General features: G+C 65.0%; 94 protein-coding genes, 3 tRNA genes, 3 rRNA genes and 1 pseudogene (2 of these 101 cut by a window edge). 76 read left to right on the top strand and 25 right to left on the bottom strand.

The genetic code is table 11. From position 1 onward, the window contains the following. The 7 genes from ACQ5J0_RS14865 to ACQ5J0_RS14835 form a co-directional block, all read left to right on the top strand. On the top strand, nt 1-367 hold the 3' portion of the coding sequence (locus ACQ5J0_RS14865) for an ABC transporter ATP-binding protein (RefSeq protein ID WP_462568356.1). Its footprint begins 308 nt before the window's first position; 367 of the gene's 675 nt are visible here — the last part of the coding sequence; its start codon lies off the left edge, out of view; it ends in the stop codon at nt 365-367. A gap of 49 nt (nt 368-416) precedes the next feature. After that, nucleotides 417-695: a hypothetical protein gene (locus ACQ5J0_RS14860; RefSeq protein ID WP_462568355.1), complete on the top strand. Its 279-nt coding sequence runs from the start codon at nt 417-419 to the stop codon at nt 693-695. A gap of 10 nt (nt 696-705) precedes the next feature. Then, on the top strand, nt 706-1185 hold the full coding sequence (locus tag ACQ5J0_RS14855) for a glutathione peroxidase (RefSeq protein WP_462568354.1): 480 nt from the start codon (nt 706-708) through the stop codon (nt 1183-1185). A 49-nt stretch (nt 1186-1234) separates the two neighbouring features. Continuing rightward, nucleotides 1235-1564 carry a hypothetical protein gene (locus tag ACQ5J0_RS14850; protein WP_462568353.1) on the top strand — a complete coding sequence of 110 codons (330 nt, stop codon included), beginning with the start codon at nt 1235-1237 and terminating at the stop codon, nt 1562-1564. 72 nt (nt 1565-1636) lie between these two features. Continuing rightward, nucleotides 1637-5137 carry a DNA polymerase III subunit alpha gene (dnaE, locus tag ACQ5J0_RS14845; RefSeq protein ID WP_462568352.1) on the top strand — a complete coding sequence of 1167 codons (3501 nt, stop codon included), beginning with the start codon at nt 1637-1639 and terminating at the stop codon, nt 5135-5137. 43 nt (nt 5138-5180) lie between these two features. Further along, nucleotides 5181-6779 (top strand): long-chain fatty acid--CoA ligase, encoded by a 1599-nt coding sequence (locus tag ACQ5J0_RS14840; RefSeq protein ID WP_462568351.1) that lies wholly within the window; start codon nt 5181-5183, stop codon nt 6777-6779. Between the two features lie 210 nt (nt 6780-6989). Beyond that, complete coding sequence (locus tag ACQ5J0_RS14835; RefSeq protein ID WP_462568350.1) at nt 6990-7421, top strand: DUF1330 domain-containing protein; 432 nt, start codon at nt 6990-6992, stop codon at nt 7419-7421. A gap of 137 nt (nt 7422-7558) precedes the next feature. Here the strand turns inward: ACQ5J0_RS14835 and ACQ5J0_RS14830 are convergent, their stop codons facing one another. Genes ACQ5J0_RS14830 through ACQ5J0_RS14810 form a run of 5 tightly spaced genes read right to left on the bottom strand, consistent with a single transcriptional unit; the run spans nt 7559 to nt 12839 of the window. After that, nucleotides 7559-8668 carry a PA0069 family radical SAM protein gene (locus ACQ5J0_RS14830; protein ID WP_462568349.1) on the bottom strand — a complete coding sequence of 370 codons (1110 nt, stop codon included), beginning with the start codon at nt 8666-8668 and terminating at the stop codon, nt 7559-7561. A 38-nt stretch (nt 8669-8706) separates the two neighbouring features. Then, nucleotides 8707-9741 (bottom strand): sodium:calcium antiporter, encoded by a 1035-nt coding sequence (locus ACQ5J0_RS14825; RefSeq protein WP_462568348.1) that lies wholly within the window; start codon nt 9739-9741, stop codon nt 8707-8709. Between the two features lie 57 nt (nt 9742-9798). Continuing rightward, nucleotides 9799-10326: a molybdenum cofactor biosynthesis protein B gene (gene moaB, locus ACQ5J0_RS14820; RefSeq protein WP_462568347.1), complete on the bottom strand. Its 528-nt coding sequence runs from the start codon at nt 10324-10326 to the stop codon at nt 9799-9801. Between the two features lies 1 nt (nt 10327). Beyond that, nucleotides 10328-12055: a lytic transglycosylase domain-containing protein gene (locus ACQ5J0_RS14815; protein WP_462568346.1), complete on the bottom strand. Its 1728-nt coding sequence runs from the start codon at nt 12053-12055 to the stop codon at nt 10328-10330. Beyond that, a complete protein-coding gene (locus tag ACQ5J0_RS14810; RefSeq protein WP_462568345.1) occupies nt 12048-12839 on the bottom strand; it encodes a uracil-DNA glycosylase family protein in 792 nt (263 codons plus the stop codon). The genes ACQ5J0_RS14815 and ACQ5J0_RS14810 overlap by 8 nt, the downstream gene beginning before the upstream one ends. Nucleotides 12840-12921: 82 nt before the next feature. On the opposite strand from ACQ5J0_RS14810, the gene ACQ5J0_RS14805 reads away from it, so the two are divergent. From ACQ5J0_RS14805 to ACQ5J0_RS14770, 8 genes are all read left to right on the top strand, one after another. Further along, complete coding sequence (locus ACQ5J0_RS14805) at nt 12922-14568, top strand: electron transfer flavoprotein-ubiquinone oxidoreductase (RefSeq protein WP_462568344.1); 1647 nt, start codon at nt 12922-12924, stop codon at nt 14566-14568. 45 nt (nt 14569-14613) lie between these two features. Further along, nucleotides 14614-15585, top strand: a complete 972-nt coding sequence (locus ACQ5J0_RS14800; RefSeq protein ID WP_462568343.1) for an alpha/beta hydrolase — start codon at nt 14614-14616, stop codon at nt 15583-15585. A gap of 100 nt (nt 15586-15685) precedes the next feature. After that, nucleotides 15686-16498, top strand: a complete 813-nt coding sequence (locus tag ACQ5J0_RS14795) for a 4-(cytidine 5'-diphospho)-2-C-methyl-D-erythritol kinase (protein WP_462568342.1) — start codon at nt 15686-15688, stop codon at nt 16496-16498. Continuing rightward, a complete protein-coding gene (locus ACQ5J0_RS14790) occupies nt 16495-17223 on the top strand; it encodes an N-formylglutamate amidohydrolase (protein WP_462568341.1) in 729 nt (242 codons plus the stop codon). Before ACQ5J0_RS14795 ends, ACQ5J0_RS14790 begins: the two co-directional genes overlap by 4 nt. 138 nt (nt 17224-17361) lie before the next feature. After that, entirely contained in the window at nt 17362-19083 is a 1722-nt protein-coding gene (ilvD, locus tag ACQ5J0_RS14785; RefSeq protein ID WP_462568340.1) for a dihydroxy-acid dehydratase, read from the top strand. A gap of 40 nt (nt 19084-19123) precedes the next feature. Continuing rightward, nucleotides 19124-19396, top strand: a complete 273-nt coding sequence (locus tag ACQ5J0_RS14780; RefSeq protein ID WP_462568339.1) for a hypothetical protein — start codon at nt 19124-19126, stop codon at nt 19394-19396. After that, nucleotides 19386-20777: an NAD(P)H-hydrate dehydratase gene (locus tag ACQ5J0_RS14775; protein ID WP_462568338.1), complete on the top strand. Its 1392-nt coding sequence runs from the start codon at nt 19386-19388 to the stop codon at nt 20775-20777. Before ACQ5J0_RS14780 ends, ACQ5J0_RS14775 begins: the two co-directional genes overlap by 11 nt. Next, nucleotides 20774-21967 carry a class I SAM-dependent RNA methyltransferase gene (locus ACQ5J0_RS14770; RefSeq protein WP_462568337.1) on the top strand — a complete coding sequence of 398 codons (1194 nt, stop codon included), beginning with the start codon at nt 20774-20776 and terminating at the stop codon, nt 21965-21967. The genes ACQ5J0_RS14775 and ACQ5J0_RS14770 overlap by 4 nt, the downstream gene beginning before the upstream one ends. A 163-nt stretch (nt 21968-22130) precedes the next feature. Here ACQ5J0_RS14770 and ACQ5J0_RS14765 read toward each other — a convergent pair whose 3' ends face one another. Genes ACQ5J0_RS14765 through ACQ5J0_RS14750 form a run of 4 tightly spaced genes read right to left on the bottom strand, consistent with a single transcriptional unit; the run spans nt 22131 to nt 24978 of the window. Then, the gene (locus ACQ5J0_RS14765; protein WP_462568336.1) at nt 22131-22916 is read right to left on the bottom strand and encodes a hydrolase 1, exosortase A system-associated; all 786 of its coding nucleotides are present in this window, start codon (nt 22914-22916) and stop codon (nt 22131-22133) included. Further along, nucleotides 22913-23599, bottom strand: a complete 687-nt coding sequence (locus tag ACQ5J0_RS14760) for an alpha/beta hydrolase family protein (protein WP_462568335.1) — start codon at nt 23597-23599, stop codon at nt 22913-22915. The genes ACQ5J0_RS14765 and ACQ5J0_RS14760 overlap by 4 nt, the downstream gene beginning before the upstream one ends. Before the next feature lie 2 nt (nt 23600-23601). Next, complete coding sequence (locus ACQ5J0_RS14755) at nt 23602-23907, bottom strand: acyl carrier protein (protein ID WP_462568334.1); 306 nt, start codon at nt 23905-23907, stop codon at nt 23602-23604. A gap of 51 nt (nt 23908-23958) precedes the next feature. After that, the gene (locus tag ACQ5J0_RS14750; protein WP_462568333.1) at nt 23959-24978 is read right to left on the bottom strand and encodes a GNAT family N-acetyltransferase; all 1020 of its coding nucleotides are present in this window, start codon (nt 24976-24978) and stop codon (nt 23959-23961) included. Nucleotides 24979-25010: 32 nt separating this feature from the next. Between ACQ5J0_RS14750 and ACQ5J0_RS14745 the strand changes: the two genes are divergently transcribed. From ACQ5J0_RS14745 to ACQ5J0_RS14685, 13 genes are all read left to right on the top strand, one after another. Continuing rightward, nucleotides 25011-26534: an acyl-CoA ligase (AMP-forming), exosortase A system-associated gene (locus tag ACQ5J0_RS14745; protein ID WP_462568332.1), complete on the top strand. Its 1524-nt coding sequence runs from the start codon at nt 25011-25013 to the stop codon at nt 26532-26534. Continuing rightward, on the top strand, nt 26531-27769 hold the full coding sequence (locus ACQ5J0_RS14740) for a pyridoxal-dependent decarboxylase, exosortase A system-associated (protein WP_462568331.1): 1239 nt from the start codon (nt 26531-26533) through the stop codon (nt 27767-27769). Before ACQ5J0_RS14745 ends, ACQ5J0_RS14740 begins: the two co-directional genes overlap by 4 nt. Before the next feature lie 172 nt (nt 27770-27941). Then, on the top strand, nt 27942-28586 hold the full coding sequence (locus ACQ5J0_RS14735) for an XrtA/PEP-CTERM system exopolysaccharide export protein (protein WP_462568330.1): 645 nt from the start codon (nt 27942-27944) through the stop codon (nt 28584-28586). Between the two features lie 13 nt (nt 28587-28599). After that, entirely contained in the window at nt 28600-30123 is a 1524-nt protein-coding gene (locus ACQ5J0_RS14730; protein WP_462568329.1) for an XrtA system polysaccharide chain length determinant, read from the top strand. A 13-nt stretch (nt 30124-30136) separates the two neighbouring features. Continuing rightward, a complete protein-coding gene (locus tag ACQ5J0_RS14725) occupies nt 30137-31201 on the top strand; it encodes a P-loop NTPase family protein (RefSeq protein WP_462568328.1) in 1065 nt (354 codons plus the stop codon). Continuing rightward, a complete protein-coding gene (locus tag ACQ5J0_RS14720) occupies nt 31198-32871 on the top strand; it encodes a TonB-dependent receptor (protein ID WP_462568327.1) in 1674 nt (557 codons plus the stop codon). Before ACQ5J0_RS14725 ends, ACQ5J0_RS14720 begins: the two co-directional genes overlap by 4 nt. A gap of 15 nt (nt 32872-32886) precedes the next feature. Continuing rightward, nucleotides 32887-34083 (top strand): XrtA/PEP-CTERM system-associated ATPase, encoded by a 1197-nt coding sequence (locus ACQ5J0_RS14715; protein ID WP_462568326.1) that lies wholly within the window; start codon nt 32887-32889, stop codon nt 34081-34083. Nucleotides 34084-34133: 50 nt separating this feature from the next. Beyond that, on the top strand, nt 34134-34991 hold the full coding sequence (locus ACQ5J0_RS14710; RefSeq protein ID WP_462570134.1) for an XrtA system polysaccharide deacetylase: 858 nt from the start codon (nt 34134-34136) through the stop codon (nt 34989-34991). After that, nucleotides 34988-36052: a FemAB family XrtA/PEP-CTERM system-associated protein gene (locus ACQ5J0_RS14705; RefSeq protein ID WP_462568325.1), complete on the top strand. Its 1065-nt coding sequence runs from the start codon at nt 34988-34990 to the stop codon at nt 36050-36052. Before ACQ5J0_RS14710 ends, ACQ5J0_RS14705 begins: the two co-directional genes overlap by 4 nt. Next, the gene (locus tag ACQ5J0_RS14700) at nt 36052-37278 is read left to right on the top strand and encodes a TIGR03087 family PEP-CTERM/XrtA system glycosyltransferase (RefSeq protein ID WP_462568324.1); all 1227 of its coding nucleotides are present in this window, start codon (nt 36052-36054) and stop codon (nt 37276-37278) included. Before ACQ5J0_RS14705 ends, ACQ5J0_RS14700 begins: the two co-directional genes overlap by 1 nt. Further along, nucleotides 37268-38284: an exosortase A gene (xrtA, locus tag ACQ5J0_RS14695; RefSeq protein ID WP_462568323.1), complete on the top strand. Its 1017-nt coding sequence runs from the start codon at nt 37268-37270 to the stop codon at nt 38282-38284. The genes ACQ5J0_RS14700 and xrtA overlap by 11 nt, the downstream gene beginning before the upstream one ends. 12 nt (nt 38285-38296) lie before the next feature. Beyond that, nucleotides 38297-40195, top strand: a complete 1899-nt coding sequence (locus ACQ5J0_RS14690) for an XrtA/PEP-CTERM system amidotransferase (protein WP_462568322.1) — start codon at nt 38297-38299, stop codon at nt 40193-40195. Nucleotides 40196-40380: 185 nt separating this feature from the next. Next, nucleotides 40381-41337 carry a crotonase/enoyl-CoA hydratase family protein gene (locus ACQ5J0_RS14685; RefSeq protein WP_462568321.1) on the top strand — a complete coding sequence of 319 codons (957 nt, stop codon included), beginning with the start codon at nt 40381-40383 and terminating at the stop codon, nt 41335-41337. A gap of 184 nt (nt 41338-41521) precedes the next feature. Here the strand turns inward: ACQ5J0_RS14685 and ACQ5J0_RS14680 are convergent, their stop codons facing one another. From ACQ5J0_RS14680 to ACQ5J0_RS14665, 4 genes are all read right to left on the bottom strand, one after another. After that, nucleotides 41522-42220: a pirin family protein gene (locus ACQ5J0_RS14680; RefSeq protein WP_462568320.1), complete on the bottom strand. Its 699-nt coding sequence runs from the start codon at nt 42218-42220 to the stop codon at nt 41522-41524. Between the two features lie 474 nt (nt 42221-42694). Further along, nucleotides 42695-43813 (bottom strand): cell division protein ZapE, encoded by a 1119-nt coding sequence (gene zapE, locus ACQ5J0_RS14675; RefSeq protein ID WP_462568319.1) that lies wholly within the window; start codon nt 43811-43813, stop codon nt 42695-42697. Nucleotides 43814-43840: 27 nt separating this feature from the next. Next, nucleotides 43841-44329, bottom strand: a complete 489-nt coding sequence (locus ACQ5J0_RS14670; protein ID WP_462568318.1) for a PaaI family thioesterase — start codon at nt 44327-44329, stop codon at nt 43841-43843. A 5-nt stretch (nt 44330-44334) separates the two neighbouring features. Beyond that, complete coding sequence (locus ACQ5J0_RS14665) at nt 44335-45117, bottom strand: succinate dehydrogenase iron-sulfur subunit (RefSeq protein WP_305929625.1); 783 nt, start codon at nt 45115-45117, stop codon at nt 44335-44337. Nucleotides 45118-45327: 210 nt separating this feature from the next. Here ACQ5J0_RS14665 and ACQ5J0_RS14660 point away from each other — a divergent pair, with 210 nt between their 5' ends. Together ACQ5J0_RS14660 and ACQ5J0_RS14655 are read left to right on the top strand one after the other, a co-directional pair. Then, complete coding sequence (locus tag ACQ5J0_RS14660; RefSeq protein WP_462568317.1) at nt 45328-46053, top strand: SDR family NAD(P)-dependent oxidoreductase; 726 nt, start codon at nt 45328-45330, stop codon at nt 46051-46053. A gap of 150 nt (nt 46054-46203) precedes the next feature. Next, nucleotides 46204-46806: a class I SAM-dependent methyltransferase gene (locus ACQ5J0_RS14655; RefSeq protein ID WP_462568316.1), complete on the top strand. Its 603-nt coding sequence runs from the start codon at nt 46204-46206 to the stop codon at nt 46804-46806. Between the two features lie 78 nt (nt 46807-46884). Here the strand turns inward: ACQ5J0_RS14655 and ACQ5J0_RS14650 are convergent, their stop codons facing one another. After that, entirely contained in the window at nt 46885-49806 is a 2922-nt protein-coding gene (locus ACQ5J0_RS14650) for an Rne/Rng family ribonuclease (protein WP_462568315.1), read from the bottom strand. Between the two features lie 433 nt (nt 49807-50239). Between ACQ5J0_RS14650 and ACQ5J0_RS14645 the strand changes: the two genes are divergently transcribed. The 5 genes from ACQ5J0_RS14645 to ACQ5J0_RS14625 all read left to right on the top strand — a co-directional run bounded on the left by ACQ5J0_RS14645 (nt 50240) and on the right by ACQ5J0_RS14625 (nt 57521). After that, complete coding sequence (locus ACQ5J0_RS14645; protein WP_462568314.1) at nt 50240-51187, top strand: N-acetylmuramoyl-L-alanine amidase family protein; 948 nt, start codon at nt 50240-50242, stop codon at nt 51185-51187. Between the two features lie 378 nt (nt 51188-51565). Continuing rightward, on the top strand, nt 51566-54040 hold the full coding sequence (locus ACQ5J0_RS14640) for a penicillin-binding protein 1A (protein ID WP_462568312.1): 2475 nt from the start codon (nt 51566-51568) through the stop codon (nt 54038-54040). 106 nt (nt 54041-54146) lie between these two features. After that, nucleotides 54147-55274: a peptide chain release factor 2 gene (gene prfB, locus ACQ5J0_RS14635; RefSeq protein WP_462568311.1), complete on the top strand. Its 1128-nt coding sequence runs from the start codon at nt 54147-54149 to the stop codon at nt 55272-55274. A 66-nt stretch (nt 55275-55340) separates the two neighbouring features. Next, nucleotides 55341-56090, top strand: a complete 750-nt coding sequence (locus ACQ5J0_RS14630) for a class I SAM-dependent methyltransferase (RefSeq protein WP_462568310.1) — start codon at nt 55341-55343, stop codon at nt 56088-56090. 24 nt (nt 56091-56114) lie between these two features. After that, nucleotides 56115-57521, top strand: a complete 1407-nt coding sequence (locus ACQ5J0_RS14625) for an NAD(P)H-dependent flavin oxidoreductase (RefSeq protein WP_462568309.1) — start codon at nt 56115-56117, stop codon at nt 57519-57521. 215 nt (nt 57522-57736) lie between these two features. Here ACQ5J0_RS14625 and ACQ5J0_RS14620 read toward each other — a convergent pair whose 3' ends face one another. Then, a complete protein-coding gene (locus ACQ5J0_RS14620; protein ID WP_462568308.1) occupies nt 57737-58756 on the bottom strand; it encodes a 2-hydroxyacid dehydrogenase in 1020 nt (339 codons plus the stop codon). Nucleotides 58757-58871: 115 nt separating this feature from the next. Between ACQ5J0_RS14620 and ACQ5J0_RS14615 the strand changes: the two genes are divergently transcribed. Continuing rightward, a complete protein-coding gene (locus ACQ5J0_RS14615) occupies nt 58872-59339 on the top strand; it encodes an SH3 domain-containing protein (protein ID WP_462568307.1) in 468 nt (155 codons plus the stop codon). A 34-nt stretch (nt 59340-59373) separates the two neighbouring features. Here the strand turns inward: ACQ5J0_RS14615 and ACQ5J0_RS14610 are convergent, their stop codons facing one another. Together ACQ5J0_RS14610 and ACQ5J0_RS14605 are read right to left on the bottom strand one after the other, a co-directional pair. After that, nucleotides 59374-59808, bottom strand: coding sequence for a hypothetical protein (locus ACQ5J0_RS14610; protein ID WP_462568306.1), 435 nt, complete (start codon nt 59806-59808; stop codon nt 59374-59376). 10 nt (nt 59809-59818) lie between these two features. Continuing rightward, nucleotides 59819-61015 (bottom strand): thiolase family protein, encoded by a 1197-nt coding sequence (locus ACQ5J0_RS14605; RefSeq protein WP_462568305.1) that lies wholly within the window; start codon nt 61013-61015, stop codon nt 59819-59821. Nucleotides 61016-61098: 83 nt separating this feature from the next. Here ACQ5J0_RS14605 and ACQ5J0_RS14600 point away from each other — a divergent pair, with 83 nt between their 5' ends. The 23 genes from ACQ5J0_RS14600 to ACQ5J0_RS14490 all read left to right on the top strand — a co-directional run bounded on the left by ACQ5J0_RS14600 (nt 61099) and on the right by ACQ5J0_RS14490 (nt 82329). Next, on the top strand, nt 61099-62529 hold the full coding sequence (locus ACQ5J0_RS14600) for a coniferyl aldehyde dehydrogenase (protein ID WP_462568304.1): 1431 nt from the start codon (nt 61099-61101) through the stop codon (nt 62527-62529). A 105-nt stretch (nt 62530-62634) separates the two neighbouring features. Continuing rightward, entirely contained in the window at nt 62635-63009 is a 375-nt protein-coding gene (ndhC, locus tag ACQ5J0_RS14595) for an NADH-quinone oxidoreductase subunit A (RefSeq protein ID WP_462568303.1), read from the top strand. A gap of 70 nt (nt 63010-63079) precedes the next feature. Continuing rightward, a complete protein-coding gene (locus ACQ5J0_RS14590) occupies nt 63080-63661 on the top strand; it encodes a NuoB/complex I 20 kDa subunit family protein (protein WP_462570133.1) in 582 nt (193 codons plus the stop codon). 9 nt (nt 63662-63670) lie between these two features. Then, nucleotides 63671-64564 (top strand): NADH-quinone oxidoreductase subunit C, encoded by an 894-nt coding sequence (locus tag ACQ5J0_RS14585; protein ID WP_462568302.1) that lies wholly within the window; start codon nt 63671-63673, stop codon nt 64562-64564. Beyond that, on the top strand, nt 64561-65082 hold the full coding sequence (locus ACQ5J0_RS14580) for a hypothetical protein (RefSeq protein ID WP_462568301.1): 522 nt from the start codon (nt 64561-64563) through the stop codon (nt 65080-65082). Before ACQ5J0_RS14585 ends, ACQ5J0_RS14580 begins: the two co-directional genes overlap by 4 nt. Further along, nucleotides 65079-66290: an NADH-quinone oxidoreductase subunit D gene (locus ACQ5J0_RS14575; RefSeq protein WP_462568300.1), complete on the top strand. Its 1212-nt coding sequence runs from the start codon at nt 65079-65081 to the stop codon at nt 66288-66290. The genes ACQ5J0_RS14580 and ACQ5J0_RS14575 overlap by 4 nt, the downstream gene beginning before the upstream one ends. Beyond that, nucleotides 66287-66469, top strand: a complete 183-nt coding sequence (locus ACQ5J0_RS14570; protein WP_462568299.1) for a hypothetical protein — start codon at nt 66287-66289, stop codon at nt 66467-66469. The genes ACQ5J0_RS14575 and ACQ5J0_RS14570 overlap by 4 nt, the downstream gene beginning before the upstream one ends. After that, entirely contained in the window at nt 66462-67130 is a 669-nt protein-coding gene (locus ACQ5J0_RS14565) for a complex I 24 kDa subunit family protein (RefSeq protein WP_462568298.1), read from the top strand. Before ACQ5J0_RS14570 ends, ACQ5J0_RS14565 begins: the two co-directional genes overlap by 8 nt. Continuing rightward, nucleotides 67130-67267 (top strand): hypothetical protein, encoded by a 138-nt coding sequence (locus ACQ5J0_RS14560; protein WP_462568297.1) that lies wholly within the window; start codon nt 67130-67132, stop codon nt 67265-67267. The genes ACQ5J0_RS14565 and ACQ5J0_RS14560 overlap by 1 nt, the downstream gene beginning before the upstream one ends. Beyond that, entirely contained in the window at nt 67267-68559 is a 1293-nt protein-coding gene (gene nuoF / locus ACQ5J0_RS14555; protein ID WP_462568296.1) for an NADH-quinone oxidoreductase subunit NuoF, read from the top strand. Before ACQ5J0_RS14560 ends, nuoF begins: the two co-directional genes overlap by 1 nt. Continuing rightward, nucleotides 68556-69305 (top strand): hypothetical protein, encoded by a 750-nt coding sequence (locus tag ACQ5J0_RS14550; protein WP_462568295.1) that lies wholly within the window; start codon nt 68556-68558, stop codon nt 69303-69305. Before nuoF ends, ACQ5J0_RS14550 begins: the two co-directional genes overlap by 4 nt. Further along, nucleotides 69305-71314: an NADH-quinone oxidoreductase subunit NuoG gene (gene nuoG, locus ACQ5J0_RS14545; RefSeq protein WP_462568294.1), complete on the top strand. Its 2010-nt coding sequence runs from the start codon at nt 69305-69307 to the stop codon at nt 71312-71314. The genes ACQ5J0_RS14550 and nuoG overlap by 1 nt, the downstream gene beginning before the upstream one ends. Beyond that, the gene (gene nuoH / locus ACQ5J0_RS14540) at nt 71311-72357 is read left to right on the top strand and encodes an NADH-quinone oxidoreductase subunit NuoH (RefSeq protein ID WP_462568293.1); all 1047 of its coding nucleotides are present in this window, start codon (nt 71311-71313) and stop codon (nt 72355-72357) included. The genes nuoG and nuoH overlap by 4 nt, the downstream gene beginning before the upstream one ends. After that, nucleotides 72354-72839, top strand: coding sequence for an NADH-quinone oxidoreductase subunit NuoI (gene nuoI / locus ACQ5J0_RS14535; RefSeq protein ID WP_462568292.1), 486 nt, complete (start codon nt 72354-72356; stop codon nt 72837-72839). The genes nuoH and nuoI overlap by 4 nt, the downstream gene beginning before the upstream one ends. 38 nt (nt 72840-72877) lie before the next feature. Continuing rightward, nucleotides 72878-73501: an NADH-quinone oxidoreductase subunit J gene (locus tag ACQ5J0_RS14530; RefSeq protein WP_462568291.1), complete on the top strand. Its 624-nt coding sequence runs from the start codon at nt 72878-72880 to the stop codon at nt 73499-73501. Then, complete coding sequence (gene nuoK, locus ACQ5J0_RS14525) at nt 73498-73803, top strand: NADH-quinone oxidoreductase subunit NuoK (RefSeq protein WP_462568290.1); 306 nt, start codon at nt 73498-73500, stop codon at nt 73801-73803. Before ACQ5J0_RS14530 ends, nuoK begins: the two co-directional genes overlap by 4 nt. Nucleotides 73804-73809: 6 nt before the next feature. After that, complete coding sequence (gene nuoL, locus ACQ5J0_RS14520) at nt 73810-75870, top strand: NADH-quinone oxidoreductase subunit L (protein ID WP_462568289.1); 2061 nt, start codon at nt 73810-73812, stop codon at nt 75868-75870. After that, nucleotides 75870-77429 carry an NADH-quinone oxidoreductase subunit M gene (locus tag ACQ5J0_RS14515; protein WP_462568288.1) on the top strand — a complete coding sequence of 520 codons (1560 nt, stop codon included), beginning with the start codon at nt 75870-75872 and terminating at the stop codon, nt 77427-77429. The genes nuoL and ACQ5J0_RS14515 overlap by 1 nt, the downstream gene beginning before the upstream one ends. Then, on the top strand, nt 77429-78889 hold the full coding sequence (gene nuoN / locus ACQ5J0_RS14510; RefSeq protein WP_462568287.1) for an NADH-quinone oxidoreductase subunit NuoN: 1461 nt from the start codon (nt 77429-77431) through the stop codon (nt 78887-78889). The genes ACQ5J0_RS14515 and nuoN overlap by 1 nt, the downstream gene beginning before the upstream one ends. Further along, entirely contained in the window at nt 78886-79599 is a 714-nt protein-coding gene (locus ACQ5J0_RS14505) for a biotin--[acetyl-CoA-carboxylase] ligase (protein WP_462568286.1), read from the top strand. The genes nuoN and ACQ5J0_RS14505 overlap by 4 nt, the downstream gene beginning before the upstream one ends. A gap of 9 nt (nt 79600-79608) precedes the next feature. Continuing rightward, complete coding sequence (locus ACQ5J0_RS14500; protein WP_462570132.1) at nt 79609-80400, top strand: type III pantothenate kinase; 792 nt, start codon at nt 79609-79611, stop codon at nt 80398-80400. After that, nucleotides 80397-82049, top strand: a complete 1653-nt coding sequence (locus tag ACQ5J0_RS14495; RefSeq protein WP_462568285.1) for a ribonuclease J — start codon at nt 80397-80399, stop codon at nt 82047-82049. Before ACQ5J0_RS14500 ends, ACQ5J0_RS14495 begins: the two co-directional genes overlap by 4 nt. A 4-nt stretch (nt 82050-82053) precedes the next feature. Beyond that, the gene (locus ACQ5J0_RS14490; RefSeq protein ID WP_462568284.1) at nt 82054-82329 is read left to right on the top strand and encodes a DUF1467 family protein; all 276 of its coding nucleotides are present in this window, start codon (nt 82054-82056) and stop codon (nt 82327-82329) included. A gap of 1 nt (nt 82330) precedes the next feature. Here ACQ5J0_RS14490 and ACQ5J0_RS14485 read toward each other — a convergent pair whose 3' ends face one another. After that, complete coding sequence (locus ACQ5J0_RS14485) at nt 82331-84958, bottom strand: coiled-coil domain-containing protein (protein ID WP_462568283.1); 2628 nt, start codon at nt 84956-84958, stop codon at nt 82331-82333. Nucleotides 84959-85024: 66 nt separating this feature from the next. Between ACQ5J0_RS14485 and ACQ5J0_RS14480 the strand changes: the two genes are divergently transcribed. The 4 genes from ACQ5J0_RS14480 to ACQ5J0_RS14465 all read left to right on the top strand — a co-directional run bounded on the left by ACQ5J0_RS14480 (nt 85025) and on the right by ACQ5J0_RS14465 (nt 89086). Further along, on the top strand, nt 85025-85324 hold the full coding sequence (locus tag ACQ5J0_RS14480) for an Hpt domain-containing protein (protein WP_462568282.1): 300 nt from the start codon (nt 85025-85027) through the stop codon (nt 85322-85324). A 91-nt stretch (nt 85325-85415) separates the two neighbouring features. Continuing rightward, nucleotides 85416-86639, top strand: a complete 1224-nt coding sequence (locus ACQ5J0_RS14475; RefSeq protein WP_462568281.1) for a hypothetical protein — start codon at nt 85416-85418, stop codon at nt 86637-86639. A 23-nt stretch (nt 86640-86662) separates the two neighbouring features. Next, on the top strand, nt 86663-87637 hold the full coding sequence (locus ACQ5J0_RS14470; protein ID WP_462568280.1) for a hypothetical protein: 975 nt from the start codon (nt 86663-86665) through the stop codon (nt 87635-87637). A gap of 3 nt (nt 87638-87640) precedes the next feature. Continuing rightward, the gene (locus ACQ5J0_RS14465; protein WP_462568279.1) at nt 87641-89086 is read left to right on the top strand and encodes a sensor histidine kinase; all 1446 of its coding nucleotides are present in this window, start codon (nt 87641-87643) and stop codon (nt 89084-89086) included. A 54-nt stretch (nt 89087-89140) separates the two neighbouring features. Here ACQ5J0_RS14465 and ACQ5J0_RS14460 read toward each other — a convergent pair whose 3' ends face one another. Together ACQ5J0_RS14460 and gltX are read right to left on the bottom strand one after the other, a co-directional pair. Then, nucleotides 89141-90427 carry a citrate synthase gene (locus tag ACQ5J0_RS14460; RefSeq protein WP_462568278.1) on the bottom strand — a complete coding sequence of 429 codons (1287 nt, stop codon included), beginning with the start codon at nt 90425-90427 and terminating at the stop codon, nt 89141-89143. 17 nt (nt 90428-90444) lie between these two features. Beyond that, on the bottom strand, nt 90445-91896 hold the full coding sequence (gene gltX / locus ACQ5J0_RS14455; protein WP_462568277.1) for a glutamate--tRNA ligase: 1452 nt from the start codon (nt 91894-91896) through the stop codon (nt 90445-90447). 28 nt (nt 91897-91924) lie between these two features. Here gltX and ACQ5J0_RS14450 point away from each other — a divergent pair, with 28 nt between their 5' ends. From ACQ5J0_RS14450 to ACQ5J0_RS14415, 8 genes are all read left to right on the top strand, one after another. Next, on the top strand, nt 91925-94105 hold the full coding sequence (locus ACQ5J0_RS14450) for a ComEC/Rec2 family competence protein (RefSeq protein ID WP_462568276.1): 2181 nt from the start codon (nt 91925-91927) through the stop codon (nt 94103-94105). A gap of 693 nt (nt 94106-94798) precedes the next feature. Further along, nucleotides 94799-96287, top strand: a 16S ribosomal RNA gene (locus ACQ5J0_RS14445). Between the two features lie 195 nt (nt 96288-96482). After that, a tRNA-Ile gene (locus ACQ5J0_RS14440) sits at nt 96483-96559 on the top strand. Nucleotides 96560-96574: 15 nt separating this feature from the next. Further along, nucleotides 96575-96650, top strand: a tRNA-Ala gene (locus ACQ5J0_RS14435). Between the two features lie 283 nt (nt 96651-96933). Further along, nucleotides 96934-99727: ribosomal RNA gene (locus tag ACQ5J0_RS14430) — 23S ribosomal RNA — on the top strand. Nucleotides 99728-99871: 144 nt separating this feature from the next. Next, nucleotides 99872-99986: ribosomal RNA gene (rrf, locus tag ACQ5J0_RS14425) — 5S ribosomal RNA — on the top strand. The 16S, 23S and 5S rRNA genes sit together here with 3 tRNA genes alongside, the layout of an rRNA operon. Before the next feature lie 208 nt (nt 99987-100194). Continuing rightward, nucleotides 100195-100271: transfer RNA gene (locus ACQ5J0_RS14420), tRNA-Met, on the top strand. A 256-nt stretch (nt 100272-100527) separates the two neighbouring features. Next, nucleotides 100528-100833 carry a hypothetical protein gene (locus ACQ5J0_RS14415; protein WP_462568275.1) on the top strand — a complete coding sequence of 102 codons (306 nt, stop codon included), beginning with the start codon at nt 100528-100530 and terminating at the stop codon, nt 100831-100833. A gap of 15 nt (nt 100834-100848) precedes the next feature. Here the strand turns inward: ACQ5J0_RS14415 and ACQ5J0_RS14410 are convergent. Together ACQ5J0_RS14410 and ACQ5J0_RS14405 are read right to left on the bottom strand one after the other, a co-directional pair. Then, nucleotides 100849-101874: pseudogene (locus ACQ5J0_RS14410) on the bottom strand (recombinase family protein); the annotation flags it as partial. Nucleotides 101875-102686: 812 nt separating this feature from the next. Next, complete coding sequence (locus tag ACQ5J0_RS14405) at nt 102687-104042, bottom strand: peptide MFS transporter (RefSeq protein WP_462568274.1); 1356 nt, start codon at nt 104040-104042, stop codon at nt 102687-102689. Nucleotides 104043-104125: 83 nt separating this feature from the next. Here ACQ5J0_RS14405 and ACQ5J0_RS14400 point away from each other — a divergent pair, with 83 nt between their 5' ends. Beyond that, nucleotides 104126-105937, top strand: coding sequence for an aminopeptidase P family protein (locus tag ACQ5J0_RS14400; protein ID WP_462568273.1), 1812 nt, complete (start codon nt 104126-104128; stop codon nt 105935-105937). 239 nt (nt 105938-106176) lie between these two features. Here the strand turns inward: ACQ5J0_RS14400 and ACQ5J0_RS14395 are convergent, their stop codons facing one another. Continuing rightward, nucleotides 106177-107307 (bottom strand): proline racemase family protein, encoded by a 1131-nt coding sequence (locus ACQ5J0_RS14395; protein WP_462568272.1) that lies wholly within the window; start codon nt 107305-107307, stop codon nt 106177-106179. Between ACQ5J0_RS14395 and lhpI the strand changes: the two genes are divergently transcribed. Both lhpI and ACQ5J0_RS14385 read left to right on the top strand, forming a co-directional pair. Beyond that, nucleotides 107231-108190: a bifunctional Delta(1)-pyrroline-2-carboxylate/Delta(1)-piperideine-2-carboxylate reductase gene (gene lhpI / locus ACQ5J0_RS14390; protein WP_462568271.1), complete on the top strand. Its 960-nt coding sequence runs from the start codon at nt 107231-107233 to the stop codon at nt 108188-108190. The genes ACQ5J0_RS14395 and lhpI overlap by 77 nt on opposite strands. 53 nt (nt 108191-108243) lie before the next feature. Further along, complete coding sequence (locus ACQ5J0_RS14385) at nt 108244-109572, top strand: L-serine ammonia-lyase (protein WP_462570131.1); 1329 nt, start codon at nt 108244-108246, stop codon at nt 109570-109572. Here the strand turns inward: ACQ5J0_RS14385 and ACQ5J0_RS14380 are convergent, their stop codons facing one another. After that, nucleotides 109573-109752 (bottom strand): hypothetical protein, encoded by a 180-nt coding sequence (locus tag ACQ5J0_RS14380; RefSeq protein ID WP_462568270.1) that lies wholly within the window; start codon nt 109750-109752, stop codon nt 109573-109575. 412 nt (nt 109753-110164) lie between these two features. On the opposite strand from ACQ5J0_RS14380, the gene ACQ5J0_RS14375 reads away from it, so the two are divergent. After that, the gene (locus tag ACQ5J0_RS14375; protein WP_462568268.1) at nt 110165-111760 is read left to right on the top strand and encodes an amidohydrolase family protein; all 1596 of its coding nucleotides are present in this window, start codon (nt 110165-110167) and stop codon (nt 111758-111760) included. A gap of 59 nt (nt 111761-111819) precedes the next feature. Here the strand turns inward: ACQ5J0_RS14375 and ACQ5J0_RS14370 are convergent, their stop codons facing one another. Continuing rightward, entirely contained in the window at nt 111820-112806 is a 987-nt protein-coding gene (locus ACQ5J0_RS14370) for a helix-turn-helix transcriptional regulator (RefSeq protein ID WP_462568267.1), read from the bottom strand. Nucleotides 112807-113215: 409 nt separating this feature from the next. On the opposite strand from ACQ5J0_RS14370, the gene ACQ5J0_RS14365 reads away from it, so the two are divergent. Beyond that, on the top strand, nt 113216-114534 hold the 5' end (the start) of the coding sequence (locus ACQ5J0_RS14365; protein ID WP_462568266.1) for a TM0106 family RecB-like putative nuclease. 2080 nt of this gene lie beyond the right edge of the window; 1319 of the gene's 3399 nt are visible here — the first part of the coding sequence; its start codon is at nt 113216-113218; its stop codon lies beyond the right edge, outside the window.

Below are 114534 nucleotides of genomic sequence, written 5' to 3'. Positions count from 1 at the left end.
CGCGCGCGAGAACGTCGTCCTGCCGCAGATGATCGCCAACCGCTCGCGCGAGGATTCGCTGGTCCGGGCCGAGGAACTGCTGACCGCGCTCGGGCTCGGCCACCGGCTGACCCACCGGCCCAGCCAGCTCTCGGGCGGCGAACAGCAGCGCGTGGCTGTCGCGCGGGGCCTCGCCAATCGCCCCAAGCTGGTGCTGGCGGACGAACCCACGGGCAATCTCGACGAGGCGACCAGCGACAAGGTGCTGGCGCAATTCCTCGAACTGGTCCGCGGCGAAGGCAGCGCGGCGCTGGTTGCGACTCACAACGAGCGGCTGGCGGCGAAGATGGACCGGGTGCTGCGGCTGCACGAAGGCCGGCTCGAATGACGGACCCGCTTGGCGGGTGGGGCGTTGGACCGACAACAAGGAGCATTGCATGACCGATCACCCGAGCACCTACAACGCCCGCGATACGCATCGCGAGGGCATCCAGTGGGACGACCGCGCCTCGCTGCACCAGGTCGGCGAGAACAACGGCCTGTTCGACAGCGCCAAGGGATTGCGCTCCGGCACCTTCGCGGAAATAATCCGGCACATGATGAGCATGCCTGCCGAAGAACGCAGCGGCTATTACATCGAAAAGGCCGGCGACCGTGAATACCGCGCGGAAGAGGTGGCCGCACTGGCCCAGCGCCCAGACTTTCCCCGGACCTGAGCGCGCGATCATGACCACGATTGCCGATTTCACCGTCATCACCAACCGCGGCGAGCCGCTCGATCTGGCGCAGAAGCAGGGCAGCGTCCTGCTGGTGGTCAACACGGCGAGCAAATGCGGTTTCACCCCGCAATATGACGGGCTGGAAGAGCTCCACCGGAAATTCGCCGATCGGGGGTTCGAGGTGCTCGGCTTTCCCTGCAACCAGTTCGGCGGTCAGGAACCCGGCGATGCGGACGAGATCGCGCAGTTCTGCAAGGTCAATTTCGGCGTCACTTTCCCGCTGATGGAGAAGGTCGATGTCAACGGATCCGAGACCAGCCCGCTGTTCGACTGGCTCAAGCGGGAGGCCAAGGGCGTGCTGGGTTCGAAGGCCATCAAGTGGAATTTCACCAAATTTCTGATCGATCGCGACGGCAAGGTGGTTCGGCGCTATGGCCCCAGCGACAAGCCTGCGGCGATCGCGGCGGATATCGAAGCGCTGCTCTGACCGCAATTAGCCGCCGCCGGGAAACACCGGGTCGCTGCAGGAGAATTCCATGCTCGAAGCCGCCAAAGAATGGCTCCTGTCGCTCGGCGCGCAGTACAATGTGAACCCCTATGTTTTCGGGGCGATCTACGTCGGGGCGATACCGTTCTTCCTCGCCTCGATCGCTTGGCTGGTGAAGCGCGCGCGCGCCGGGCGCTCGACCGTGCTGCCCACCATGCTGGCGGGGTTCTTCTTCGTTTCCGCCTATATCTATCTGGCGATCTTCGGGCAGGACATCCCGCTGTGGGTGTGGATCTTCCTCGCCGCGCTGGTGCTCTACGGCGCGTGGTCGACGGTGCGCGATACGCGTCGCAAGATCCGGGCCGCCGACGAAGTCTAGCTCTCGCTGGCGATGCCGGAAAACCACCGCCGCTCCCTTGGCTAATCGGCCCGGGCAGCGCATATCCGGCCCATGAGTTTTGCCCCCTTCGTACCGCTGCGCGTCCTCTCCGCCTATTCCATGCTCGAGGGCGCGATCGAGCCCAAGGCGATGGCGAAGCTGGCCAAGGAACGCGGTTTTCCCGCGATCGCGCTGGCGGATCGCAACGGGCTTTACGGCGCGGTCATGTTCGCCAAGGCCTGCCTCGACGAGGGCATCCAGCCGATCATCGGCACGCTGCTCGGAGTTGCGCGCGCGCGGGATGACGGATCCACCGGCAAGCAGGTCGATTACCTCCCGCTCTATGCGCAGGACGAGACCGGTTACGACAATCTGTGCCATCTCGTCAGCAAGGCGCATCTCGAGCGCCCGCTCGAATTCGAGCCGCATGTCCTGCTCGAGGATTTCGAGGGCCGCACCGAGGGGCTGATCGCGCTCACCGGCGCGAGCGAGGGGGCGGTGACTCGCCTGCTCGCCGAGAGTCAGGCCGGCCACGCCGAACCCCTGCTCGACCGTCTGCAGGCGCTGTTCCCGGACCGGCTCTATATCGAGCTCGCGCGCCGCGGCGATCCGGTGGAGATGGCCGCCGAGGAGGCGCTGATCGCGCTCGCCTATGCGCGCGGCCTGCCCTTGGTCGCCACCAACCCCGCCAATTACGCCGAACCGCATATGCACAAGGCGCATGACGCCATGCTCTGCATCGCCGGATCGACCCATGTCGATGCCGAGGACCGGCTGCGCTCCAACCCCGAAAGCTTCGTCAAATCGGCGAGCATGATGGAGGAAGGTTTCGCCGACCTGCCCGAGGCGGTGGCCAACACGCTGGTGGTGGCGCAGCGCTGCGCCTTTGCGCCGCCCAACCGCGCGCCGATCCTGCCCAGCCTCGCGGGCGATGTCGAGGGCGAGGCGCGGATGCTGGCCGCCGACGCGCGCGCGGGGCTGGAGGCGCGGTTGGCGCCCTATGGCGCGATGAGCGAGGAGGAGCGGCGCATCTATTTCGACCGGCTCGATTACGAGGTCGGGATCATCAACCAGATGGGTTTCCCCGGCTACTTCCTGATCGTGGCCGATTTCATCAAATGGGCCAAGGAGCAGGATATCCCGGTGGGCCCGGGGCGCGGTTCGGGCGCGGGCTCGGTGGTCGCCTGGGCGCTGACCATCACCGATCTCGACCCGCTCAAGCTGGGCCTGCTGTTCGAGCGCTTTCTCAACCCCGAGCGCGTGTCGATGCCCGACTTCGACATCGACTTCTGCGAAACCCGCCGCGGCGAGGTGATCCGCTACGTCCAGGACAAATACGGCCACGACCACGTCGCGCAGATCATCACCTTCGGCAAGCTCAAGGCGCGCGCGGTGCTGCGCGACACCGGGCGGATCCTGCAGATGAGCTACGGCCAGGTCGACCGGCTGTGCAAGATGGTGCCCAACCATCCGACCGATCCCTGGACGCTGCCGCGCACGCTCAACGGCGCCGCCGATTTTCGCCGCGAATACGAGAACGACAACGACGTGAAGCGGCTGGTCGATCTCGCGATGCAGCTCGAAGGCTTCCCGCGCAATTCCTCGACCCATGCAGCGGGCGTGGTGATCGGCGATAGGCCGCTGGCGCAGCTTGTCCCGCTCTACCGCGATCCGCGCTCGGACATGCCGGTGACCCAGTTCGACATGAAGCATGTCGAGTCGAGCGGGCTGGTGAAATTCGACTTTCTCGGACTCAAGACGCTCTCGGTGCTCAAGAAGGCGACCGACCTGCTGGAGAAGCGCGGGGTCAGCATTGACCTCGCGCTGCTCGAACTCGACGATCCGGCGGTCTACGAGCTGATGAAATCGGGCCACACGGTCGGCGTCTTCCAGCTCGAATCCGAAGGGATGCGGCGCACGCTGACGGCGGTGAAGCCGACCAATTTCGGCGACATCATCGCGCTGGTCTCGCTCTACCGGCCTGGGCCGATGGACAACATCCCGCTGTTCGGAAAGCGCAAGGCGGGCGAGGTGCCGATCGAATACCCGCACCCCAAGCTCGAAGAGATCCTCGCCGAGACCTACGGCATTTTCGTCTATCAGGAACAGGTGATGCAGGCCGCGCAGATCCTCGCGGGCTATTCGCTCGGCGATGCCGATCTGCTGCGCCGCGCGATGGGCAAGAAGGTCCAGGCCGAGATGGATGCGCAGCGCCAGCGCTTCGTCGACGGCTGCAAGACCGTCTCGGGGATCGAGGCGAAGAAGGCCAACGAGCTGTTCGATTTGATCGACAAATTCGCGGGCTACGGCTTCAACAAGTCTCACGCCGCCGCTTATGCACTGCTCGCCTATCAGACCGCCTGGATGAAGGCGCATTACCCGGAGGAATTCTTCGCCGCCTCGATGTGTTTCGACATGCATCAGTCGGAAAAGCTCGCGGTCTTCGTCGACGATGCCCGCCGTTCGCCGCTGCGTCCCGGCGGGGTGACGATCGCGCCGCCCTGCATCAACGCCTCGGTCGCCGAATTCGGGGTCGAGCAGACCGACGACGGCTATGCGGTGCGCTATGCGCTTGCGGGCATCCGCAACGTGGGCGGCAAGGCAATGGATGCGATCTGCGCCGAGCGCGAGGCTTCCGGTCCGTTCGAGAGCCTGTCCGACCTGTTCGGACGGCTCCCCAAGGGCTCGATGAATTCGCGCCAGCTCGAGGCGCTGGCCTGCGCCGGCGCGCTCGATTCGCTCGAGCCCAATCGGGCGAAGGTCTACGAGAATGCCGACCTGCTGCTGGCGGTCGCCGATGCCGCCGAGCGCGAGCGCTCGAGCGGGCAGGCGGCGCTGTTCGGCGGCGAGGAGAGCCGGCAGGGCGAGAGCCTGCGGCTCAAGGATGTCGAACCCTGGCCGCGCGCGACCATGATGGCGCATGAGCGCGACAATTTCGGCTTCTATTTCTCCGACCATCCGGTCCAGGCCTGGCGGCAGGTCGCCTCGGCCAATGGCGCGCGCAGCTACGCCTCGTTGATGACCGGCGGGGCACCTGCCGGCGGGCGCGCGCCCGCGGTGATGGCGGCGATGATCGAGAAGGTGAACAAGGGCACCACGCGCCGCGGCAAGCCCTTCGTCCGCGCCGATTTCTCCGATGCCTCGGGCCAGTTCAGCGCCGCCTGTTTCGAGGAGAGCCTGGTCGAGAACTTCCTGCGCTGGGCAGAGGACCAGACCTGCCTGCTGCTCCAGGTCGAGCTCGACAGCCCGAGCTCCGACGAACCGCCGCGGATCACCGTGCGCGGCGGGGTGCCGCTCGAGCAGGTGTCGAGCAGTGCCCGGATGACGCTCAGCCTCGAAGTTACCGAAGAAGCGGGCTTGGCTGCCTTGCAGCTGGAGCTCGGCGAGAGCGGGGGCACGGGCGAGGTCATCGCCACGCTGCGCACCGGACTGGCGATCGAGCCCACGCTGAAGCTGGGCAGCACCTTCAAACTCGACGGCGAACTCGCCGAACGCTTGGCAAGCGTCCCTGGGCTTGCCAATGTGCATCTGACCACGCGGCGCGGGGGGAGCCATCTCCGTCTCGTCGCCTGAACGCATGCCCACCAACGGGCAGCAATACGGGAGAGAGATGCGAATGTCGGGAGCCATGCAGGACTGGACCATGCGGGTGACGCATGTGATCGATCACGCCGCACGCGAAGCGGGAACGCGCGAGATCGTGACCCACTGGGCCGATGGCAGCGAGACGCGCACCGACTGGGAGGGCATTCGCCGCGACGCGCTCAAAATGGCGCAGGCGCTGCAGGCGCTTGGCGTAAAACCGGGCGACCGCGTCGCCAGCCTGGCGATGAATCATTCGCGCCATCTGGTCAGCTGGTACGGCGTCGCGGGGATGGGCGGGGTGCTGCACACGGTGAACCCGCGCCTGTTCGAGGACCAGCTCGACTACATCGTCAACCACGCCGAGGATAAGGTGCTGTGCTACGACGCGGCGTTCCAGCCGATCGTGGACATGATGAAGGACCGCTGGACCACGATCGAGCACTATATCTGCTACGATTCGGGCGAGTACGCGCCGGCTTTCGAGGACTGGATCGGCGCGCAGGACGGCGATTTCGCCTGGGTCGCGGGCGACGAGCGCGACCCCTGCATGCTGTGCTACACCAGCGGCACGACCGGCCATCCCAAGGGGGTCCTCTACGAGCATCGCTCGACCGTGCTTCACGCGCTGGCCGGGCTCCAGCCTGCGGCGTTCAATTTCAGCGCCTCGAGCGTGATGCTCCCGGTGGTGCCGATGTTCCATGCGGCGAGCTGGGGCCTGCCCTATGCGGGCGCGATGGCAGGGATCAAATTCGTGTTCTCCTGCGTCAACGATCCCGCGGTGCTGTGCGAGCTGATGGAGCGCGAAGGCGTGACCGACAGCGCCGGGGTCCCGACGGTCTGGCTTGCGACCTTCCAATATTGCGACAGCACGGGCAAGGATCTGCCCAAGCTCAAGGCCGCGACTATCGGCGGCTCGGCCGCGCCGCGCTTCATGATCGAGCGGCTGATGAAGAACGGCACCCGCGTCCAGCACGCCTGGGGGATGACCGAGACCAGCCCGATCGGCACCGTCGGCGGCCCGACCCACGACTGGGACCAGCTCAGTTTCGCGGAGAAGGTGGACAAGACCGCGATGCAGGGGCGCCCGACCTTCGGGGTCGAGCTGCGCACCGTCAGCCTCGACGATCCGACCGAGGTCCTGCCGCGCGACGGCGAAAGCTCGGGCGCGCTGCATATCCGCGGGCCCTGGGTGATCCGGCGCTACTACAAGGCCGAGAAGGACGCGCTGCTCGAAGGCGGCTGGTTCGACACCGGCGATGTCGCGATCCTGCACCCGGACGGCACGATGCAGATCACCGATCGCACCAAGGATGTGATCAAGTCGGGCGGCGAATGGATCAGCTCGGTCGAGCTCGAGAACGCCGCGGTGGGCCATCCCGCGGTCGCCGAGGCCGCCGCAATCGGTATCGCGCATCCCAAATGGGACGAACGCCCGGTGCTGTTCGTGGTCAAGAAGGCGGGCCAGGAGGTGACCGGAGGCGAGGTGATCGAATTCCTCGCCGACAAGGTCGCCAAATGGTGGCTTCCCGATGCGGTCGAATTCGTCGACGACATCCCCCACACCGCGACGGGCAAGATCAGCAAGAAGGATTTGCGCGATCGGTTTGCCGAGTATCGGCTGAAGGAGTGAATTTTTCGCGCAAAGACGCGAAGACGCGAAGGCGTAATCGGCGCTCTTCCCCTTACTCTTCGTCACCCCCGCGGAGGCGGGGGTCCAGCTGGCCTTGACACTACGTGGCGAAGTCAGCTGGACTCCCGCCTGCGCGAGAATGACAGGAATTGTTGGCAAGCCCTTTGCGTCTTGGCGCGATTCTTCATCAATAACTGCCGGAGACCCTGAATGACCGAAACCTATATCGACCCCAGCCGCACCAATTTCGACGCCTTCAAGGACCTGCCGCGCGACCGGCCGATCCACATGCTCAACCTGCTGCAATATCGCGACGCGGCGGAGTATCCCGAGGGCCACGCGCATGCCGGCAAGGGCTGGAGCGGCCGACGCGCCTATCGCGAATACGGCACGACCTCGGGCCCCATCTTCAAGCGCGTGGGCGGCAGCATCGTCTGGCGCGGGCTGTTCGAGACCGTGGTGATCGGCCCCGACGCGATGCGCTGGCACGACGGCTTTGTGGCACAGTACCCCACCGCGGGCGCCTTCCTCGAAATGGTGACCGATCCCGAATACCAGAAGGCAGTGGTCAACCGCACCGCCGCGCTAGCCGACAGCCGCCTGGTGCGCTTCCAGCCCGGCGAGGCGGGCGAGGGATTCTAGACGCTCCGTCCTTCCCTCGTCATTGCGAGGAGCGCAGCGACGAAGCGATCCATGGCGCAGGGCTGCGGACTGCCGGTCCATGGATTGCCGCGCAGCCTGCGGCTGCTCGCAATGACGAGGGTGGACATGGCGGCCCGCTACAACAACCGCATCTGCCCGCCGACTTCCGGCGCCCGGAAGCGCGAACAATCCAGCTCGAACTTCCCCTTGCCGATGCCGGCACGCTTGCAGGCGAGGTGGAAGCGGGCGCGGAAGAGGTCGGCCCAGACGCCGGTGGGTTTCATCCGGGTGAAGAAGTTGGGATCGTTGTCCTTGCCCCCACCCTCGTTGGCGCGGATCGAGCGGACGATGCTCATCACCTTGTCGCCGCGCTCGGGGAAGTGGACGCTCAGCCATTCGCGGAACAGCGGCGCGACCTCGTGCGGCAGGCGGAGCGGGATCCAGCCGCAGCTCGCGACACCCGCAGCCGCGGCCTGCCGGACGATCTCCTCCATGAACTCGTCGGTGATCGCGGGGATCACCGGGGAGATCGAGCAATGGGTCGGCACTCCCGCGGCAGCGAGTTTACCGAGCGCCGCCAGCCGCTTGGCGGGCGAGGCCGCGCGCGGTTCGAGCTTTCCCGAGAGCGCGGGATCGAGGCTGGTCACCGAGATCGCTACCGCCACCAGCCGCTTTCGTGCCATCTCCTCGAGCAGGTCGAGATCGGCGAGCACCCGGTCGGATTTGGTCGTGATCGTCACCGGATGGCGCGCATCGAGGCAGACCTCGAGCAGCGCACGGGTGATCTTGTAGCGGTTCTCGATCGGCTGGTAGGGATCGGTGTTGGTCCCCATCGCGATCGGCTTCGGGCGGTATCTGGGCTTGGCCAGCGTGGCGCGCAGCAATTCGGCGGCGTCGGGCTTGGCGAACAGCTGCGTTTCGAAATCCAGCCCCGGCGACAGGTCGTGATAGGCGTGGGTGGGGCGCGCGAAGCAATAGACGCAGCCATGCTCGCAGCCGCGATAGGCGTTGACCGAACGGTCGAAACCGATGTCGGGCGACCGGTTGAACGACAGGATCGTCCTGGGCCGCTCCTCGGTCACCTGCGTGCGCAGCTTGACGGGCGGGCCGCCCTCGCTCTGCGCCAGCGCCTCCATGTGATCGCGCCAGTCGCCATCGGCCTCGCGCGCCGCGAGCCCGAAGCGGGTCGGCACGCTGCGCGATTGCGCGCCGCGACCGGCAACAGGCGACTCACTGCTTTGCTCCATGCGTAGAACATACACGGAACAAACGCCGTGGTCGAGCCTCAACCCAGCATGATCTGCAGTGCCGCGCCGCCTGCCCATATGCCCAGCAGCAGCACCGATTCCCAGCCGATCCCGCCCGGTCCCTGCCGTTCGCGGCGGAGCAGGCCCGCCAGCAGCACGGCGGTCATCACCAGCACCAGCGCCATCCAGAACACCGTGCGATCCGAGATGGCGTTGTAGATGCTGCCGTCGGAATAGGCGACGTCGCTGGGGGCGATGAACAGCGCGTCGAACATGTTGCCGCCGATGATCCCGCCGATTGCAAGCTGGAGCGCGCCGCGGCGGACCGCGGCGATCGTGGTCACCAGTTCGGGGAGAGAGGTGACGATCGCGGTCCCCAGCGCCCCCACCACCCCTTGCGAGATGCCGAACCGCTGCGACAGTTCGATCCCGGCCTCGCCCACCAGCCAGCCGGTAAAGCCCACCACGACCACCAGCGCGGCGAACCTTGCGCCGATCAGCCACAGCGAGCGATGGTCGGTCGCCTCGTCGTCGTCTTCGTCGCGGGTGTCGTCGGTCTGGCGGGGGAGCCACATCGGATGCTTGTGGGTCTTGTGGGCACCATGCAGTCCGACGATATACACGCCGACCAGCAGCGGGGTCAGCGGGTGAACCCCCAGGATGGTATAGGGCGGAGCGGCCCATGCCATGATCGGCAGCGTCACGAGGATGATCAGCGTTGTCGCCTGTCCCAGATTGACCGGGCTGGCGGCGGCGTGTTCGAGATTGACCTTGCGGTAGAAGATATCCGCCAGCGCGAGGAACATCGTCTGCGCGGCGATCCCGCCCATCGCGTTGGCGACGCTGAGATCCGCAGCCCCGCTGGCGGCGGTGCTGGTCGAGGTGACGATGCCAGCGATGCTCGTGCCCGCGCCCAGCAGCACCGAGCCGATCAGCGCCTCGCCGAACCGCGTGCGGTCGGCGATCGTGTCGGCATAGCCGGCCATCTTGGTGCCGAGCAGCGCGATGACCAGCGCACAGCCGGCAAAGATCAGGCAGACCGTCGTCGTCGAAGAGGCTTCGATTGCGAGCAACCTTTCCCCCGGTGGCGTGGCCCCAGCGCTCCCCGACGCTGCGGCCGCGGATCGGCCCTACCGCTCGCGCAGCCGCGGCATCAGTTCGACGAAATTGCAGGGCCGGTGGCGGCTGTCGAGCTGCTGGACCAGGATTTTGTCCCAGCCGTCCTTCACCGCGCCGTTCGAGCCCGGCAGCGCGAAGATATAGGTCCCGCGCGCCAGCACCGCGCAGGCGCGGCTCTGGACCGTGCTGGTGCCGATGCTCTCGTAGCTCAGCCAGCGGAACAGCTCGCCGAAGCCGGGGATCGCCTTGTCGGCGACCTGGTCGAGCGCTTCGGGGGTGACATCGCGCCCGGTCAGCCCGGTGCCCCCGGTGGTGATCACCGCATCGGTTTCGGGATCGTCGATCCAGCGGTGCAGATGCGCGGCGATTTCGTTCTTCGAATCCTTGCTGATCTCGCGCGCGACCAGCACATGGCCCGCCGCCTCGATCCGCGCGGCGAGCAGATCGCCCGAACTGTCGTCCTCGGGGGTGCGCGTGTCCGAGACGGTCAGCAGCGCGATGCGGACGGGCTTGAAGGCGAGGCTTTCGTCGATCGGCATGTCAGCGCTCCCGCGGGAAACTCGGCCAGCGGTTCTGCGCCAGCGCGGTGCGGCTCGGCGCCTCGGCATCGGCCTGGCGCAGATACATCCAGTAATTGCGCATCACGATCGCGACATAGGACCGCGTTTCCCAATAGGGGATCGATTCCATCCAAGTCAGCGGATCGCCCTGGTCGCGGACCTCGTCGTTCCAGCGGGTCACCGGAGTGAGCCCAGCGTTGTAGGCGGCCATGACCTTGGGCAGATGGCCCTGAGTCGCCCCCGACTGGCTCAGCGCTGCGAGCGCGCGCTGGCCGAAGGCGAGATTGGTGGCGGGCTCCTTGAGATCGGCAGTGTCGGCGTTGAGGTTGATCGAGCTGGCGTATTCGCGCGCCGCGATCGGTCGGATCTGCATCAGACCGATGGCGTTGGCTGGGCTCACCACTCGTTCGCGGAAATTCGATTCCTGCAACGCATGCGCGAAGGCGAGCGCCGGGTCGACCTGCCAGCCGCCACGCGGGGTCTGATAGGTCACCGGCCAGCGCAGCGGTGCCGGGGCGGCGGTCCCGGCGGGTGCGTTATACGCCATGAAGCTCTGCGCCGCGGGCAGGCCGAGCGCCCGCGCCAGCCGCGCCAGCGCGGGGAATTCGTCCGGCTCGCCGATCCGCGCCTGATGGGTAAGCGCCTCGGAGGCCTGGTCGCGGCGCCCGATCTCGGCGAGCATCACCGCGAGCCGCGGGGCCTGCTCGTCGCTCAACCGCTGCCAGTCGGCGGCGGTGAGATCGGGGCGGGTGTGCTCGGCGGGAAGCGCCTGGCCCAGCTGCTCGCGCGCGAGCATGCCGTAGAGCGTCTCGGTGAAGCGCGCCGCGCCGCGCAATTGCTCGCTCGCCTGCTCGGGTTCGCGGCAGCGGATCAGCGCGCGGCTAGCCCAGTAATGCGCCGCCGAGGTCAGCTCGGGATCGGTCGAGCCGGTCGCCGCGCCGCGAAAGCCGCTGCCCGCGGTGGCGCAATCGCCCAGCCGCCAAGCGGCGAGCCCGACGATCCAGTCGCCCTCCGCGACCCAGGGCCCGCTGCCCTCGGCCACGGTGCGCGCCTGCGCCAGCGCCTCGGCATCGCGGTTCTCGATGTAATAGCTCCACGCCACCCGCTGGCGCCATTCGGCGCGCGCCTGGGGCGAGAGCGAGGCGTCGATCCCGTCGAGCAGCAGCCGCGCGCCATCGGGGTCGTCGTTGCGGATCCGGTCGAGGATCGCGCTGCTCACGCTGTCGGGCATGGTCTCGTCGGCGATCCCGCGCGGCAAATTGCGCCGCGTCAGCCCGGGCTGGCCGCGCAGGTCGCGGCTGCGGGGCAATGCGGGCATCTCGACCAGTCCGCGGGTGGCCGCCAGCCGGGCGATCTGCTCGGCTTGCGGCAGGCCGCTGTAACGGTCGAGCCAGGCCGAAAGCCGTTCGACCGGGATCCGCGGGCTGTCGGGGTGGAGGAAATATTCGGCCAGCGCCGCGCCGTGGAGGGGGCCGTCGGCGCGCTCGCCCAGCAGGATCTCGGCGCGGTCCCAGTTGCGCGCGTCGATCGCCTCGAACAGCGAGCCGTAATAGAGCCGGTCCTCGTTCGACAGCAGCGTCGGCAGCGCCGCCGATTTGCCTTGCGAGAAATAGGCGATGCTCGCCTGGTTCGCCTGCGCGGGACCGGCCAGAATTCCGGCCGATCCGACGGTCACTGCGGCAAGCGCGAGGATAAGGGTCTTACGCATGGGCGCTCCACTCGAGCCAGTTGGTCCAGAATTGCTTGCGATGGCCGGGCATCCGCGCCAGCCGGTCGAGCCGCGGCGCGAGCATCAGCGGGATGCTGCGATCGCCGAGCTGCAGCACGGGCGGCAGCTCGCCGCCACCGGCCAGCAGCGGCGCCAGCCCGCGGCCGAACACCATCAGCCGCTGCGGCGCGGCAAGCGCGATGTGGTGGCGGGTGAGCGCGCCGAGCCCGCGCGCCGCCAGCGCGTTCCAGTCGGGCAGCGGGGCCGGGCGGGGGAGCGCGCTGGCAAAATAGGTTTCCTCTTCGGCCAGCCCCATCGCGCGCAGGATCGCGGCGAGCAGCCGGCCTTGCGGTCCGGCGAGCAGGCGCTCGCCGTCCTCGGGATCGGGCTGGGCGACCAGCAGCATCAGTTTGGCGCCTTGCGGGCCGCGCGGGGCGATCCGCCCGGCGGGGCCGCGCTCGTCGAGGCCGGGCTCGGTCAGCCAGAATTCGCGGAACGCCTCGAGATCCGCAGGGTATTGCGCTGCCGCACCGCCGATCGGCGGCTCGTCCCCGCCCGCGGGTGCGAGCGCGCGCTGCATCGCGGTGCGCGGCGGGGGCGGCTTGGCGGCGGGTTCGACCTTTGCTGCCGCCGGCGCCACTTCGGCGGTCTCCGCCTGCGCCAGCCAGTCGGTCGGTTCGTCGGCGAAGGTGCAATCCACGCCCGCTTCGCGCCACCAGGCGAGCGCGCCGGCGAGCGCCTCCCGGCTCGAAAAATCCTGCAAATGCATGGCGGTCATGGTCATCCTGCGTCCTGGCAGGGTCTTGACCTGTCGCGCCCCGCCAATCAAGGCAGAGCAAAGCGCAATGCGACGAAAAGAGAGACTTATGAGCGAACGTGAATCGATGCCCTGCGATGTCGTCATCATCGGCGGCGGCGTGGCGGGCCTGGCCGCGGCGATCCGGCTCAAGCAGCTGAACGAGGACCTCGAAATCGTGGTCCTCGAAAAGGGCAGCGAGATCGGCGCGCATGTGCTCTCGGGCGCGGTGGTCGATCCCAAGGCGCTCGATGAGCTGCTGCCCGAATGGCGCACGATGGACTGCCCGATGGCGCAGACCCCGGTGACCGACAATTGGCACTGGGTGATGAGCAAGACCGGCAAATGGGACATGCCGCATCTGCTGATGCCGCCCTTCATGTCCAACGACGGCAATTACACCGGTTCGCTGGGCAATCTTTCGCGCTGGCTCGCCGAACAGGCGGAAGAACTGGGCGTGATGGTATTCCCGGGTTTCCCGGCCTCCGAAGTGCTGTTCGACGACAGCGGCGCGGTTGCGGGCGTGCTCACGCAGGACATGGGCATCGCCGAAGATGACTCGCACAAGCCCGACTACCAGCCGGGGATGGAAATCCTGGCGAAATACACGCTCTTCGCCGAGGGCGTGCGCGGCAACCTGACCAAGAAGATGAAGGCGCGCTTCGATCTCGAAGCCGATTGCCAGCCGCAGATCTACGGGCTCGGGGTCAAGGAATTGTGGGATGTCGATCCCGCCAAGCACGTCCCGGGCCGGGTGATCCACACGCAGGGCTGGCCCCTGTCCGAAAGCCACAGCTGGGGCGGCGGGTTCATCTACCACCAGGCCGACGGCCAGGTCGCGCTCGGCTTCGTCACCGCGCTCGATTACGAGAACCCCTATGTCTCGCCCTATCAGGAATTCCAGCGCTGGAAGCACCATCCGGAGATCGCCGAACTGCTCGAGGGCGGCAAGCGGGTCGCCTATGGCGCGCGCGCGATCAACGAGGGCGGGTGGCAGTCGGTCCCCAAGCTCGCCTTCCCGGGCGGCGCGCTGATCGGCTGCGCCGCGGGCTTCGTCAACGTGCCCCGCATCAAGGGCAGCCACACCGCGATGAAGAGCGGAATGCTCGCCGCCGAAAGCGTGGCCGCAGCCATCGCCGCGGGGCATGAGAAGACCGAGCTGGCGGAGTACGACGCCGCCGTGCGCTCGAGCTGGATCGCCGAAGAACTCAAGAAGGTGCAGAACGCGCAGCCCGCGGTCGCCAAATACGGTGCCGATATCGGCACCGTGCTCGCTGGTATCGACATGTGGATGCGCACGCTCAAGATCGGCCTGCCGATCTCGATGAAGCACGAACCCGACTACACGCATCTGCAGCGCGCCGATCTCTACAAGCCGATCGACTACCCCAAGCCCGACGGGGTGCTGAGCTTCGACCGGCTGACCAATGTCGCCTTCAGCTACACCAATCACGCCGAGAACCAGCCGGTCCACCTCAAGGTCTGCGACATGGACCTGCAGCGCCGCAGCGAGCTGGAGGTCTTCGCGGGCCCCTCGACCCGCTATTGCCCTGCGGGCGTCTACGAATGGGTGCTGGAGGACGGCAAGGAGCCAGTCTTCGTGATCAACTCGCAGAACTGCGTCCACTGCAAGACCTGCGACATCAAGGACCCCAACCAGAACATCGAATGGGTGACGCCCGAGGGCGGGGGCGGGCCGAATTATCCGAATATGTGAGGTGAGTTGATGGCGGGCAGTCGAATTGGTCTAGCAGCGCTGCTGATGATCGGCGTTACCAACGCGGCCATTGCTCAGCCAAGCAAGAGCGACAGCGCACCGGCCGTCATCGAAGTACCGAAGGTCGAACAAGAGGGCGTCTGGCAACCCACGTCGGGAGGCACACAGGTACCGCTTTGGGCAGAAGATGTGGTTCTGGCAAGGCCCGACTCCGGCGACCAACCCGAAGCAACCGGCAACGGCTCCCCCCTCGTCGGCGGCAGGAAATGGCATTGGGCGACCTACGTAACCCGGCCGACCATGACCATATACCGGCCCAAGGGGACAAACACCGGCACGGCCATGCTGGTTCTTCCCGGCGGTGGCTTCTACGCCGTGGCGACCGATCTGGAAGGCACCGAGATCTGCGACTGGGTGGTCGAGCAGGGCGTGACCTGCGTCGTGCTGAAATACCGCTCGCCGCAGGTCTGGCCCAAGAAGGACGGTGTCGGACAACGTCCCGCGGTTCTCTTGCCGCTCGAAGACGCCCAGCGCGCGATTGGCTTGCTCCGGCAGCGAGCTTCCGAATGGGATATCAATCCGCACAGGATCGGCGTCATCGGGTTTTCTGCCGGCGCCTATCTCGCAGCGAACATGAGCAATACCGGCGAGCGCACCTATCCGCTGGCTGACGCTGCCGACCGCCAGTCACCGGTTCCCGATTTCGCGATCATCGCCTACTCTGCGCGGCTCTGGGAAGAGAACGACGACAAGACGGACCTTACTCTGGCACCTTGGGTGGAGATCAGCGCGCAAGCGCCGCCGACATTACTCATCCATGCGATGGACGACCGGGTCGACAACATCCGCCACCCGATGGCCTACGCTTTGGCCCTGAAAGAGGCAGGAGTACCGGTGGACATGCGGATTTATGCCGAGGGCGGCCATGCGTTCGGCTTGCGACCGACCGAGCATCCGATCACGACGCAGTGGCCGGGACACGTCGAGCAATGGCTGCGCAACATCGGAATGCTCTAAAAGCGCGCGAAGCCGCTCTGCCAAGCGCGTTGGGCGAGGCTGCGGCTCCGGAGACCACCCACCTGCAGACAATCCCGCCCGCCGTTGCTAGGGCGCACCGATGATCCGCGAAACCGCCTACGCCAAGATCAACCTCGCGCTGCATGTCCGGGCGCGGCGCGAGGATGGTTATCACGAGCTCGAGACGCTGTTCGCCTTCGTCGATGCCGGCGATGTGCTGACGGCGCGTGCGGCCGAAGCCGATGCGCTGGAGCAATATGGCGAGTTTGCCGGCGATCTGGGTACGCCTTTCGGTAATCTGGTCAGCCAGGCGCTCGGCGCGCTGCCGCGGCCCGGCGGGCTCGCAATCCAACTCGAGAAGAACCTGCCGGTCGCGGCGGGGCTGGGCGGCGGCTCGGCGGATGCCGGGGCGGTGTTCCGGATCGTGCGCGAACGGTTCGGTCTGCCCGACGACTGGCGGGAGCGCGCCGCGAAGCTGGGCGCCGATGTCCCGGCCTGCGTCGAAAGCCGGACCTGCATCGGGCGCGGGACCGGTACCGAACTCGAAGCGCTTGCTGACGACAGCCTTGCCGGTGTTCATGTGTTGCTGGTCAATCCGCGTGTGGCGCTGACCACCGGGCCGGTGTTCGCGGGATGGGACGGCGTGGATCGAGGGCCGCTCCCAAAAGGGTCGTCGCGCGCAATCGCGCTGGCGGGACGCAACGATCTGACCAAGCCGGCAATTCAATTGTGCCCGGTCATCGCCGATGTCCGCGCGGCACTCGAAAACACCGCGCCGGTGCTGGTCCGCATGTCGGGCTCGGGTGCGACATGCTTCGCGCTCTACGACAGTGAGGAAGCGCGCAATGCCGCCTCCGAAACAATCGCCACCGCCCATAGCGAATGGTGGCAGATGACAGGAAGGCTGCGATGATCGACGACAAACCCTATCGCCAGGTCGGACAGGCGGGCGCGCACGGGCTGCTGTGCCTTGCCGATCATGCCTCGAACTTCGTCCCCGAGGACATCGATCTCGGGATCGATCCCGCGCTGCTGGGCGAGCATATCGCGGTCGATATCGGCGTCGAAGGCGTCGCCGAGCGGCTGGCGCGCGAGCACGGCATTCCGGCGCATATCGCCTGCGTCAGCCGGCTGGTCTGCGATTTCCACCGCCGCGAGGACGAGCCCGCGGTGGTTCCGACCGAGAGTGACGGGCATCTGATCCCCGGCAATATCGGTGCCGACATCGAGCGGCGGCTGGCGGTCTATCACCGGCCCTATCATGCGGCGCTGGGGGAATTCATCGAGGAAGCCGCGCCCAAATTGCTGCTCGCGCTGCACAGCTTTACCCCCAGCCTCGCCTCGCGCGAGGAAGAACGGCCCTGGGAGGTCGCGCTACTCTACAATCAGGACGACCGCGCCGCGCGGCATGCGATCAGTTTGTTCGCCGAACAGGGCCTGACCGTCGGCGACAACCAGCCGTATTCGGGCAAACAGCTCAACGCGACTATGGACCGCCACGCCGAGGCGCGCGGGATCCCCTATCTCACCATCGAGGTGCGGCAGGACCAGATCGCCACCGAGGCGGGGCAGGCGCGTTGGGCCGCGCTGATTGCCGATGTTGCGAGTCGGACGCTGCTCGCGCTTGAGGCGCAATAAGCTTTCGTTTACGGCGCAAGGCTTGAAATCAATCGTCATCCCCGCGAAGGCGGGGATCCAGCCGAGCTTTCCGCCTGTCACCAAGTCAGCTGGACCCCCGCCTTCGCGGGGGTGACGGAGATCTTGAGGACGACGCCAGTGACCGCACGCTACGACAAATCCCGCCTCCCCAGCCGCCATGTCTCGGTCGGCCCCGAGCGCGCGCCGCACCGGTCCTATTATTACGCGATGGGGCTCTCCGAGGACGAGATCGCGCGGCCCTTCGTCGGCATCGCCAGCGCGGGCAACGACAGCGCGCCGTGCAACACCACGCTCGATCCGCAGGCGAACATCTGCCGCAAGGGCGTCGAGGAGGGCGGCGGAATGCCGCGCCGCTTCAACACCATCACCGTCACCGACGGCATCGCGATGGGGCACCAGGGGATGAAGAGCTCGCTGGTCAGCCGCGAGGTCATCGCCGATTCGGTCGAGCTCTCGGTGCGCGGCCATTGCTACGATGCGCTGGTCGGCTTCGCGGGCTGCGACAAGAGCCTGCCGGGGATGATGATGGCGATGCTGCGGCTCAACGTGCCGTCGATCTTCGTCTATGGCGGCTCGATCCTGCCCGGCACCTACAAGGGGCACGATGTCACCGTGGTCGATGTCTTCGAGGCGGTCGGGCAATATGCCTCGGGCAATTGCCCGCTTAAGGAACTGACCGCGCTCGAGAAGGTCGCCTGTCCCGGGCACGGCGCCTGCGGCGGGCAATTCACCGCCAACACCATGGCCTGCGTCGGCGAGGCGATCGGTTTGTCCTTGCCCAACAGCAACATGACTCCCGCTCCTTACAAATCGCGCGAGGAAATCGCGGTCGCCGCCGGCCGCCAGGTGATGGCGCTGCTGGAGCGCAATCTGCGCCCGCGCGACATCTGCACCCGCGCTGCCTTCGCAAACGCCGCGCGCGTGGTCGCCGCGACCGGCGGCTCGACCAACGCGGCGCTCCATCTGCCCGCGATGGCGCATGAGGCGGGGATCGCCTTCGACCTGTTCGATGTCGCGGAGATCTTCAAATCGACCCCCTATATCGCCGATCTCAAGCCCGGCGGGCGCTATGTCGCCAAGGACATGCACGAGGCGGGCGGGGTCTATATGGCGATGAAGACGCTGCTCGACGGCGGCTTTATCGATCCCAAACCGATGACGGTGACGGGCAAGACGCTGGGCGAGAACATCGAGGAGGTCACCTGGAACCCCGACCAGAAGGTGTTCTACGCCTTCTCCGACCCGATCACCCCCACCGGCGGGGTCGTCGGCCTCAAGGGCTCGCTCGCGCCCGAGGGGGCCATCGTCAAGGTCGCGGGGATGGAGCGGCTGCAGTTCACCGGGCCCGCGCGCTGCTTCGATTGCGAGGAGGACGCCTTCGCTGCGGTCGAGGCGCGCGAGATCGCCGAAGGCAGCGTGATCGTGATCCGCTACGAAGGCCCCAAGGGCGGGCCGGGGATGCGCGAGATGCTCTCGACCACCGCCGCGCTCTACGGGCAGGGGATGGGCGAAAAGGTCGCGCTGATCACCGACGGGCGTTTCTCGGGCGCGACGCGCGGCTTCTGCATCGGCCATGTCGGGCCCGAGGCGGCCGAGGGCGGCCCGATCGCACTGATCGAGGACGGCGACAGCATCGCGATCGACGCCGAGGCGGGGACGATCGACCTCCATGTCGATGCGGCGATACTGGACGAACGCCGCAAGTCGTGGCAGCCGCGCCGGCATGATTACCAGTCCGGAGCCTTGTGGCGCTATGCCCAGAACGTCGGAGCCGCGCGCAGCGGCGCGGTCACGCATCCCGGCGGGGCGAGCGAGACGCATATGTTCGCCGATATCTAGCGCGGTTCTGCTGGCGCTGGCGCTGGCGGCCTGTTCGGACGTGCAGGAACAGGCGGTCGCGGGTGCGGTGACGATCGAATGCGCGGTGGGGCCGGGTGCGGAAATGGGCGCGGACTGCTTGGTCGAGCGCGCGGGCGATGTGCTGGTCATCCGCCATCCCGATGGCGGTTTCCGGCGTCTGAACGTCATCGATCTGCGCGCGGCGGACGGTTCGGATCCGGCTCAGGTCGCGAGCGATGGCACAATGGTGGAGGTCCGGGTGGCGGGCGACCGCTATCGCTGGCAAGACGGGGCTTTCGACGATGACGAATGACGCGGTCCTGACCGTTGCGGAAATGCGCGCCGCCGAAGCCGCTGCGGTGGCCGCGGGCACCAGCGAGTGGTCGCTGATGCAGCGCGCGGGGCAGGGCGCGGCGGACTATGTCTGGCGGATCGCCGCCGGACGCCCGGTCACGGTGCTATGCGGCCCCGGCAACAATGGCGGCGACGGCTATGTCGTGGCCGAGGTTTTGCGGACGCGCGGGCTCGACGTGACGGTGGTCGCGACGGTCGAGCCCGGGACCGAGACCGCCACCACGGCGCGCAGGAATTATCGGGGCGCCGTGCAGCCGTCTGTCGCGGGTCTCGCCAGGCCCGTCATGGTCGACTGCCTGTTCGGCTACGGCCTCTCGCGCCCGCTCGAGGGCGATTTTGCCGAGGTCCTCGCCCGGGCCGCCGCGTCGCACCCTTGTCGCATCGCGGTGGATGTTCCGAGCGGGGTCGCCAGCGACAGCGGCGCGCTGCTCGGCGAAGTGCCGCGTTTCGACCTCACGCTGGCGCTGGGCGCCTGGAAGCAGGCGCATTTCCTGATGCCTTCGCTCGCCGTGATGGGCGAGAAGCGGCTGGTGCCGATCGGCCTCGATTTTCCGGAGGATGCCGCGCGCCTCGCCGAGCGCCCCGCGCTGTCGCCGCCCGCCGCCGATTCGCACAAATACACGCGCGGCCTGCTGGCGATCGTCGCCGGCGCCATGCCCGGTGCGGCGACGCTGGCCGCGCAGGCGGCGCTGCGCAGCGGAGCGGGCTATGTGAAGCTACTCAGCGAGCATTCGCATCCCGACGCTCCCGCCGAGCTGGTGATCGAGGGCGGCGATCTTGCCAAGAGCCTCGATGACGAGCGGATCGCCGCGGTGCTGATCGGTCCCGGGCTCGGCCGCGATGAGGCAGCACGCGCGCGGCTTTGCGCGGTGCTCGAAACCCGCGAGCCCTCCGTGCTCGACGCCGATGCGCTGCATCTGCTGGGCCCCGATTTGCTGGAGGGCTGCGATGCCACCCGCCTGCTGGTCACCCCGCATGAGGGCGAGCTGGCGAAGCTGTGCGACGCCTTCGGGATCGCGGGGCAAGGCAAGCTCGACCGCGCCCGCGCGCTGCACGAATCCACCGGTCTCGCGGTGCTGGCCAAAGGTCCGGACACGATCCTGATCGCGGCCGAGGGCCTCCGCTTCTTCCCGCAGGGCTCGAGCTGGCTCTCGGTCGCGGGGACGGGCGATGTCCTCGCCGGAATCGCCGCCGCGCGGCTGGCCGTGCATGGCGATCCCGCTCTGGCCGCTGAGGAAGCCGTGCATCTTCAGCACGAAGCCGCGGCGATCGCCGGTGCCGGCCTCACCTCCGGACAGCTCGCCCACGCCGTCCAGCCAGCCATGGAGCGCTTCCTGTGAGCGACACCGACACCATCCTCCGGATCGCCGCCAAGGGCGACGGGGTCACCGCCGACGGCCGTCACGCCGCGGGCGCCGCGCCCGGCGATGTCCTGCTCCCGGATGGCACGCTCCAGCCCGGCCCGCACCGCGCCACGCCGCCCTGCCGCCATTTCGCGCGCTGCGGCGGCTGCCAGTTGCAGCATTGCGACGAGACCGCGCTGCGCGATTTCGTCACCGACCGGGTGGCGCATGCGGCGCAGGGGCAGGGGCTCAGCGTCGGCGAACTGCTCCCGACCTATCTCTCGCCCCCGCAGAGCCGCCGGCGCGCGACGCTGCACGGCTTGCGGACGCACAAATTCATGCTCGGCTTTCGCGAGGGCCGCTCGCACCGTCTGGTCGATATCGCCGAATGCCCGGTGATGCGCCCCGAACTGTTCGCGATGGTCGCCCCCTTGCGCAAGCTGCTCGGCCCGATGGCGGGGCGCAATCCGGTCGATGTTGCGCTGACGCTGACCGATCAGGGGATCGACTGCCTGCTGACGGGGATCGAACTCGACGGGCTGGGCCCGACCGAGGCGGTGCTCGATTTCGCCCGCGACCGGGGCCTCGCGCGGCTGACGCTCGATCTCGGCTATGGCGCCGAGACGATGTGGGAGCCTGAGCCGGTGACGATCACGCTCTCGGGCGTCCCGGTGCCGTTTCCTGCGGCGGGCTTCCTCCAGCCGACCGCCGATGGCGAGGCGATGCTGGTCGCGGATGCCGTGGAATATCTGGAGGGGAGCAAGGTCGTCGCGGATCTCTTCGCGGGGCTGGGTACTTTCGCCTTCGCATTGGCACCGCGGGCGCAGACGGTGGCGATCGAGGCGGCGCGCGATGCCCATCTGGCCTGCAAGCTCGCCGCCGGACGATCGCGGCTCCCGGTGGAGGCGGTGCATCGCGACCTGTTCCGCAACCCGCTCCAGCCCGACGAGCTGGCGCGTTTCGACGCGGTGCTGCTCGATCCGCCCCGCGCCGGCGCGCGCGAGCAGATAGCGACGATCGCCGCGAGCAGCGTCGAGCGGGTCGCCTATGTCAGCTGCAACCCCTCGAGCTGGGCGCGCGATGCCAAGACTCTGGCGGAGGCGGGGTTCCGGCTCGAGAAGCTGCGCCCGGTGGGACAGTTCCGCTGGTCGACGCATGTCGAACTGACCAGCCTGTTCAGCCGGTAAACACGATGGTTTTGAATTGATCCTGCCTGCTCCTCCCCCTTGAGGGGGAGGCCGGGTGGGGGTGTACTGCGCCCGATGGCAGAGACGCGCGCCTGCGGCGCGCTCCCCCACCCCCGACCTCTCCCCGTGGGGAGGGGAGGTTTCCATTGTATAGCTTCCCGATCTAGCCTCTCAGCGCGCCTAGCACCTGATCGCGCAGCCATTGCCGCGCATGGGGTTCGACATAGGCGTGGCCCGCTCCCGGACAGCGCGCGATCCGCGCGTCTTCGCCCCAGGTTTCGGCGAAGACCTGCGCGGTGCGGTCGGCCTCGGCGAGCAGGATCCGCACCGGGCCCTCGAACCTCTCCAGCCCCGCGCGCATTTCGGCGGCGAGCGTGCTCGGTGCTGCCTTGGGCCCGGCGGCCTTGGCGATCCCGCGCGCAAGCTTGCCCAGATCGACCTTGCCCGAGACCAGCCGCATCACCTCGCGCGGGTTCTTCAGCTTCGCGAGATAGCGCGCGCGGATGGCGGCCGCAGGCGGAGTGGCGTCGGAGCCGCTTCCGCCGGTCTCCTCGATCGTCCAGGGGTTGCTGAGCACCAGCGCGTCGCAGCGCGCGCCGCCCGCCAGCATCAGCGCCGAGGCGGCGTCGCAATTGCCCATGCCCACCACCCGGCCGAGCTGCGGGGTCATCGCGCGGAAGGCGGCGAGCGCGGCGACGATATCGTCACCCTCCTCGCGAAAGCCCCGGTTGGGGCCCTCGCTGTCGCCTATGCCGCGGCGGTCGAAGCGGAACACGGGGAAGCCCGCGCGGGCGATCTCGGCGGCAAAGCGCGCCTGCCCGGCGAAGGCGCCGCTGCGGATCTCGTTGCCGCCGCTCACCAGCAACAGGCCGGAGGTCCCCGGCGCGGTGTCGAGCGTGCCCGCCAGAGTCGCGCCCTGGCAGTTGAAGGTCAGCGCCAGCCGGCTCACGCGGCGAGCATCCCGGCGGCGACGATGCGCGCCAGCGCTTCGGCTTGCTGCGGGTCGGACCCGGGCTCGGCGCGCAGCCACAGCGGCGACCCTCCCAGCTCGACCTGCTCGATCAGTCTGGTCTCCGGTCCGATCGCGGGTTCGGCGACCTCGAGCTCGCGGATCATCGCCGCGCCCAGCGGCCAGCCGGCGAGTTCGAGCCCCTGTTCGCGGCCCTGCGCCAGCAGCGTCTCGGCCTTTTCCTCGCGGCCTGCCTCGCGCGCGGCGATGGTCCGGGCGCGCAGCATGGCGCGCAGCAGCGGCTTGCCCTGCGCGGGGGCGTAGAAGAAGGCGGGCGTTCGCGGCGGGACGAGCAGCGCGCCGCCGCGGATGGCAAGCACATGGCTGCAGCGAAACAGCGCCAGGGCCTCGTGCGCCGCCTCGCGCCAGAGCGTCAGGCTCTGGCTTTCGAGCGGGGCCAGGCTTTCGTTGCAGCCGGGCAGGTCGGGAAGGAAGCTATCCACCCCCGCTTCATCGAGATTGCGCATGATTTCAACGCATTGGTGGCGGGTCTTGTTATGCTCGTCGAACAGTGGCGGGAGCAGCAGCAGCCGCGGTTCGCGCGCCCGGTCGAAGCGCAGCACGATCTCCTCGGCCCGCTTCCCGGATGGGAGCGGCGGGCGCCAGGAATCGTAGAGCGCCAAGCTCAGGACTCGACCGACTTCGCCTCGGCGAAAGCGAGCAACCCGCCATAGGTCTCGAGCATTTCGCCATCGACATCCTCGTCCTCGATGACGATGCCCAGCCGGTCTTCCATCTCGGTGAGCAGCCCCGCGACCGCCATGGAATCGAGTTCGGGGAGATGGCCGAACAGTCCGGTATCGCCGGAGAATTCCTCCACCTGCGCCTCCTCGAGACCCAGCACGTCGCGCAGGATCGCACGCAGCACGGTATCGATCTGGCTGCGGCTGGGCGCGGTCGCATCGGTCGAAATGGCGGTCTGGCCGGTCATGAAGGGCGCTTTCGTGCGGTTTGCGGGCGGGAGGGATGCAGGCGGTGCGGCTTAACCGCGTCGCAGATGCGAGGCAAGCCGGTCGGCGGCCTTGCGCGCGACCAGCCGCCAGGCGGCGATTTGCCGTGGATCCACGCAGGTCAGCCGGTAGCGGGGCCGCTCGGCGTCCATCCAGTCGCGCTTGTAGCCATCCTCGCCGGTGCCGAAATCGACCAGCGCGACCTTGTCGACATCGATGACATGCGCGAACAGCGCCGCGCTCAGCGTGGTGCCGGCGGAGAGCTTCGCGTGGTCCTGATCGTAGGCGAGCTTGTGGATGAAGGCGCTGCCATGCTCGACGGTCCAGAACTGCGCCGCCACCGGTCGGCCCTCGTGCCGCGCGACGCCGAGCCGGAGATGTCCGAGCGCGCCCTCGCTGCGGGCGAAGGCCTCGAGCAGTTCGGCGTCCTGCTCTTCGGTCTTCCAGCTGCGGTCGTAGATATCGACATACGCCTGCCAGGCGGAAACATCGAATTCGGTAAGGACCTCGACATCGACCTTCTTCGCCTTGCGCTTGAGCGTGGTCCGCATCGGGCCGGGGCGCTGCGCCCAATAGGCGGCGAAATCGCGGGTGCCGACCGCGAGCACATGATTGGTGTCGCGCTGCTCGATCCGGGTGAGCCAGCCCGCCGCGCGGAAGGCGGCGCGCAGCCGGGTGGCGCTGCCGTCCTCGTCGGGGAGATAGTCCAGCGTGACGCTCGGCCCTTGGTGCCGCAGGTCCCTGGCGATGGCGCGCAGCAGCGCGTCGCCTTCGGGGCCGGGCGCCGCGAGCGGGCGCCAGGCGAAAGCGAACCAGTGGTGGAGCGATCGCATCCCGTCTGCGCCTCGCTCCAGCGGCAGCGCGGCGGTGCCCTCAGGCCCCTCGGCCATGGCCACCAGCGGATGCTTGCCGAACTGCGCCAGCAATCCGTACCAATCGGAGCGGTCGAAGGGGCTGCGCGCAAGATGGTCGAACGCTTGCAGTTTGCTAACTCTATCGTGATAGCTGACCGTCACATCGCCCGTCCTCGCCATCATTGCTGCCGCCGTCATTGCCGTCGCCATTGCACCCTCCAGGAGCATCCATGTCCCTAGCGCCAGACCCCGTGCCCCGGCCACTGGATAGTCTTGTCGAACGCGGTGAATCCGGCGCCCCGGCGCTGGTCCTGCGCGGCCATACGCTTAGCTATGCAGGGTTAAGAGAGCGTGTCGCGCTGCTCGCGGGCTGGCTGGCGAGCCGCGCCGCGCCGGGCGAGAGGGTGGCGAGCTGGGCCGCCAAGGGCGAACTGACCTGCCTCCTCCCGCTCGCCGCCGCGCGCGCGGGGCTGGTGCATGTCCCGATCAACCCGCTGCTCAAGCACAGCCAGGCGGCGCATATCCTTTCTGACAGCGACGCGGTGCTGCTGGTCGCGACAGCTTCGCGGCTGAAGTCGTTGGAAGAAGGCGATATTCCCGAAGTCTGCGAGTTTTTCGAGGAAAGCGAAGCCTTGGCAAGCGCCGAGGCGCTCGCCGCGCCGCTGCCCGCCTCGACCCGCGATCCGCAGGAGCTCGCTGCGATCCTCTACACCAGCGGTTCGACCGGCCTGCCCAAGGGGGTGATGCTAAGCCATGCCAATATGTGGCTCGGCGCGGCCAGCGTGGCGCATTATCTCGGGCTGGCGCCGGACGATGTGACGCTCTCGGTGCTGCCGCTGTCCTTCGACTACGGCCAGAGCCAGCTGCTTTCGACCTGGTACGCCGGCGGGTCGGTGGTCCCGCTCGACTATCTCTTCCCGCGCGACGTCGCGAAGGCCTGCGCCCGCCACGGCGTCACGACGCTGGCGGCGGTGCCGCCGCTCTGGCTCCAACTCACCGAGACCGAATGGAGCGACGAGGCCACGCGGACGATGCGGCGGCTGACCAACAGCGGCGGTGCGCTGACTATGGATCTCGTCCGCGACCTGCGCGCAAAGTTTCCCGCCGCGCGGTTGTACCCGATGTACGGGCTGACCGAGGCCTTCCGCTCGACCTATCTCGACCCCCAGCTGGTCGATGCGCACCCGACTTCGATGGGGACCGCAGTCCCCTTTGCCGAGATTCTCGTCGTCAACGACAAAGGCAATGTCGCTGCGCCGGGCGAGGAGGGCGAGCTGGTCCATTGCGGACCGCTGGTGGCGCAGGGCTATTGGCAGGACGCAGAGCGCACCGACGAGCGGTTCAGGCCGGCGCCGGCGGCGAGCGAATATGGCGGCATGGCGGTGTGGTCGGGCGACCGGGTCCGGCGCGACGGGGACGGCCTGCTCTATTTCGTCGGGCGGCGCGATGCGATGATCAAGAGCGCGGGCAACCGTATCAGCCCGCAGGAGGTCGAGGATGCGGCGCTGGCGACGGGGCTGGTGGCCGAGGCGGTTGCGCTGGGCGTGCCCGACGAGCGGCTCGGACAGGCGGTCCATCTGATCGTCCGCCCCGCGGCTCTGGCCGAGCCCAATAAAGAAAGGTTTTCCAAGGCTTTGGCGAAGGAACTTCCCAACTTCATGCAACCCCAGGCGATCCATTGGCGCGAGACCCTGCCGACCAATCCCAACGGCAAGCTCGACCGCGCGGCGCTGGCGCGGGAGCTGGGCGCATGAGCGCCAAGCCCAAACCAACCGGCCCGATCCCCGCGGGCTACGAGACGCGCGATGGTGCATTGCTGATCGGCGGCCGCAGCGCCGACGACTGGGCGGAGCAGGCGGGCCGTACCCCCCTGTTCCTCTATTCGCGCGACCTGCTGGAACAGCGGATGGCCGATCTGCGCGCCGTGATGCCCGAGCGGCTGCGGATCAATTACGCGATCAAGGCCAACAGTTTCGAACCCGTGCTGAAGCTGATGGCGGGTCTGGTCGACGGGCTCGACATCGCCTCGGGCGGCGAGCTGGCGCTGGTCCAGCAGGCCGGGATCGACACCGCGCGGGTCAGCTTCGCCGGGCCCGGCAAGCGCGACGACGAGCTCGAGGCGGCAATCGCGGCCGGGGTGACGCTCAACCTCGAAAGCGAGGGCGAGGCGGCACGGGCGCTGGCGATCGCCGACAAGCTCGGGATCACCCCGCGGCTCGCGATCCGGGTCAATCCCGACTTCGAGCTCAAGGGCTCTGGCATGAAGATGGGCGGCGGCGCCAAGCCCTTCGGGGTCGATGCCGAGCGCGTCCCCGCGCTCGCGCGGCTGGTGATCGCAGCCGGGGCCGACTGGCGCGGCCTGCATATCTTCACCGGCAGCCAGGCGCTCGGCGCCGAGGCGCTGGTCGAGGCGCAGGGCAATGTCCTCGACCTCGCCGACCGGATCGCGCGCGAAGCCGGGATCGCCATGCCCAAGCTCAACATGGGCGGCGGGTTCGGGATTCCCTATTTCCACGGCGACCGCCCGCTCGATATCGCGCGTGTGGGCGAGGCTCTCAGCGAGCGCTTCGCCGCTCTGCCCGACAGCCTCGCAAACGCCGAACTCTATATCGAACTCGGGCGCTATCTCGTCGGCGAGGCGGGGATCTATCTGACCCGGATCGTCGATCGCAAGGTCAGCCATGGCGAGACCTATCTGGTCACCGACGGCGGCCTGCACCACCAGCTCGCCGCCTCGGGCAATTTCGGCACCGTCGTCAGGCGCAATTACCCGGTCGCGATCGCCGCGCGCTTCGACGCTCCGCCCGAAGAGATCGCCAGCGTGGTGGGCTGCCTGTGCACCCCGCTCGACCGGCTGGCCGAACGCGCAGAACTGCCGCGCGCCGAGGTCGGGGATCTCGTTGCGGTGTTCTGCGCCGGAGCCTATGGCGCGAGCGCTTCTCCGAGCGCCTTCCTCGGCCAGGGGCCGGCCGTGGAACTGCTCGTCTGACACTGTCCCGAATTGCAACAGTGCGCAGCGAATCGGCGGAGCGCCGTGGGTTGCCCGTCAAAGCTAACGGTCTGTTCACCTTTTTTCTGCATTAGGTTGGCTGAAATAGGGGGAGGTGAGTTTGCCGATGGCGGCTCTCCAGCTCCTTGAAAGCGGCCGAGGAACATTTTTCATGCGCAAATTTCGCGTTTCCACTTCCATCGCGAGCTGTGCGGTCGCAGCGCTGGCGCTTTCAGGTTGCGCCGGGTCCGGCGGCACCGAGCTGCCGCCCGCGACCTTCGTCGCGCTGCAGGAAGGCCCGGGCGAGCAATATGTCATCGGTCCGCTCGACAATCTGACCATCCACGTCTGGCGCAATCCGGAACTGGGCGCCGAGAAGATCCAGGTGCGCCCCGACGGCCGTATCACCATCCCGCTGGTCAAGGACATGCCGGCGGTCGGCAAGACCCCTTCGATGCTGGAGGAGGATATCCGCCTCCAGCTCTCGCAATATATCGAGGATCCGCTGGTCTCGGTGATCGTCAACGAATTCGCCGGCACCTTCAGCCAGCAGGTCCGCATCGTCGGCGCCACCGAAAAGCCCGCCTCGATCCCCTATCGCGCCAACATGACCGTGCTCGACGCCATGATCGCGGTCGGCGGGCTCAATGATTTCGCCGCCGGCAACCGCGCCAAGCTGATCCGCTTCGACAAGCAGGCCGGGCGCCAGCGCGAATATGCGCTGCGCTTGACCGACCTGCTCCGCCGCGGCGACAGCGAGGCGAATGTCATGCTGCGCGCCGGGGACGTGATCATCATCCCCGAGTCGGCTTTCTGAGAGCGCACCCGCTATGAACGAGGTCTTCGAGGAACTGCGCGCGGCGCTCTATCAGGTCTGGAACCGGCGCTGGGTCGCGCTGGGCGTGGCCTGGGGGGTCTGCGTACTCGGCTGGTTGGTGGTGGCGCTGATCCCCAACAGCTACGAAAGCCGCGCACGCATCTATGTGCAGGTCGACGACGTCCTCTCGCAACAGCTCGAGATTTCCGGCGACGGCGCGAAGGAGCTGGTTCGCGTCCGCCAGACCCTGGCGAGCGGGGTCAATCTCGAAAAGGTCGTTCGCGCCACGAAGCTGGGCGAGGATATCACCACCGATTCCGATCTCCAGGGCGCGGTCACCAGCCTGACCGAGAACGTCACCGTCAAGGGCGAGCAGGACAATCTGTTCGAAGTCAGCGCGACCATCGGGAAGGGCGACCTGAGCGATGCGGAGAACGCCAAGCTCTCGCAGGACGTGGTCCAGAAACTGCTCGACATCTTCCGCGAGGAGAACATCTCGGGTAATCGCGGCGAGGTCGCCGATACGCTGGTGTTCCTCGATCGCCAGCTCGAAGAGCGCAAGCAGGAACTCGAGGCCGCCGAACAGCGTCGCCTCGCATTCGAGGCGCAATATCCCGAACTGATCGGCGGAACCGGGACGGTTTCGACCCGGCTGCAGACCCTGCGCACCGAAATGCGCGGCGTCGATGGCGATATCGCTGCGGCGCAAAGCGCGCTGGCGGCGATCAACGGCCAGATCGCGGGCACCCCGCGCAGCATCCAGATGCCCGGTGCCGGCGGTGGCGGAGCGCGCGGCGCGCTGATCCAGGCGCAGTCGCAGCTTGCGGCGATGCGCTCGCGCGGGCTGACCGACAGCCATCCCGATATCCAGTCGACCCAGCGCCAGATCGGACTGCTCGAACGCCAGGCGGCCAACGAGGGCGATGGCGCCTATGGCCAACCCAACCCGGCTTACACCTCGCTGATCTCGATCCGCGCCGAACGGCAGGCCAATGTCCAGGCGCTGAGCGCCCGCAAGGCGGCGTTGCAGGCGGATATCTCCGGTATGATCGCCTCTCAGGCGCAGGAGCCCGAGGTCGCTGCCGAAGCCAACCGCATCTCGCGCGACTACGAGGTGCTCAAGACCAAATACGACGAGCTGCTCAGGGACCGCGAGGAAATGCGCCTGCGCGGCCAGGTCCAGACCGAACGCAGCGCCTTCCAGTTCGAGGTGGTCGATCCGCCGACGATCCCGCGCAAGCCCGCGGCGCCCAACCGGCCGATCCTGTTGATCGGGGTGCTGATCGTCGGTCTCGCGGCCGGTGCCGGCGTGGCTTTCGTGCTCGGCCAGCTCAAATCCGCCTTCTCGACCGCCGACCGGCTCGAACGCGCGCTCGACCTGCCGGTGGTGGGCACGATTTCGCGCTCGATGACCAAGGCGCGCGAGGAGCATGCGCGCAAGCGCTTCAAGCAATTCGCCGCCGGTGCCGGCGCGCTAGGCGGGGTTTGCATCCTGCTGCTCGCGGTCGAGTTCATCCAGGTCGGTACGGTGGCGTGAAGGGATTGTGAGCGTGAACAAGCCGATCAAGATCGTGCCCCCCGGCGACGGGAAGGATGAGGCGGACACTGCGCAGGCTCCCGGCAAGCGCTCGCTGTTCGAGCGCGCCAGCGGGGCCTTCGGCTTCGACAGCCTGGCGCCGGCCAAGGTTCCGGCCAAGCTGCCGCAGGGCAGGGCGGTGCGCATGCCCAAGCCGGCCAAGCGCGCGGATGCGCCCGCCGAATTTTCCGAGCCCGAGCAGGGCCTGGACAGAGCCGCTGCCGGTTCGCAGCCGCCGGTCGTGATCGAGGCGGAGACCCGGCCGGCGCGCCAGCGCGAAGTCGGCGGCCGCAAGGTCGAGTTCACCGGTAAGCCGCAACCGATCTCGCGCAAGCATCTGCGCGAGCAGGGGATGATCGACCCCGATCTGGGTTCGAGCGGACTGGTCGAGGAATTCCGCATCGTCAAACGCCAGGTGCTGGCGAGTGCCGAGGCCGACGGCACCGCCAAATCGCGCCGCGTCCTGATCTGCTCGCCGCATCCCGGCGAGGGCAAGACCTTCTGCGCCACCAATCTCGCGATCGCGCTGGCGGGCGAACGCCAGTCCGAAGTGCTGCTGGTCGATGCCGATTTCGGCAAGCCCTCGATCATGAAGACCTTCGGGCTCGATCCAGCACCCGGGCTGATGGACGCGCTGCGCGATCCCAGCATCAAGGTCGAGGATCTGGTTCTGGGCACCGATATCCCCGGGCTGTGGATCCTGCCCGCGGGCCAGCGCAGCGGCTCGGATGCCGAATATCTCGCCAGCGAGCGGACCTGGGAAGTGCTCAACCGCCTTACCCGCGGCGCGCACGACCGGATCGTGATCTTCGACAGCCCGCCCGCGCTGGCGGCCTCGCCCGCAGCCGAGCTCGCCAAGCATTGCGGCCAGGCGCTGCTGGTTGCGCGCGCCGACACCACCGCGCGCGCGGCGCTGGAGGATGCGATCGACCTGCTCTCGGGCTGCCCCGACATCCGCCTCTTGCTCAACGATGCGACCTTCAGCCCGAGCGGGCGCAAGTTCGGCAAATATTACGGCTATCGGGAATCGGCATCATGAAGACCCGCTTGATCGTCAGCCTCGCGGCGGGCTGCGCGCTGATCGCGCCGCTGCCGCTGATGGCGCAAAGCTATCAGGGCCGCGGGTCGCAAGACCAGACCGGATCGTCGGAGGAGACCGAGGGCCGGGCGGGGCCTTCCGGACGGCGGCTCTCGGTCGAACCTTACATCGAGGCCTCGCAGATCCTCACGGCGCAGCTCTCGCCCTTTGACGACGTGCTGACCTACACCCAGCTCGCCGCCGGGGTCGATGCCTCCTACATCGGGCGCAACAACGGCGCCTCGGTGTCGCTGCGCTATGAACACAATTTCGGCTATGGCGATGCCAGCGACAGCGACACCATCAGCGGGATCGCGCGCGGCTACACCACCCTGGTCCCGCAGGTGCTCACGCTCGAGGCCGGCGCGCTCGCCAGCCGCACCACCGTCACCAGCGGCGGCTCGAACGTCTTCGCCGGGCAGAACAATCTCGACAATTCGACCCAGACCTATTCGGCCTATATCGGGCCCAACCTTTCGACCGAGATCGACCGCGTCGATGTGACCGGCAATTACCGGCTGGGCTACACCCGCGTCGATGCGCCCGACTTCGTCGCGGCGGGCGGAACTCCTGCCGATGTCTTCGACGAAAGCGTAACCCACAGTGCGCAGCTGCGCGCCGGCACCCAGCCGGGCGAGTATCTCCCGGTCGGGATCGGCGTGGGCGGCGGCTATTTGCGCGAGGACGTCGACAATCTCGACCAGCGCGTCGTCGATTCCTATCTCCGCGGCGATGTCACCGTGCCGATCACCCCGTCGCTCGCGGTCGTGGCAGGCGTCGGCTACGAGGATGTCGAGGTGTCGAGCCGCGATGCCTTGCGCGATGCCGGGGGCAACCCGGTCGTCGGCCCCGACGGCCGGCTGGTCACCGACGAGGCCGGTCCGCGCCGGATCGCCTTCGAAGCCAGCGGCCTGATCTGGGACGTCGGCGTGCTGTGGCGCCCGAGCCAGCGCACTTCGCTCCAGGCGGTCTATGGCCGCCGCTACGACAGCGACACCTATTACGGCAATTTCAGCTGGCAGCCGAGCCGCACCTCCAGCCTCGGGGTCAATGTCTACGACACGATCACTGGCTTCGGCGGACGTCTCAACAACACGCTCGCCGCGCTGCCGACCGATTTCGAGGTCGTCCGCGACCCGATCAGCGGCGCGATCGTCGGCTGCGTCAATTCGGTCAGCGGCGCGAGCTGCCTCGACGGGCTGCTCGGCTCGGTCCGCTCCTCGGTGTTCCGCTCGCGCGGGGTCTCGGCCTATTATTCGCGTCAGGTCGGGCGCACCACCGCCGGGATTTCGGCAGGCTACGACCGGCGCACCTATCTCGGCGCGCCGGGCACCGTGCTCGAAGCCTCCGACGGCGTCTCGGACGAAAGCCTCTACATCGCCGGCACCGTCACCGGCCCGCTGGGTCGCGACGCGGGCTATACCATCGCCACCTACGCCAGCCATATCGACAGCGGCTTCGTCGGGGTGGGCGATGCGCTCGCGCTCGGCAGTTCGGCCGCCTACAACCGCAACTTTACCCGCAACCTCACGGGGCGGGTCGCGGTGGCGGTGAACTATCTCGACAGCGAAGTGTCTGCCGAGGACCTCAAGAGCGCATCGGCCCTGGTGGGCCTGCGCTACGGCTTCTGATAGGAAGATCCGACCATGTACGAACAATATTACGGCTTCTCGGAGCGCCCCTTCCAGCTCACCCCGGACCCGGCCTATTTCTTCGAGAGCATCACCCACAAGAAGGCATTGTCCTATCTCGGCTACGGGCTGAACCAGGGCGAGGGCTTCGTCGTCATCACCGGCGAGGTCGGCTCGGGCAAGTCGACGCTGGTTGCGCATCTCAAGGAAAAGCTCGACGCCGACCGGATGAGCGTGGGCGAGGTGGTCACCAGCGCGCTCGACGGCGAGGAAATGATCCACGTCGCCGCGCGCAGCTTCGGGCTCGATGTCGAGGGCCGCGACAAGGCCGCGGCGCTCGCCGCGATCGAGCATTTTCTCCACGAGGAAGCGCGCAACGGCAAGCGCTGCCTGCTGATCGTCGACGAATCGCAAAACCTCTCGATCGGCGCGCTCGAAGAGCTGCGGATGCTGTCGAACTTCCAGCTCGGTTCGCATCCGCTGCTGCAGACGCTGCTGCTCGGGCAGCCCGAATTCAAGCGGCTGCTCGCGGGCTCGCCCGAGCTCGAGCAATTGCGCCAGCGGGTGATCGCGGCGCATCACCTCGAACCGATGCAGCCGGGCGAGATCGAACCCTATGTCCGCCATAGGCTCGACCATGTCGGCTGGGACGGCAGCAATCCCGAGCTCGACCGCGGCATTTTCACCAAGCTCCACCGCGCCACCGGCGGCATTCCGCGGAAGATCAACCAGGTCATGACCCGGCTGCTGCTGCTCGGCGCTGTCGAGGAGCAGGCGGTGATCGAACCCGACATGCTCCAGTCGGTGATCGAGGAGATGGAAGGCGACAGCGCCGCCGAGGACGAGGCGGTCGCCGACAGCGTCGCGCCCGATCCCAAGCTCCCGGCCGCGCAGGCGGTGGCCCAGGCGCGGCGCGCCGAAGCCGAGCGCAAGGCTCCCGAACAATCCCGGAGCGAAGGCCTCGCCGAGGCGCAGATCGTTGCGATCGAACGCGCCTTTGCCGATCGCGACCGCGAGCTCGACCAGCTTCGCCGCGAAATCGGCGAAACCCGCGCCAGCTTTGTCGGTGGACCCGAACAGGGTTCCGACGCGATCGACGAGCGGCTGGGACGGATCGAAGCGCGGCTCGACGAACAGGAGCAATCGCTGCGCCATGTGCTTGCACAACTGATCGAATTCCTCGAGGCCAACGGACGGCGCGAAGCCGCCTGAGGCGCGAAAGGGGGACCCGTTTGGAACAGCGCTCGATCACTGCGGCAGGCATCCTCAACGGGCTTTCCGTCGATGTCGAGGACTGGTTCCAGGTCGGCGCCTTCGAGAACACGATCGCGCGCTCCGACTGGGACGGGATCGCGCTGCGCGTGGGCGACAATGTGCGCCGCGTGCTCGACCTGTTCGACGAAGTCGGGGTCAAGGCGACCTTCTTCACGCTGGGCTGGGTGGCCGAACGCGAGCCGCAAGCGATTCGCACCATCGTCGAGCGCGGCCACGAGCTCGCCAGCCACGGCTACGACCACACGCGGGTCTTCACCTTCGATCCGGGGCAATTCGCCGCCGATCTGAAAAGATCGCGCGCCATTCTCGAGGACGCGGGCGGAGCGGCGATCACCGGCTACCGCGCGCCAAGCTTCTCGATCGACCAGCGCACGCCCTGGGCGCATGAGGTGCTGGCCGAGCACGGCTACGCCTATTCCTCGAGCGTCGCGCCGATCCGCCACGACCACTATGGCTGGCGCGAGGCGCCGCGCTTCGCCTTCCGCCCGCTGGCGGACAGTCCGCTGGTCGAGATCCCCGTGACGACCGCGCAGGTGGGCGAGCGGCGGCTGGCGGCTGGCGGCGGCGGGTTCTTCCGCGTGCTGCCCTATGCCTTCTCGCGCTGGGCGATTGCCCGGGTCAATTGCGACGACCGCCGCCCGGCGGTGTTCTATTTCCACCCTTGGGAGGTCGATCCCGGCCAGCCGCGCGTGGCTGATGCGCCGCTGCGCTCGAAGCTGCGGCATTACACCAACCTTGCGGGCATGGCCGACAAGCTGCGCCGGCTGGCGGGGGATTTCCACTGGGGCCGGATGGACGAACTCGCCCGGATTGAGGCGCAGCGCTGCGTCGAGTTCGCACCGTGAATGCGCCGCTCAAGCACACATCCATCTGCGTGACGCTTGCCGATTTGCGCGATCCCGGCGAGGTCGCGCGGCTCGAGGGTTTCGTGGCGGAGCAGGGCGGAACGGCGTTTCACCGGCCCGCGTGGCTGGCGGCGATCGAACGCGGCACCGGCCAGCAGGCGCTGGGCCTCGTCGCGACCCGCGGCGGCGATTTGGCCGGCTGGCTCCCGCTCAGCGATATCCACTCGCCCTTCTTCGGACGCGCGCTGGTATCGAGCGGCTTCGCGGTCGGCGGCGGCCCGCTGGCGGTTTCCGAAGGTGATAGCGAGGCGCTGTGCCGTGCGGCGGAGGAACTCGCCCTGCGGCGCGGCGCGGGAACGATCGAACTGCGCGGCGGACAGGCGCCGCATGACTGGGCCGCGACCGCCACCGCGCATTGCAATTTCAGCCGCGATCTCGCCGCGGACGACGAGGCCGAACTGCTCGCCATCCCGCGCAAGGCGCGCGCCGAGGTGCGCAAGGGCCTGCGCAACGATCTCGACATCGCGATCGGCGGCGGGCCCGATGATCGCGCGGCGCATTATGCGGTCTATTCCGAGAGCGTGCGCAATCTCGGCACGCCGGTGTTTCCGCGCGCGCTGTTCGATGCGGTGCTCGACGGTTTCGGCGCGGATGCGGATATCCTGACCGTGCGGCGCCAAGGCGAGCCGGTTGCGAGCGTGCTGTCGCTCTACCACGCGGGCGCAGTGATGCCCTATTGGGGCGGCGGGCGGTTTATCGCCCGCGATTTACGCGCCAATGAGGTGATGTATTACGAGCTGATGCGCCACGCCCGCACCCGCGGCTGCACGCGGTTCGACTTCGGGCGCTCCAAAACGAACAGCGGACCCTATTTCTTCAAGAAGAACTGGGGGTTCGAGCCCGAACCGCTGACCTATTCGAGCTGGACTGCTCCTGGTGTGGCGGCGCGCAATATCGATCCGACCGACGAGGGCTATTCGCGCGGGATCGAGCTGTGGAAGCGGCTGCCGCTGCCGCTCGCCAACGCCATCGGCCCCTTCGTCGCCCGCGGGCTGGGCTGATGGGCGAGATCCTGTTCCTGTGCCACCGCGTGCCGTTCCCGCCCGACCGTGGCGACAAGATCCGCTCGCATCACCTGCTCAAGGGGCTCGCGAAGCTCGCGCCGGTGCATGTCGGCACCTTCGCCGAGAATGCGCAGGATCGCGCGCAGGATCCGGCGCTGGCCCAACTGGCCGCGAGCCACCTGCTGGTCGATCGCGACATGTCGCTGCCGAAGGCGGGATTGCGGGCGCTCGTGAGCGGCAGACCGGTGAGCCTGCCGGCCTTCGCCGACCGCCGCCTGTCGCGCTGGGTGGCGCAGACGCTGGCTGGCCGCGACATCGACACCGTGGTGATCTTCTCGGGCCAGATGGGGCAGTACATACCAGAGGGCTTCACCGGGCGCGTGGTGGTCGATCTGTGCGACGTCGATAGCGCCAAGTTCGAGACCTATGCGGCCGAAGCAGGTTTTCCCAAATCCTGGCTGATGGCGCGCGAGGCGCGGCTGCTGGCGCTTGAGGAGGCGCGGATCGCGCGGCGTGCGGATTGCACGCTGCTGATCTCCGACAATGAGCGGGCGCTGTTCCGCAGCCGGCTGCCGGCCGGAGCGGACTGCGATATCCGCGCGTTGGGCAATGGTATCGACGCTGCGTTCTTCGACCCGACAACAACCCAAGCGCACCCCGAGTTGGCAGCAACTCCGGGGCCGCATTTCGTCTTTACCGGGCAGATGGACTATCCGCCCAATATCGCGGCGGTGGAGCGGTTCGCCCGCGCGATCTTGCCGCGCCTGCGCGAGACCGTGGAGGCGCAGTTCCACATCGTCGGCCGCGCGCCGACCGCCGAGGTGACCCGGCTGGGCGACTTGTCTGGCGTCCGCGTTTGGGGCGAGGTCCCCGATGTCCGGCCCTTCCTCGCCGGGGCAACGGCTGTGGTCGCGCCGCTGACGCTGGCGCGCGGGGTGCAGAACAAGGTGCTCGAGGCGATGGCGATGGCGCGCGCGGTGCTGCTCAGCCCCGAGGCCGCCACCGGTATCGCCGCGGTCGACGGCGAGCATTTCGTGATTTGCCGCGACGACGCGGCGTTCGCCGCCGCCGCCGCCGCATTCGCCGCCGATCCGGACCGCGCCGCCTCGATGGGCCACGCCGCCCGCGCCTTCGTCATGACGAAGATGTCGTGGGAAGCTTTCGAGGCGGAGCTGGCGAATATCCTCGGGCGCGGGCGGGGCGGTGCGCGCCATGCCGCCTGACAGCGCAACCCTGACCGATACGCCGATCGCTGCGACCCGCCATTCCGAATGGCGTGCCGCGCTGGTCCGGCTCTCGCTCGCCTCGCTCGCTCTGGTGGCGCTGGCCTCACGCGAATGGGGCGAGATGCTGCACATCTGGTGGAACAGTGACAGCTATTCGCACATCCTGCTGGTCCCGCCGATCATCGCCTGGCTGGTGTGGATCCGCCGCGAGGACGCCGCTCAGGTCACGCCGCGCGGCTGGTGGCCGGGGCTGGCCGTGGTGGCGGCGGCGCTCGGGTTGTGGCTCGCCGGTCGCTCCACCGGTCTCAACCTGCTGGCGCACGCCGGCGCGGTGGCGATGCTCCCCGCCGCCACGCTCGCGCTGCTCGGGCCGCGGGTCGGCGCGCTGCTCGCGTTGCCGCTGGGCTTTGCCGCCTTCCTCGTCCCCTTCGGCGACGAGATCGTGCCCCCGCTGCAATATCTCACCGCCGAAATGGCGATCGCGCTGACCCATATGGTCGGCGTGGCAGCGTGGATCGACGGGATCTACATCCACACCCCCGCCGGGCTGTTCATCGTCGCCGAGGCCTGCGCCGGGGTGCATTTCCTGATCGCGATGGTGGCGCTGGGGGTGCTGACCTGCTTCACCAGCTTTGCCAGCTGGCGCCGCCGCGCGCTGTTCATGGCCGCCTGCGTGGTGGTGCCGATCCTTGCCAACGGCATCCGCGCCTGGGCGACGATCTACATCGCGCAATTCATCGGGGCCGAGGCGGCGGGCGGGTTCGATCACATCGTCTACGGCTGGATCTTCTTCGCTCTGGTGGTCGCGCTGATCCTGGGCGTCGCCTGGCGCTGGTTCGAGCGCGAGCCCGAGGAGGCGGGCTGGTCGCTCGAGGAACTGCGCGGCAGCGTGCTGCTCGCCGCGCTGGAGCGCCGCTCGGGCGGGACCCGCGTCCTGCTGCTCGCCACTCTCGCGCTGGCGGCGGGTGCGGCGGCGCTCGCCTTCGCGCTGCCTACGGGCTAGGAGCCACCGCCTATGTGCGGGATCGCTGGCATCTTCCATTACGGCACGCCCAAGCCGGTCGATCCGCGAAGGGTCGAGCGGATGGCCGATGCGCTGGCGCATCGCGGGCCCGACGGTTCGGGGGTCTGGACCGCACCCGGGGTCGGGCTGGGGCATCGCCGGCTCTCGATCATCGATCTCGCGGGCTCGCCGCAGCCGATGCATTCGGTCGATCGCCGCGCGGTGATCGTCTTCAACGGCGAGATTTACAATTACCGCGCGCTGCGCGCCGAGCTCGAGGTCGGCGGCGCGCGCTTCCACACCGGTGGCGACACCGAAGTCATCCTCGCCGCCTGGCAGCGCTGGGGACCGGGCTGCCTCGAGCGGCTCGACGGCATGTTCGCCTTCGCGCTCTACGATTGCGAGCGCCGCCAGCTGTTCCTCGCGCGCGACCGCTTCGGGGTGAAGCCGCTATTCCTCGCGCGGCTCTCGGACGGCAGCATGGCTTTCGCCTCCGAACTCAAGGGCCTGCTCGCGCATCCGCTGCTGCGCCGCGTGGCCGATCCGCTGGCGGTGGAGGACTACATGACCTGGGGCTATGTCCCCGATCACCGCTCGATCCTCAAGGGCGTCGAGAAGCTGCCCGCGGGCCACTTCCTGCTGCTCGAGCACGGGCGCGAGCCGCCGCCGCCGCGGCAATGGTGGGACGTGTCCTTCGAGCACCGCGCCAAGGGCAGCACCGCCGATCTCTCCGCCGAACTGCTCCACCGGCTGCGCGAGGGCGTCACCAGCCGGATGGTCGCGGATGTCCCGCTGGGCGCTTTCCTTTCCGGCGGGGTCGACAGCTCGAGCGTGGTCGCGCTGATGGCCGAGGCCAGCCGCGATCCGGTGCGCAGCTGCTCGATCGGCTTCGATGTCGAGGCGGTCGACGAGACCGGCTACGCGCGGCAGGTCGCCGAGCTGTTCGCCACCGACCACCGCGAACGGGTGGTCTCGCCCGGCGACATCGTCGATCTCGACCGGATCGCGGGCATCTTCGACGAGCCATTTGCCGATGCCTCGGCGCTGCCGACCTTGCGGGTCTGCGAGCTGGCGCGCGAGAATGTGAAGGTGGCGCTGTCGGGGGACGGGGCCGACGAGGCGCTCGCAGGCTATCGCCGCCAGATGTTCCACCACCGCGAGGAACAGGCGCGCGGCTTCCTGCCGCAGGCCCTGCGCGGCCCGGTGTTCGGGACGCTGGGGAAGGTCTGGCCCAAGGCCGACTGGGCACCGCGCGGGCTTCGCGCCAAGACGACCTTCCTCTCGCTCGCCGAGAGCGGAGCGCAGGGCTATGCCCGCGCGCTCGCCATCCTCGACGCGCCCTCGCGCGCGCGGCTCTATGGCGAGGGTCTGCTGCGCGAACGCGGCGACTACCGCGCCGAGAATCCGCTCATCGCGCTGATGGAGACCGCGCCCGCACGCAGCGGGCTCGACGCCGCGCAATATGCCGATCTCAAGTTCTGGCTCCCCGGCGACATCCTCACCAAGGTCGATCGCACCAGCATGGCGGTCGGGCTCGAGGCGCGCGAGCCGCTGCTCGACCACCGCCTTGTGAGCTTTGCCGCCAGCCTGCCCGAGCGCCAGCGCATCCGCGGGCGGCAGGGCAAATGGCTGATGAAGCACACGATGGAACGCTGTCTGCCCCGCGACATCCTCTACCGCCCCAAACAGGGCTTCGTCACGCCGCTGGCCGAATGGTTTCGCGGTCCGCTCGCCGGCACCGCGCGCGGGATCGCGGCGAGCGAGCGGCTGGTCGACAGCGGCTGGTTCGACCGCCGCGCACTGGCGCGGATCGCCGAGCAGCATATTTCGCGCCAGTACGACCACGGCCGGGTGCTGTGGCAATTGGTGATGCTCGATAAGTCGCTGGCGGGCCTCGATTTACGCGGCTGACGGGGGTGATGCGAAAATGCATCGCCGGCACCGCGTGAGGTTAACACGGAGCATTATCTTACAGCTTCGGGACGATCATTTCGTTTGCCAAGCGACTCCCCCATGGCTTAGATTCCTGGTTAACAAAAGCTATCCGTCTGAATCTATGGGATTGGAATAGTCCAAACCAAAGCCGGGGGGCGCATATGGAACGATTGATCGCCGATACGCATCGTTGTTCTTCCGAACCGGACGCTTCGGAAGATGCGCATATCCTGCTCGCGGACGAGGCCGAACTCCACGCCGAGAGCGCGCGTCATCTGGCGATCCCCGAGGAGCTGTTCCGCCTCGCCGAACTCGACGTGCTCTACGATGGCGATGCCCAGACGCTGTGGACCTATATGCGCCCGCAGGGCCGCCCCAGCTTCACCCCGCCGATGCTCGGCGATTTCGCCAATTGGCAGCGGCTGATCGAACTGGGCTTCGGCCCCGACAAGGTGCCGCTCAAATTCCTGGTGCTGGGCAGCCGCGCGCCGGGCGTGTTCTGCTTCGGCGGCGATCTCGACCTGTTCCGGCGGCTGATCGAGACGCGCAACCGCGAGGGGCTGGTGACCTACGGCCATCGCTGCTGCCAGATCCTCCACCGCAACATGAACTCGCTCGATCTGCCGATCGTCACCGTCGGCATGGTGCAGGGCGATGCGCTGGGCGGCGGCTTCGAGGCGTTGCTGTCGTTCGACTATATCGTCGCCGAACGCGGTGCGAGCTTCGGCCTGCCCGAGATGATGTTCGGCCTGTTCCCGGGAATGGGCGCGCATTCGCTGCTCAGCCGCAAGCTGGGGAGCGCCATGGCCGACCGGCTGATCGTCTCCAACGCCAGCTACAGCGCCGAGCAGCTCTACGAGATGGGGATCGTCCACGTCCTCGCCGAGGATGGCGAGGGGCTGAAGGCGACGCAGGATTTCATCCGCCGCAGCACGCGCAAGCACGCCGGTCTGGTCAATTCGCGCCGCGCGATGAAAGTCTGCTGGGATCTGCAGCTCGAGGAGCTGACCCGGATCACCGAATTGTGGGCCGATGCCGCGCTCCAGCTCGGCGCCAAGGATCTCAAGCTGATGGACCGGCTGGTGACCGCCCAGACGAAGCTCGTCCGGGCGGCCTGATTATCCCCTGATCGGCGTGCGCGGCTGGAGAATGATGACTTTGGATTGACCTAGTTTGCTCCTCCCCCTTGAGGGGGAGGCTGGGTGGGGGTGTACGGCGCTTGAAGCTTCATGCGCCGTACCCCCACCCCCGACCCCTCCCCGCGGGGAGGGGAGAAGAGATTCCATTCTACGTCATCGCAGCCTAGCGCGCGTCGACCATCACCACTTCGGCATCCTCCAGCGCGAGCACGGTGATTGCGTCCTCGCCGGTGATCGCGACGCCGTCGCGCGGGTTGGCCTCGTGGCCATTGACCGCAATCCGCCCGACCGGCGCGACCAGATACTGGTGCCGCGCGCCATCGGTTTTCCAGACCGCGGACTGGCCAGCCTGCAAGGTCGTGGCGAGAACCTTCGCATCGGTGCGGATCGACAGCGCGTCGTCTTCCTCGGGGGTGCCGCTGGCGAGCACTTCGAAGCCGCCCTCGCGGCTGGCCTTGGGAAACTCGCGCTGGCCCCAGCCGGGCGCCTCCCCGGTGCGGGTCGGCATGATCCAGATCTGGAACAGCGTGGTCTCTTCGTCTTCCTTGTTGAATTCGGCATGGGTGATCCCGGTGCCCGCGCTCATCACCTGGACGTCGCCCGCGGCGGTGCGGCCCTCGTTGCCGAGGCTGTCGCGATGCGTGATCGCGCCGCTGCGTACGAAGGTGACGATCTCCATGTCGCGGTGCGGATGCGGCGGAAACCCGCTCCCGCCGGCGATGGTGTCGTCGTTCCACACCCGGATCGGACCCCAGCCCATCCGTTCGGGATCGTGATAGGAGGCGAAGCTGAAATGGTGGCGCGCGTCGAGCCAGCCGTGATTGGCATGGCCGAGACTGGCGAAGGGTCGGATATCGATCATGGGACGTCTCGCATCGGCGGGGTGTTGTCGCCGGTATGGAGCATATTTGGGAAGCGGCGGCGCGATATCAACGGGAGGCGGGGGCCGGCTTCCTGTCTCGTCATTGCGAGGAGCCGCAGGCGACGAAGCAATCCAAGGCGCAGGTCCATGGATTGCTTCGCTTCGCTCGCAATGACTAGACAGGGGCGTACCCGCCGAAACCCGCTCGCCTCGAGCGAAGTCGAGAGGCGCTGGGCGCGAGGTGTCTCGACTTCGCTCGACACGAACGGATTGGGTGTTTTCCTTGGACCCAACACCGACGGGCAGGGTTTACCCTTACGCTCGTCATTGCGAGGAGCCGCAGGCGACGCGGCAATCCAAGGCGCAGGTCCATGGATTGCTTCGCTTCGCTCGCAATGACGAAGGGGGGTAAGTCCCGAAGCCCATTCGCGACACGAACGGAGCGGTGTGCTGCTCGCCTTGCAGCGCCCGCCCTCAGTCCTCGCTGCCGTGCCCCCGGGCCATGTATTCGTCGCTCTGCATCTCCATCAGCCGGCTGACGGTGCGGTCGAATTCGAACAGCCCATCGCCCGCGTCGTGGAGCGCTTGCGGTTCCGCCGCCGCAGTGGCGAACAGCTTGACGCCGTTCTCGTAGAGCGCATCGATCAGCTTGATGAAGCGCAGCGTCTCGTTGCGCTTGTCCGGCCCCAGCACGGGAATGCCGACCACGATCACCGTGTGATAGGCGTGCGCAATCGCGAGGTAGTCCGCCGCGCCGCGGTTTTCGCCGCACAGCCGCTTGAAGCTGAACACCGCGACGCCCTTCAATGATTTGGGCACCTTCAAGGTCCGCCCGCCGCCCAGCTCGAGCTGCCCCGAGGGGACGTGTTCGGCATCCTCGGGGGCGTAGTCGGTGAGGCGGAAGAAGGCCTCGCGCACCTGCGCGGTGGCCGCGTCGCCCAGCGGCGTGTGCCAGCTGTCGAGATCGCCCAGCCGGTCGAGCCGGTAATCGGTCGGGCCGTTGAGCGGGAGCACGTCCATCTCGGCCAGCACCAGATCGATGAAGGGCAGGAACAGCGAACGGTTGAGCCCGTCCTTGTAGAGATCGCGCGGGGGGCGGTTGCTGGTGGTGACCACGGCCACGCCCTCGTCGCGGATCAGCGCGGTGAACAGCCGGCTCATGATCGCGGCATCGGCGGTGTTGGCGACCACCATCTCGTCGAAGGCGAGGCAGCGGATGCCTTCGCCCAGCCGCGCCGCCACCGGGGCGATCGGATCGCCGCTCTCGCGCTTGCGCTCCTCGCCGATCATCCGGTCGACCTCGAGCATGAATTCGTGGAAATGGACGCGCCGTTTGGCCGCGATATCCAGCGTCTCGACGAACAGGTCCATCAGCATCGACTTGCCGCGCCCGACCCCGCCCCACATGTAGACTCCGCGCGGGCGAGCGGGCTTCTTGCCGAAGAGTTTGCCGAGGAAACCGCCGCTCTCGGCGGGTGCTTCGAGCTCGCGCTGGAGCGCGTCGAGCCGCTGCGCCGCAGCGCGCTGGTCGGCATCGGGGCGCAGTTCGCCCGCCTCGATCAGCGCGTCGTAGCGCGCGAGCATTCCGGTCATGGCAGGCGAATCACTTTCGGCGGTTTGTCAGGAGGGGGCGCGCGGCCGCATCTTGCGCACGATGCCCGAGAAGGCCGCGACGCGCGCGCCCTCCTGCTCGACCGTGCCGCGCACGAACACCAGCTTCCCGGTTTCCTGGACGATCTCGGTCACCGCATCGAGCGGCTTGGCCGGATCGCCCGCGCCGACGAACTGTGTCGAGAGCTCGAGCGTCACCGAAGGCCCGGCGTTGCCGCTGCCCAGATTGTGCATGGTGGTGAACAAGGCGATGTCGATCAACGACAGCGTCACCGCGCCGTGGACGATGCCCTGCAGGTTCTCGTGCCGCCGCTCGGGAAACATCCGCAGCCGGGCGCGGCGGGCGTCGCCGTCTCCCCCATCCACGGGCTCGACGCGGGTCAGGAGCTTGCCCATCACCGCGCCGTTGAACAGCGTCGGATCCTTGAGATTCCAGTGGTTCCAGCCCGGATTGTCCGGATCGGGCCCGTGTTCGAACACGTCTTCGCTGAGTTTCATTCCGATCAGAGCGCGCGTTCGACGAGCATCTTCTTGGTTTCGGCGATCGCCTTGGCCGGGTTCAGCCCCTTGGGGCAGACATTGGCGCAATTCATGATCGTGTGGCAGCGATAGAGCCGGAACGGATCCTCGAGCTGGTCGAGCCGCTCGCCGGTCATCTCGTCGCGGCTGTCGGCGAGCCAGCGGAACGCCTGGAGCAGGATCGCCGGGCCGAGGAACTTGTCAGAATTCCACCAATAGCTGGGGCAGGCGGTCGAGCAGCAGGCGCACAGGATGCACTCGTACAACCCGTCGAGCTTCTCGCGCTGCTCGGGGGTCTGGAGCCGCTCCTTGCCGCTGGGTGTGGTCGAGACGGTCTGCAGCCAGGGGCGGATCGAGGCGTATTGCGCGTAGAAATGGGTGAAGTCGGGGACCAGATCCTTGACCACTTCCATATGCGGCAGCGGGGTGATCCGGATCTCGCCCTTGAGATCGTCGATCGCGGTGGTGCAGGCGAGCCCGTTCTTGCCGTTCATGTTCATCGAGCACGAACCGCAGATGCCCTCGCGGCACGAGCGGCGGAAGGTCAGCGAGGGATCGACCTCGTTCTTGATCTTGAACAGCGCGTCGAGCACCATCGGGCCGCAATCGTCGAGGTCGAGCTCGAAGGTGTCGTAGCGCGGGTTCTCGCCGAGATCGGGATCGTAGCGATAGATCTTGAAGGATTTGACCCGACCCGAGCTGGTCGCGGCATGCTTGCGCGCCTTGCCGGTGATCTTGGAGTTCTTCGGGAGGGTAAAGGTCGCCATGTTCGTTCCTGTATTCCTGCTTGCGGACGCTCTTAACGTTCCTGCGTCTCGGCACAAGCGAAACGGCCATTCGCGCCGCGTGCCCGCTGTAGGAAAAATGGCGCTTTTGCGTGAAAAATCAACGGCCCTGAACCATGCTCCACGTATGTGTTTCATGAACGAGCTTTTTCGCTTTTTGCATCTTCCGCCGCGGGCTCTAGGACAGGACGGATGAAGCACCAGCCATTCGAACGCGCGGCAATCGTCGGCGCCGGCGGCGGAATCGGCCAAGCGCTGTGCGAAGCGCTGGCGGAGCGCGGGACGAAAGTCTGGGCGCTGTCCCGCTCGCCGCTCGCCGATCCGCCCGCCGGGATCGACCCGCTGACTTTCGATCTCGGCGACGAGGGTTCGATCGCTGCGGCCGCCGCGGCGATGCGCGATGCGCCGCCGGAGCTGGTGCTGGTCTGCACCGGCGCGCTGACTTTGGCCGACGGAACGGGGCCCGAACGCAGCTATCGCCAGCTGGGCGGCGCGGCGATGGCCGAGGCCTTCCGCGTCAACACCATCGGTCCCGCGCTGGTCGCCAAGCATTTGCTGCCGCTGCTGCCGCGCGACCGGCGGGCGGTGTTCGGCGCGCTCTCCGCCCGGGTCGGATCGATCTCGGACAACCGGCTGGGAGGCTGGCACAGCTACCGCGCCAGCAAGGCCGCGCTCAACATGCTGGTGCGCAATTTCGCGATCGAGCTGGCGCGCTCGCACCGCGAGGCAAGCGTCGTCGCGCTGCATCCCGGAACCGTCGACACCGGCCTTTCCGAGCCCTTCCAGGCGAACCTGCCCGCCGGTCAGCTCACCAGCCCGGGGCAGGCCGCGCAGCACCTGCTCGAGGTGATCGACGGGCTCACCCCCGTCGACAGCGGCAAGGCCTTCGACTGGAAGGGCGAAGAAATTCCTAGCTGATCAGCGCGTTTCGGCTGACTGATCCCGCCAGGCTCGTCTCGAGCAGAGACGAAAAACATTGAGCGCCGCAAAAGCGCGGCTAATCTGGTCGGACCGGGTTGCGAGGAGAGATGCGCAGTGGGTCTGGCGAGCTGGTACGATCGGCATGTCATGCCGAGACTGATCACTTTCGCCTGCGGGCAGAAAGGCATCGAAGACCGGCGGCGATTGGTCGTGCCGCTGGCGCGCGGCAAGGTGTTCGAGCTGGGCTGTGGTGGCGGGCTCAACCAGCAGTTCTACGACAGACAGGCGGTAACGGCGTTCGCGGGCATCGATCCGCACGATAGCCTGCTCGAGAGCGCGCGCGAGTCGGCGAGGGCGCTGGGCCGGGATGTCGACATCAAACAAGGGGTCGGCGAGGAGATTCCCTTCTCGAGCAGCAGTTTCGACACGCTTGTGTGCACTTACACGCTGTGTTCGGTGCAGGACCACGCGCGCGTGGTGTCCGAACTCCACCGGGTGTTGAAACCGGACGGCCAATTGCTGTTTCTCGAGCATGGGCGAGCGCCCGATCGCAGTGTCGCCGGCTGGCAGGAGAGGATCGAGCCGCTGTGGAAGCCGCTTGCGGGCGGATGCCACCTGACGCGGGCCGTCGGCGGCGCGCTCCGCGCTGGCGGTTTCGAAGTCGAGCCGCTGGGGCAGGGGTATCTGGAAAAGGCGCCCCGGGTGATGGGCTGGATGGAGTGGGGCATCGCCCGCAAGCGCAGGCAGTGATTCCAGCGCGATAGAAGGTTCCGGAGAGGAGGAAACCCTCCGGATCGTGCGCCTCGCGCCGACCCGGAGGGTGTCTCGCTATTCGCCGAAGGTGCGCTGCCACCAGCCGCGGCGCGGCTTGCCGGCCGGAGCGCTTTCGCCGCCGTCGTCGTCGGGGCGCGCAGGTGCGCTGCGATCGGACGGGGAGTCGGCAGTTACCGGTACGCCGGTCGGACCGGCCTCCGGGGCAGCTGCCGAGGCGGCCGGTTCCGGGGCCTGCTTTACAGCCTCGACCTTGGGAGCAGCGGCTTTGGAACGCGCCGCAGCCTTGGCCGGAGCGGCCGCAGGTTTGCGGGCGCTGGGCTTGCGGCGTTGCTTGGGCTTCGCTTCGGCTTGCGCTTCCGCCGCTTCTGCGGGCGTTTCGGCATCGTCCGCCGCGGGCTTCTTGCGCCGGGTCCGCTTCGGCTTGGCCGGAGCTTCTTCCGCCTCGGCCGGGACCTCGGCCTCGGCCGGCGATCCGGTGTCCGACTGGCCGGCTTCGGCTTCCGCTTCGGCTTCCCCGGCATTCTCCGCAGCCTTCCGGCGGCGCGGTTTGCGCTTCGGCTTGGGCTGCTCCTCGGCCGCCGCTTCGGCGGTTTCGGGGGTGCCTTCGGGACCCGCGACGACCGCCATGTCTTCCATCACATGCTCGGAAACCTGCTCGAGCTCTTCGGCCTGATCGGCGTTGACCTCGGTCGATTTCTTGCGCCCGCGTCCGCCACGGCGGCCGCGGCGGCGCTTCTTGCGCGAATTGCCGTCGCCATCGTCGTCGCTTTCGCCGCGTCCTTCGTCGCGGTTGCCGTCACCACGATTGCCGTCCTCGTCGGTGTCGTCCTCACGCGGTGCAGGACCGGCCTCGCCCTTGTCGTCGCCATTCGAGCTGCGCTCGTTGTCGCGGTCGTCGCCGCGGCTGCGGTTGCGACCGCCCCGGCGGCGGCGGCGCTTCTGGTCGCCGTCGCGGCCGCGATTGTCGCCGCCGCGCTGGTTGTCGCGCTGGTTCTCGGACGCCTCGCTGTCGTCCTCGTCCTCGTCCTCGGCGCCGTCGTCCTCGAACTCTTCGTCGTCGTCATCATCATCGTCGACGATCGGCTCGAACTTGGGCGCGTTGGTCGGACGCGGGCCCGAGCTGGACACCGCCATCTTGGAGCCTTCGTCCTCGCCCTCGGGCACGACTTCGATCGTCACGCCGTAGCGATCCTCGATCTCCATCAGATCGGCGCGCTTCTGGTTGAGCAGATAGACCGCCGCCTCGGTGCTGGCCGACAGGGTGATGATCGTACCCTTGCCCTTGGCCGCCTCGTCCTCGATCAGGCGCAGCGCCGAAAGGCCTGCGCTCGATGCGGTGCGGACCAGACCCGTGCCGTCGCAATGCGGACACTCGCGGGTGGTCGCCTCGAGCACGCCGGTGCGCAGCCGCTGACGGCTCATTTCCATCAGGCCGAAGCTGGAGATCCGCCCGACCTGGATGCGCGCACGATCGTTCTTGAGCGAATCCTTCATCGCCCGTTCGACCTTGCGAACATTGCCGCTGCGCTCCATGTCGATGAAGTCGATCACGACCAGACCGGCCATGTCGCGCAGGCGCAGCTGGCGGGCGATTTCATGCGCCGCCTCGAGATTGGTGGCGACCGCGGTCTGCTCGATCCCGTGCTCCTTGGTCGAGCGGCCCGAGTTGATGTCGATCGAGACCAGCGCCTCGGTCGGATTGATCACCAGATAGCCGCCCGATTTGAGCTGCACCATCGGATCGTACATCGCCTTGAGCTGGTCTTCGGCGCCGTAGCGCTGGAACATCGGCACCGGATCGCTGTAGCTTTTCACGCGCCGGGCGTGGCTGGGCATCAACATCTTCATGAAGGATTTGGCGAGCTTGTAGCCGGCCTCGCCCTCGACGATCACTTCCTCGATCTCGCGGTTGTAGATGTCGCGAATGGCGCGCTTGATCAAATCGCTGTCCGAATGGATCAGCGCCGGGGCGCTCGAAGCGAGCGTCTTTTCGCGGATATCGTCCCACAATCGTGCGAGATAGTCGAAGTCGCGCTTGATCTCGGGCTTGGTCCGGCTGAGGCCGGCGGTGCGCACGATCAGGCCCATCGACTTGGGCAGCGTCAGATCGGACACGATCTGCTTCAGCCGCTTGCGGTCGTTGGCGGAGTTGATCTTGCGGCTGATCCCGCCGCCGTGGCTGCTGTTGGGCATCAGCACGGTGTAACGCCCGGCGAGGCTGAGATAGGTGGTCAGCGCCGCGCCCTTGTTGCCGCGCTCTTCCTTGACGACCTGGACCAGCAGCACCTGACGGCGCTGGATGACGTCCTGGATCTTGTAGCGGCGGCGCAGTTCCATCCGGCGCGCCCGCGCATCGTCGACTTCCTTGGCGCGGGTCCGGCCCTTGCCGCCCTGGCGCGGGTTGCGCCCGCGGCCCTTGGCCCTGCGGCCACGACCGTTGCCGCCGCTGCCGCCATTGTCCTCGTCGTCGCCGTCGTCGTCATCGTCCGAATCGTCGTCTTCGCGGTCGAGCCGACCTTCCTCGATGGTGGCGACATCGTCCTTGTCGGAGGTGTCGACCTCCTCGAGACCGTCCTCGGCGAATTCCTCCGCCAAAGCCTCGGAGCTTTCGTCCTCGGCGTCGTATTCGTCGCCGGGCATCTCGCCGCGCTCTTCCTCTTCGGCGCGCAGGCGTTCTTCCTCCTCGGCGACCTCGGCCTCTGCGGCGAGCAGCGCGTCGCGGTCATCCTTGGGGATCTGGTAATAGTCGGGGTGGATTTCGCTGAAGGCGAGGAAGCCGTGCCGATTGCCGCCGAAGTCGACGAATGCCGCCTGCAGCGAGGGTTCGACCCGGGTTACCTTGGCGAGATAGATGTTGCCTTTGATCTGCCGGTGATCGGCGGATTCGAAATCGAATTCCTCAATCCGATTTCCCTTGAGAACCGCCACCCGGGTTTCTTCCGAGTGGCGCGCATCGATAAGCATGCGCGTTGCCATGTAGATTTCTCCATGCGCAAGGGGCCGGGACGAGCCCGGCAGCCGACTTGCGCCATTTTATGTGATAACTGCCGCCGCGATGCGGATCGGCAGTCGAGGATGACCGGCCGCCGCGCGTCGTCGGGCGGAGCCGGAATGTCGTGTCTGCAGCATGAAACCTGCGCCAATTGAGCGCTGTCCGGCCCGCAATTCCTTCGGGGCAGGCGATTGCCTGTCGAGGGTGCAATGAGGGGGAACGGTTCGTGTCTTGCATCAACCTGTCTCAGGACCGCCGATCGAAACGGGCGGTCGAATTGCGTGAAGCGGGCTGACTGTGGAACGAAAGGCGTTCGCGGCCGGAGCCCGGCTATCACGACCGACGCGCTAGCACCGTGGGTATCTAACAGCAACCATATTGCACGGACGGGCCGTGCAACCCTAGTGCGAGAGCGCCATGGCCCGGTTCCTGCCCCTAATCCTGCTTGCCCTGATCCCGGCGGCGATCGTCGCGGCTCTCGCCGGAGCGGCGGTGACGGGCCGCTCGCTCGCCCTGCCGCAGTTCGGCCGCGGCTATGTCCTGCGGGTCGAATTGCCGGTCTCGGACGCAGGCGTGCCGCTGCCGGAAATCGCCGGGCAGGGATCGGGCGCGGACGAAGACCTGCCGCTGGTGGTGATCGATGCCGGGCACGGCGGCCACGATCCGGGCGCATCGAGCGCGGGGCTGCAGGAAAAGGACCTCGTGCTGCGCCTGGCGCGCGCGCTACGTGACCGGTTGATCGAGCAGGGCGACGTAAGGGTGGCGCTCACCCGCGACGAGGACCGCTACCTGCTCCATGCGGAACGCTACGAGATCGCGCGGCGGCTGGGCGCCGATCTGTTCGTTTCGATCCATGCCGATTCCGCGGGCGAGGCGACCGAGGTGGAGGGGGCCAGCATCTATACGCTGTCGGAGAGCGCATCGAGCGAGGCGGCGGCACGCTATGCCGAACGCGAGAACCGCTCGGACCGGATCAACGGGCAGGAAATCTCGGGCCATAGCGATGCGGTCAACACCATCCTGGTCGAACTGTCGCAGCGGCGCACCCAGGCCGAATCCGCCGAATTCGCATCGCTAATCCAGCGCGAGGGAGAGGGCACGATCCGCTTCCATCCGCAGCCGCGCCGCTCCGCGGCGCTCAAGGTGCTGCGCGCGCCCGATGTGCCCTCGGTGCTCTACGAAAGCGGCTTCATCACCAACAGCGAAGAGGCGCAGCGTCTGGCCTCGCCCGAGGGCCGCGCGCGCTTCGCCGAGGTGATGGCGCGCGCGATCCGAATCTATTTCGTCCGCCAGCGCGAAGACCTGCTGGAACAGCCGCCGGTGACAATCGAGCCGGCCAGCGACGCGGACACAGGGGAGGGCTGATCGCGCTGCTGCTTGAAAACCCCCCGTCATTGCGAGCCGCCGCAGGCGGCGCGGCAATCCATGGCCCATGCCTTGCGCCCATCACGAGGGCACCGACGAACCGCAATCTCACACCATGGGTTGCCGCGTCGCTACGCTCCTCGCAACGACGAGAGGGGGAGCCCTGGGCGAGAGTTGGAGAGGCCATGCCCGATGCGAACACCGGGCATGACGGGACATGGTTGAGGGTTGCTAAGCCTTCCGGCAGCAGCACGGCATTGATGTAACCGCGCTTCGCTTCGTTATGGCGCGAGTCAGATTGGGCGTGCTAGGGGCGCGTCTGCAGATTTTGGGACCCCGATGGCCGAGCAATCCAGACTACAGACAATCCGCCACCGCATGCACTCCGACCTCGTTGCGGCGCGCGGCTGGTTCCGGCGCAACTGGCGCGACAATCGCTGGTTTCGCTGGGGAACCGGCCTGCTGGTTCTGGGCCTTATCGTTCTGGCGCTGGGCTGGACCCTGCTCGCCCGCGGACTGCCCGACGCCGAGAGCCTGCTCGACTACGAGACCCCGCTGCCAACCGTCGTGCGCGGCGCCGATGGCGAGATCGTCCATTCCTACGCCCGCGAACGCCGCGTCCAGCTGCAATATGTCGATTTCCCGACCACTTTGGTCGAAGCCTATCTCGCAGCCGAAGACCGCACCTTCTTCAGTCATGGCGGCGTCGATCTGGCGGGCACGGCCAACGCCGTGTTCGACTATGCCAGCAAGATGGGTTCGGGCGAACGCGCAGTGGGCGGTTCGACGATCACGCAGCAGGTCGCCAAGAACGTGCTGCTCGGCGACGAATATTCGGTCACCCGCAAGCTCAAGGAAATGATCGTCGCGCGGCGGATCGAGGACGTGCTGAGCAAGCGCGAGATCCTCGAACTCTACCTCAACGAGATTCCGCTGGGTCGGCGCAGCTTCGGCGTCCAGGCGGCGAGCCGGGCCTACTTCGACAAGGATGTGGCCGATCTCGAACTGCACGAGATGGCTTTCCTGGCGATCCTGCCCAAGGCACCCGAACGCTATGGCCGGGCGCAGAACGAGCAGCTAGCACTCACGCGGCGGAATTTCGTCATCGACCAGATGGTGGCCAATGAATTTATCACCCCCGAGCAAGGCGCCAGCGCCAAGACCAAGGATCTGGGGCTGGTCCAGCAGCGGCAGGAACGCTCCGCCGATGCGGGCTATTTCCTCGAGGAAGTGCGCCGTCAGCTGATCGAGAAATTCGGCGAGACCGCGGAAGACGGCGGCGACAGCGTCTATGCCGGCGGGCTGTGGGTGCGCACTTCGCTCGACATGGAAATGCAGGATGCCGCGCGCGATGCGCTGCGCGCGCAATTGCTCAGCTATCACGGCAATCGCGGCTGGACGGGGCCCGTGGCTACGCTCAATCCCGACAATGGCGATCTGATCGGCCAGCTGCGGTCATCCAATCTCGGTATCAATTACGAGGACTGGCGCATCGGCGTCGTGACCGAGCGCAGCGGTTCTTCCGCCGCGGTGGGTCTGACCGATGGCGAGACCTATCCGCTGATCGGCGTTCCCGATGCGTTGAAATTGGGCGATGCGGTCGCGGTTCAGCCATCGGGCGATGGCTATCGCCTGCGCGCTGTCCCCGAAGTTTCGGGCGCCTTCCTGGCGCAGAACCCGCAGACGGGGCGCGTGTTGGCGATGCAGGGCGGGTTCGACGCGCGGCTCGGTTCGTTCAACCGCGCGACGCAGGCGCTGCGCCAGCCCGGATCGACGATCAAGCCGTTCGTCTATGCCACCGGGCTCGAGCATGGGCTGACCCCGGCGAGCCAGGTGCCCGACCAGACCTTCTGCTATTATCAGGGCGCCAATCTGGGCGAGAAATGCTTCCGCAATTTCGGCGGCGGCGGCGGCGGGGTCCACACCATGCGCTGGGGGCTCGAACAGAGCCGCAACCTGATGACCGTCCATATTGCGATGGACGCCGGAATGCCTAATGTTATCAAGACCTTCGAACAGCTCAACATCGGCAGCTACGAACCCTATCCGGCCTTTGCGCTCGGGGCGGGGGACACCACGGTCGAGCGGATGGTCAATGCCTATTCGGCGCTGGTGAACTGGGGCCGGCTGCACCAGCCCAGCGTGATCGACTATGTCCAGGACCGGAAGGGCAAGGTTATCTGGCGCTCCGACCAGCGCGAATGCACCAATTGCAACATGCCCGAATGGGACGGCCAGCCCATGCCGCGACTGGGCCTATCGGGCAAACAGGTCATGGACCCGCGCACCGCGTTCCAGACCGTCCACATGCTCGAGGGCGTGGTGACCCGCGGCACGGCAGTGCGGCTGCGCGGTCTCGACATTCCGCTGTTCGGCAAGACCGGCACCACCAGCGGTCCGACCGATGCCTGGTTCGTCGGCGGCTCGCCGCAGATCGTGGCGGGCATGTATGTCGGTTTCGATCAGCCGCGCAATCTGGGCGGCTGGGTTCAGGGCGGCAACACCGCGGCGCCGATCTTCAAGCGCTTCGTAGAGGCCTCGCGGGAGCGCTGGGACGGCGACGAATTCGTCGCGCCGGCGGGGGTTCGGATGGTCCGCATCGACCGGCGGTCCGGCAAGCGGGTGTTCGACGGCACGCCCAGCGACGAGCCCACCGCGGCGGTGATCTGGGAGGCCTTCAAGCCCGATACCGAACCCGCCCGGGCCACGCGGCAGGACGAGATCGCCGCCAAACGCAACGCCATCCTCGAGCAGATCCGCCGCGGCCGGGTCGCGCAGACCCGCGCGGCCGCCCCGGTGCGGCGCGAGGAGACGCCGGGCGATTTCGTCGAGCAGCAGGGCGGGATCTACTAGCGGACCGATCCGTATTTCCGTGCTGGTGGCGTAAACTTTAGTAAACTTTACAAACGGCGCCTGCTCGTTAAGCGAGCGGACCCGAGCCCAAACCGAGGAATTTGCCATGCGTGCCGAAGGGCAGGCCTATATCGACCGCATCGAAGCCGCGCTGGCGCTGGTTCGCCAGTCGCTCGATTGGGAGCGCGCGCTGCGCCGTCTAGAGGAAGTCAATGCGCGCGTGCAGGACCCCAGCCTGTGGGACAATCCCAAGGAAGCGCAGGCGCTCAGCCGCGAGCAGAAGCGGCTCGAGGATGCGGTCAACACCGTCAACGAAATCTCCTCCGAGATGGCCGACGCCATCGAATTCGTCGAAATGGGCGATGCCGAGGGCGACGACGACGTGGTCAAGGACGGCCTCGCCAGCCTCGAAAAGCTCGCCGGGCGCGCCGATGCCGACAAGGTCCGTGCGCTGCTCTCGGGCGAGGCGGATGGCAACGACACCTATGTGGAGATCCATGCCGGCGCGGGCGGGACCGAGAGCCAGGACTGGGCGGAGATGCTGTTCCGCATGTACTCCCGCTGGGCCGAACGCCGCGGATACAAGGTCGAGACGGTGGAGTATCAGGCGGGCGATCAGGCCGGGCTCAAGAGCGCGACGATCCTGGTCAAGGGCGAGAACGCCTATGGCTACGCCAAGACCGAAAGCGGGGTTCACCGGCTCGTGCGGATCAGCCCCTACGACAGTTCCGCGCGCCGCCACACCAGCTTCAGCTCGGTCTGGGTCTATCCGGTGATCGACGACGACATCGAGATCGAGATCAATGAAAGCGATCTGAAGATCGATACCTACCGGGCCTCGGGTGCCGGCGGGCAGCATATCAACACCACCGATTCCGCAGTGCGGATCACCCACCAGCCGACCGGGATCGTGGTGGCTTCGCAAAGCGGACGCTCGCAGCACAAGAACAAGGCCGAGGCGATGAGCATGCTCAAGGCCCGGCTCTACGAGCGCGAGATGGCCGAGCGCGAGGCGGCGGCCAGCGGCGAATATCAGGAGAAGAGCGAGATCGGCTGGGGCCACCAGATCCGCAGCTATGTTCTCCAGCCCTATCAGATGGTCAAGGATCTGCGCACGGGCGTGGTCTCGCCATCGCCCGATGCGGTGCTCGACGGCGGGATCGACGATTTCATCTCCGCCGCGCTGGCGCAGCGCGTGACGGGCGAAAAGGTCGAGGTCGAAGACGTCGAATAGGGCCCGGGGCGTGTCGAGGGCGAAAACTTTGCGCGGCGAGCGCAGCACCGCTAGGGCCCGGGTCGTATGATCGGATTCAAGCCCTGTCTTCTGATGCTCGTGTCCGCCGCTGCGTTGTCGGCAACCGGCTGCGAGAAGGTCGACACCAGCCGGCCGCAGACCGCGCTCGATTTCCCTTTGCCCGACCGGCCCGTTTCCGACCTCGGCGGCACTCAATTCTCGACCGAGACCGCGCGCGACAACCGCGGCGAAGCCGAGACGGTGATGGAGCTCGCCGGGATCGAAGAAGGCATGACCGTCGCCGACATCGGCGCGGGCGAGGGTTATTACACGGTCCGGCTGGCCGAGCGGGTCGGCGAGGATGGCCGTGTGCTGGCGCAGGATATCGACCGCGAAGCGCTGCAGCGGCTCGGCCAGCGGGTCGAGCGCGAGCGGCTCGACAATGTCGCGATTCAGCCGGGTGCGGCCGACGATCCGCACTTGCCCGAGGGCAGTTTCGACCGCATCTTCATGGTCCATATGTATCACGAGATCGAGGAGCCTTACGCGCTGCTGTGGCGGATGTGGCCCTCGCTGCGCCAGGGCGGCCAGGTCATCGTGGTCGATGTCGACCGGCCGACCGACCAGCACGGCATCGCGCCGATGCTGCTCGCCTGCGAATTCGAGCGGGCCGGTTACCGGCTGGTGGCGTTCAGGGACGCGCCACAGCTGGCCGGGTACTATGCACAGTTCGAAAGGGCCGCTAACAGGCCCGAGCCGAACGAAATTCGCCCCTGTCGCGACACGTCGACGAGGGCTGACACCGCGAGCCGCTAGCTCGCCGACACGAAAGACTTCACCATGGCATTCAAGGGGCTCAGCCCGATCAATTACGGCGGCCGCGAAGTATGGCCGCTGATCGAAGGCGGCAAGGGCGTATCCGCCTCCAACCATGCAAGCTCGGGCGCCTGGGCCGCCGCGGGCGGCATCGGCACGGTCAGCGCGGTCAACGCCGACAGCTACGACGCCGAGGGCAAGATCGTGCCGCAGGTCTACGACGCGCTGACGCGCAAGGAACGCCACGAACAGCTGATCCGCTACGCCATCGACGGCGCCACCGAACAGGTGAAGCGCGCGCATGAGATTGCCGGCGGGCAGGGCGCGATCAACATCAACGTGCTGTGGGAAATGGGCGACGCGCAGCAGGTGCTCGAAGGCGTGCTGGAGAACACGCCCGGCATGATCGCCGGCGTCACCTGCGGCGCTGGCATGCCCTACAAGCTGGCCGAGATTGCCCAGCGCTTCAATGTCAGCTATCTGCCGATCATCAGCTCGGCGCGCGCCTTCCGTGCGCTATGGAAGCGCAGCTATTCCAAGGTGCCCGAGCTGATGGCCGCGGTGGTCTATGAGGACCCGTGGCTGGCGGGCGGACACAACGGCCTGTCCAATGCCGAGGACCCGACCAAGCCCGAAGATCCCTATCCCCGCGTCAAGGCGCTGCGCGAGACGATGCGCGCCGAGGGGGTCTCGGAGGACGTCGTCATCGTGATGGCGGGCGGCGTGTGGTTCCTGCGCGAATGGAACGACTGGATCGACAATCCCGAGCTGGGCAAGATCGCCTTCCAGTTCGGCACGCGCCCGCTGCTGACCGAGGAAAGCCCGATCCCGCAGGAATGGAAGGACATGCTGCGCACGGTCGACGAAGGCGAGATCCTGCTGCACAAGTTCTCGCCCACCGGCTTCTACTCCTCCGCGGTCAAGAACCCCTTCCTCTACGATCTGATCCACCGCTCCGAACGCCAGATCCCGATCTTCAAGCGCGGCGAACAGGAAGGCACCATCCCGCTCGCCGACGAGGGCAAGGCGAAGAATTTCTGGGTCTCACCGGACGACCGCCCCAAGGCGCAGGAATGGATGGCAAAGGGGTTCACCGAAGCGCTCAAGACGCCCGACGGAACCGCCGTCTTCGTGACGCCCGAAAGCCGCGACACGATCCGCAAGGACCAGCAGGACTGCATGGGTTGCCTGTCGCACTGCCTGTTCTCGAGCTGGAAGGATCACGACGACTACACCACCGGCCGCCTCGCCGATCCGCGCAGCTTCTGTATTCAAAAGACGCTGCAGGACATCGCGCATGGCGGTCCGGTCGACGAGAACCTCGCCTTTGCCGGCCATTCCGCCTACCGCTTCAAGCAGGACCCGTTCTACTCCAACAACTTCACCCCTTCGGTGAAACAGCTGGTCGATCGCATTCTTACGGGCGAATAGATCGGGTCTTGCCATCAGGTGACAGCCGCATGGCAGTTTGGGCCAGAGCACAATGACTTCGGATTGACCCACCTTGTTGCCCCTCCCCCTTGAGGGGGAGGCCGGGTGGGGGTGTACCACGCCGATGGCATGGACGCGCGCTTGCGGCGCGCTCCCCCACCCCCGGCCCCTCCCCGAGGGGAGGGGAGGGGAGATTGCAGCTATGCCACCCCGATCTAACGTTCGAGGGCGGTCAGCACCTGGTCGGGCGGACGGTGGCCGTCGGCCCACATGCGGATGTTGGCGATGACCTTGAGCCCCGATTCCTCGCGGCCCTCGCGCGTCGCGCTGCCGATATGGGGCAGGGTCATCACATTGGGGTGCGCGATCAGCCGCGGGTCGACGGTGGGTTCCTCGGGATAGACGTCGAGCCCGGCGCCTGCGAGCTGGCCGCTCTCCAGCGCCGCGATCATCGCCTCCTGCTCGATCAGATCGCCGCGGGCGGTGTTGATGATGCAGGCACCCTCCTTCATCAGGCCGATCCGCCGCGCATCGATCATCCCGCGGCTGTCGTCATTGGCGGGGCAGTGCAGCGTGAGGATATCGGCCTGAGCGACCAGTACGTCGAGGCTCTCGACATAGCGCGCGGCGAACATCCGCTCGACCGCCTCGGGCAGCCGCTTGCGGTTGTGATAGGCGATCTCGAGCCCGAAGGCGCGCGCGCGGTGCGCTACGGCCTGACCGATCCGGCCCATCCCGACGATGCCGAGGACCTTGCCGCCCAGCTTGCGGCCGAGCAGCGAAGTCGGGGTCCAGCCGGTCCACTGGCCGCTGCGGATCAGGTGCACGCCCTCGCGGATCCGGCGCGGGACGCCGATGATCCCCGCCATCGTCAGATCGGCGGTGTCGTCGGTGAAGACGCTGGGGGTGTTGGTGACGATGATTTTTCGCGCGGCGGCCGCAGCGAGATCGATATGGTCGGTGCCGGCGCCGAAGCTCGCGATCAGCCCCAATTGGCTGCCGGCGCCCTCGATCAGCGCGCGGTCGATCCGGTCGGTGACGGTGGGGACCAGTACGTCGCAATTGCGCATCGCCTCGGCCAGATCCTTGCGCGAAAACGGCTGGTCCCCGGCGTTGAGCCGGGCGTCGAACAATTCGCTGAAGCGCGCCTCCACCTCGGGCAGCAGGCGGCGGGTGACCACCACGCGCGGGGCACGGTCGAGGCGGCGGGCAGGGCGGTCGGAGGTTTCGGTCATATTCCCTTGCGGGCTAGGCGCTGGGGTGGCGGAGGGTCAAGCGTCCGCGTGATCGCGCGACCGCCCGAAGCCGCCTTGCCGCGCCCCTGCGCATGCGGTAAATCGCTGACCAACCGTGAAAACCTTCCTCGCCATCCTGCTCGCCGCCTTTGCCATTATGGCCGCTCCCGCGCAGGCGCAGGAGCGCGATGTGCCCTATTGGGCCAGCATCCGCGCCTCGGAACTCAACATGCGCGTCGGTCCGAGCCGCGACTACAAGGTGTCCTGGGTCTATCGCCGCCCCGGCCTGCCGGTGAAGGTGGTGCGAGTGATGGAAGGCTGGCGGCTGATCCAGGATCCCGATGGCGAGCAGGGGTGGGTGGTAGCCCGGCTGCTGAGCCCCGATCGCACCGCTATGGTGATCGGCGACGAACCTGCCGCACTGCGCGATTCGCCCGACGACAGCGGCGGTCTGCGCTGGAGCGCGGAGCCGGGTGTCCTCGGTGAAATCGGCGACTGTTCGGATGGCTGGTGCGAATTCGATGTCGACGGGCGCCGCGGCTGGGTGCGGCAGGACCGATTGTTCGGCGCGGAGGAGCCCTGACCCGACCGGGGGCCAGATATGGGCTCCCGCGCGATTACTCCGCGGCGTCGGGAGCCGTAGTTGGCTCCGCAGCCTCCGCACCGCCAAGTCGGCGCACGCTTGCCGTTCCGCCATCCGTCTCGACGCTGAAGCTCCCGTCGGCACCCGGCTGTCCGCCGGTGTAGCATTGCTCGATCGCATCGCCCTGCGGATCGTAGCACATCTGCTCGCCCTTCTGGTGCCAGGTGCCGCGCTCGATCTCGCTGCCGTCCAGCGTCTCGCGATAGGTCCCGTCCGCATCGAGAGTCTGGCGGACCACGGTGCCGTCCTCGGCGGTGACCTCGTAGGTCCCCGCCATCTCTGTGTTCGGAGACTCGGTTGCGGCTCGTTCCATGCCCGCCTGCTCCGCCGGGCCGCCATCCACCGGCGCCTCCGCCGACCCGCATGCGGCCAGCACCGCGCATGCGGCACCGATCAGATAGCGTCTCATCGGTGCGCGCTCAGACCAGCTCGACCGCGATCGCGGTGGCTTCGCCGCCGCCGATGCACAGGCTTGCGATGCCGCGCGTCTTGCCCTGACGCTTGAGCGCGTTGAGCAGCGTGACGATGATCCTCGTCCCGCTGGCACCGATCGGGTGACCCAGCGCGGTGCCGCCGCCGTTGACGTTGATCCGATCGTGCGGAATGCCGATGTCGCGCATGGCGAACATGGCGACGCAGGCGAAGGCCTCGTTCACTTCCCACAATTCGACCTCGTCCGCTTTCCAGCCGGCCTTCTCGAGCACCTTCTCGATCGCACCGATCGGCGCGACGGTGAACTGGGCCGGCTCCTGCGCATGCGCGGCCATGGCGACGATCCGCGCGACCGGCTGCTGGCCGTTCTCCTTCGCGAGGCTCTCGCGCGTCAGCACCAGCGCCGCCGCGCCGTCGGAGATCGAGCTCGAGGTCGCCGCGGTGATCGTGCCGTCCTTGGCGAAGGCCGGGCGCAGCGCCGGGATCTTGTCGGGCAGGCCCTTGCCGGGCTGCTCGTCATGCTCGACCACGTGTTCGCCCTTGCGCGTGGTGACCGTCACCGGGACCACCTCGTCGGCGAAGGCGCCCGATTCGATCGCGGCGTTTGCGCGGCGCAGCGATTCGATAGCGTAATCGTCCATCTCCTCGCGCGTCATCTGGTAGTCGTTGGCGGTGTCCTGCGCGAAGGTGCCCATCGCGCGGCCTTCCTCATAGGCGTCTTCCAGCCCGTCGAGGAACATGTGGTCGTAGGCGGTATCGTGGCCCAGCCGCGCGCCCGAGCGGTGCTTCTTGAGCAGATAGGGCGCATTGGTCATGCTCTCCATCCCGCCGGCGACGACGTAGTCCGCCGAGCCGCTGGCGAGCGCTTCGGCGCCCATGATCACCGTCTGCATGCCGCTGCCGCAGACCTTGTTGACCGTCGTCGCCTGGACCGATTTGGGCAGGCCACCCTTGATCGCAGCCTGACGCGCGGGCGCCTGGCCGAGGCCCGCGGGGAGCACGCAGCCCATATAAGCGCGGTCGAACTTCTCGCCGGCGACTCCCGAGCGTTCCACCGCGGCGCGGACCGCGGTCGCGCCCAGATCAGTCGCGGAGACCTCGGCCAGCGCGCCCTGCATCCCGCCCATCGGGGTGCGGGCGTAAGAGAGAATGACGACGGGGTCGGCGGCGCTGAACTGGGTCATGCTTGTGCTAGTCCTTGGGTTCTGGAATGATGTCAGGCAAGCGATCTAGTGCTGCATCGCAACAATTTCAAACGGAGACGGATATGGCCAACGACCGCAAGAGCGAGATGGAAGACGTGCTGCGCCGGCAGCGTTCGGCTCATCACCAGACCCGGCCCGAGCCCATGGCGCTGCGCAAGGACCGGATCGAGCGCGCGATCGCGCTGCTCCAGGACAATGCCGAGGATCTGTGCAAGGTGATGAGCGCCGATTTCGGCAGCCGTTCGCCGCAGCAGTCGATGATCACCGATATCGCGGGCACGGTCGCCTTCGGCCGCTACTGCCTCAAGCGGATGGATGGTTGGGCGAAGTCCGACAAGCGCCACGTCCAGTTCCCGCTCGGGCTGCTCGGCGCCAAGGCCGAGGTGCGCTACGAGCCCAAGGGCGTGGTGGGCATTCTCAGTCCGTGGAATTTCCCGGTCAATCTAACCTTCGGGCCGCTGATGCAGGTCTTTGCCGCGGGCAATCGCGCGATGATCAAGCCCAGCGAGTTCACCGAGCGCACCAGCATGCTGATGCGCGAGCTGGTCGCGAAGATATTCACTCCCGACGAATGCGCGGTTTTCACCGGCCCCCCCGAGGTCGCGGCAGCGTTCAGTTCGCTGCCCTTCGATCACCTGGTGTTCACCGGCTCGACCGCGACCGGGCGAAAAGTGATGGAGGCGGCTGCCGCGAATCTGGTGCCGGTCACGCTCGAACTGGGCGGCAAGAGCCCGGTGATCATGGGGCGCAGCGCCGATTTCGCCAAGGCGGGCGAGCGGGTCGCGCTGGGCAAGATGCTCAACGCCGGACAGATCTGCCTCGCACCCGATTATCTCTACGTTCCGGAGGACAAGCAGGACGAGGCGATCCACGGCGTGTGGCAGGGCACCGCGACCATGTATTCCTCGCTGCTCGAGAACGAGGATTATGCCAGCCTCGTCACCGACCGGCATTTCGACCGGCTCCAGGCCATGGTCGCGGATGCGCGCGACAAGGGTGCCGAGGTGATCGAGGTCAATCCCGGCGACGAGGATTTCTCGAGCACCAACAGCCGCAAAATGCCGCTGACGATCCTCAAGAATGTCACCGACGACATGCAGGCGATGCAGGAGGAAATTTTCGGCCCGGTACTGCCGGTCAAGACCTACCGCGAGATCGACGAGGCGATCGACTATGTGAACGCCAACGATCGTCCGCTCGGGCTGTATTATTTCGGCAGCGACAGGGGCGAGCAGGAGAAGGTGCTGAACCGAACGATCTCGGGCGGCGTCACTGTCAACGACGTGGTGTTCCACGTCTCGATGCACGATCTGCCGTTCGGCGGTGTCGGCCCCTCGGGGATGGGGAGCTATCACGGAGTCGAGGGCTTCCGCGAATTCAGCCACGCGCGCAGCGTCTACACCCAGCCGAAGGTCGATGTCGCCAAGCTGAGCGGATTGAAGCCGCCCTATGGCGCAAAGACCGCCAAGACAGTGAAGTCGATGATGAAATAAGCGTCACGCACCCATGCGCGGGTTGCAAGGGTCGGACCCTTGCACCCGCGCGGCGGGGAGCCTAGAGGCGGGCGCAACTTGTGCCTCAAGGCTTAGGAATCACCCGTGGTCGATCTCGAGCAGTACCTGCCGATCCTCATATTTCTGTTCATCGCGGCAGCCCTGTCGGCTGCCTTCGTGTTCCTGCCGATGGGCGTGTCGCGCCTGACCGGCGTGCACAATCCCGATGCGGAAAAGCTGAGCGAATATGAGTGCGGCTTCCCCGCCTTCGAAGAGCCGCGCAGCCAATTCGACGTGCGCTTCTATCTGGTCGCCATCCTGTTCATCGTCTTCGATCTCGAGGCGGCCTTCCTGTTCCCCTGGGCGGTAAGCCTCGAATTCACGGGCTGGCCGGGCTGGATCACCATGATGGTCTTCCTCGGCGAGCTAATCATCGGTTTCGCCTACGCGTGGAAGATCGGTGCACTGGAGTGGGAATGAGATGAGCGACCACAGCACCAAGACCAGCCTCGCCGGCCTGCAATCCTCGAACGGGAGCGATCAGCCCCGCATGGATCACTATCGTCCGCTGACCGCCGACCACAATCAGGCGCTGCACGGCGCGCCTACCGCGCGGGCGGGCGAGATTCGCCAGCCCGACGCCGAATATTTCAACGCGCTCCAGACCGAGGTGAACGACAAGGGCTTCCTGGTCGCCAGCACCGAGGATTTGTTCCAGTGGGCGCGCACGGGTTCGCTGTGGTGGATGACCTTCGGCCTCGCCTGCTGCGCGGTCGAGATGATCCACGTCAACATGCCGCGTTACGACATGGAGCGGTTCGGCGTCGCCCCGCGCGCCAGCCCGCGCCAGTCGGACGTGATGATCGTCGCCGGTACGCTGTGCAACAAGATGGCTCCGGCGCTGCGCAAGGTCTACGACCAGATGTCGGACCCGAAATACGTCATCTCGATGGGCAGCTGCGCCAATGGCGGCGGCTATTATCATTACAGCTACTCGGTAGTGCGCGGCTGCGACCGGATCGTGCCGGTCGATATCTACGTCCCCGGCTGTCCGCCCACCGCCGAAGCCCTGCTATACGGCGTGATGCAGTTGCAGCGGAAGATCCGCCGCAGCGGCACGATCGAGCGATAGGCGGAGCACATGGCCGTACTTCATTCCGCACCCCGCTTCACCCGGATCGAGGGTCTCAAGGGCACGCTCTCCCACGCGCTCGGCGATCATCTGCTCCACGCTCATGAAGAGCATGGCGAGCTGGTGCTTACCGTCCGGCGCGGCAGCATCGAGGATTCGCTGCGCCTGCTGCGGGACGAGCACGCCTATCAGCAGCTGATGGAAATCGCCGGGGTCGACTATCCCTCGCGGCCCGAGCGCTTCGAAGTCGTCTACATGCTGCTCAGTCTCACGACCAACAGCCGGATCATGGTCAAGGTGACCACCAGCGAAGAGCTGCCGGTTCCGACGGTGACGACGCTCTGGCCCAATGCCGGATGGCTCGAGCGCGAAGTGTTCGACATGTTCGGCGTGCTGTTCGACGGCAACACCGATCTGCGCCGCATACTCACCGATTACGGCTTCGAAGGGCACCCTTTCCGCAAGGATTTTCCCCTTACCGGCTATCAGGAATTGCGCTATTCCGAAGACGAGAAGCGGGTGGTTTACGAGCCCGTCGATCTGCCGCAGGATCTGCGCCAGTTCGATTTTCTCTCGCCCTGGGAAGGTGCGGACTACGCTCTGCCGGGCGACGAGAAGGCGGAAGTTCCGCCGGTCGACGAAGTCAAGACGACCGCCAGCACCAAGGACACCGGTGCGGGCGAGAAGACCGATGAGAAGGCCGCCGAACACGTGGCGCCCGCCAAGCTCAAGAGCGGGATTGCCGGTCAGGGCGATGGCGAACCCGCGCCGGTCGATACCGACATAGACGAGCCGGGCGCACCCGACCCGACCGAAGATCGCCTCGATCAGCCCGCGCGGGAGACCACCGCGAAGGACACCAAGGGCGCCACCGAGACCGACAAAGAGGAGCGTGACACGTGAACAAGATCCTGATCGTCGCCACCGCGCTCCTGGTCGCCGGGTGCTCGCAAGAACCCGCCAGCACCGAAACCGCCGATGATTTCGCCAGTCGCGTCGGCGCCCCCGGTTCGGTCTCCGAAGGCGGCGTTCCGGCACCGGTCGAAACCACTGCGGTCAAGGCCGCGCCGCCCGCCAATGCCGACGTGTTCCAGCTCGAGAAGCTGGGCAATATCGGCGGTGTGGATCTTGGGCCGCGCGCAGGCGGCTGCACCTTCAGCGTCGAGGGGCAGGAAATGCTGATCGCTGCGGCACCTGCGGACCGTGCGCTGCCGGGCAAGGCAACCGTTCGCATCGGCGGGCAGTTGCTGCTGCTCGACGCGCCTCCGGGCGGCATCGAGCAGGTTCGCTCGGGCACGACCTTCACGGGCGAGGGCTTCTCCGCGCTGGTCACGCGCACCGGCCCCGACCGGGCTTCGCTGACCATCGCCGACGCCGCGGGCACGCAAAAGGCATTCGCCGGAAACTGGGTCTGCTCATGAGCATGCAACTCGAAGCCTCGCCCACCACCGACGGCGAGGTCATATCCAATTACACGATCAACTTCGGCCCGCAGCACCCCGCGGCGCACGGCGTGCTGCGCATGGTGATGGAGCTCGACGGCGAGATCATCGAGCGGATCGATCCGCATGTCGGCCTGCTCCACCGCGGCACCGAGAAGCTCATCGAGCACAAGACCTATCTCCAGGCGCTGCCCTATTTCGATCGGCTCGATTACTGCTCGCCGATGTGCATGGAGCACTCCTGGGTGCTCGCGATTGAGAAGCTGCTCAATCTCGAGGTGCCGATCCGCGCGCAATATCTGCGCGTGCTGTTCGCCGAGCTGACCCGGATCAAGAACCACCTGCTCAATATCGGCGCGCATGTCATGGATGTCGGCGCGATGACGCCTAACCTATGGGTGTTCGAGCTGCGCGAAGACTGCATGAACTTCTACGAGCGCGCCTCGGGCGCCCGGATGCACGCGGCCTATTTCCGGCCGGGCGGGGTCCATCAGGACGTGCCGCTCAAGCTGCTCGCCGATATCGGCGACTGGGTCGACAAGCGGCTGCCCGAGCTGTTCGGCGACGCGATGAGCCTCGTCATGGACAACCGCATCTTCAAGCAGCGCAACGTCGATATCGCCGTGGTGAGCAAGGAAGACGCGATCGCCTGGGGTTTCTCGGGCCCGATGATCCGCGCCGCCGGCATTCCGTGGGATCTGCGCAAATCGCAGCCCTACGACGTCTACGAGCGGATGGAATTCGACATTCCCGTGGGCACCAATTCGGATTGCTACGACCGTTTCATGGTCCGGGTCAAAGAAGTCTATGAGAGCGCGAAGATCATCAAGCAGTGCCTCGCCGAGATGCCCGAGGGGCCGGTGGCGAGCGACGACCGCAAGGTCTCCCCGCCCAAGCGCGGCGAGATGAAGCAGTCGATGGAAGCGCTGATCCATCACTTCAAGCTCTACACCGAAGGCTTCCACGTGCCCGCGGGCGAGGTCTATGTCGCGACCGAAAGCCCCAAGGGCGAATTCGGCGTCTATCTGGTCAGCGACGGCAGCAACAAGCCGTACCGCTGCAAGATCCGCCCGACCGCGTTTTCGCATCTGCAGGCGATGGACTTCATGGCCAAGGGCCACATGCTGCCCGACGCGACTGCCATCCTGGGCGCGATCGACGTGGTGTTCGGGGAGTGCGACCGGTGATCCTGCGCGAACTGGGCATCTTCCTCCTCGCCTTCGTCGCCTTCGCTTCGGCGGTGGCCGCCTATCTGGCGGCCTTCCACGGCGAGGCGCCGCTCAAGGAAATTCTCTCGACGGCGTTTGCCGCCGTCATCGGCCTCTATATCGGCCGCTATGTCGAACGCAGGTTGATCAATGGCTGACCGCTCTCCCGCTCCCGATACCCCCGAACTGCGTGCCCGCTGGGGTGCGTTCGAGTTCTCGAGCGAATACAAGGCGAAGGCCGACAAGGCGATCGCGCGCTATCCCGAAGGTCGGCAGAAATCGGCGGTGATGCCGCTGCTCGATCTCGCCCAGCGGCAGGTCGGCGAGGAAACCGATACGCAAGGCTGGCTGCCGATCCCGGTGATCGAATATGTCGCCAGCTATCTCGGCATGCCCGCGATCCGGGTGCTTGAGGTGGCGACCTTCTATTTCATGTACAATCTCGTGCCGGTCGGGAAATACCACGTCCAGGTCTGCGGCACGACGCCGTGCATGCTGCGCGGCTCCGATGCCTTGTTCGAGACCTGCGCCGCGCGCGGCATGGTCAAGGGGCACGTCTCCGCAGACGGACTGTGGACGCTGACCGAAGTCGAATGCATGGGCAATTGCGCCACCGCGCCGATGGTCCAGATCAACGACGACAATTTCGAGGATCTGACCCCCGAACGGTTCGACGCGGTGCTCGATGCGCTGGCTGCGGGCGAAAGCCCCAAGGCGGGGACGCAGGAGCCGGGTCGTCACACCAGCGAGCCGAGCGGCGGACCGTCGACCCTCAAGGAAATGGTCGACGCCAACCACGATTATCGGAGCGAATGGTAATGGATATCGTCACCATCGCGATCGCAGTCGTCGCCATCATCATCGCCTGGAAGGTGCTCGCCGGCCTCGCCAAGACTCTCGCGCTGCTGGTGATCCTCGCTATCGCCGCCTTCGTGGTGTTCGGGGGAGTGATCTGATGCTCGCCGATAAGGACCGCATCTTCACCAATCTCTACGGCTTCCAGGACTGGGGGCTGAAGGCGGCGCAGCAGCGCGGCGATTGGGACGACACCAAAGCGCTGATCGCGCGCGGGCAGGATTCGATCATCGACGAGATGAAGGCCAGCGGCTTGCGCGGCCGGGGCGGGGCGGGTTTCCCGACCGGTCTCAAATGGTCCTTTATGCCCAAGGAGAGCAAGGACGGCCGACCGAGCTTCCTGGTCATCAACGCCGACGAATCCGAGCCGGGTTCATGCAAGGACCGCGAGATCCTGCGCCACGATCCGCACAAGCTGATCGAGGGCGCGCTGGTCGCGGGGTTCGCGATGCGCGCGCGCGCGGCCTATATCTACATCCGCGGCGAATACATCCGCGAGGCCGAGACGCTGCAGGCGGCGATCGACGAGGCCTATGACGCGGGTCTTCTCGGCAAGAACGCATCGAAATCTGGCTACGATTTCGACGTCTTCATGCATCGCGGCGCGGGCGCCTATATCTGCGGCGAAGAAACCGCGATGATCGAAAGCCTCGAAGGCAAGAAGGGCCAGCCGCGGCTCAAGCCGCCGTTCCCGGCGGGTGCGGGCCTCTATGGCTGCCCGACCACGGTCAACAATGTCGAGAGCATCGCGGTGGTGCCCACGATTCTGCGGCGCGGGGCGAGCTGGTTCAGCTCATTCGGGCGCGAGGGCAATGCCGGCACCAAATTGTTCCAGATCAGCGGTCATGTCGAAAAGCCCTGCGTGGTCGAGGAAGCGATGAGCATTCCGTTCCGCGAGCTGATCGAGAAGCATTGCGGCGGCATCACCGGCGGATGGGACAATCTGCTGGCGGTGATCCCGGGCGGCTCCTCCGTACCGCTGGTCCCCGCCGAACAGATCATGGACGCGCCGATGGATTTCGACGGGCTGAAAGAGCTCGGCTCGGGTCTGGGCACCGCGGCGGTGATCGTGATGGACAAATCCACCGACATCGTCCGCGCGATCAGCCGGCTGAGCTATTTCTACAAGCACGAGAGCTGCGGCCAGTGCACCCCCTGCCGCGAAGGCACCGGGTGGATGTGGCGGATGATGGAGCGCCTGCGCACCGGCGACGCTGCGGTGGAGGAGATCGACATGCTCCAGCAGGTCACCAAGCAGGTCGAAGGCCACACCATCTGCGCCCTAGGCGACGCGGCCGCCTGGCCGATCCAGGGGCTGATCCGTCACTTCCGCCCCGAGCTGGAACGCCGGATCGCCGAGCACAACGCGCAGTTTATGGAGGCGGCGGAGTGAAGCATCTGATCACGCTTGCCGCCGCCGGAGCCGCTCTCGCTACCGGTTCGCCTGCGCAGGCTCAGGACGAGGTCGATCGTTTTCTCGAACCTGGCTTGCAGACCGGCACCCGGTTCAAACGGGCTCCGGAATCTGCCGATCAGAGCGAAGCCCGCGGGCTGCAGAAGCGGGTCGCTAAATGCGTGTATTTCCGGAACAAGGATGCTTCCCGCGAGCTCCTTGCGCATAGCGATATGGACCGGATCGATTTCGCGGCTTTTGGCCAGGAATCGGCCACGCTGTTCGAAGATCTCGATGTAGCCGAATGCATCGGCACGGTGATGCGCGGCTCGCAGTACCGGATGTACATGCGAATTCCCTATTCGACATTGCGCAACCTGCTCGCAGAGGAAGTCTATCTTCAGGACAACAAGGCGGCCGTAGTGGTGCCAGCCGACGCACCGCGCGATCTGGAAAACCGGTACGGTTACCAGGGCCTCAACCCGCGCACTGCGGCGCTTACGCAGGTTGGCGATTGCGTGACGCATTCAAGCGTCAATAGTGCGCACGCGTTTCTCGAAAGTCGACCGGGATCGAGCGACGAAGAGGCCAAGTTCGATGCGTTGGCCCCAACGGTCGTCGCCTGCCTCGACATCGATGAAGAAGAGGTCGCTCTTCCTATTTCGATGATTCGCCAGATTACCGCCGATGCCCTCTGGGCGCGGAGCCACTATGGCGCTGCTGCGGCACAAGGAGCGACGGACTGATGCCCAAAGTCACTGTAGACGGCCAGGAACTCGAGGTTCCCGATGGCGCCACCGTGCTGCAGGCCTGCGAGCTTGCGGGCAAGGAAATCCCGCGCTTCTGCTATCACGAGCGGCTGAGCATCGCCGGCAACTGCCGGATGTGCCTGGTCGAGGTGAAGCCCGGGCCGCCCAAGCCACAGGCGTCTTGCGCGCTTCCCGCCACCGAGGGCCAGGAGATCCGCACCGACAGCCAGATGGTCAAGACCGCGCGCGAGGGGGTGATGGAGTTCCTGCTCATCAACCACCCGCTCGACTGCCCGATCTGCGACCAGGGCGGCGAATGCGATCTGCAGGACCAGTCGATGATGTATGGCCGCGGCGGCTCGCGCTACCGCGCCGACAAGCGCGCGGTCTCGGAGAAGTACATGGGCCCGCTGATCAAGACGATCATGACCCGCTGCATCCATTGCACCCGCTGCGTGCGCTTCTCGGAAGAGATCGCCGGTGTGGATGAGATCGGCGCGCTCGGGCGCGGCGAGGACATGCAGATCACCACCTATCTCGAGCAGGCCGCCGAGCACGAGCTGAGCGCCAATGTGATCGACCTGTGCCCGGTCGGCGCGCTGACCAGCCGGCCCTATGCCTTCGAGGCGCGGCCGTGGGAGCTCAAGAAGACGCTCTCGATCGACGTCTCCGACGCGGTCGGCGCGAACATCCGGCTCGACAGCCGCGGGCGCGAAGTGATGCGCGCGCTGCCGCGCAACAATGACGACGTCAACGAGGAGTGGATCTCGGACAAGGCGCGCTACCAGGTCGACGGCCTCCAGCGCCGCCGCCTCGACAGCGTCTGGATTCGCAAGGACGGGACGCTGCAGAAGGCGGGCTGGGACGAGGCCTTCGCGGCAATCGCCGCAGCGCAGCCGGGCAAGAGCATCGCCGCGATTGCAGGCGATCTGGTCGATTGCGAGACGATGTTCGCCGCCAAGGCGCTGCTGTCCGCGATGGGTTCCGACCTGCTCGAGGGCCGCCAGACCGGCATGAGCTACGATGTTTCGAACCTCGCCGCAGTCAATTTCAACTCGACCCTTGCTGGGATCGAGACCGCCGATGCGATCCTGATCGTCGGCAGTCACATCCGCTGGGAAGCGCCGCTGGTGAATGTCCGCCTGCGCAAGGCAGCCAAGCGCGGGGCAAAGATCTTCGTGGCCGGCAAGCGCTGGGACACGACCTACCCGGCCGAGTTCCTCGGCGAGGACCTCGGGTTGCTCAATGACGTCCCCGAAGCGCTGAACGATGCCATGACGGCGGCGGAGCGGCCCGCGATCATCCTCGGCGGCGCGGCGCTGGCGGCGGGTGCGCTCGCTCCAGCACTGAAGCTGGTCGATCAGTTTGGCCTCGTGAAGGCCGGCTGGAACGGCTTCAACGTGCTCCACATGGCCGCCAGCCGCATGGGCGGGCTGCTGCTCGACTACGCGCAAAAGGGCGGCATCGCGGATATTGCCGCAGCCAAGCCCAAGGTCCTGCTCGCGCTCGGCGCCGACGAGGTCGACTTCGCCCGCTTCGAAGGCAGCCTCAAGGTCTATATCGGCCACCACGGCGACAAGGGCGCGCATGCAGCGGATATCATCCTTCCCGCGGCATCCTATGCCGAGAAGGACGGGACCTACGTCAACACCGAGGGCAGGGTGCAGTTCGCCGAGAAAGCGGTGTTCGCGCCCGGCGATGCGCGCGAGGACTGGACGATCCTGCGCGCCCTGGCCGATGCGCTTGGTGTCGAACTCGGGTTCGACACTTTCGGACAGTTGCAGTCGAAAATGGTCGAACATGTTCCGGCGTTGGGCATCGAGGGGCTGGCCGATCTCGGCGCGCTCCCCGCAGCCGATGCGCAGGCCAGCGCGCAGGGCTCGATCAGCGCCTATCCGATCGAGGATTTCTACCTCACCAACCCCATCGCCCGCGCCAGCGACGTGATGCAGCGCTGCTCGGCCGAACTGCTCCATGGCGAAGAGATTCTGGAGGCCGCAGAGTGACCGGTTTCTTCCAATCGCTCGGCATGAGCTATGAATGGGCCTGGGGCGTCGCCACCCTGGCCGGCGTCTTGCTGATCGCCTTCCCGCTGATGCTTGCGGTGGCGATGGTGATCTATGTCGACCGCAAGGTCTGGGCGTCGATCAATCTGCGCCGCGGGCCCAATGTCGTCGGCCCCTTCGGCCTGCTGCAAAGCTTCGCCGACGGGTTGAAGGTTTTCTTGCAGGAAACCATCATTCCCAGCGCGGCGAACAAGGGCATCTTCCTGCTCGCGCCGATCGTCACCTTCACCGTGGCGCTCGCCGCCTGGGCGGTGATCCCCTTCGATGCGGGCGTAGTGCTGGCGGACATCAACGTCGGCCTGCTCTACATTCTCGCGGTCAGCTCGCTCTCGGTCTACGGCATCGTCATGAGCGGCTGGGCGTCGAACTCGAAATATCCCTTCTTCTCCGCCATGCGCGCGGCGGCGCAGATGATCAGCTACGAAGTCTCGATCGGCTTCATCCTGGTCTGCGTAGTATTGTGGGCGGGGAGCTTCAACCTCACCGAAATCGTGATGGCGCAGGTCGGTCACGGCTTCGGGATCATCAACGGCTATTGGTTCAATCTGCTGCTGTTCCCGATGTGGGTGGTGTTCTTCATCTCGAGCCTGGCCGAGACGCAGCGCGTTCCCTTCGACCTCACCGAGGCCGAGAGCGAGCTGGTGGCGGGCTACCAGACCGAGTATTCCAGCATGGCCTTCGCGCTGTTCTGGCTGGGCGAGTATGCCAACATCCTGCTGATGTGCTCGCTCAACACGCTGCTGTTCTTCGGCGGCTGGCTGCCGCCGATCGACTGGGCGCCGCTCTATTTGGTCCCGGGCATCGTCTGGTTCCTGCTCAAGACCTTCTTTTTCTTCTTTATGTTCAGCTGGGTGATGGCGACCGTGCCGCGCTACCGCTACGACCAGCTCATGCGGCTGGGCTGGAAGGTCTTCCTGCCGATGAGCCTTGGGTTCGTCGTCCTTATCTCCGGCTATCTGATGGCCACGGGGCATTATTCATGACTATCGCCCATCTCATCAAATCGTTCACCCTCTGGGAGATCGTGAAGGCGCATGCCCTCACGCTGAAGTATTTCTTCAAGCCCAAGGTGACGATCAACTACCCGCACGAGAAGAACCCGATCAGCGCCCGCTTCCGCGGCGAGCATGTGCTGCGGCGCTATCCCAATGGCGAAGAGCGCTGCATCGCGTGCAAGCTGTGCGAAGCGGTCTGCCCGGCGCAGGCGATAACCATCGAGAGCGAACCGCGCGAGGACGGCAGCCGCCGGACCACGCGCTACGATATCGACATGACCAAGTGCATCTATTGCGGCTTCTGCCAGGAAGCCTGCCCGGTCGATGCCGTGGTCGAGGGTCCCAATTTCGAATATTCCACCGAGACGCGTGAAGAACTGCTCTACGACAAGGCCAAATTGCTGGCGAACGGGGACAAGTGGGAGCGGGCGATCGCCGCGAGCCTTGAAGCCGACGCCCCCTACCGCTAACCGCCGCGCAACCGAAGCTGGGGCTCCCAAGACATTCGATGATTCAAACCTTCGCCTTTTACCTCTTCGCGGTGTTCGTGGTCGCTTCGGCGGTCATGGTGATCATGTCGCGCAACCCGGTGCATTCGGTGCTCTGGCTCATCCTCGCCTTCTTCAACGCCGCAGGGCTGATGGTGCTGGTAGGCGCGGAGTTCATCGCGATGCTGCTGGTGATCGTCTATGTCGGCGCGGTCGCGGTGCTGTTCCTGTTCGTGGTGATGATGCTCGACATTGATTTCGCCGAGCTGCGCGCCGGGTTCATCCGCAACTTCCCGCTCGGCATCGCAATCGCGCTGGTGCTGCTGGCGGAGCTGGTGCTGGGTATCGGCGCCTATCGCGCGGGGGCGATCACGCTCGGCACACCGACGGGGGCCGCGGTCCAGCTGATCGGTGCCAGCAACACCGAGGCGCTGGGTGCGTTGCTCTACTCCAGATATCTCTTCCTGTTCGAAGCGACCGGCCTGGTGCTGCTGGTTGCCATGGTCGGGGCGATCGTCCTGACGCTGCGTGAACGCGCAGATGCGCATCGCGGCCATCAGGATATCGGCAAGCAGGTCCGCCGCAACCCGAACGAGGCGACGGTGATGAAACGTCCGACCATCGGCAAGGGGATCGACCTGTGATCGGCATCGAACACTACATCGTCGTCAGCGCGATCCTTTTCGTGCTCGGCGTGCTGGGGATCTTCCTCAACCGCAAGAACATCATCGTCATCCTGATGGCGATCGAGCTGATCCTGCTCTCGGTGAACCTCAACCTGGTCGCCTTCAGCGCTTTCCTCGGCGATCTGACCGGGCAGATCTTCGCCATGTTTGTGCTCGCGGTCGCGGCCTCGGAGGCTGCGATCGGGCTGGCGATCCTGGTGATCTATTTCCGCGGTCGCGGCACGATCGCGGTCGACAGCGTCGACCGGCTCAAGGGGTAAGCGCGCGTGCAATCGATTCTGCTCATCGTTTTCCTGCCGCTGCTGGCCGCCATCGTCGGCGGGCTGGGCAATCGCGCGCTCGGCAACACGCCGGTCAAGCTGATCACCACCGGCGCGTTGTTCATTTCCTGCGCGCTGAGCTGGCCGATTTTCCTCGGTTTCGTCGGCGGCAGCGCCGAGCCGGGCGTGGTTCCGGTGCTGCAGTGGGTGCAATCGGGCGATCTTTCGTTCGATTGGGCGCTGCGCGTCGATACGCTGACTGCGGTGATGCTGGTGGTGATTACCACCGTCTCCGCGCTCGTCCACCTCTATAGCTGGGGCTATATGGACGAGGATCCGGACCAGCCGCGCTTCTTCGCCTATCTGTCGCTGTTCACTTTCGCGATGCTGATGCTGGTGACCGCCGACAATCTGGTCCAGATGTTCTTTGGCTGGGAAGGTGTGGGCCTAGCGTCCTATCTCCTCATCGGCTTCTGGTTCAAGAAGCCCTCTGCCAACGCTGCGGCCATAAAGGCCTTCGTGGTCAACCGCGTGGGTGACCTGGGCTTCATGCTCGGCATCTTCGGCACCTTTGTGGTGTTCGGCACCACTTCGATTCCCGAGATCCTCGCCGCTGCACCCGCGATGAGCGGCGCGACGATCGGTTTTCTCGGCTACCGCGTCTCGACGATGGATGTGCTGTGCATCCTGCTGTTCATCGGCGCGATGGGCAAATCGGCGCAACTCGGGCTGCACACCTGGTTGCCGGACGCGATGGAAGGCCCCACGCCCGTCTCCGCACTGATCCACGCCGCGACGATGGTGACCGCGGGCGTGTTCATGGTCTGCCGCCTCAGCCCGATGTTCGAGACCGCCCCGGTGGCGCTCGGCGTGGTCACCTTCATCGGCGCTGCGACCTGCATCTTCGCCGCGACGATCGGGACCACGCAGTGGGACATCAAGCGGGTGATCGCCTATTCGACCTGTTCGCAGCTGGGCTACATGTTCTTCGCCGCGGGCGTCGGCGCCTATGGCGCGGCGATGTTCCATCTGTTCACCCACGCCTTCTTCAAGGCGCTGCTGTTCCTCGGCGCAGGCAGCGTGATCCACGCGATGCACCACGAGCAGGACATGCGCTATTACGGCGCACTGCGTAAGGAGATCCCCTTTACCTTCTGGGCGATGCTGGCGGGTACGCTGGCGATCACCGGGGTCGGGATCTACTGGCTCCATGCGGGCTTTGCAGGCTTCCATTCCAAGGACGCGATCCTCGAGGTTGCCTTCGCGCGCGGAACCGAGACGGCGACCTTCGCCTTCTGGATGGGCACCTTCGCCGCGCTGCTGACCAGCTTCTACAGCTGGCGGCTGATGTTCCTGACGTTCTGGGGCAAGCCGCGCTGGGCCGACAGCGAGCATATTCAGCATGCCGTCCACGCTGGGCACGGTGATTCCGAGGATCACAACCCGGCGGCGCAAGAAGATTCCGGTCACGACGCGAAACACCATGTTCCCTCACCCAATTACGAAGCGGGTACCGCGGGCTATCATCCGCATGAAAGCCCCGTGACGATGCTGATCCCGCTTGGCGTGCTGACGCTGGGCGCGATCTTCGCGGGCTGGGTGTTCAGCCACGCTTTCCTCGACGATGCCGGGTTCTGGCAGGGTTCGATTTTCTACAACGAGGCGCTGATCCACGAGATGCACGCGGTGCCGTTGCTGGTGAAACTGGCCGCGACCATCGTGATGCTGATCGGTCTGGCCATCGCCTGGCTGGCCTATATCAAGGACACGTCGATCCCCGCCAGATCGGCTGAGAAACTCGGCCCGGTCTACCGCTTCTTCTACAACAAGTGGTATTTCGACGAGCTCTACAACGCCGTTTTCGTCCGGCCCGCCTTCTGGTTCGGGCGCCAGTTCTGGAAGATCGGCGATGTCGGCACGATCGACCGTTTCGGTCCCGATGGTGCGGCCTGGGTCGTCCAGCGCGGCAGCGTGCTCGCCAAGGGGGCGCAGAATGGGCTGGTCTATAGCTATGCGCTGGTGATGCTCCTGGGCCTGATTGCCGCGATTACCTGGGTGCTGTTCTGATGGATTTCCCGATCCTTTCGCTGATGCTGCTGGTGCCGCTGGTCGCCGGGATCGCCTGCCTGTTCCTGAGTGCGCCCGCGGCGCGGCTCACGGCGCTGGTGGCGACGCTGATCGACCTCGCGCTGGGCGTTCTGCTCTGGGTGAACTACGACATCGGCGGCGCGCAATGGCAGTTCACCGAGCGCGCCGAACTCTTTGCGGTGTTCGACTATGCGCTGGGGATCGACGGCATCGCGCTGATGCTGATCATGCTCAGCGTCTTCCTGATGCCGATCTGCATCCTCGCCAGCTGGCAGGGGATCACCCGCCGCGTCGGCGAATACATGGCCGCCTTCCTGTTCATGGAACTGCTGATGATCGGCGTCTTCGCCGCTCAGGACATGTTCCTGTTCTACATCTTCTTCGAGGCCGGCCTGATCCCGATGTATCTGATCATCGGCGTGTGGGGCGGGGACAACCGCATCTACGCCAGCTACAAATTCTTCCTCTACACGCTGCTCGGCTCGGTGCTGATGCTGATCGCGATGCTGTGGATGGTCAATGTCGCGGGCACCAGCAGCATCCCGGTGCTGATGCAGTACGATTTCGCGCCGTCCGCGCAAACCTGGCTGTGGCTGGCCTTCTTCGCCAGCTTCGCGGTCAAGATGCCGATGTGGCCGGTGCACACATGGCTGCCCGACGCGCACGTCCAGGCCCCCACTGCGGGGTCGGTGATCCTGGCGGGCGTATTGCTCAAGCTCGGCGGCTACGGCTTCATCCGTTTCAGCCTGCCGATGTTCCCCGAGGCATCGGCGCAGCTCCTGTGGCTGGTGTTCGCGCTGTCGATGATCGCCGTGATCTACACCTCGCTGGTCGCACTGGTGCAGCATGACATGAAGAAGCTGATCGCCTATTCGAGTGTCGCGCATATGGCGATCGTCACGGGCGGGCTGTTCGCCTTCAACGTCCAGGGCCTCGAAGGTGCGATGATCATGATGCTCAGCCACGGGTTGGTCTCAGGCGCGCTGTTCCTCTGCGTCGGGGTGATCTACGACCGGCTGCACACGCGCGAGATCGACCGCTACGGCGGCCTGGCGATCAACATGCCGCACTACGCGCTGTTCTTCCTGTTCTTCACCATGGCCAGCATCGGCCTGCCCGGCACCAGCGGCTTCGTCGCCGAATTCCTCGCGCTGGCGGGCGTGTATCAGGTGTCAACCTGGGCTGCTCTGGTGTTGACGACCGGCATTATCTTGGGCGCCGCCTACATGCTTTACCTCTATCGCCGCGTGGCGTTTGGGGTGCAGAAGAATCCCGATGCCGCCGCCATGCCCGACCTGTCCTTGCGCGAATGGGTCATGCTCGGCCCGATCGTGGCTGCGGTGCTGTGGATGGGCGTCTATCCCGAAAGCTTCCTCGCACCGATGCGTGCCGATATCGCGGCGCTCGACGCGCGGCTTGCCCGCGCGGCTCCCGAGGGTGACTCGCGTCCGTTGGTCGGCACGCCGCGGGCGCATGAAGCCAATTATATCGAAGGCGCCCATGGTGCCGCCGTCGGCGCAAGCGAGGGCGCCCATTGATGGATTACGCAGCTTCCTTTTACATTGTAGCGCCCGAGTTGATCCTTTCGGGTGCGGCGCTGATCCTGCTGCTGGTGGCGGCATGGGTGCGCGATGCCGCCAAATTCGTCACGATCGCCGCGGTCGCCGCGCTGTTCGGAGCGGCTTTCTGGACCGGGCACCTGCTGTTCGATCCGTCTTTCGAGCTGAGCGCGGATGCCTTTGGCGGTCTCTACCGGATGGACGATTTCGGCAGCGTGGCCAAGCTGCTGATCTATCTCGCGACGATCGCCTGCCTGATCGTCACCCCGCGCTATTTCGAGCACCGTAGCGCCTATCGCGCCGAATATCCCGTCCTGTTGCTGCTCAACGCGGTCGGCATGGGGATGATGGTCTCGGCAGTCGATCTGATGACGCTCTACATCGGTCTCGAACTCTCGAGCCTGTCGTCCTACGTTCTGGCCTCCTTCCTGCGCGACGACACCCGATCGAGCGAAGCGGGCCTCAAGTATTTCATTCTCGGCGCGCTTGCCTCCGGTATCCTCCTTTACGGTATGAGCCTGGTTTACGGCTTCTCGGGCACCACACAATATCTCGGCATCCGGATCGCCTTCGCCGACGGGCTCTCAACCGGCGCACTGTTCGGCGTGGTCTTCGTGCTTGCAGGTCTGGCGTTCAAGATCTCTGCGGTTCCGTTCCACATGTGGACACCCGACGTCTATGAAGGCGCACCGACGCCCGTCACCGCCTTCTTCGCCAGTGCCCCCAAGGTTGCGGCGGTGGCAATGCTGGTGCGCATGGCGATCGAGGCCTTCGGCGCGCAGACCGAGGCCTGGCAGCAGATCGTGATCTTCGCGGCGCTGGCGTCGATCGTGGTTGGCGCTCTCGGCGCCATCGGTCAGGAGAATCTCAAGCGGGTGCTCGCCTACAGTTCGATCAACAACGTCGGCTTCATCCTCATCGGCCTCGCGGTGGCGACCCCCGAGGGCGTAAGTGCCGTGCTGGTCTATCTGGCGATCTATGTCGTCATGACGATCGGCGCCTTTGCTGCCGTGTTGATGCTGCGGGACCGGGATGGCGAGCAGCTGGAAACGTTCAGCGACATCGCCGGGCTCTCCACAGTGCGCCCGGTCGTTGCCTGGGGCGTGCTGCTGCTGATGTTCAGCCTCGCAGGAATCCCGCCGCTGTTCGGCTTCTGGGGCAAGTTCGTGGTTTTCCAAGCCGCAGTGCAGGCCGACATGATCGTGCTCGCCGCGATCGGTATCGCCGCAAGCGTGATCGGCGCATTCTACTACCTCAAATTCGTCAAGGTGATGTTCTTCGACGAACCCGCGCGCGAAGCCGAAAAGCACAGCCCCGCGGGTCATTGGGCCGTGCTCGGGATCTGCATGCTGATCGTCTCGCCGCTCGGCTATCTGCTGACGCCGTGGCTCGGCGCGGTTGCCGACCGTGCAGCCGCAGCGCTTTTCATCGTCGTTTGATCCGCACCCTCCCGCAAACCGGCTCGACCAATGCCGACCTGCTCGCGGCGGTGCGCGCGGGCGAGCGGGTCGGTGAGGGCGATTGGCTGATCGCGGATCGCCAGACTGCGGGGCGAGGGCGTCAGGGCCGTGACTGGTTCGATGGGGCGGGCAATTTCATGGGTTCGACCGTCGTGCGCCTGAGCCCGCGCGATCCCTCGCCCGCGACTCTGGCGCTGGTGTCCGGTGTAGCGGTCCACGAGGCGGTGATGCCTTTGCTGGCGGATGCGTCGAAGCTGACGCTCAAATGGCCCAACGATCTGCTCTTCGCCGGTGCCAAGCTGGCGGGAATCCTGCTCGAGCGGCAGGACGAGGCCATCGTCGTCGGGATTGGCGTCAATCTCGCCGCCGCGCCGGAACTGCCCGATCGCGCGACGATCGCGCTGGCGGAACTCGGACCCGCGCCCGCGCGGGACTTCTTCGCGCAGAGCCTTGCCGCGCATTTCGCCGCCGAGCTCGATCGCTGGCGGACCTATGGGCTCGATCCGCTGATCCGCCGCTGGGAAGCCGCTGCGCACGGGCACGGGACGGGCCTGACGGTCAGTCCCCCGGGTGAGGCCGCGATTGCCGGCAGCTTCGCCGGGCTCTCGCCCGAAGGATCGCTCAGGCTGCGCTTGGACAACGGGTCGGAGCGTGTCATTCACGCCGGCGACGTGATGCTCGCGAACTAGGATATGACCATGCTGCTCGTCGCCGATGTCGGAAACACGAATGTTGTCTTCGCCCTGTTCGAACGGGACGGGAAGGGCGGACGCACGATCCGTACCCGCTGGCGGATCGCTACCGATCCGCGCCGCACCGGCGACGAATACGCGGTCTGGCTGCTCCAGCTGCTCCAGATCGAGGGTTATGGCCGCGAGGACGTGAAGCAGTTCATCATCGGCTCGGTGGTGCCCCGCGCGGTCCACAATTTGACCGTGCTCGCGAACAAATATTTCGACGTCGAACCGATCGTCGCAGGAGCGGGCGAGGAAGGCTGGGGGATCGAGGTCGATGTCGAGGAGCCGCGCTCGCTCGGCGCCGATCGCGCGCTCAACGCCATCGCGGCGCATGCGCGCTACGAGGGCGATCTGATCGTGATCGACTTCGGAACCGCGACCACTCTCGACGCGATCGATTTCACCGGTGCCTATAAGGGCGGCATCATCGCCGCCGGCATCAATCTCTCCCTGGACGCTCTGGTGGGGAACACCGCCAAGCTTCCGCGCATTGCCATAGAGAAGCCACGCAGTGACAGCGTCATCGGACGCAACACCGAGGATCAGATGCTGATCGGCGTATTCTGGGGCTACATTGCCATGATCGAAGGACTTGTTACGCGTATGAAAGCGGAAATCGGAAGACCCTGCAAAGTGGTCGCCACCGGCGGGCTCGCCGTCCTGTTCGACGAACACACCGGGCTGTTCGATCATGTCGACGGCGAGCTGACGCTCGAGGGTCTGGCCATTCTTGCGGATCGGCACGGCTCTTGAAAAAGGATTTCACCCCCGAAGACGAATTGCTCTTCCTCGCGCTCGGCGGTTCGGGCGAGATCGGCATGAACGTCAATCTCTACGGCTGCCGCGGGCGCTGGCTGATGGTCGATCTGGGAATGACCTTTTCCGGCGGGCAATATCCCGGCGTCGATCTGGTCTTCGCCGATCTCGATTTCATCGAGCAGCGCGCCGATACGCTCGACGGCATCGTCCTGACCCATGCGCATGAAGACCATATCGGCGCGATCCCCTATTTCGCAGCGGAGCTCGGGGTCCCGCTATACGCGACGCCCTTCACCGCCGACCTCATCCGCCGCAAACTCGAGGAAGCGGGGCTCGTCGACGAGATCGAACTCAACATCATCGATCACGACCACGGCCAGTTCTCGGTCGGGGCGTTCGACGTCACCTATATTCCGCTTTCGCACTCGATCGCCGAGGGCAATGCGCTGCTGATCGAGACCCCGCACGGCACCGTGTTCCACACCGGCGACTGGAAGCTCGACGATGACCCGATCGTCGGCGTGCCGACCACCGAGGAAGAGCTGCGCGAGATAGGCGACGAGGGCGTCCTCGCGATGGTCTGCGACAGCACCAATGTCTTCAATCCGAATCCGAGCGGATCGGAAGGCGCGGTCTATCGCGGTCTGCTCGAGGAAGCGCGCAAGCATTCGGGGCGCCGGATACTGGTCACCACCTTCGCCAGCAACGTCGCACGGCTGCACACGCTGGGCGAAGTGGCGCGCGAGACCGGGCGCCAGCTCTGCGTCGCCGGGCGTTCACTCGACCGCATCATCGAAGTCGCGCAGGACAATGGCTATCTGCAGGACATGCCCAAGCCGATCGATTTCAACACCGCCATGGGGCTGCCTCGCGGCGAGGTGCTGATCATCGCCACCGGGGGGCAGGGCGAACCGCGCGCCGCGCTCGCCCGTATCGCCGAGGGCAACCATCAGATCGAACTGACCGCGGGCGACGTGATCCTGTTCTCCAGCCGCCAGATCCCGGGCAATGAAGTCGCGATCGGTGCGATCCAGAACAAGCTCGCGGAGAGCGGGATCGTGCTGGTAAGCGGCCGCGAAGGGGCGATCCATGTCTCCGGTCACCCCGGACGCCCCGAGCTCGAGGCACTGTACGAGTGGCTCCAGCCCGAGATTCTCGTGCCGGTCCATGGCGAGGTGCGCCATATGCAGGAACAGGCGCGGCTCGGCCGCGCGCGCGGCATCCCGCATTCGGTCTATCAGAAGAATGGCGACATGGTCCGCCTAGCGCCCGGGAAGCCCGGCAAGATCGGCGAGGTTCGCTCCGGCAGGCTCGTTCTCGATGGCGACATCATTCTGGCTGCCGATGGCGATGTGATCACGATGCGCCGCCGCATCGCGCTCGACGGTGTGCTGATCGTCGCGCTCGACGATCGCCTCCAGCCGCGGATCGAAGGCGTCGGTCTGCCGCTGGATGAGGATTACGACGCCTTCGTCGCCGAGGCGGAAGCGGATGTGGTCAAGGCGATCGCTCGTCTCAAGGGCAAGGCCCGGCAGGATCGCCGCGATATTCACGAGGCCGCGCGGCTAGCGGCCCGGCGCGCGGCTCAGCGCTGGTCCGGCAAGAAGCCGCAAGTGCGTGTGCTGATGCCGCGCGGTGGGTGACGCAATGCAGTGGACCTCGATTGTCGCGATCTATTTCCTCGTCTGGGTGATGACGGCTTTTCTCATGCTGCCCTTCGGAGTGCGGACTCACGACGAACTCGGGGTCGAGAAGATCCCCGGACAGGCCGACAGTGCCCCGGCAAATTTCCGCCCTGGCAGACTGGCACTGCGCGCGACCGTGATCGCCGCAGCGCTAACCGCGCTGTATGTCGCCAATTACGACTTCGGGTGGATAACGGCAGACGATCTCGATTTCGTCGGGTTGGGCAGGGAAGGCTGAGCTATTCGCGCAGCCGCTCTATCGCCTGCGCCAGCGCCACATAGAGCTTGCCGATATCTGAGCTGAGCACGGTCACCCCCAGCGCGTGGCCGTCGCGCGTGGAAAGCAGCGTGCGGAGCATCGCCTCGAAATCGTGAATATAGCGGCTGACATGCTCCCGGAAATCCGGATCGGCGTCGTAGATTTCGGCGATTTCGCGGGCTTCGGTGTTGTCGAGCAGCCGCACCGCGCGCCGGGTGAAGATGCCCCGGTCGCCGCGCAGATAGGACGTCCACGCACGGTCGGTCACATCGGTCGAGAGGACCTTGCCGATATCGATGGCATTGGAATTGAGCGATTCGGTGATCAGCGCGACCCGGCGGCTAAAATCATTGTCGACCTGTTCCTCGGCCATCTCGCGCGCGCGGCTGACCCGGCTTTCCAGATTGCTCGCCAGCTCGTTCACCTTGGCCAATTGGTCGCGCAGGAACAGCGCCGCCTGGCGGCTCGCCGCGGTCGCGCGGTCGCTGGCTTGGTCGAGCGAACCGATCGCCTCGCCTGCGCGTTCTTCCACCGCGCGGTCGATAGCCGCCGCGCTCGCCTCGCCGACACGGTCGGCCAGTTTGCGGATCCGCACTGCCTGTTCGTTCTCGATCGAGAACAGCGCGCCGCGCGCCCTCTGCTCCAGTTCGGTGATGGCAGCGGTCAGTTCCTCGCGGGCTCGTTCGGCGACGGCGACGTTCTGGGTATCAACGGCATCCAGACGATCGCGCAATTCGTCGAGCGCCTCCGCCTGCTCGGAAATCGTCCCGGATAGCCGCTCGCGAAATTCGCCGATGTTCGCGATCGCGGCGCGGCTATGGCCGTCCGCCAGATCGACGGTTTCGGCGAGTGCGGTGCCGGCCTGGCTGGCCTCGTCCATCGTCGCCCGCAGTCGGTCGGTTCGCCCTTCTGCGTCCGCAAGACGGTCTTCGAAATCGGCGATAGCCACGGGCAGATCGTCCTTGGCATGCCGGGCACTGGCTTGGATCAGCTCGAGCAGGCGCACGCTGGAATCGGTAAGGCCGGCGACGGCTTGGTCGGTCCCGTCGAGCGAGCTACGGCTCTGCGCCAGCGTATCGCGCAGATTGGCGACCGCGGCAACTAAGGCATCGCCCGTCTCGCGACCTTGATCGACCACCACCCCCATTTGCAAACCGAGTTCGGCGACCCGTTCGGTGAGTGCCTCGCCTTGTTCCGCCAGCGCTCGGATATGCACTGCTTGCGTATCGCGCCTCTCGGCGAGATTGCGATCGAGCGCAGCAAGATTTTCCTCGAATGCCGCAAGGGCGCTGTCCTCGATCGCTGCGAACTCCTCTCGGCGCTCGGCAATTTGGGTGTCGAAAACTTCCTTGCGCCGGGCCAGCTTGAGATCGACATTCTCCGCCTCGGCAAGGAGCGCCTGCAGCTTTTGCTCAGAGCCTTCGATGGCCTGCGCGTCGAGCCGGGCGACTTCGGCGAGAACTGCCTTCAACCGATCATGCAACGCCTCGACCTGGCTGCGCCATGCGGACAGTGCCGCCTCTTCCCCGTCGCGGACCGCCTGGGCGGTGGCCGCAGCGTCGTCACGAAGCACGCGGAGCCGCGCGCGCCGCTCGACCAGCGCGTTGTCTTCGTCTTCGCGGTGCGCCTGCGCGAGGTCGTTCATCTCGTTCCGCAATGCGTCCGCGCGTGTCCGGATATTGGCGAGAGCATTGATCTCGCGCCCGTCGAGTTCGGTGCGGAAGGCTTCGCTTTCGGAGCGCAAAATCGTGAAGCGATCGGCAGCCGCCGCCTCGATAAGGTCGAGGCGTGCAGCGAGATCGTCGAGCGTACCATCGATCCGTTCGCGCAGCGATCCCACCTGCCGCTCGCTCGCCTCGCCGAACTCGTTCAGTCGCGCAAAACCCGAGACCAGCTCGTCGAGCTGTGCAGTGGCGGTGCGTCCCGCGCTGCCGATCTGGTTCGAGACATCGCGCGCCGAAGTGGCGATCACCGGAAGATTGTCGCGGAGTTTGGCCATGTTCTCCATGGCCGTGGTGCTGACGCTAGCGATCGCATCGACCTGTGCGCCATTGTCCTGGACCAGTTCCTGCAACCGTCCTGCATGTTCGGAAATTCGCTCGCTCGCCGAACGACCGAGGAATTCCAGCTCTCTGCTCTGGGTGGTGAGGAAATCGCGCGCCATGCTCAGTTCGCGGTTGATTCGGTGCAGCCGCTCCTCGAGCCGTTCCGATTCCAGCGAGAGTACGCGCGCGGCATCGCCGAAACGGTTCGCTTCGCGAGAGGAGCTGCGCATGGCCAGCAACCAGATACCGATCACCAGCAACACCGGCACGGCCCAGGCGGTGATCCAGCCGATAAATTGCTGCGGCGTAGCTCCCCCGAGGATGTCCGCCCGGTTGGCCCAGCCGAAGAAGGCCGTCCAGCCGAGGATGATGAGTATCGCCGCGGCGGGGATAGCCCAGGAATAGCTGCGCCTTGCAGGTGTATCCTCTACCCAATCCAGCTCGTCTGCGACGGCATACTCTTCCTGAAGAGCGGTGCTTTGAGCCTCGCCGTCGAGTTGCGTTTCACGGGGCCGATCGATCTCTTCCCCCTCCACGGCGCGAATATGCGGTCCTGTGCTCATACGAGAAACTACCACACCTGCTTCCCGGTTAAACCCTGTTTTAACCACGGGGTGCCAAGGGGAGCCATGGCATTTCAATCCGGGCCCTTCGAAGCCGCTCTGGCTACCGCTGCAGGTGAAGACGCAGCGCTCCAGCGCGAACTCAAGGCCGGCTTCCTTGACAGCGCCGAACGCCAACTCGATCTCATGCGCCGTTCGCGCTGCGACGCGAATTGGGAGATGGCGGCGAGGCGGCTACACGCGCTGGCTGGCGGATTTCATGCGACGCAACTCATGGGTATCGCCCAGATGGCGGTTGGCGCAGTACCCGGCGATCCTGCGGTCTTGCGCGAAATCCATACGCATCTGGGCGAAATCCGGGGTTAGGCTACCGGCTGAAGGCGCATTGGGATTTGGCAGGCGGTGCGCTTGCCCCTATCCTTGGCGAATTCATACCAATCTTGGAAACCCGCCACCTTTGCGCATCGCCATCCTGACCGCTCTTGCCGAGGATCCCGACCACAAGGGACGAAAGCGCGCGTTCCGGATCTTCGCCGGGCGCTCGATCCTTTCGCATCAGCTCGATTGCGCGATCGATCTCGGCTGCGAGAGCGTTGTGTGCCTAGTCGGCGGACTGGGGCAGGACGTTATCGCCTGCCAGCACCGCGCGGAAGCCGCGGGGGTGCGCTTTCAGGCGATCGAAGATCTGCGCCGCTTATCCGGCCTGGTCAAAGCGGATGACGATATTTTCGTGATCGCCGACGGACTGCTCCCCGCCGCCGAGGAGGCCGTCCGGCTGCTGAACGAGCGCTCTGGGGTGCTGACCCTTCCGGTCGATCCGGCCCTGGGCTTCGGGTTCGAGCGGATCGATGGCCAATGCGCCTGGGCGGGTATGCTGCGGACGCGGGGCCAATCCGTGGAGCGGCTGTCCGATCTGCCGCCCGACGCCGCAGCTGCCTCGGCACTGCTGCGCATCGCGCTGCAAGCCGGGACACGGCAGACGGCGCTCGACCCTGCGCTGCTCCTGAACGGCGACTGGCTGCTGCGCGCCGATTCCCCGACGCTGCTCGAGCGCGAGAAGCGCTGGATCGCCGGTCGGGTTTCGCCCGTATCATTCGCAGCCCCCGGACTGGCGACGGCGGAGCGGATCGGCGCCCGGCTCGGGCGCGATATCGTCGGCACCCGGCTCGAGCGGGTCCCCCTGTTCGCTGCCGTGGGAGCAGGCGTGCTGGCCGCTCTGCTGGCGACGATCGGGAAACCACTGGTGGCGCTGGCGCTGGGAACGGCGATGGCCGTGCTGCTGCCGATTGCTGGCGTGATACAGCGGCTCGGAAGGGCCCCGCGCAATCGCACCAGGCGCTTCGGGGTCGACGCAGCTTTGCGAGCCGGCGCCGACCTGCTGCTCGTTGCGCTGATTGCATTGACCATGCCGGTCGAGGGTTCCGCCTGGCTGCGCCTGTTCGTGCCCACAATCCTGTTCGGCCTGCTGCGGCTCGGCGAGCAACTCGCGCTCGATTCTGAGCCTCGGGGGAGCTTTGCCAGCTGGCGGGCCCTCTATGCCGACCGGATCTTGCTCCTCGCGCTTGTTCTGCCTGCGGCATTTTTCGGTCTTGCGCAGCTCCTCTGCGCCGTCCTTTCGTTGCTTGTTCTCGGCTCGCTCTTCTTCCGCGACGAGGAGGAGCGCGGGCTAACAGTGGATTAACCACGCCATGCTACGCGCAACCCATGATCGAACCCCATCCGATGGCTGAAACCGCCTGGCCCGAAGGCGACGCGCTGCGCCTCGCACTGGCGCGGGGCGACCGGGCGCTGGACCGGATCGGTCCGATTCTCGGGCATCTGCTGTCCGCGCGCGACCAGTCGCTGTTCAGTGATGCCATCGTCGCGCGGGTCCGCGGGATGCTCATCAATCTCGCCCGGCAGGTCCTGCGCGTCCAGGCGGAGGCGACGGGGCAGAAGGGTCGCGAGCAGTTCGCCGACGAACATGGCGAGGCACTGGCCGAGAATTTCTTCTCCAGTCCGCTGCTGGTCGCACATTGCCATGCGCTCGCGCTGGAATGGCGTTTGGCCTCGGGTCTGGAAGAGGAGGGCGCCCTCGATCCCGTGCTGTCGCCCCTCATGCAGACGCTGATCGGACACGAGGACACGCAGATCGCCAGCGCCGCCATGGCCGCGCTTGCGGCGCAGGCGCGTTTCGCGCAGGCGCAGCGGCGTATGGAAATGCCGATCGCGGAACTTCCCGGCGATCTGCTGCACGAAGCGCTTCTGGCCTGGCGTGTATTCAACCGCAACGAACGCTCCGATGCGCTGACCCGCGCCGAAAGCAAGCTGCGCGCGGAGTTCGACGAGGGAGCGGGGCGGCTGTCGCTGCTCGACCGGCTTGTCACTACCTTGGGATCGGGCGCCAATGCGGCGCTGGCGATCGACCATGGCGGAGTCGCGCTGTTCCTCTCCGCACTGGCGCTGCGCTCGGGGCAAAGCCGCGACATCGTCGCGCTCGCCACCAACGAGCAACAGGCAGCACGCCTGGCACTGAGCTTGCGCGCGGCAGGTCTCAAGCCGCAGGAAGTGGAAGCGCAACTGCTGCGTATCCATCCTCACGACTTGCCGCCCCAGGGTCTCGACCAGATAGGCACTCGCGAAGCCGCGCACTTGCTTGCGCAGAGCATGCCGCTGGGCACCGGCCGGGGAGGGGTCTGAGCGATGGCGACGCTGGGGACACGATATCTGGCGCATGGCACGGTCGATGCCGAGGGCCGTCTGGCCACGGCCGAGGAACCGCTTGCAGGACTGCAGCGCGCCTGTGGAGGCGAGATCGGCGGAACGGTGGCCATCCCCGAACTGCTTGCTTTGGTGACGAAGGCGCAGCGCTACGGCCTGCGGTTGGCGCGGCAGTTCCGTGCGATCGATGGCGAGGAGCGGATCACAGCCTGGGTGGAAATCGAACCCACCACCGCGGCAGATGGCGCGGCGACCGGCTGCCAACTCGCGATCGTCTCGTGGCAGACCGAGGATCTGCCGCCCGAAGACGAAGTCGAAGCGGCCCGGCGGCGCAGCGAGATCGCGCGCAACCTGTCCGATCTCACTGCGCGGCTCGATCCCGATCAGCAAGTGCTTTCGGTCCAGGTCGAGGCACCCGATCTCACTCGCCTCGAGCTGGCGATGCTGGCGGGGATCGGACGGCCATGGACCGATTTTGTCGACTTTCCCGGCAATACCCACCGCCAGCCGCTGCACTGGCGGCTGCTCGATGGCGCGGAATGCACGGTCGAAGGCTCCAAGCGCAGCTGGACTGCGCATCTCGAGCCGCTCGGTCAGCCTGATCCGGGAAGCGCAGGCTTTGTACTTCACCTCTCGGCTAACAAGCCGCTGGGCTTGCAGGAACTGGAACTCGGCCGGACGACCACTCCCGATGCCCCCTCGCTGGGCCGCGACATTTCGCCGGTACTGCGCCAGCCGATCAACCGCATCATCGCCAATGCCGAAACCATCCGCACCAAGCTCGCGGGGCCGCTGGCCGAGGAATATAGCGATTACGCCGCCGACATCGCCACCGCGGGCCAGCATCTGCTGTCGCTGATCGACGACCTGTCGGATCTCGAGGTGGTCGAGTCGGAGGATTTCGTCACCGCGCCCGACCGGATCGATCTGGGCGACGTCGCACGGCAAGCGTGCGGCATTCTCGGGGTTCGCGCGCGCGAAAAGGGGACGACGCTGGTTCCGCCGGTGAAAGGCGAGAGCCAGCTGGCGATCGCCGAGTTCCGCCGCGTGCTGCAAATCCTCATCAATCTGATCAACAATGCGATCCGCTATTCGCCCGAAGGCAGTCAGGTCTGGGTCCGGCTCGACCGGATCGGTCAGCGTGCGCTGATCACGGTGGCGGACCAGGGCCACGGCATCCCCGAGGACCAGCAGGAAAAAGTGTTCGAAAAGTTCGAGCGGCTTGGCCGCAGCGGCGATGGCGGCTCGGGGCTCGGGCTCTATATCTCGCGGCGTATCGCCCGAGCGATGGACGGTGACCTGACCGTCGAAAGCGCGCCGGGACAGGGCGCCCGCTTTACCCTGTCCGTGCCCGCCGCGGAGGAATTGCGCAGCCGTCCGCGCGAGAACTCCGGGCCGGGTCCGACCGAACTGCCCGGCGCCAAGTGACATGAAAAAGGGGCGCCGAAGCGCCCCTTTCCCTTGCAGTGATTTGATCGACGCTCAGCGCTTGTCGATCGACACATAGTCCCGCTCTGTGGGGCCGGTGTAAAGCTGACGCGGACGACCGATGACCTGGCCGGGATCGGAGATCATTTCGTTCCACTGCGACACCCAGCCGACGGTGCGCGCCAGCGCGAACAGCGCGGTGAACATCGTGGTCGGGAAGCCGATCGCGGAAAGGATGATCCCGGAGTAGAAATCGACATTGGGGAACAGCTTCTTCTCGCGGAAATAATCGTCGTTGAGCGCGATCTCTTCCAACTGCATCGCGGTCTCGAAGACGGGGTCGGTGACGTTGAGCGCTTCGAAAACCTCGCGGACGGTCTTCTGCATCACCGTCGCGCGCGGGTCGTAATTCTTGTACACGCGGTGGCCGAAGCCCATCAGGCGGAACGGATCGTTCTTGTCCTTGGCCCGCTCGATATAGTGCGGAATGCGGTCGGGAGTGCCGATTTCCTTGAGCATGTTGAGCGCCGCCTCGTTGGCGCCGCCATGCGCCGGACCCCACAGGCAGGCGATGCCGGCGGCGATGCAGGCGAAGGGGTTGGCACCCGACGAACCCGCCAGGCGCACGGTCGAGGTCGAGGCGTTCTGCTCGTGATCGGCATGGAGGATGAATATCCGGTCCATCGCCTTCTCCACCGCCGGATGCAGTTCATATTCCTCGGCGGGGACGCCGAAGGTCATGCGCATGAAATTGCCGGTGTAGCTGAGCGAATTGTCGGGCTGCAGGAAGGGCTGGCCGATCGAGTATTTATAGGCCCAGGCTGCGATGGTGGGCATCTTGGCGATCAAACGATGCGAGCTGATCTTGCGATGCTCGGGATCCGAAATGTCGGTGCTGTCGTGATAAAAGGCCGAGAGCGCGCCAACGACGCCGCACATGATCGCCATCGGATGCGCATCGCGCCGGAAGCCCTGATAGAATTGGCGAAGCTGATCGTGCAGCATGGTGTGCCGCGTGATCGTGTAGTCGAAATCGTCGAGCTCGGTCTGGCTGGGCAGTTCGCCGTTGAGCAGAAGGTAGGAAACTTCCATGAAGCTGGAACTCTCGGCTAGCTGCCCGATCGGGTAGCCGCGGTGAAGCAGCACGCCTTCCTCGCCATCGATGAAGGTCAGCGCGCTTTCGCAGCTGGCGGTCGATTTGTAGCCGGGATCGAAGGTGAACTTGCCGGTCGAGCCATAAAGCTTGCGGATATCGACCACGTCGGGTCCGCAACTGCCCTGCAGCACGGGAAAGTCTACGCTGTCGCTGCCGATTTCGAGTTTGGCCTGGGTGTCGGTCATCGTGGCTCCTTGGACTGTTAGCCGTTGTCTGCGGTACCTGCGGGATCGGCGGCCTGCGCGTCGATGCGCGCCAGCGCCTCATCCTTCCCCAACAGGACCAATACGTCGAAAATGCCCGGGGATGTGGTCGTCCCGGTGAGCGCAGCGCGCATGGGCTGAGCGAGCTTGCCGAGCCCGATATCGAGGCGTTCGGCGAGCGCCTTGGTAGTGGCCTCGAGGGTCTCGATTGTCCAGTCATTTTCCGCGCGCAAAGCCGCGGAAACAGCACCCAATCGCTCGCGGCCGTCGGCGTCGAGCAAGGACGCTGCCTTGTCGGTGATTGCGAGCGGACGGACGGCGAACAGAAATGCAGCGCCCTCGGCCAGCTCGCCCAAATGCTTCGCCCGAGGCTTCAGCACCGGCATGGCGCGCGTCAGCAGTTCCAGGTCCGCCTCGGGTCCGATACGTTCCGCAACCAGCGCCGCTAGCCGCGCGTCGTCTGCCTCGCGGATATAATGCCCGTTGAGGTTCTGCAGCTTCTTGATGTCGAAACGCGAGGCGCTCTTGCCGACACCCGCGAGATCGAACAGCTCGACCGCTTCGTCGCGGGTGATCTCCTCGCGGTCGCCGTGACCCCAGCCGAGCCGCAGCAGGTAGTTGAACAGCGCCTCGGGAAGCACGCCCTCTTCGTCGCGGTAAGCCTCGACCCCGACCGCGCCGTGCCGCTTGGAAAGCTTGGCGCCATCGGCCCCGTGGATCAGCGGCACATGGGCATAGACCGGCTGGGGCCAGCCACCCTCGATCGCGTCCATCGCATGATAGATCGGCAACTGGCGGAAGGCGTTGTTGAGATGGTCGTCGCCGCGGATGACATGGGTCACGCCCATGTCGTGATCGTCGACCACCACCGCGAGCATATAGGTCGGGTTGCCATCGGCGCGCAGCAGGATGTAATCGTCGATCTCGACATTCTGCACGGTCACGCGGCCTTGCACCGCATCGTCGATCGCGGTCTCGCCCGCGGCCGGGGTCTTGAGCCGGACGGTGTAGGGTGCGCCCTCGGGCGCCTCGCCGGGATCGCGGTCGCGCCAGCGACCGTCGTAGCGCATCGGTTGCTTGGCGGCGCGCTGCTCGGCGCGCATCGTTTCCAGCTCCTCGGAGCTGGCGAAGCATTTGTAGGCGTGTCCGCCCTCGAGCAGCGCCAGCGCGACCGCGCGATGGCGATCGGCGCGCTGCGACTGAAAGACCGGCGCTTCGTCGTAATCGAGGCCGAGCCAGTCGAGCCCTTCGAGGATCTTGTCGATCGCGTCCTGCGTCGAGCGCTTGGCGTCGGTATCCTCGATCCGGAGCAGCGCCTTGCCGCCGTGGTGGCGGGCGAACAGCCAGTTGAACAGCGCGGTGCGCGCGCCGCCGATGTGCAGGAAGCCGGTGGGCGAGGGGGCGAAGCGCGTCACGACCTGTTGTCCTGTCGCGATGCTATCGCTTGCCATCGTCTCTCGTTTCCCTTCAAATGTCTGCATGGCGACGCCGACAGCGCCGGAGGTGCCGCATCCGGGGGCCGGGGGGCCGAGCGATGCTGCAGTGCAGCGCCCATGGCGCAAGCGGCTCTGCATGTCCAGAGTTGGCGACGCCGCAGAGGCTTTCCTCACCGATGCGGGATTCGACCGGGGGCCGTGGCTTACCGTGGGTTTCGCCGGCGGGATCGGAGCCTGGTTCCTGCTCGACAACGCGCTGCAGTGGGTCGGATTTCTCACGCTCTGCGCAGGGGGCGCCGGGGCCGCGATCGCAGCGTGGCGCGCTCGCGAGGACCGGATCCGCCTGCTGGTCACGGTTGTCGCGCTCTGCCTCATGCTCGCCGCGGGCATGACCACGATCTGGGCCCGATCGGAAATGGTCGGAGCACCCGCCATCGACCACCCGCAGATGATGCAACTCGACGCCCGGATTCTCTCGCGCGACGAACAGCCGGCCGAGGATCGTGTCCGTCTGGTCCTTGCCGCGCGTCATCCGGAAACGGCACGGGCGATGAAGGTGCGGGTCAACGTCCCGGTGGCGCGCGACGACCCCTCCTTCACCGAAGGTGCGCGGATCCGCTTGCGCGCCAGGCTGATGCCACCCGCACCGCCGATCCTGCCGGGGACCTACGATTTTGCCCGCGCCGCCTGGTTCGAGGGTCTGGCCGCGACGGGATCGCTGGCGGGCGATATCGAACTGGTCGAGCCGGCGAGCGAAGGCGACGCGCTGGCGGCGGCGCAGCGACGGCTCAGCGCGCATGTCCGCGCGCGGCTGGATGGTTCGCCCGGTTCGATCGCGGCTGCTTTCGCCAGCGGGGACCGCGGCTCGATCGCCGAAGAGGACGACATCGCGATGCGCGATTCGGGGCTCTATCACCTGCTTTCGATCAGCGGCGTGCATGTCAGCGCGGTCATCGCCGCCGCCTATTTCCTGGCGATGAAACTGCTCGCGCTCTGGCCGTGGCTGGTCTTGCGGGTGCGACTGCCACTGGTGGCCGCCGCGATTGGGGCGCTGGCGGGGATCGGCTACACGCTGTTGACCGGTGCCGAAGTGCCGACGGTGCGCAGCTGCGTCGCAGCTTTGCTGGTTCTGCTGGCAATCAGCCTCGGGCGCGAGGCGCTGTCGATGCGGATGGTCGCGGTGGCGGGGTTCGGGGTCCTGCTGCTGTGGCCCGAGGCTCTGGTCGGGCCGAGCTTCCAGATGAGCTTCTCCGCGGTGATCGCGATCGTCGCGTTGAGCGGTGCGGGCTGGGTGAAGCGCTTCCTCGCCGCGCGCGAGGAAAGCTGGTTCGCCCGGACGGGGCGCCGCGCCGCGATCCTGTTCCTCACCGGGCTGCTGATCGAATTCGCGCTGATGCCGGTGGTGCTATTTCATTTCCACCGCGCCGGAATCTACGGAGCCTTCGCCAATGTAGTCGGCATTCCGCTGGTGACCTTTGTTACCATGCCGGCTCTGGCGCTGGCGCTATTGCTCGATCTCGCCGGGCTCGGCGGGCCGGTCTGGTGGGTCGTGGGGACCTCGCTCGAATTGCTGCTGGCTCTGGCGCGCGCGGTGGCCGAACAACCCGGCGCGGTGAAGCTGATTCCGCAGATGCGGCTGGGCACGCTGCTGACGATCCTCGCCGGACTTGCCTGGCTGGCGCTGTGGCGGGGCAGGGCGCGGGCATGGGGGCTGGTTCCGGTGGTGCTGGGCGCGGCGATGTTCCTCGCGGCGCCTAAGGCCGACCTGCTGATCACCCGGGACGGGCGCCACGTCGGGATCGTCGGAGAAGACGAGCGGTTGCTGGTCCTGCGCGAAAGCCGGAGCTCCTACGCTCGCGACAATCTGCTGGAGATGGCAGGGTCGGCGGGCGAAGTGGTTCCGCTCGACCGCTGGCCGGGAGCGCAATGCACCCCCGAATTCTGCGCGATCACGCTGCGACGCGGGGACCGCAGTTGGCATGTCCTCATGGCGCGGGGGCGCGACATGGTCGAGGAGCGCGCGCTGGCCGCAGCCTGCGACCGCGCGCATATCGTCGTCGCAGAGCGGCATCTGCCGCGCAGCTGCCGTCCGTTGTGGCTCAAGGCAGATCGGCGGTTCCTCGAACGCGAGGGCGGGACGCTTGTCTATCTGGGAACCGGTGAAGTCCGCACAGTGGCGCAAGGACAAGGCGAACACGGCTGGTGGCGAGGTCAGCGCAATTGACGGCGCCGCTACTAAGCGTGGCGGCTGCTTCTCGCTCGATGGCCACTGAGTCTTCGTCATGCCTATCCAACGGCGCAGACAGTAGCAATCATGCGACCTCGGGTTGGAATCGCGCTTTGCTCACGTTTTGCGGACCAATGACCTAGCGGATTGGTCGGAAGACAGCTTCGGCGTTCCGGATCCTGCCACCTGCTGTAGCTTCAATCATCCGATCCGCTCACTAGACGGGCCGATCAGATGCTCCTCTGCCACGGCCATGCAAACAAGGCATGCAAACAAGGCATGCAAACAAGGGTTGACCCGAATCGGAAAGCCACCTAGATGACCTTCCACCGACGCGGCGCTGACGGTTTCTAACCGGCTTCGCAGCAACGGTCGCCAACATAAACGGATAGCCGGTCCCCCGGTGTAAATCGGGGATACGATTGCTGTCCGCTTTATCATGTTGGTGTGCTCTTTGACATTGTTGAAATTTGATGAAGGGACATGTGGGCGACGGCGCCCGGTCCGGGGGTTTTAAGGCTCCGGATACCGGTTTAACTATGCCGATTGCCACATCCTATGCGGGTCACAGCCTGCGTAGCGATGATGCATGTTCATTCGTATCCATTACGTTTGATGTGCAGGTATCGGCTCCTTGAAGCTTATGCCTTGCCGGATTGCGGTTTACCGTGCCGGTTTGGTGTATGACACAAACTTGAGAGTTTGATCCTGGCTCAGAACGAACGCTGGCGGCATGCCTAACACATGCAAGTCGAACGAGACCTTCGGGTCTAGTGGCGCACGGGTGCGTAACGCGTGGGAACCTGCCTTTAGGTTCGGGATAACAGTTGGAAACGACTGCTAATACCGAATGATGTCTTCGGACCAAAGATTTATCGCCTTTAGATGGGCCCGCGTTGGATTAGGTAGTTGGTGGGGTAAAGGCCTACCAAGCCGACGATCCATAGCTGGTCTGAGAGGATGATCAGCCACACTGGGACTGAGACACGGCCCAGACTCCTACGGGAGGCAGCAGTGGGGAATATTGGACAATGGGCGAAAGCCTGATCCAGCAATGCCGCGTGAGTGATGAAGGCCTTAGGGTTGTAAAGCTCTTTTACTGGGGATGATAATGACAGTACCCAGAGAATAAGCTCCGGCTAACTCCGTGCCAGCAGCCGCGGTAATACGGAGGGAGCTAGCGTTGTTCGGAATTACTGGGCGTAAAGCGCGCGTAGGCGGCTTATCAAGTCAGGGGTGAAATCCCGGGGCTCAACCCCGGAACTGCCTCTGAAACTGGTAGACTAGAATACTGGAGAGGCGAGTGGAATTCCGAGTGTAGAGGTGAAATTCGTAGATATTCGGAAGAACACCAGTGGCGAAGGCGACTCGCTGGACAGTTATTGACGCTGAGGTGCGAAAGCGTGGGGAGCAAACAGGATTAGATACCCTGGTAGTCCACGCCGTAAACGATGATAACTAGCTGTCCGGGCTCTTAGAGCCTGGGTGGCGCAGCTAACGCATTAAGTTATCCGCCTGGGGAGTACGGTCGCAAGATTAAAACTCAAAGGAATTGACGGGGGCCTGCACAAGCGGTGGAGCATGTGGTTTAATTCGAAGCAACGCGCAGAACCTTACCAGCCTTTGACATCCTAGGACGACTTCTGGAGACAGATTTCTTCCCTTCGGGGACCTAGTGACAGGTGCTGCATGGCTGTCGTCAGCTCGTGTCGTGAGATGTTGGGTTAAGTCCCGCAACGAGCGCAACCCTCGTCCTTAGTTGCCATCATTCAGTTGGGCACTTTAAGGAAACTGCCGGTGATAAGCCGGAGGAAGGTGGGGATGACGTCAAGTCCTCATGGCCCTTACAGGCTGGGCTACACACGTGCTACAATGGCATCTACAGTGGGCAGCTATCACGCGAGTGTGAGCTAATCTCCAAAAGATGTCTCAGTTCGGATTGGACTCTGCAACTCGAGTCCATGAAGGCGGAATCGCTAGTAATCGCGGATCAGCATGCCGCGGTGAATACGTTCCCAGGCCTTGTACACACCGCCCGTCACACCATGGGAGTTGGATTCACCCGAAGGTGGTGCGCTAACCTGCTTGCAGGAGGCAGCCAACCACGGTGGGTTCAGCGACTGGGGTGAAGTCGTAACAAGGTAGCCGTAGGGGAACCTGCGGCTGGATCACCTCCTTTCTAAGGATTGGTACGAAAGCGCCGGAGCTAGCCTCTGGAAGTGCTTCGCACCTTTTCAAAGAAACATGCCGTCGTCCTCATGTCCTTTCATCACTGGAGAAACGCCGATCGCGAGATCGGTGTTTGCGCCTGAGCTGGCTCACGCCGCCCGCGGCTTGCCATTCGCAAGAATGGCGGCCTGCCTGGTGACGGGATGGGCCTGTAGCTCAGTTGGTTAGAGCGCACCCCTGATAAGGGTGAGGTCAGTGGTTCGAATCCACTCAGGCCCACCATCTTCTTTTGGTTACGGGGCCTTAGCTCAGCTGGGAGAGCACCTGCTTTGCAAGCAGGGGGTCATCGGTTCGATCCCGATAGGCTCCACCAGCCAAAACATTCTCCAGGATGAAACGAAACAGATCCGGCCCAGGGTTTTCCCTAGGCGTCGGTAGTGAGAGGATTTGCCTCTTGCGTCTTTGACATTGTGAATGGGTTTTTAAATCGATGCCGTGGCGGTATCGTCGCAAGGGTTTGCGGCCTTCGGGTCACAGAACCGCGCGATCGATATCATCACACAATCAATTAATGATTATCTGGCTGAGATAATCCTCCATGCCGTCGCAAGGACGCGCAGCCGTTATGCAGGGCTGTCGTTGATGGTGTGGATTCTCAAGCGTGAGGTAAGAGCATTTGGTGGATGCCTTGGCATGTACAGGCGAAGAAGGACGTGGCACGCTGCGATAAGCGTCGGGGAGATGTGAGCAATCTTTGATCCGACGATTTCCGAATGGGGGAACCCACCTTCACCATTTCTTCCAGTCTTCCTTCGGGGAGGCCGGGCGAGGTGGATAAGGTATCACTAAGTTGAATAAGATAGACTTGGTGAAGCGAACCCGGGGAACTGAAACATCTCAGTACCCGGAGGAAAAGACATCAACCGAGATTCCGTTAGTAGTGGCGAGCGAACGCGGACCAGGCCAGTGCCTTTCATTGAATTAGCAGAACACTTTGGGAAGAGTGGCCATAGCGGGTGACAGCCCCGTATGCGAAAGTGATGTGAAAGGACTCGAGTAGGGCGGGACACGTGAAATCCTGTCTGAACATGGGGGGACCACCCTCCAAGCCTAAATACTCGTACATGACCGATAGCGAACAAGTACCGTGAGGGAAAGGTGAAAAGCACCCCGATTAGGGGAGTGAAACAGTACCTGAAACCGAATGCTTACAAGCAGTTGGAGCCTCCTTGAGGGGTGACAGCGTACCTCTTGCATAATGGGTCAGTGACTTAATCTAACATGCAAGCTTAAGCCGTTAGGTGTAGGCGCAGCGAAAGCGAGTCTGAATAGGGCGACTGAGTATGTTGGATTAGACCCGAAACCCGGCGATCTAGGCATGACCAGGTTGAAGGTGCGGTAACACGCACTGGAGGACCGAACCGTTTAATGTTGAAAAATTATCGGATGAGTTGTGTTTAGGGGTGAAAGGCCAATCAAGCCGGGAAATAGCTGGTTCTCCGCGAAATCTATTGAGGTAGAGCGTCAGATGTATGCCGATGGGGGTAGAGCACTGGATGGGCTAGGGCTGCGCGAGCGGTACCAAACCTAACCAAACTCCGAATACCATCGAGACTTGTCTGGCAGACAGACGGCGGGTGCTAAGGTCCGTCGTCAAAAGGGAAACAGCCCTAACCTACAGCTAAGGTCCCCAAGTCATCACTAAGTGGGAAAGCATGTGGGAATCCCAAAACAACCAGGAGGTTGGCTTAGAAGCAGCCATCCTTTAAAGAAAGCGTAACAGCTCACTGGTCTAATTAAGGGTTCCTGCGGCGAAGATGTAACGGGGCTAAAGTGATGCACCGAAGCTTAGGGTTTGGATCTTCGGATCCAAGCGGTAGCGGAGCGTTCCGTAAGCGGATGAAGCCGAAGGGTAACCGACGGTGGACGTATCGGAAGTGCGAATGCTGACATGAGTAGCGATAAAAAGGGTGAGATGCCCTTTCGCCGAAAGACCAAGGGTTCCTGCGCAACGCTAATCGGCGCAGGGTGAGCCGGCCCCTAAGACGAGCCCGAAGGGGGTAGTCGATGGGAACCACGTTAATATTCGTGGGCCTGAAGATGTGTGACGGATTGTGGAAGTTGTGTGTTCTTATTGGATTGAGCATGCAGCCAAGTGGTCCCAGGAAATAGCCTCTTCATATAGACCGTACCCGAAACCGACACAGGTGGTCAGGTAGAGTATACCAAGGCGCTTGAGAGAAGTATCCTGAAGGAACTCGGCAAATTGCCTCCGTACCTTCGGAAGAAGGAGGCCCTCTCACTGGGCAACCAGTGTGGAGGGGGCACAGGCCAGGGGGTAGCGACTGTTTATCAAAAACACAGGACTCTGCTAAGTCGGCTTCAAGACGACGTATAGGGTCTGACGCCTGCCCGGTGCTGGAAGGTTAAGAGGAGGAGTGCAAGCTCCGAATTGAAGCCCCAGTAAACGGCGGCCGTAACTATAACGGTCCTAAGGTAGCGAAATTCCTTGTCGGGTAAGTTCCGACCTGCACGAATGGCGTAACGACTTCCCCACTGTCTCCAGGATATGCTCAGCGAAATTGAATTCTCCGTGAAGATGCGGAGTACCCGCGGTTAGACGGAAAGACCCCGTGCACCTTTACTGCAGCTTCAGAGTGGCATTAGGAAAGAGTTGTGTAGCATAGGTGGGAGGCTTTGAAACTTGGGCGCCAGTCCAAGTGGAGCCATAGGTGAAATACCACCCTGCTGTTTTCTGATGTCTAACTTCGCACCGTTATCCGGTGTAAGGACCCTCTGTGGCGGGTAGTTTGACTGGGGCGGTCGCCTCCTAAAGAGTAACGGAGGCGCGCGATGGTAGGCTCAGGACGGTTGGAAACCGTCTGCGAGAGTGCAATGGCATAAGCCTGCCTGACTGCGAGACTGACGAGTCGAGCAGAGACGAAAGTCGGTCATAGTGATCCGGTGGTCCCTCGTGGAAGGGCCATCGCTCAACGGATAAAAGGTACGCCGGGGATAACAGGCTGATGATTCCCAAGAGCTCATATCGACGGAATCGTTTGGCACCTCGATGTCGGCTCATCACATCCTGGGGCTGGAGCAGGTCCCAAGGGTTTGGCTGTTCGCCAATTAAAGTGGTACGTGAGCTGGGTTCAGAACGTCGCGAGACAGTTTGGTCCCTATCTGCCGTGGGCGTCGATTGTTGAAAGGAGTTGCCCCTAGTACGAGAGGACCGGGGTGAACATACCTCTGGTGTACCAGTCATTCTGCCAAGAGTGCCGCTGGGTAGCTATGTATGGACGGGATAACCGCTGAAAGCATCTAAGCGGGAAGCCTCCCTTGAGATAAGCAATCTTCGAACCGTCGTAGACCACGACGTTGATAGGCTGGGTGTGGAAGCGCAGTAATGCGTGAAGCTAACCAGTCCTAATAGTTCTTTTCGCGCTTGATGAATCCCACCATCATCGACAGCCCTGTCGCAAGACAGGTTGTCCTCGATGTGGAGGATATCGAAAGCCGGATAACGCCCGTCACATCCTTTGGATGTGGCATGCATCGATTTAAAAACCCTCATTCGTTCCGCCTGCTTCATTGCTTGGTGGCCATAGCGTCTGTGACCCACCCGATCCCATCTCGAACTCGGCCGTGAAACCGGACAGCGCCGATGGTACTAATGCTCAAGCATTGGAAGAGTAGGTCGCCGCCAGGCATTGCAGCAGGCGGGACGAATGAGGGGACCCATTCACGCTGTTAAGGGCTGTCCCCAGGGACCGCCCTTTTTTGCGTCTCCGCGATCGCTCTCGATCATGGAGACGGCCAGGCTCCGGTCTCATGAACCCGGATGCCCGGGGCTGCACGGTCTATCCGTCCGGTCCCAGCCCTCGGACCCGCGCGGTCCGCAAGGCTGAACATGGTATCGCGGGGTGGAGCAGTCCGGTAGCTCGTCAGGCTCATAACCTGAAGGTCGTTGGTTCAAATCCAACCCCCGCAACCACTGCTATAGAACTCACCGGCCGGCTCCCTGAAGCGGCCGGTTTGTCGTATGCGAGATCGATGATTCGGGCCGGGTTCCCTGCAATGTCCGCATAGGTTTGGCTCCCTTCGAAATGGATCGTGATCGTCTCGATCAGGGATTGCAGAGTCGTGGCTGCCTCCTCCCTCACCGCAGGATCCGCAAGGGCCTCGCGAGCGAGCCGGACTTTTTCGCCATATTTTTCGAGCAATACCGGGTGCGGTAGAACCTGGGCCTGATGAGCCGAGTTGGCTGCGTCCATGCGGCGTTCAATCTCGCGCTTCTCGGCCTCTCGAGCGGTGAGCATCGAGACGATGGTATCACTGACGATACCCTTCGCAAAATTCCCGGCGAGGTTGGCGATCTCCGTCTCGAGTTCCTTCAGTCTGGCACTGAGCCTGTCTATCTCACTGTCACTGCTGGATCTCAGGCGTTCGACTTCTCGGGTGAACTCGGCGGCGAAGAGCTCTGCCAGTTCTGCGGTCATCAGCCGGTCCTGGATGACATGAAGCGCCGCCTGTTCAACAAGCGCCTTCCTTATTGATCCTTCTCCCTCACAGGTCCCTTCGCGTTGCCCAGCGCATCGATAGTAGTCCTTGCCGTTGATGACATAGTTGCGACCACATACGCCGCATTTGATGAGGCCGGACAGCAGATGGCGCTTGCGCATTTGGCCCGCCGAGTTGCCATTTCGCCCAGGACACGAGCGGCGCTGGACTTGCTCTGCGACCTCATTCGCGAGAGATTCATCGATGATTCTCAGATCTGGGACCTCGGTTTCGATCCATTGGCTCTTGTCGCGCAGCCTATAGCGGCGCTCACGCTTCTCAGAATCTGGATCGCGTCTCCACTCACGCCGTCCCCAGATCAGGCGTCCTCGATAAAGTGGATTGTGGAGAATACCCACGCACTTCTTCGGATCACCGCGAATGGTGGATTGGTTCCATTTGCCCCCGCTAGGGCCGGGGATGGCATCGCGGTTGAGCTCCGTTGCGATTGTGTAAGCTGACTTACCCGAAGCGAACGCTTCGAATATCCTTACCACTACGGGCGAGGTGGCGGGATCGGCCTCCAACAGGCCGCGTATCCGCTCGCCGTTGCCGTCGATCCTCTCTGACCGGCGGTACCCGTAGACGCGTCCCCCAGCTAGGCGGCCAGCCAGGACCGCCGCCTCCATGCCCCTCAGTGTCTTCTTGCGCAGGTTCTCCAGAAAAATTGCGCCCATCATGCTGGCCACCGCCAACTTGACCTCGCAGATTTCGCCTTCAGTAGTCGTGAAGAGTTGCACGCGGTCGTAGCGCAGCTTCTTGCCGAGCCATGCCACGTCCTCTCCGTCCCTAGCGATACGGTCGAGCGCTTCGCACACGACGATGTCCACTTCGCCTAAACGGACCTTGCGGAGTAGCGCCTGCAATCCAGGACGGTCGCGGCGGTAGCCAGACATCTCGGGATCCGTGTGAACGCTTACGACAGTGCCGTTCAGTCTCTCGACCAGCGGATGGCAGGCTCGAACCTGATCGTCCGATGACTGCGGGTTCTGGAGCGAGGTCGAGTGCCGCGCATAAATAGCTACCCGCACGGTCATACTTGCAGCCATCCTCTCAGGCACCGGAAGCTTGTAGCCGGAGCCTCCTTGACTTTCCGAGGGCACCCCTGCTGCATTGACGGCATGCGCATTTGAGCTGCGAAGCGCCTTATCCCGTGTTTTTCCACCGAACGTTCTATCATTTTCGAAACCTCTTTGTCTCCGGGGTCAGATCCCGTGACTGCATGTGCAGCGAACTTTCCGCGTGGTCCGATTGACCGCCGTACATCGCTGGAAGCCCAGAGAAGGGTGGCGGCCTGGCACAAATGCGTTCAACGATGAGCAAGAAGCTTAGTCCGGCGAGCATTCTAACCGGACCTTCTCATCCTCCAAAATCCGGAGGAATTCTCTTGCGGATTGTTTCGCTAGGATTCTTACGAGATCGCGTACGGCTTCGTCCTGAGCCGTCGACGACGGAACCTCTTGGACATCGGGCCGGAACCGGTCGGAGTTGGCGTGGCGCGAGCGCATACTGAGTTTTGGGACAAAATCTCCCAAATCCTAGCGGTTTTTTGCGGGGCCCTAAGATTCTGGGTGATTCTGGCATGTGGCGCTTCAATACCGACGAGCTGCCGGTATTTCTCGAACGTCCGAGATCAAAACATTGCAGCTAGACGAGGGCCTGCCGACGGGCCTCGGGCGAGGGCACCTCGTCGCGTCATTCACTCGCCGCAGAACACAGCTTCCTAGGGCTGGTCGTGCACCCATAAGTTCAGCGAGAAATAGCGCCACAAGCCTCTAGGGCGAGAAGTTGCCGGCCAGTAGGACGTGCAATAACAGCGCTCTCGAGGCATCGGCAGTGCGAGTTGCCTTCAAGCCTCGCGCGGACTTCGGAACATCATTCCAGCGAGAAGGACGAGGACCGTACCCACCACCGCGATCCCGGCGTGCATCAGCCAGAACTGTGAAATGGGCATCTTGTCGAGATACCCCCCCAGCCAGCCGACAATGTTGTTCGCGACGAAGAGGTGCAGGTAGTACACGCCCACGGCTGTCGCTCCGAAAGATGCTGGAGACATGCGAGTGAAGAGGCTCAGTCCGACAGGCACCATGTTCGCGAAGGCTAGGTTATTGAGACAGTGGAAGGCCACTGCCCAGCCAAGTGAGAGCTCACCGGGCTCGCTGAATCCTGCCAGGGCCGCTAGCATGGCGAAGGCAGCGGCGGTGATCACGCCGGCTCCGGCGATCTTGTACGTGTCATCAGGCTCGGTGAAACGTGCGCCCCACCATTTCCAGAACGCGACGGATCCCGCCAGCAGAGCGACCGACGCTGCCGCATCGATGCTTATCAACCAGGTGGTCGGTACCGTTCGCCCGGCGATCTGGAAGTCGTACGCGTCTTGGGCCCATAGAAGATAGGCATTGAAGATCTGCTGGTTGGGGACGACGAGTATGGCGAGGATGGGGAGCAGGACCAGGGCCCGCAACACCCTCCTTCGATCGTCCGGCGACATGCGTACACGAGCGGGCCCATGTGACTGGGTTTCGGTCGCAGGAAGGTGCTTTCGTCCAGATAGGTAGATCGCCAGTCCCAGTAGCATGCCGACGCCGGCGGCTCCGAAGCCCCAGTGCCATCCGTAGAGCTCGCCCAAAGTTCCGCAGATCAGTGGAGCACCGATCGCCCCGAGGCTTATTCCGAGATAGAATATCTGGAACGCCCGGCTTCGCGCTGGATCTCCCTCTGCGTAGAGCGAACCGACCTGGCTTGCGATATTGCCTTTGAACAGTCCCGTTCCAACGGCGATCGCGGTCAAGGCTATCAAGAAAGAGAATTCGAACGCCATCAGGAAATGGCCCAGCACCATGACGAGCGCGCCGATGACGATGGTTCGAGTTCGCCCCAACAATCTATCCGCGATCGCTCCCCCGAAGATCGGCGTCAAGTAGACGGTGCTGGAGTAGAGCCCAAAGATCAGAGAGGCGAGCGCAACCAGCGAAAGCGGACCGGTGACCGTTTCAATCGCCGCCCTAAACGCTTCAAACCCCACGATCTTCTCTTGGCGGTTTTCTAGCAGGAGGTGGTTCGCCATGTAGAGGACGAGCAACGTCTGCATGCCGTAAAATGAAAAGCGCTCCCAAGCTTCTGAGAAGGCGAGAAACCAAAGGGCTCGCGGATGACCTGAGTCCGGCTTCCCCGCCTCCAAAGTGGTGTCGTTCCCCATCGCCATATGCTGAGCCCTCCCTTGCTCTATTGTATCCAGTATTCATTTTATGTCATGGGAAGGCAAATGCTTTCGAGATGGAGCGACGGATGACTAGAAAGACGATTGCAGCAGGATGGACGCAGGAGCGGCTAGCCAAACTTCGCACACGGATGCAGCAGCAGTATCTTGATGCGCTGGTGATTCCCCGGTGGGATGCGCATCAATCGGAATACGTCATCGAACGCGATGAACTTCTGGCGTGGGCCAGCGGTTTCTCCGGAACATGGGGTCTTGCAATAGTCACCCTGAGCAAGGCCGCTCTCTTCGTGGATGGAAGGTACACTGTGCAGGCAAGCGGCGAGGTCGATACCTCGTCCTTCGAAATCCGGCACCTCTACGATGAACCGCCGCAAAGGTGGCTTGCGGAGAATGTCGGCAAGAGTGACGTTATCGGCTTCGATCCCCTCGTCGTACCCCCCCAGTTGTATAGTTCGATGAAGGCTGCGCTGGAGTCGAAGAACGCGAGGCTCTCGGCGATCACCGACAATCCGGTTGCGGGGGCGTGGAAGGACCGCCCAGCCGCGCCGACGGCGAAGGCATTCGCTCTTGCTCTGGATAAGACGGGCGAGCGATCATCCTCGAAGAGGCATCGCTTGGCGGCGGCGCTGGCGGAGCGTGACGCCGACCTTCTGGTCGAGACCCAGAGTGACAACGTGGCTTGGCTCCTTAACCTGCGCGGGCGCGACATCCCCGACAATCCTTTCTTGCAAACCTTTGCGCTGATCGATCGCGACGGCGGCGTTGAGCTCTTTGCTGATCACGACAAGCTGGACCCGAAAACCGATTTCGAGCTGGAGAACGTCGAGATCATGCCGAAGGACCAGTTCATGACGCGGCTCAAGGAGCGCTCAGCTGCTCAGTCTACGGTTATCGTAGATCCTAAGTTCGGGCCATCAGCGGCCTTGTTGGCCGCTTCCGCTAGCGGAGCTACCGCCAAGGTTGAGCCAAACCCTCTGACCTTGCTCAAAGCGCGCAAGAATTTGAAGGAGCTGAACGGCATTGGACGCGCATGTAAGACTGATGCCTTTGTGCTGGCCCATTTGTTCACATGGCTCGAGGATGAGGTTCCGAAAGCCCGCGCCGAAGGCAGACCCCTGCTGGAGGGGCAGGTAGAGCTCAAGCTTCAGGAACTTCGCGAGCAGCAGGAAGACTATGTCGAACCCAGCTTCCGCCCCATATCCGCGAGCGGCCCGAATGGAGCGATGTGCCATTACAACGCTCCGGAAGGCGGCGGTGCGCCGCTCGGTGGTGACGCACTATACCTGTTGGACACTGGCGGGCAGTATTTGACCGGTACCACCGACACCACCAGGACCACCGTATTCGGCGAAGCAAGCGAGGCGCAAAAGCTCGCCTACACCCTGGTTTTGAAGGGACACATCGCTCTGGCCACGCAGCGCTTCCCGCAAGGCACGAAGGGCTATCAATTGGATGCATTCGCTAGACAGCATCTCTGGAACGAGGGCCTCGACTACGATCATGGTACGGGTCACGGAGTGGGACACTTCCTGTCCGTTCATGAACATCCGCAACGGATCGGCAAGGAACCTGTCGAGGTCGCTCTCGAAGAAGGAATGACGGTGACCATCGAGCCCGGTCACTACAAGGCGGGCGAGTATGGCATCCGCATAGAGAACCTATTCCATGTGATCGTAGATGAAGAGGGCTGGCTTTCCTTTGCTCCCATGATGTATTTTCCGATTTGTCGGAAGCTGCTCAGATCGGAACTGCTTACCGCTGGCGAAATTGCTTGGCTGGACGACTACCATTTCCAGTCACGCAAGAGGCTCATCGGACCCGACCTCGCGCCTCCGGTGTGCGAATGGCTGGAGAAAAGCACCCAGCCTTTGGCGTACTAGTGAAAGCTGAGGCGTCGGTTGCCACGAGCAAAATTCTGCGCCCTTCTTCCTAGGTCGAACCCGTCGTGCGGCGCCCCTTCTTACCTCCAGGCGCTGATTGCCTTTGGCGAAGGACGAGCGAGAGCGATCTTTCCTTGGTCTGCGCGCCAACGGAGGCATTAAGAACGCGCGATCGCGCTCGTCCATGCTGGACCTGCGGAAAGCTGTTCTTCGCCGGGACGTGGATTCTGCCTTGAGGATTAGAATTTGGCGAAGCTTTCGCTCGGGCGGAAACCGTGAACCAACGGATCGTCCCTTTCGAGAACGAGAGTCTGCCGTCCTGTGTAATAGGCCAGCCCTTCGATCTCGGTCAGGACTTCGTCCCCCGCTTGGCCTATAATCCGGCCTCCAAACTCAAGCCCCGATGCGCCGGCAAAGCTGTAAAGCACCTGGGCTGCTGCCTGGCCCCTTTTCATGGCGAGCGCTAATCGGGCCGTGACCCCGCTGCCAGTCGGGCTCCGGTCTATCTGCCCTTCTCCGAACCAGCATAGGTGCCGATTTGCTGCGTCGCTCCGCAGGGGGCCGTCTTCGGTAAGTATGGCGCCGTAGAGATGTGCAAGCTGAGGTTCGTCAAATCGCGAGAGATCGATCGCTGCCCGGGCAGAAGCGACAAATTCGGTGAGTAGGCTGCGCATCGTCTCCAACGATTCATGTCCGAAGCGCACCCCTAGTTCTCTTGCTGGGAGCACTGCGTAATAGGCTCCGCCATACGCAACGTCGAATTCGGCGCGGGAGTTTCGTGAGGTGCTTGCCACCATCTTTTCCAGAACCACCCTTCCCGGTACGTTCCGGAAGACAGAAGGTCCCTCTCCCCCCGCACCCTCCCGTCTGACCACGACATCGCCGCAAGGGCATTCCAGTCGGAAGCTATTCCCACTTAGCGGACGGCCTCGATCGAAGAGGTATCTACCCAGAGCGATCGTGACATGGCCGCACATCGAAGAGTAGCCAGAGTTGTGAATGAAGATCGCGCCCGCATCGCTGTTCGGGGAGGTGGGTCTGACGAGAATCACTCCGTACATGTCGGCGTGGCCGCGCGGCTCCATCATGGCTGATCGTCGGATATAATCGAAACGCTCTTGGAAACGAGACCTGGTGGCGAGCAGGTTGCGTCCACCCAGGTCGAGATGCCTTGCGTCGATGATGCGCACGGGTTCGCCCGCTGTGTGCATGTCTACAATCTCGAGGAGCTTCTTTTCATCTTCCAGCATATTCGATACATCCATCAACTGTATCCAGTATGCAATCAGGAGTTTGGTTTTGCGAATTTTCGATGCCGAGAGCACGGCCCGCCTTCTTCCATGCGCCGCGCTGGTTGAAGGATTGCGCAACGGTTTGGCGGATCTGGTGAACGTGCCCGAGCGCCAGCATCACCGCATGGAGGTGGAGGGAAGGGATGATCGTACTCTCATCACTATGCCCGCTTGGAATAATGAGGGCGTGCTGGGAGTGAAGCTGGTCAATGTTGTTCCGGACAACAAGGGCTCCGGGCTGCCAGGCATCGCAGCCATATACGTGCTGTTCGACCCCTCGACCGGAAGACCGGCGATCCTGCTCGACGGGCCGGAGCTGACCGCACGCAGAACGGCGGCGGTATCCGCCCTTGCGGCCGACTACTTGGCACCTCAGGTCGTGGAAACGCATCTGGTAGTCGGCGCTGGAGCTGTGGCCAGCAATCTGCCCGAGGCTTACGCCGCGGTAAGGGAGGTCGGTCGTACCCTGGTGTGGGCGCGTAATCCGGATCAGGCAGGCTCACTGGTGGAGAGATTGCGCGAGGTTGGCAGGACTGCTGAGGCGGTCGAGGATCTTGAGGCGGCGGTGAGGGTGGCGGACGTGGTCAGTTGCGCAACCATGGCCGCTGAGCCTGTCCTAAGAGGCAGATGGCTCAAGCCTGAGGCGCATGTCGACCTGATCGGTTCCTATCTCCCGCATATGCGCGAGGCGGACGACGAGGTTTTGAAAGGTGCGAGGATATGGGTCGACAGTCTTCCTGGTGCCCTGATGGACGCAGGCGAGTTGGCGATACCCCTGAAGGAAGGGACCATCGAGGCGGAAGACATCTTGGGTAACCTCCGCAAGCTAAGTGAAACCGGATATCTGCCCCGCCGCGGGGGCAGAACGGTGTTCAAATCCGTCGGAAACGCGAGGTGGGATTTCCTCTGCGCGAGTACAGTGCTCGACGAGTTGGGAATTCTTGGGGGAGCTGAAAGTTGAGCCCGCCATCGGCACGATCTTTCTGCGACGAGCGGGCGCGGCGGCCAGTAAGCATCGCTGAGCTTTTCACGATCGGCCTTGGCCCGTCCAGTTCGCATACGGTGGGCCCCATGCGCGCAGCGGCGGATTTCGTCGAAGGTTTGAGCGGTCGCGGGGCCGTCAGTATCATCCGCGTCAAGCTGCACGGCTCGCTCGCGCTCACTGGCAAGGGCCACCACACCGATCGGGCCGTAATCCTCGGCCTTACAGGGCGGCGCCCCCATTCTGTCCAGAGAGCGGAGGCCGATGAGGTGTTGGTCCAACTTGAGCGCACTGGCGTCCTGGAAACACCGGCTGGCCATGTATCCTTTCGCTCGGAATCCCACATTGCCTGGTGCAAGCGTTTTGTGAAGGAGCACCCAAACACACTCGATCTGCTTGCAGAGTTTGAGGATGGAACCTCGGTCATCCGAAGATATTATTCCATCGGGGGAGGAGCCATTCTGGAGGCCGATGCTAACCCATCGAGCACCAATGTGGAGCTGGAACACCCGTTCTCAAGTGCCGCTGAACTCCTCGCGATCTGCGACCGGACCAACCTGACCATAGCCGGTGTAGTAGAGATGAATGAGCGCGCCTGGCGTGAGCCCTTGGAGACCAACAGTCTGCTTGCCCAACTCCGCTCGGAGATGTTCGATTGCATCGACCGGGGTATCGAAGCCGAGGGGGTTCTGCCCGGCGGCCTTGGTGTCAAAAGGCGAGCGAGAGGCATTCAGCGGGACTTGATCAGCAGGGAGAAGCGTGACGACCCCTCAACGCTTTTCGAGTGGGTCAGTTTGTGGGCCCTCGCCGTTAACGAAGAGAACGCGGCCGGCGGCAGGGTCGTCACGGCCCCCACCAATGGGGCTGCAGGCGTCATTCCCGCCGTACTGAAATACTTTGAAACCTACGTTTCGACGGATGGAGGGCGGTCGCACGACTTCCTTCTGACCGCTGCGGCGATTGGCTTCCTCTACAAGAAGCGCGCATCGATCTCGGCAGCCGAGATGGGTTGCCAAGGCGAGGTGGGGGTGGCGTGTTCAATGGCCGCAGCCGGCTTGACCGCCGCTATGGGAGGCTCCCCGCGACAGGTGGAGAATGCAGCCGAGATCGGCATGGAACACAATCTTGGCCTTACCTGTGATCCGATAGGCGGACTGGTGCAAATTCCCTGCATAGAGCGCAATACTATGGGAGCGATAAAGGCGATCAATGCGGCCTTGCTTGCTTTACGAGGCGACGGAACGCATTTGGTTTCGCTTGATCAAGTGATCGAAACGATGCGGCAAACCGGTAACGACATGCGCTCCAAATATAAGGAAACGAGCACCGGAGGTCTAGCGGTGAACGTAGTGGAATGTTGATCAAAGTGGGCTCTGTTCGCATTGCACTGCAATGATAAGCTGGTCGGAAAGCGACAGTACGCAGACCGCGTACGCGATCTCAAAATCGCCCCAGCGATCACCCTTCGCGTAATCGGGCACGCAGATATTGCAAACAACTTCAAAGCCTTCGCCTTCGATTTCGGGTTTGTACCCGCCCATCATAAGGTCGGCGGTGCTTTGTTTCGCAACGTGTCGCACGAGACGAATATCGTATCTCCGATCGATGGCTGACCCGACTGCAACGCTAGTGATCAAGGCTCCGCGAGATGGTTGATCGCTGCACCGATCTCTTGAAGGCGCTCGATGGCCTACGAATACCGTCGTCCGGCAACATCTTGCGATTGGCGAGAAGTGTGATGCGGACCCCGTAGAGTAGCGGTAGCGATCGTCGGGACGGAGCGCTGAAATCTCTCGACCAATTCGGCAGTTGCGAGTTCTGCCTGAATCTGTATCCAGTATCCCGTTCGACGTAGGTTAAACTGGAGGGGGTAAAATGCGCAGAGGTCTTTCGTGTCGGAATCTGTGGCTCGGTCTGATCGCTATTGTGGCAGTAGGGCCGAGCGTTCCAGCAGTGGCCCAGAGCACATTAGGGCAGGAGCCCAAGCTCGAAGCTAGGACCAGCGGTGAGGGTCCATACGGTCGGCTTATTCTGCGCAACGTCGTCATGGTCGACGGGACCGGTGCTCCAGCGCAGGGGCCTTATGACATCGTCATTTCAGGTGATCGTATCGAGCGGATTGTCTCGATTGGCTCCCCTGGCGCGATCGACCAAGAAGCCAGGGCCGAGGCGGGTGATCGAGAGATCGATTTGACCGGTCATTATGTCCTTCCTGGCTTTGTCGACAGTCACACCCATCTGCACACTTCTCAGGACGGGCAGGCGGTTCCGGCTGAATATGTTCTCAAACTGTGGTTAGCCCATGGTGTGACCACTGTGCGCGAAGTCGGCAGCGGGCAACCGATCGAATGGCTGGTCGATGTTCGTGCCCGCAGCAATCGTAACGAAATTGCCGCCCCCCGGATCAAGATCTACCCATTCTTTCACGACATCTTGGACCGGCCTGTCAACGACCCAGAAACAGCGCGCTTCGCTGTCCGGGAAGCAAAGCGCCGCGGTGTGGACGGGATCAAGTTTATCGGCGGTGCGGAAGATGTGCTCTATGCGGCGCTGGACGAGGCAGAGCGCGTCGGTCTCTCTACTACTATGCATCATGCTCAGCAGGTGGTCGCATATGCGGATGTATTAGAGACTTCGGCCCACGGCCTGGACTCGATGGAGCACTGGTACGGTCTACCGGAGGCGATGCTGGTGGGGCGTCAACTCCAGGAGTTCCCCAACGATTTCGTCAATAACGATGAACAGATGCGCTTCGGAGAAGCCGGCAGGCTTTGGAAGCAGGCGGCCAAGCCGGGAAGTGAAGCTTGGAACAACGTAATGGACCAATTGCTCGAGCACGACTTCGTGCTCAGCCCAACCTTCACTGCATACCTGACCAGTCGGGACTTCATGCGGATGAGTAGGGCCGCGTGGCACGATGAGTACACACTGCCGGCTCTTTGGCACTGGTATAAGCCCAGTCGTCAGGCGCATGGTTCCTATTGGTTCGACTGGACCACCGAGCACGAAATGGACTGGCGTGAGAATTATCGGCTCTGGATGGCTTTCGTGAACGAATATAAGAACCGGGGCGGCAAGGTGACCGTTGGCTCCGATAGCGGCTACATCTACAATCTCTACGGCTTCGGCTATGTGCAGGAGATGGAACTGCTGCGCGAGGCTGGCTTCACTCCCTTGGAGGTCATCCATGCCGCTACGTCCGTGGGTGCCGAGGTTCTCGGGGTCGACGACGAGGTTGGATCCATACGCGTTGGCAAAAAGGCGGATCTGGTGGTCGTGGAAGGAAATCCACTAGCCAATCTTCGCCGCCTGTTCGGCACAGGAACGCTGGTCCTGGGCGAAGACGGCAAAGTTCGCCGCGAGGGGGGCGTCAAATACACAATCAAGGACGGCATCGTATATGACGCTTTCCGCCTGCGCGATGAGGTGCGTGAGATGGTGCGCGATGCCAAGGCGGCCCAGGGTATTCCTTCAGGACCGATGCCGATCGCGGACGAGGATCTGACCACCTGCTCCGTGGCTTTGAACTGTGGGTTGGCGGCGCAGTGATCAAGGTGATTTGGCGCCTGCACCATTGACTAGACGAACTGCCGGAACCCGGGGGCAAGTCAAGGCAGGGCGCCGAAATCATCGCGTTGATGGCCTGACACCAGCTTCCGCAGTTCCTCTGGCCCAAGCACCTCGACCGTGTCGCCCCATGCGTAAAGATGCCAGGCCATCTCAAGGTAACCAGAGGCGCGGAACCGGACGATGAGGCCACCCTCGTCATCGGTTTGCAGCTCCTGGTCTGGGTGGAACTGATAGCGTCTCGCGTGATCGGCGGCTTCGGGCGAAAAGCGCCATGCTACGTCTCCGTATTCGCTCTCGCGTTCGAAGGATCCGAACCCTCTTTTGGCATGGCTTTGGAGATCGAACGAGGGATCTGGCTCGAAGAACGAAGGGGCCAACCCCGCATCCTCAATGGCCTCGACGCGATAGTGGCGCAGAAAACCTGGTTTGTCCTTATCGATGGCGACGAGATAGCGCCGGATGCCGAGCAAGAGTCCATACGGTTCGATTGTGCGCCAACGGGCCTTTTCGCCGCGGCTGGCGTAGCGAATGCGCAGTGTCTGCCGCGCCTTGAGTGAGTGGGCAATCAATTCGTCTACGGCGCGGTTCCCGGACGGCCTTGGCCCGGGCCGGGCGGCGAGGCCGTGGGATTCGAGGAGCGCTTCTTCGTCGACATCGAGTCTGGTGCGCAGGCTGTCCGGAATGGCTGCGCGCACCTTGCTTTCTAGCTGTGCAAGGTTTCTCGCCTCACTCGAGGCTCCGTCGTGCTCCAGAATCTCGACCGCCCGAGTTAAAGCGGCCAGCTCGTCCGAACTAAAGTTCAGCAAAGAGGTTATGCTGATCGACGGCAGACGCCAGCGCGCGCGGCGTTCGTCATCCACGACGCGTTCGAGCTGCGGGAACAGATCTTGCAAACCAGCGATCATCCGCTGCGCTCTCCTTCTCCCGCAGCTGAAGGTTTCTTCGATCTCGTCGAGCGATGCACCCGTGCGCCGCGCCAGATACATGGCGAGAGCGAGCAGATCTCGCGCTTTTGCATATGACATTATGGCTTGGCTCCTTTGCACTGGGTTGGCGATGTCGTCGTATACGACAGTTTTTGTCGCATACGGGAGGTACAAGCGAATCGTCGGCGGCGTGCCGGCAATCAGCAGAAGGAAATCGGTGAGATGGCTGGAAAGAAAGGTGGCGGATTTCGCAGTGCCACGAGCGGACGTTATGTGACGAGCAAGTATGGCAAGGCCAACCCCGCGCGAGTGGTAAAGGAAGCTGCGGGCAAGAGTGGCAGTTCGGGCCCTCACTATCGCAGTGCGGTCAGTGGCCGGTATGTAACTACCAAGCACGGTAAGGCTTCTCCCCACACAACCGTGAAGGAGCGGCGATCACCGGGACTCGTCGGCGAAGCTGGCGGGTCCCGGTCAGCGCGCAGAAAAAGAAAGTTTGAGGAACCAGTCGATGCAGAAAACTGAGAACGGCGTGCTGTATTCGGCAGGCGACCTGGTGAACTTCATGGGGTGCACGCATGCGACGGCGCTGGACTTGCGACAGATCGTGGCGCCCGTCACATTACCTTCCGATGGCGACCAGGCGCGCTTGCTTCAGGAACTTGGACTCGATCATGAGCGCCGTTTTCTTGAGCGCCTGCGAGCTGAAGGTCGAACGATCGTCGAGGTCGACGGCGACGGCGACATTACTCAAAAGGCCGAGCGAACACGTGCGGCATTGCATGAGGGGCCGGATGTCATCTTTCAAGGAGCGTTCCTTGACGACAGCTGGCAGGGGTATTCGGATTTCCTGCTGAAGGTTGAACGCCCCTCCCGGCTGGGATCTTTCTCCTATGAGGTTGCCGATACCAAGCTGTCGCGGTCGGCACGGCCCAAGCATGTACTGCAGATGTGCATCTACTCCGAACTGCTCGCTCGTGAGCAGGGGATCGATCCCCGGGATATGCACGTGGTTCTCGGCAATGATACCGTCGCCACGGTCCGAGTGGACGCCGTCATCCATTATTTCAATTTCGCGAAGGAGCGTTTCCTAGGTTTCGTCGAGCGCCCCCCGGCTGGATCGACGGGCTCGCCCTGCGGTCACTGCACATTCTGCCGGTGGGCGCACGAGTGTGAGGAAGTCTGGGAGACAACCGACGATCTCAGCCTCGTTGCGGGTCTGACGCGCGGTCAGGCCGACGTGCTAAGGGCTGAAGGATTGTGCGATATTCCGGCTCTCGCAGGCCATGAAGCCAGTTCGCGGATCGAAGGCATCGGAGCGCAAGTTCTCCAGCGTCTCAGCCACCAGGCCCGCCTCCAGTTGCACCAGCGTACCACTGGGCAACGGGTGGTCGAGAAGCTGAATGCAGATCCTGGGCGCGGTTTTGAGCGACTTCCTCGCCCAGATGCTGGCGACATGTTCTTCGACATGGAAGGGGACCCGCTCTTTGAGGGCGGCCTGGAATACCTGTTCGGCATCGTCACGCAGGACGACGGCGAAGAGCGTTTTCACTCGTTCTGGGCTCATGATCGTGACGAGGAGCGCCAAGCCTTCCAGAGCGCGATCGACTTTATGACCGATCGTCTAAGCGAGTACCCGCAGGCCCATATCTATCACTATGCCTCCTACGAGGAGACGGCGCTCAAACGTTTGGCCATGTTCCACGGCACGCGCGAGAGCGAAGTTGATGACCTTCTCAGGCAACATAAGCTCGTTGATCTATACCGGGTGGTCCGCGAAGCGATACGTACCTCCGAGCCAGGCTACTCCATCAAGAATATGGAGCGGTT

The sequence above is a fragment of the Qipengyuania sp. SM2512 genome (genome assembly GCF_054954005.1).
Note: the sequence above shows the minus strand (reverse complement) of the source record. Positions and strands in the feature narration are given on the sequence as shown.

What these genes read in the sequence shown, in the direction of transcription:
- zapE (WP_462568319.1), bottom strand. Translation starts at nt 43,813, where the DNA reads ATGACCGGAATGCTCGCGCGCTACGACGCGCTGATCGAGGCGGGCGAA.
- nuoG (WP_462568294.1), top strand. Translation starts at nt 69,305, where the DNA reads ATGCCCAAAGTCACTGTAGACGGCCAGGAACTCGAGGTTCCCGATGGC.
- ACQ5J0_RS14405 (WP_462568274.1), bottom strand. Translation starts at nt 104,042, where the DNA reads ATGGCGATGGGGAACGACACCACTTTGGAGGCGGGGAAGCCGGACTCA.
- ACQ5J0_RS14480 (WP_462568282.1), top strand. Translation starts at nt 85,025, where the DNA reads ATGGCATTTCAATCCGGGCCCTTCGAAGCCGCTCTGGCTACCGCTGCA.
- ACQ5J0_RS14840 (WP_462568351.1), top strand. Translation starts at nt 5,181, where the DNA reads ATGTCGGGAGCCATGCAGGACTGGACCATGCGGGTGACGCATGTGATC.
- ACQ5J0_RS14810 (WP_462568345.1), bottom strand. Translation starts at nt 12,839, where the DNA reads ATGACCATGACCGCCATGCATTTGCAGGATTTTTCGAGCCGGGAGGCG.
- ACQ5J0_RS14640 (WP_462568312.1), top strand. Translation starts at nt 51,566, where the DNA reads ATGCACTCCGACCTCGTTGCGGCGCGCGGCTGGTTCCGGCGCAACTGG.
- ACQ5J0_RS14460 (WP_462568278.1), bottom strand. Translation starts at nt 90,427, where the DNA reads ATGACCGACACCCAGGCCAAACTCGAAATCGGCAGCGACAGCGTAGAC.
- gltX (WP_462568277.1), bottom strand. Translation starts at nt 91,896, where the DNA reads ATGGCAAGCGATAGCATCGCGACAGGACAACAGGTCGTGACGCGCTTC.
- ACQ5J0_RS14515 (WP_462568288.1), top strand. Translation starts at nt 75,870, where the DNA reads ATGGATTTCCCGATCCTTTCGCTGATGCTGCTGGTGCCGCTGGTCGCC.
- nuoF (WP_462568296.1), top strand. Translation starts at nt 67,267, where the DNA reads ATGCTCGCCGATAAGGACCGCATCTTCACCAATCTCTACGGCTTCCAG.
- ACQ5J0_RS14370 (WP_462568267.1), bottom strand. Translation starts at nt 112,806, where the DNA reads ATGTCATATGCAAAAGCGCGAGATCTGCTCGCTCTCGCCATGTATCTG.
- dnaE (WP_462568352.1), top strand. Translation starts at nt 1,637, where the DNA reads ATGAGTTTTGCCCCCTTCGTACCGCTGCGCGTCCTCTCCGCCTATTCC.
- nuoN (WP_462568287.1), top strand. Translation starts at nt 77,429, where the DNA reads ATGGATTACGCAGCTTCCTTTTACATTGTAGCGCCCGAGTTGATCCTT.
- ACQ5J0_RS14700 (WP_462568324.1), top strand. Translation starts at nt 36,052, where the DNA reads ATGGGCGAGATCCTGTTCCTGTGCCACCGCGTGCCGTTCCCGCCCGAC.
- ACQ5J0_RS14860 (WP_462568355.1), top strand. Translation starts at nt 417, where the DNA reads ATGACCGATCACCCGAGCACCTACAACGCCCGCGATACGCATCGCGAG.
- ACQ5J0_RS14415 (WP_462568275.1), top strand. Translation starts at nt 100,528, where the DNA reads ATGAGCCGAGTTGGCTGCGTCCATGCGGCGTTCAATCTCGCGCTTCTC.
- ACQ5J0_RS14490 (WP_462568284.1), top strand. Translation starts at nt 82,054, where the DNA reads ATGCAGTGGACCTCGATTGTCGCGATCTATTTCCTCGTCTGGGTGATG.
- ACQ5J0_RS14470 (WP_462568280.1), top strand. Translation starts at nt 86,663, where the DNA reads ATGATCGAACCCCATCCGATGGCTGAAACCGCCTGGCCCGAAGGCGAC.
- ACQ5J0_RS14620 (WP_462568308.1), bottom strand. Translation starts at nt 58,756, where the DNA reads ATGACCGAAACCTCCGACCGCCCTGCCCGCCGCCTCGACCGTGCCCCG.
- ACQ5J0_RS14735 (WP_462568330.1), top strand. Translation starts at nt 27,942, where the DNA reads ATGCGCAAATTTCGCGTTTCCACTTCCATCGCGAGCTGTGCGGTCGCA.
- xrtA (WP_462568323.1), top strand. Translation starts at nt 37,268, where the DNA reads ATGCCGCCTGACAGCGCAACCCTGACCGATACGCCGATCGCTGCGACC.
- ACQ5J0_RS14815 (WP_462568346.1), bottom strand. Translation starts at nt 12,055, where the DNA reads ATGCGTAAGACCCTTATCCTCGCGCTTGCCGCAGTGACCGTCGGATCG.
- ACQ5J0_RS14665 (WP_305929625.1), bottom strand. Translation starts at nt 45,117, where the DNA reads ATGGCGACCTTTACCCTCCCGAAGAACTCCAAGATCACCGGCAAGGCG.
- ACQ5J0_RS14575 (WP_462568300.1), top strand. Translation starts at nt 65,079, where the DNA reads ATGAGCATGCAACTCGAAGCCTCGCCCACCACCGACGGCGAGGTCATA.
- ACQ5J0_RS14605 (WP_462568305.1), bottom strand. Translation starts at nt 61,015, where the DNA reads ATGACCCAGTTCAGCGCCGCCGACCCCGTCGTCATTCTCTCTTACGCC.
- ACQ5J0_RS14830 (WP_462568349.1), bottom strand. Translation starts at nt 8,668, where the DNA reads ATGGAGCAAAGCAGTGAGTCGCCTGTTGCCGGTCGCGGCGCGCAATCG.
- ACQ5J0_RS14380 (WP_462568270.1), bottom strand. Translation starts at nt 109,752, where the DNA reads ATGGGCGGGTACAAACCCGAAATCGAAGGCGAAGGCTTTGAAGTTGTT.
- ACQ5J0_RS14670 (WP_462568318.1), bottom strand. Translation starts at nt 44,329, where the DNA reads ATGAAACTCAGCGAAGACGTGTTCGAACACGGGCCCGATCCGGACAAT.
- ACQ5J0_RS14485 (WP_462568283.1), bottom strand. Translation starts at nt 84,958, where the DNA reads ATGAGCACAGGACCGCATATTCGCGCCGTGGAGGGGGAAGAGATCGAT.
- ACQ5J0_RS14720 (WP_462568327.1), top strand. Translation starts at nt 31,198, where the DNA reads ATGAAGACCCGCTTGATCGTCAGCCTCGCGGCGGGCTGCGCGCTGATC.
- ACQ5J0_RS14530 (WP_462568291.1), top strand. Translation starts at nt 72,878, where the DNA reads ATGATTCAAACCTTCGCCTTTTACCTCTTCGCGGTGTTCGTGGTCGCT.
- ACQ5J0_RS14650 (WP_462568315.1), bottom strand. Translation starts at nt 49,806, where the DNA reads ATGGCAACGCGCATGCTTATCGATGCGCGCCACTCGGAAGAAACCCGG.
- ACQ5J0_RS14775 (WP_462568338.1), top strand. Translation starts at nt 19,386, where the DNA reads ATGACGAATGACGCGGTCCTGACCGTTGCGGAAATGCGCGCCGCCGAA.
- ACQ5J0_RS14660 (WP_462568317.1), top strand. Translation starts at nt 45,328, where the DNA reads ATGAAGCACCAGCCATTCGAACGCGCGGCAATCGTCGGCGCCGGCGGC.
- ACQ5J0_RS14630 (WP_462568310.1), top strand. Translation starts at nt 55,341, where the DNA reads ATGATCGGATTCAAGCCCTGTCTTCTGATGCTCGTGTCCGCCGCTGCG.
- ACQ5J0_RS14560 (WP_462568297.1), top strand. Translation starts at nt 67,130, where the DNA reads ATGGATATCGTCACCATCGCGATCGCAGTCGTCGCCATCATCATCGCC.
- ACQ5J0_RS14585 (WP_462568302.1), top strand. Translation starts at nt 63,671, where the DNA reads ATGGCCGTACTTCATTCCGCACCCCGCTTCACCCGGATCGAGGGTCTC.
- ACQ5J0_RS14690 (WP_462568322.1), top strand. Translation starts at nt 38,297, where the DNA reads ATGTGCGGGATCGCTGGCATCTTCCATTACGGCACGCCCAAGCCGGTC.
- ACQ5J0_RS14680 (WP_462568320.1), bottom strand. Translation starts at nt 42,220, where the DNA reads ATGATCGATATCCGACCCTTCGCCAGTCTCGGCCATGCCAATCACGGC.
- ACQ5J0_RS14800 (WP_462568343.1), top strand. Translation starts at nt 14,614, where the DNA reads ATGATCGGCGTTACCAACGCGGCCATTGCTCAGCCAAGCAAGAGCGAC.
- ACQ5J0_RS14465 (WP_462568279.1), top strand. Translation starts at nt 87,641, where the DNA reads ATGGCGACGCTGGGGACACGATATCTGGCGCATGGCACGGTCGATGCC.
- ACQ5J0_RS14715 (WP_462568326.1), top strand. Translation starts at nt 32,887, where the DNA reads ATGTACGAACAATATTACGGCTTCTCGGAGCGCCCCTTCCAGCTCACC.
- ACQ5J0_RS14790 (WP_462568341.1), top strand. Translation starts at nt 16,495, where the DNA reads ATGATCGACGACAAACCCTATCGCCAGGTCGGACAGGCGGGCGCGCAC.
- ACQ5J0_RS14750 (WP_462568333.1), bottom strand. Translation starts at nt 24,978, where the DNA reads ATGACGGCGGCAGCAATGATGGCGAGGACGGGCGATGTGACGGTCAGC.
- ACQ5J0_RS14850 (WP_462568353.1), top strand. Translation starts at nt 1,235, where the DNA reads ATGCTCGAAGCCGCCAAAGAATGGCTCCTGTCGCTCGGCGCGCAGTAC.
- ACQ5J0_RS14450 (WP_462568276.1), top strand. Translation starts at nt 91,925, where the DNA reads ATGGCGACGCCGACAGCGCCGGAGGTGCCGCATCCGGGGGCCGGGGGG.
- prfB (WP_462568311.1), top strand. Translation starts at nt 54,147, where the DNA reads ATGCGTGCCGAAGGGCAGGCCTATATCGACCGCATCGAAGCCGCGCTG.
- ACQ5J0_RS14655 (WP_462568316.1), top strand. Translation starts at nt 46,204, where the DNA reads ATGCCGAGACTGATCACTTTCGCCTGCGGGCAGAAAGGCATCGAAGAC.
- ACQ5J0_RS14855 (WP_462568354.1), top strand. Translation starts at nt 706, where the DNA reads ATGACCACGATTGCCGATTTCACCGTCATCACCAACCGCGGCGAGCCG.
- nuoI (WP_462568292.1), top strand. Translation starts at nt 72,354, where the DNA reads ATGACTATCGCCCATCTCATCAAATCGTTCACCCTCTGGGAGATCGTG.
- ACQ5J0_RS14610 (WP_462568306.1), bottom strand. Translation starts at nt 59,808, where the DNA reads ATGAGACGCTATCTGATCGGTGCCGCATGCGCGGTGCTGGCCGCATGC.
- ACQ5J0_RS14740 (WP_462568331.1), top strand. Translation starts at nt 26,531, where the DNA reads ATGAGCGCCAAGCCCAAACCAACCGGCCCGATCCCCGCGGGCTACGAG.
- ACQ5J0_RS14565 (WP_462568298.1), top strand. Translation starts at nt 66,462, where the DNA reads ATGGCTGACCGCTCTCCCGCTCCCGATACCCCCGAACTGCGTGCCCGC.
- ACQ5J0_RS14730 (WP_462568329.1), top strand. Translation starts at nt 28,600, where the DNA reads ATGAACGAGGTCTTCGAGGAACTGCGCGCGGCGCTCTATCAGGTCTGG.
- ACQ5J0_RS14400 (WP_462568273.1), top strand. Translation starts at nt 104,126, where the DNA reads ATGACTAGAAAGACGATTGCAGCAGGATGGACGCAGGAGCGGCTAGCC.
- ACQ5J0_RS14625 (WP_462568309.1), top strand. Translation starts at nt 56,115, where the DNA reads ATGGCATTCAAGGGGCTCAGCCCGATCAATTACGGCGGCCGCGAAGTA.
- ACQ5J0_RS14795 (WP_462568342.1), top strand. Translation starts at nt 15,686, where the DNA reads ATGATCCGCGAAACCGCCTACGCCAAGATCAACCTCGCGCTGCATGTC.
- ACQ5J0_RS14645 (WP_462568314.1), top strand. Translation starts at nt 50,240, where the DNA reads ATGGCCCGGTTCCTGCCCCTAATCCTGCTTGCCCTGATCCCGGCGGCG.
- moaB (WP_462568347.1), bottom strand. Translation starts at nt 10,326, where the DNA reads ATGCCGATCGACGAAAGCCTCGCCTTCAAGCCCGTCCGCATCGCGCTG.
- ACQ5J0_RS14805 (WP_462568344.1), top strand. Translation starts at nt 12,922, where the DNA reads ATGAGCGAACGTGAATCGATGCCCTGCGATGTCGTCATCATCGGCGGC.
- ACQ5J0_RS14755 (WP_462568334.1), bottom strand. Translation starts at nt 23,907, where the DNA reads ATGACCGGCCAGACCGCCATTTCGACCGATGCGACCGCGCCCAGCCGC.
- ACQ5J0_RS14500 (WP_462570132.1), top strand. Translation starts at nt 79,609, where the DNA reads ATGCTGCTCGTCGCCGATGTCGGAAACACGAATGTTGTCTTCGCCCTG.
- ACQ5J0_RS14835 (WP_462568350.1), top strand. Translation starts at nt 6,990, where the DNA reads ATGACCGAAACCTATATCGACCCCAGCCGCACCAATTTCGACGCCTTC.
- ACQ5J0_RS14600 (WP_462568304.1), top strand. Translation starts at nt 61,099, where the DNA reads ATGGCCAACGACCGCAAGAGCGAGATGGAAGACGTGCTGCGCCGGCAG.
- ACQ5J0_RS14745 (WP_462568332.1), top strand. Translation starts at nt 25,011, where the DNA reads ATGTCCCTAGCGCCAGACCCCGTGCCCCGGCCACTGGATAGTCTTGTC.
- ACQ5J0_RS14590 (WP_462570133.1), top strand. Translation starts at nt 63,080, where the DNA reads ATGGATCACTATCGTCCGCTGACCGCCGACCACAATCAGGCGCTGCAC.
- ACQ5J0_RS14685 (WP_462568321.1), top strand. Translation starts at nt 40,381, where the DNA reads ATGGAACGATTGATCGCCGATACGCATCGTTGTTCTTCCGAACCGGAC.